This window comes from Lelliottia sp. 7254-16 (genome assembly GCF_002922995.1).
GTDB lineage: Bacteria > Pseudomonadota > Gammaproteobacteria > Enterobacterales > Enterobacteriaceae > Enterobacter > Enterobacter jeotgali.
The window spans coordinates 1-113,336 of record NZ_PQVS01000018.1; the positions used below are offsets into that span (position 1 = coordinate 1).

Annotated in this window: 108 protein-coding genes, 1 rRNA gene and 1 pseudogene; 77 read left to right on the forward strand and 33 right to left on the reverse strand. The window is 54.5% G+C overall.

Annotated features, from left to right (window positions below; translation table 11 throughout):
* From rrf to aceK, 5 genes are all read left to right on the forward strand, one after another.
* Window positions 1-116, forward strand: a 5S ribosomal RNA gene (gene rrf / locus C3708_RS19475).
* Between the two features lie 180 nt (window positions 117-296).
* On the forward strand, window positions 297-1,226 hold the full coding sequence (metA, locus tag C3708_RS19480; protein ID WP_103947519.1) for a homoserine O-succinyltransferase: 930 nt from the start codon (window positions 297-299) through the stop codon (window positions 1,224-1,226).
* Between the two features lie 270 nt (window positions 1,227-1,496).
* On the forward strand, window positions 1,497-3,098 hold the full coding sequence (aceB, locus tag C3708_RS19485; RefSeq protein ID WP_103950024.1) for a malate synthase A: 1,602 nt from the start codon (window positions 1,497-1,499) through the stop codon (window positions 3,096-3,098).
* A gap of 32 nt (window positions 3,099-3,130) precedes the next feature.
* The gene (gene aceA, locus C3708_RS19490; RefSeq protein WP_103950025.1) at window positions 3,131-4,435 is read left to right on the forward strand and encodes an isocitrate lyase; all 1,305 of its coding nucleotides are present in this window, start codon (window positions 3,131-3,133) and stop codon (window positions 4,433-4,435) included.
* A 105-nt stretch (window positions 4,436-4,540) separates the two neighbouring features.
* Complete coding sequence (gene aceK / locus C3708_RS19495; RefSeq protein ID WP_095280304.1) at window positions 4,541-6,268, forward strand: bifunctional isocitrate dehydrogenase kinase/phosphatase; 1,728 nt, start codon at window positions 4,541-4,543, stop codon at window positions 6,266-6,268.
* Window positions 6,269-6,447: 179 nt separating this feature from the next.
* Here the strand turns inward: aceK and iclR are convergent, their stop codons facing one another.
* Complete coding sequence (gene iclR, locus C3708_RS19500; protein ID WP_133159658.1) at window positions 6,448-7,272, reverse strand: glyoxylate bypass operon transcriptional repressor IclR; 825 nt, start codon at window positions 7,270-7,272, stop codon at window positions 6,448-6,450.
* A gap of 193 nt (window positions 7,273-7,465) precedes the next feature.
* Between iclR and metH the strand changes: the two genes are divergently transcribed.
* Window positions 7,466-11,149 (forward strand): methionine synthase, encoded by a 3,684-nt coding sequence (metH, locus tag C3708_RS19505; protein ID WP_103950026.1) that lies wholly within the window; start codon window positions 7,466-7,468, stop codon window positions 11,147-11,149.
* A 199-nt stretch (window positions 11,150-11,348) separates the two neighbouring features.
* Window positions 11,349-12,980, forward strand: a complete 1,632-nt coding sequence (locus C3708_RS19510; RefSeq protein WP_103947515.1) for a Na/Pi cotransporter family protein — start codon at window positions 11,349-11,351, stop codon at window positions 12,978-12,980.
* Here C3708_RS19510 and C3708_RS19515 read toward each other — a convergent pair.
* A complete protein-coding gene (locus tag C3708_RS19515; RefSeq protein WP_095280308.1) occupies window positions 12,977-13,264 on the reverse strand; it encodes an addiction module antidote protein in 288 nt (95 codons plus the stop codon). The genes C3708_RS19510 and C3708_RS19515 overlap by 4 nt on opposite strands.
* Window positions 13,257-13,574, reverse strand: a complete 318-nt coding sequence (locus C3708_RS19520; RefSeq protein ID WP_103950027.1) for a type II toxin-antitoxin system RelE/ParE family toxin — start codon at window positions 13,572-13,574, stop codon at window positions 13,257-13,259. The genes C3708_RS19515 and C3708_RS19520 overlap by 8 nt, the downstream gene beginning before the upstream one ends.
* A gap of 198 nt (window positions 13,575-13,772) precedes the next feature.
* Between C3708_RS19520 and rluF the strand changes: the two genes are divergently transcribed.
* Window positions 13,773-14,642 (forward strand): 23S rRNA pseudouridine(2604) synthase RluF, encoded by an 870-nt coding sequence (rluF, locus tag C3708_RS19525; RefSeq protein WP_103950028.1) that lies wholly within the window; start codon window positions 13,773-13,775, stop codon window positions 14,640-14,642.
* Between the two features lies 1 nt (window position 14,643).
* Here rluF and C3708_RS19530 read toward each other — a convergent pair whose 3' ends face one another.
* From C3708_RS19530 to lysC, 3 genes are all read right to left on the reverse strand, one after another.
* Window positions 14,644-14,916, reverse strand: a complete 273-nt coding sequence (locus C3708_RS19530; RefSeq protein WP_095280311.1) for a DUF3811 domain-containing protein — start codon at window positions 14,914-14,916, stop codon at window positions 14,644-14,646.
* 63 nt (window positions 14,917-14,979) lie between these two features.
* Window positions 14,980-15,924 (reverse strand): ketopantoate/pantoate/pantothenate transporter PanS, encoded by a 945-nt coding sequence (panS, locus tag C3708_RS19535; protein WP_095280312.1) that lies wholly within the window; start codon window positions 15,922-15,924, stop codon window positions 14,980-14,982.
* A 95-nt stretch (window positions 15,925-16,019) separates the two neighbouring features.
* On the reverse strand, window positions 16,020-17,369 hold the full coding sequence (gene lysC / locus C3708_RS19540; RefSeq protein ID WP_095280313.1) for a lysine-sensitive aspartokinase 3: 1,350 nt from the start codon (window positions 17,367-17,369) through the stop codon (window positions 16,020-16,022).
* Between the two features lie 372 nt (window positions 17,370-17,741).
* Between lysC and pgi the strand changes: the two genes are divergently transcribed.
* The 6 genes from pgi (at window position 17,742) to psiE (ending at window position 24,196) form a co-directional block, all read left to right on the forward strand.
* Window positions 17,742-19,391, forward strand: coding sequence for a glucose-6-phosphate isomerase (gene pgi / locus C3708_RS19545; protein ID WP_103950029.1), 1,650 nt, complete (start codon window positions 17,742-17,744; stop codon window positions 19,389-19,391).
* Between the two features lie 366 nt (window positions 19,392-19,757).
* Window positions 19,758-20,000, forward strand: a complete 243-nt coding sequence (gene yjbE / locus C3708_RS19550; protein WP_095280315.1) for an exopolysaccharide production protein YjbE — start codon at window positions 19,758-19,760, stop codon at window positions 19,998-20,000.
* A 63-nt stretch (window positions 20,001-20,063) separates the two neighbouring features.
* A complete protein-coding gene (locus tag C3708_RS19555) occupies window positions 20,064-20,702 on the forward strand; it encodes a YjbF family lipoprotein (protein WP_103950030.1) in 639 nt (212 codons plus the stop codon).
* The gene (locus C3708_RS19560; protein WP_103950031.1) at window positions 20,699-21,436 is read left to right on the forward strand and encodes a capsule biosynthesis GfcC D2 domain-containing protein; all 738 of its coding nucleotides are present in this window, start codon (window positions 20,699-20,701) and stop codon (window positions 21,434-21,436) included. Before C3708_RS19555 ends, C3708_RS19560 begins: the two co-directional genes overlap by 4 nt.
* Window positions 21,436-23,532 carry a YjbH domain-containing protein gene (locus C3708_RS19565; protein ID WP_103950032.1) on the forward strand — a complete coding sequence of 699 codons (2,097 nt, stop codon included), beginning with the start codon at window positions 21,436-21,438 and terminating at the stop codon, window positions 23,530-23,532. Before C3708_RS19560 ends, C3708_RS19565 begins: the two co-directional genes overlap by 1 nt.
* Before the next feature lie 253 nt (window positions 23,533-23,785).
* On the forward strand, window positions 23,786-24,196 hold the full coding sequence (psiE, locus tag C3708_RS19570) for a phosphate-starvation-inducible protein PsiE (RefSeq protein ID WP_095280319.1): 411 nt from the start codon (window positions 23,786-23,788) through the stop codon (window positions 24,194-24,196).
* Between the two features lie 97 nt (window positions 24,197-24,293).
* Here the strand turns inward: psiE and malG are convergent, their stop codons facing one another.
* The 3 genes from malG to malE all read right to left on the reverse strand — a co-directional run bounded on the left by malG (window position 24,294) and on the right by malE (window position 28,055).
* The gene (gene malG / locus C3708_RS19575) at window positions 24,294-25,184 is read right to left on the reverse strand and encodes a maltose ABC transporter permease MalG (RefSeq protein ID WP_095280320.1); all 891 of its coding nucleotides are present in this window, start codon (window positions 25,182-25,184) and stop codon (window positions 24,294-24,296) included.
* A 14-nt stretch (window positions 25,185-25,198) separates the two neighbouring features.
* Window positions 25,199-26,743 (reverse strand): maltose ABC transporter permease MalF, encoded by a 1,545-nt coding sequence (gene malF, locus C3708_RS19580; protein WP_103950033.1) that lies wholly within the window; start codon window positions 26,741-26,743, stop codon window positions 25,199-25,201.
* A 121-nt stretch (window positions 26,744-26,864) separates the two neighbouring features.
* A complete protein-coding gene (malE, locus tag C3708_RS19585; RefSeq protein ID WP_146052600.1) occupies window positions 26,865-28,055 on the reverse strand; it encodes a maltose/maltodextrin ABC transporter substrate-binding protein MalE in 1,191 nt (396 codons plus the stop codon).
* A gap of 369 nt (window positions 28,056-28,424) precedes the next feature.
* On the opposite strand from malE, the gene malK reads away from it, so the two are divergent.
* The 5 genes from malK (at window position 28,425) to ubiA (ending at window position 33,622) form a co-directional block, all read left to right on the forward strand.
* The gene (gene malK / locus C3708_RS19590) at window positions 28,425-29,534 is read left to right on the forward strand and encodes a maltose/maltodextrin ABC transporter ATP-binding protein MalK (protein ID WP_095280323.1); all 1,110 of its coding nucleotides are present in this window, start codon (window positions 28,425-28,427) and stop codon (window positions 29,532-29,534) included.
* Between the two features lie 97 nt (window positions 29,535-29,631).
* Window positions 29,632-30,984: a maltoporin gene (locus C3708_RS19595; RefSeq protein WP_095284146.1), complete on the forward strand. Its 1,353-nt coding sequence runs from the start codon at window positions 29,632-29,634 to the stop codon at window positions 30,982-30,984.
* A 114-nt stretch (window positions 30,985-31,098) separates the two neighbouring features.
* Window positions 31,099-32,061 (forward strand): maltose operon protein MalM, encoded by a 963-nt coding sequence (gene malM / locus C3708_RS19600; RefSeq protein WP_095280324.1) that lies wholly within the window; start codon window positions 31,099-31,101, stop codon window positions 32,059-32,061.
* Window positions 32,062-32,242: 181 nt separating this feature from the next.
* Complete coding sequence (gene ubiC / locus C3708_RS19605) at window positions 32,243-32,740, forward strand: chorismate lyase (RefSeq protein ID WP_095280325.1); 498 nt, start codon at window positions 32,243-32,245, stop codon at window positions 32,738-32,740.
* Between the two features lie 12 nt (window positions 32,741-32,752).
* Window positions 32,753-33,622, forward strand: coding sequence for a 4-hydroxybenzoate octaprenyltransferase (ubiA, locus tag C3708_RS19610; protein WP_103950034.1), 870 nt, complete (start codon window positions 32,753-32,755; stop codon window positions 33,620-33,622).
* Window positions 33,623-33,734: 112 nt separating this feature from the next.
* Here the strand turns inward: ubiA and plsB are convergent, their stop codons facing one another.
* Window positions 33,735-36,155: a glycerol-3-phosphate 1-O-acyltransferase PlsB gene (plsB, locus tag C3708_RS19615; protein ID WP_103950035.1), complete on the reverse strand. Its 2,421-nt coding sequence runs from the start codon at window positions 36,153-36,155 to the stop codon at window positions 33,735-33,737.
* Window positions 36,156-36,309: 154 nt separating this feature from the next.
* Between plsB and C3708_RS19620 the strand changes: the two genes are divergently transcribed.
* The 4 genes from C3708_RS19620 (at window position 36,310) to C3708_RS19635 (ending at window position 39,136) form a co-directional block, all read left to right on the forward strand.
* On the forward strand, window positions 36,310-36,678 hold the full coding sequence (locus C3708_RS19620) for a diacylglycerol kinase (RefSeq protein ID WP_095280328.1): 369 nt from the start codon (window positions 36,310-36,312) through the stop codon (window positions 36,676-36,678).
* Between the two features lie 109 nt (window positions 36,679-36,787).
* A complete protein-coding gene (gene lexA, locus C3708_RS19625) occupies window positions 36,788-37,396 on the forward strand; it encodes a transcriptional repressor LexA (RefSeq protein WP_095280329.1) in 609 nt (202 codons plus the stop codon).
* A gap of 66 nt (window positions 37,397-37,462) precedes the next feature.
* Window positions 37,463-38,782, forward strand: coding sequence for an MATE family efflux transporter DinF (gene dinF, locus C3708_RS19630; protein ID WP_103950036.1), 1,320 nt, complete (start codon window positions 37,463-37,465; stop codon window positions 38,780-38,782).
* 144 nt (window positions 38,783-38,926) lie between these two features.
* Window positions 38,927-39,136 carry a CsbD family protein gene (locus C3708_RS19635; RefSeq protein WP_095280331.1) on the forward strand — a complete coding sequence of 70 codons (210 nt, stop codon included), beginning with the start codon at window positions 38,927-38,929 and terminating at the stop codon, window positions 39,134-39,136.
* A gap of 66 nt (window positions 39,137-39,202) precedes the next feature.
* On the opposite strand, the gene zur is transcribed toward C3708_RS19635, so the two are convergent.
* Window positions 39,203-39,718, reverse strand: coding sequence for a zinc uptake transcriptional repressor Zur (gene zur, locus C3708_RS19640; RefSeq protein WP_095280332.1), 516 nt, complete (start codon window positions 39,716-39,718; stop codon window positions 39,203-39,205).
* Window positions 39,719-39,833: 115 nt separating this feature from the next.
* Here zur and C3708_RS19645 point away from each other — a divergent pair, with 115 nt between their 5' ends.
* From C3708_RS19645 to pspG, 4 genes are all read left to right on the forward strand, one after another.
* The gene (locus C3708_RS19645) at window positions 39,834-40,322 is read left to right on the forward strand and encodes a cupin domain-containing protein (protein ID WP_103950037.1); all 489 of its coding nucleotides are present in this window, start codon (window positions 39,834-39,836) and stop codon (window positions 40,320-40,322) included.
* 221 nt (window positions 40,323-40,543) lie between these two features.
* A complete protein-coding gene (traF, locus tag C3708_RS19650) occupies window positions 40,544-41,803 on the forward strand; it encodes a conjugal transfer protein TraF (protein ID WP_217450140.1) in 1,260 nt (419 codons plus the stop codon).
* A gap of 81 nt (window positions 41,804-41,884) precedes the next feature.
* The gene (gene dusA, locus C3708_RS19655; protein ID WP_103950038.1) at window positions 41,885-42,880 is read left to right on the forward strand and encodes a tRNA dihydrouridine(20/20a) synthase DusA; all 996 of its coding nucleotides are present in this window, start codon (window positions 41,885-41,887) and stop codon (window positions 42,878-42,880) included.
* Window positions 42,881-43,018: 138 nt separating this feature from the next.
* Window positions 43,019-43,261 (forward strand): envelope stress response protein PspG, encoded by a 243-nt coding sequence (gene pspG, locus C3708_RS19660; protein WP_095280336.1) that lies wholly within the window; start codon window positions 43,019-43,021, stop codon window positions 43,259-43,261.
* 180 nt (window positions 43,262-43,441) lie between these two features.
* Here pspG and C3708_RS19665 read toward each other — a convergent pair whose 3' ends face one another.
* A complete protein-coding gene (locus C3708_RS19665) occupies window positions 43,442-44,425 on the reverse strand; it encodes a quinone oxidoreductase (protein WP_103950039.1) in 984 nt (327 codons plus the stop codon).
* Window positions 44,426-44,499: 74 nt separating this feature from the next.
* Here C3708_RS19665 and dnaB point away from each other — a divergent pair, with 74 nt between their 5' ends.
* From dnaB to C3708_RS19690, 5 genes are all read left to right on the forward strand, one after another.
* On the forward strand, window positions 44,500-45,912 hold the full coding sequence (gene dnaB, locus C3708_RS19670) for a replicative DNA helicase (protein ID WP_095280338.1): 1,413 nt from the start codon (window positions 44,500-44,502) through the stop codon (window positions 45,910-45,912).
* A gap of 148 nt (window positions 45,913-46,060) precedes the next feature.
* The gene (gene alr / locus C3708_RS19675) at window positions 46,061-47,140 is read left to right on the forward strand and encodes an alanine racemase (protein WP_095280339.1); all 1,080 of its coding nucleotides are present in this window, start codon (window positions 46,061-46,063) and stop codon (window positions 47,138-47,140) included.
* A 120-nt stretch (window positions 47,141-47,260) separates the two neighbouring features.
* Window positions 47,261-48,454 carry an aromatic amino acid transaminase gene (tyrB, locus tag C3708_RS19680; RefSeq protein ID WP_103950040.1) on the forward strand — a complete coding sequence of 398 codons (1,194 nt, stop codon included), beginning with the start codon at window positions 47,261-47,263 and terminating at the stop codon, window positions 48,452-48,454.
* Between the two features lie 307 nt (window positions 48,455-48,761).
* A complete protein-coding gene (gene aphA / locus C3708_RS19685; RefSeq protein WP_095280342.1) occupies window positions 48,762-49,475 on the forward strand; it encodes an acid phosphatase AphA in 714 nt (237 codons plus the stop codon).
* 117 nt (window positions 49,476-49,592) lie between these two features.
* The gene (locus tag C3708_RS19690) at window positions 49,593-49,946 is read left to right on the forward strand and encodes an MmcQ/YjbR family DNA-binding protein (RefSeq protein WP_103947499.1); all 354 of its coding nucleotides are present in this window, start codon (window positions 49,593-49,595) and stop codon (window positions 49,944-49,946) included.
* Here the strand turns inward: C3708_RS19690 and uvrA are convergent.
* Window positions 49,943-52,771, reverse strand: coding sequence for an excinuclease ABC subunit UvrA (uvrA, locus tag C3708_RS19695; protein ID WP_103950041.1), 2,829 nt, complete (start codon window positions 52,769-52,771; stop codon window positions 49,943-49,945). The two genes, C3708_RS19690 and uvrA, sit on opposite strands and share 4 nt — an antisense overlap.
* A 246-nt stretch (window positions 52,772-53,017) precedes the next feature.
* Here uvrA and ssb1 point away from each other — a divergent pair, with 246 nt between their 5' ends.
* Complete coding sequence (ssb1, locus tag C3708_RS19705; RefSeq protein WP_095280345.1) at window positions 53,018-53,545, forward strand: single-stranded DNA-binding protein SSB1; 528 nt, start codon at window positions 53,018-53,020, stop codon at window positions 53,543-53,545.
* 116 nt (window positions 53,546-53,661) lie between these two features.
* Here the strand turns inward: ssb1 and C3708_RS19710 are convergent, their stop codons facing one another.
* The 4 genes from C3708_RS19710 to C3708_RS19725 form a co-directional block, all read right to left on the reverse strand.
* Window positions 53,662-55,095, reverse strand: coding sequence for an EAL domain-containing protein (locus C3708_RS19710; RefSeq protein WP_158251376.1), 1,434 nt, complete (start codon window positions 55,093-55,095; stop codon window positions 53,662-53,664).
* Between the two features lie 144 nt (window positions 55,096-55,239).
* On the reverse strand, window positions 55,240-56,001 hold the full coding sequence (locus C3708_RS19715) for an EAL domain-containing protein (RefSeq protein WP_103950043.1): 762 nt from the start codon (window positions 55,999-56,001) through the stop codon (window positions 55,240-55,242).
* Between the two features lie 78 nt (window positions 56,002-56,079).
* Window positions 56,080-57,585 (reverse strand): sensor domain-containing diguanylate cyclase, encoded by a 1,506-nt coding sequence (locus C3708_RS19720; protein WP_103950044.1) that lies wholly within the window; start codon window positions 57,583-57,585, stop codon window positions 56,080-56,082.
* Window positions 57,586-57,874: 289 nt separating this feature from the next.
* Entirely contained in the window at window positions 57,875-58,126 is a 252-nt protein-coding gene (locus C3708_RS19725; protein WP_095280349.1) for a hypothetical protein, read from the reverse strand.
* A gap of 169 nt (window positions 58,127-58,295) precedes the next feature.
* On the opposite strand from C3708_RS19725, the gene C3708_RS19730 reads away from it, so the two are divergent.
* Complete coding sequence (locus C3708_RS19730) at window positions 58,296-59,288, forward strand: lysozyme inhibitor LprI family protein (RefSeq protein ID WP_103950045.1); 993 nt, start codon at window positions 58,296-58,298, stop codon at window positions 59,286-59,288.
* A gap of 635 nt (window positions 59,289-59,923) precedes the next feature.
* Here C3708_RS19730 and C3708_RS19735 read toward each other — a convergent pair.
* From C3708_RS19735 to C3708_RS19765, 7 genes are read right to left on the reverse strand one after another with little or no spacing between them, the layout of a single operon-like run.
* Entirely contained in the window at window positions 59,924-62,020 is a 2,097-nt protein-coding gene (locus C3708_RS19735; RefSeq protein ID WP_103950046.1) for a flagellar biosynthesis protein FlhA, read from the reverse strand.
* A complete protein-coding gene (flhB, locus tag C3708_RS19740) occupies window positions 62,007-63,143 on the reverse strand; it encodes a flagellar biosynthesis protein FlhB (protein WP_370446905.1) in 1,137 nt (378 codons plus the stop codon). The genes C3708_RS19735 and flhB overlap by 14 nt, the downstream gene beginning before the upstream one ends.
* Window positions 63,140-63,913: a flagellar biosynthetic protein FliR gene (gene fliR, locus C3708_RS19745; RefSeq protein ID WP_095280353.1), complete on the reverse strand. Its 774-nt coding sequence runs from the start codon at window positions 63,911-63,913 to the stop codon at window positions 63,140-63,142. The genes flhB and fliR overlap by 4 nt, the downstream gene beginning before the upstream one ends.
* Before the next feature lie 6 nt (window positions 63,914-63,919).
* Window positions 63,920-64,192, reverse strand: coding sequence for a flagellar biosynthesis protein FliQ (gene fliQ, locus C3708_RS19750; RefSeq protein WP_095280354.1), 273 nt, complete (start codon window positions 64,190-64,192; stop codon window positions 63,920-63,922).
* A gap of 2 nt (window positions 64,193-64,194) precedes the next feature.
* Entirely contained in the window at window positions 64,195-64,935 is a 741-nt protein-coding gene (gene fliP / locus C3708_RS19755; protein ID WP_095280355.1) for a flagellar type III secretion system pore protein FliP, read from the reverse strand.
* Window positions 64,932-65,333, reverse strand: a complete 402-nt coding sequence (locus tag C3708_RS19760; RefSeq protein ID WP_103950047.1) for a FliM/FliN family flagellar motor switch protein — start codon at window positions 65,331-65,333, stop codon at window positions 64,932-64,934. The genes fliP and C3708_RS19760 overlap by 4 nt, the downstream gene beginning before the upstream one ends.
* Window positions 65,326-66,207, reverse strand: coding sequence for a FliM/FliN family flagellar motor switch protein (locus C3708_RS19765; protein WP_103950048.1), 882 nt, complete (start codon window positions 66,205-66,207; stop codon window positions 65,326-65,328). The genes C3708_RS19760 and C3708_RS19765 overlap by 8 nt, the downstream gene beginning before the upstream one ends.
* A 485-nt stretch (window positions 66,208-66,692) precedes the next feature.
* Between C3708_RS19765 and C3708_RS19770 the strand changes: the two genes are divergently transcribed.
* The 10 genes from C3708_RS19770 (at window position 66,693) to C3708_RS19815 (ending at window position 76,864) form a co-directional block, all read left to right on the forward strand.
* The gene (locus C3708_RS19770) at window positions 66,693-67,724 is read left to right on the forward strand and encodes a sigma-54-dependent Fis family transcriptional regulator (protein ID WP_095280358.1); all 1,032 of its coding nucleotides are present in this window, start codon (window positions 66,693-66,695) and stop codon (window positions 67,722-67,724) included.
* Between the two features lie 20 nt (window positions 67,725-67,744).
* Window positions 67,745-68,119 carry a flagellar hook-basal body complex protein FliE gene (gene fliE / locus C3708_RS19775; protein WP_095280359.1) on the forward strand — a complete coding sequence of 125 codons (375 nt, stop codon included), beginning with the start codon at window positions 67,745-67,747 and terminating at the stop codon, window positions 68,117-68,119.
* A 10-nt stretch (window positions 68,120-68,129) separates the two neighbouring features.
* Window positions 68,130-69,812 (forward strand): flagellar basal-body MS-ring/collar protein FliF, encoded by a 1,683-nt coding sequence (gene fliF, locus C3708_RS19780; RefSeq protein ID WP_103950049.1) that lies wholly within the window; start codon window positions 68,130-68,132, stop codon window positions 69,810-69,812.
* Window positions 69,781-70,815, forward strand: coding sequence for a flagellar motor switch protein FliG (locus C3708_RS19785; protein WP_103950050.1), 1,035 nt, complete (start codon window positions 69,781-69,783; stop codon window positions 70,813-70,815). Before fliF ends, C3708_RS19785 begins: the two co-directional genes overlap by 32 nt.
* Before the next feature lie 2 nt (window positions 70,816-70,817).
* On the forward strand, window positions 70,818-71,564 hold the full coding sequence (fliH, locus tag C3708_RS19790) for a flagellar assembly protein FliH (protein WP_095280362.1): 747 nt from the start codon (window positions 70,818-70,820) through the stop codon (window positions 71,562-71,564).
* Window positions 71,557-72,876 carry a flagellar protein export ATPase FliI gene (gene fliI / locus C3708_RS19795; RefSeq protein WP_103950051.1) on the forward strand — a complete coding sequence of 440 codons (1,320 nt, stop codon included), beginning with the start codon at window positions 71,557-71,559 and terminating at the stop codon, window positions 72,874-72,876. The genes fliH and fliI overlap by 8 nt, the downstream gene beginning before the upstream one ends.
* A gap of 6 nt (window positions 72,877-72,882) precedes the next feature.
* Window positions 72,883-73,326, forward strand: coding sequence for a flagellar export protein FliJ (gene fliJ / locus C3708_RS19800; protein ID WP_095280364.1), 444 nt, complete (start codon window positions 72,883-72,885; stop codon window positions 73,324-73,326).
* A gap of 1 nt (window position 73,327) precedes the next feature.
* The gene (locus C3708_RS19805) at window positions 73,328-74,713 is read left to right on the forward strand and encodes a glycosyltransferase family 2 protein (RefSeq protein ID WP_233210437.1); all 1,386 of its coding nucleotides are present in this window, start codon (window positions 73,328-73,330) and stop codon (window positions 74,711-74,713) included.
* Window positions 74,714-74,747: 34 nt separating this feature from the next.
* On the forward strand, window positions 74,748-75,686 hold the full coding sequence (locus tag C3708_RS19810) for a hypothetical protein (protein WP_103950052.1): 939 nt from the start codon (window positions 74,748-74,750) through the stop codon (window positions 75,684-75,686).
* 101 nt (window positions 75,687-75,787) lie between these two features.
* On the forward strand, window positions 75,788-76,864 hold the full coding sequence (locus tag C3708_RS19815; protein WP_103950053.1) for a glycosyltransferase: 1,077 nt from the start codon (window positions 75,788-75,790) through the stop codon (window positions 76,862-76,864).
* A 44-nt stretch (window positions 76,865-76,908) separates the two neighbouring features.
* On the opposite strand, the gene C3708_RS19820 is transcribed toward C3708_RS19815, so the two are convergent.
* The 5 genes from C3708_RS19820 to flgA all read right to left on the reverse strand — a co-directional run bounded on the left by C3708_RS19820 (window position 76,909) and on the right by flgA (window position 80,800).
* Window positions 76,909-78,099 carry a CDP-glycerol glycerophosphotransferase family protein gene (locus C3708_RS19820; protein WP_103950054.1) on the reverse strand — a complete coding sequence of 397 codons (1,191 nt, stop codon included), beginning with the start codon at window positions 78,097-78,099 and terminating at the stop codon, window positions 76,909-76,911.
* A 39-nt stretch (window positions 78,100-78,138) separates the two neighbouring features.
* Complete coding sequence (locus tag C3708_RS19825; RefSeq protein WP_103950055.1) at window positions 78,139-79,131, reverse strand: glycosyltransferase family 9 protein; 993 nt, start codon at window positions 79,129-79,131, stop codon at window positions 78,139-78,141.
* Between the two features lie 39 nt (window positions 79,132-79,170).
* A complete protein-coding gene (locus C3708_RS19830) occupies window positions 79,171-79,608 on the reverse strand; it encodes a flagellar protein FlgN (RefSeq protein ID WP_103950056.1) in 438 nt (145 codons plus the stop codon).
* Between the two features lie 2 nt (window positions 79,609-79,610).
* The gene (gene flgM, locus C3708_RS19835) at window positions 79,611-79,883 is read right to left on the reverse strand and encodes a flagellar biosynthesis anti-sigma factor FlgM (RefSeq protein WP_095280373.1); all 273 of its coding nucleotides are present in this window, start codon (window positions 79,881-79,883) and stop codon (window positions 79,611-79,613) included.
* Window positions 79,884-80,014: 131 nt separating this feature from the next.
* The gene (gene flgA, locus C3708_RS19840; protein ID WP_103947483.1) at window positions 80,015-80,800 is read right to left on the reverse strand and encodes a flagellar basal body P-ring formation chaperone FlgA; all 786 of its coding nucleotides are present in this window, start codon (window positions 80,798-80,800) and stop codon (window positions 80,015-80,017) included.
* Window positions 80,801-80,887: 87 nt separating this feature from the next.
* Between flgA and flgB the strand changes: the two genes are divergently transcribed.
* The 14 genes from flgB to C3708_RS19910 all read left to right on the forward strand — a co-directional run bounded on the left by flgB (window position 80,888) and on the right by C3708_RS19910 (window position 91,600).
* Entirely contained in the window at window positions 80,888-81,238 is a 351-nt protein-coding gene (gene flgB / locus C3708_RS19845) for a flagellar basal body rod protein FlgB (RefSeq protein ID WP_095280375.1), read from the forward strand.
* Between the two features lie 19 nt (window positions 81,239-81,257).
* On the forward strand, window positions 81,258-81,683 hold the full coding sequence (gene flgC, locus C3708_RS19850; protein WP_095280376.1) for a flagellar basal body rod protein FlgC: 426 nt from the start codon (window positions 81,258-81,260) through the stop codon (window positions 81,681-81,683).
* A 3-nt stretch (window positions 81,684-81,686) separates the two neighbouring features.
* Window positions 81,687-82,379 (forward strand): flagellar hook assembly protein FlgD, encoded by a 693-nt coding sequence (gene flgD, locus C3708_RS19855; RefSeq protein WP_103950057.1) that lies wholly within the window; start codon window positions 81,687-81,689, stop codon window positions 82,377-82,379.
* 12 nt (window positions 82,380-82,391) lie between these two features.
* The gene (gene flgE / locus C3708_RS19860; RefSeq protein ID WP_095280378.1) at window positions 82,392-83,579 is read left to right on the forward strand and encodes a flagellar hook protein FlgE; all 1,188 of its coding nucleotides are present in this window, start codon (window positions 82,392-82,394) and stop codon (window positions 83,577-83,579) included.
* The gene (locus C3708_RS19865) at window positions 83,579-84,310 is read left to right on the forward strand and encodes a flagellar basal body rod protein FlgF (protein WP_095280379.1); all 732 of its coding nucleotides are present in this window, start codon (window positions 83,579-83,581) and stop codon (window positions 84,308-84,310) included. Before flgE ends, C3708_RS19865 begins: the two co-directional genes overlap by 1 nt.
* Before the next feature lie 30 nt (window positions 84,311-84,340).
* Window positions 84,341-85,126 carry a flagellar basal-body rod protein FlgG gene (flgG, locus tag C3708_RS19870; RefSeq protein ID WP_095280380.1) on the forward strand — a complete coding sequence of 262 codons (786 nt, stop codon included), beginning with the start codon at window positions 84,341-84,343 and terminating at the stop codon, window positions 85,124-85,126.
* 19 nt (window positions 85,127-85,145) lie between these two features.
* Window positions 85,146-85,811, forward strand: coding sequence for a flagellar basal body L-ring protein FlgH (gene flgH / locus C3708_RS19875; RefSeq protein ID WP_095280381.1), 666 nt, complete (start codon window positions 85,146-85,148; stop codon window positions 85,809-85,811).
* An 11-nt stretch (window positions 85,812-85,822) separates the two neighbouring features.
* Window positions 85,823-86,914 (forward strand): flagellar basal body P-ring protein FlgI, encoded by a 1,092-nt coding sequence (locus C3708_RS19880; RefSeq protein ID WP_165790686.1) that lies wholly within the window; start codon window positions 85,823-85,825, stop codon window positions 86,912-86,914.
* Between the two features lie 9 nt (window positions 86,915-86,923).
* Window positions 86,924-87,316, forward strand: a complete 393-nt coding sequence (locus C3708_RS19885) for a rod-binding protein (protein ID WP_095280383.1) — start codon at window positions 86,924-86,926, stop codon at window positions 87,314-87,316.
* A 3-nt stretch (window positions 87,317-87,319) separates the two neighbouring features.
* Window positions 87,320-88,690 carry a flagellar hook-associated protein FlgK gene (gene flgK / locus C3708_RS19890; RefSeq protein WP_095280384.1) on the forward strand — a complete coding sequence of 457 codons (1,371 nt, stop codon included), beginning with the start codon at window positions 87,320-87,322 and terminating at the stop codon, window positions 88,688-88,690.
* A 20-nt stretch (window positions 88,691-88,710) separates the two neighbouring features.
* Window positions 88,711-89,625 carry a flagellar hook-associated protein FlgL gene (flgL, locus tag C3708_RS19895; RefSeq protein WP_095280385.1) on the forward strand — a complete coding sequence of 305 codons (915 nt, stop codon included), beginning with the start codon at window positions 88,711-88,713 and terminating at the stop codon, window positions 89,623-89,625.
* A 5-nt stretch (window positions 89,626-89,630) separates the two neighbouring features.
* Window positions 89,631-90,623, forward strand: a complete 993-nt coding sequence (locus C3708_RS19900) for a hypothetical protein (protein ID WP_165790633.1) — start codon at window positions 89,631-89,633, stop codon at window positions 90,621-90,623.
* Between the two features lie 169 nt (window positions 90,624-90,792).
* Window positions 90,793-91,185 (forward strand): polymorphic toxin type 44 domain-containing protein, encoded by a 393-nt coding sequence (locus tag C3708_RS19905; protein WP_103950058.1) that lies wholly within the window; start codon window positions 90,793-90,795, stop codon window positions 91,183-91,185.
* On the forward strand, window positions 91,163-91,600 hold the full coding sequence (locus tag C3708_RS19910) for a hypothetical protein (protein ID WP_103950059.1): 438 nt from the start codon (window positions 91,163-91,165) through the stop codon (window positions 91,598-91,600). The genes C3708_RS19905 and C3708_RS19910 overlap by 23 nt, the downstream gene beginning before the upstream one ends.
* Window positions 91,601-91,700: 100 nt before the next feature.
* Here C3708_RS19910 and C3708_RS19915 read toward each other — a convergent pair whose 3' ends face one another.
* Window positions 91,701-92,165, reverse strand: a complete 465-nt coding sequence (locus C3708_RS19915) for a hypothetical protein (protein WP_095280388.1) — start codon at window positions 92,163-92,165, stop codon at window positions 91,701-91,703.
* Entirely contained in the window at window positions 92,143-93,105 is a 963-nt protein-coding gene (locus tag C3708_RS19920) for a transcriptional regulator (protein WP_103950060.1), read from the reverse strand. Before C3708_RS19920 ends, C3708_RS19915 begins: the two co-directional genes overlap by 23 nt.
* Window positions 93,106-93,786: 681 nt before the next feature.
* Between C3708_RS19920 and C3708_RS19925 the strand changes: the two genes are divergently transcribed.
* The 12 genes from C3708_RS19925 (at window position 93,787) to C3708_RS19980 (ending at window position 103,273) form a co-directional block, all read left to right on the forward strand.
* A complete protein-coding gene (locus C3708_RS19925; protein WP_103947476.1) occupies window positions 93,787-94,635 on the forward strand; it encodes a flagellin in 849 nt (282 codons plus the stop codon).
* A gap of 200 nt (window positions 94,636-94,835) precedes the next feature.
* A complete protein-coding gene (gene fliD / locus C3708_RS19930; RefSeq protein WP_095280391.1) occupies window positions 94,836-96,140 on the forward strand; it encodes a flagellar filament capping protein FliD in 1,305 nt (434 codons plus the stop codon).
* A gap of 16 nt (window positions 96,141-96,156) precedes the next feature.
* Window positions 96,157-96,552: a flagellar export chaperone FliS gene (gene fliS, locus C3708_RS19935; RefSeq protein WP_095280392.1), complete on the forward strand. Its 396-nt coding sequence runs from the start codon at window positions 96,157-96,159 to the stop codon at window positions 96,550-96,552.
* Window positions 96,545-96,850, forward strand: a complete 306-nt coding sequence (gene fliT, locus C3708_RS19940) for a flagellar protein FliT (protein WP_095280393.1) — start codon at window positions 96,545-96,547, stop codon at window positions 96,848-96,850. Before fliS ends, fliT begins: the two co-directional genes overlap by 8 nt.
* Window positions 96,850-97,899, forward strand: coding sequence for a flagellar hook-length control protein FliK (locus C3708_RS19945; RefSeq protein WP_103950061.1), 1,050 nt, complete (start codon window positions 96,850-96,852; stop codon window positions 97,897-97,899). Before fliT ends, C3708_RS19945 begins: the two co-directional genes overlap by 1 nt.
* Window positions 97,900-97,901: 2 nt before the next feature.
* Window positions 97,902-98,369, forward strand: coding sequence for a flagellar basal body-associated protein FliL (gene fliL, locus C3708_RS19950; RefSeq protein ID WP_103950062.1), 468 nt, complete (start codon window positions 97,902-97,904; stop codon window positions 98,367-98,369).
* Between the two features lie 19 nt (window positions 98,370-98,388).
* On the forward strand, window positions 98,389-99,084 hold the full coding sequence (locus C3708_RS19955) for a FliA/WhiG family RNA polymerase sigma factor (protein ID WP_095280396.1): 696 nt from the start codon (window positions 98,389-98,391) through the stop codon (window positions 99,082-99,084).
* A 12-nt stretch (window positions 99,085-99,096) separates the two neighbouring features.
* Complete coding sequence (gene motA, locus C3708_RS19960; RefSeq protein ID WP_095280397.1) at window positions 99,097-99,960, forward strand: flagellar motor stator protein MotA; 864 nt, start codon at window positions 99,097-99,099, stop codon at window positions 99,958-99,960.
* Complete coding sequence (gene lafU, locus C3708_RS19965; protein ID WP_103950063.1) at window positions 99,960-100,880, forward strand: putative lateral flagellar export/assembly protein LafU; 921 nt, start codon at window positions 99,960-99,962, stop codon at window positions 100,878-100,880. The genes motA and lafU overlap by 1 nt, the downstream gene beginning before the upstream one ends.
* An 11-nt stretch (window positions 100,881-100,891) precedes the next feature.
* Entirely contained in the window at window positions 100,892-101,650 is a 759-nt protein-coding gene (locus C3708_RS19970) for a C40 family peptidase (protein WP_095280399.1), read from the forward strand.
* 38 nt (window positions 101,651-101,688) lie between these two features.
* The gene (parM, locus tag C3708_RS19975; protein WP_095280400.1) at window positions 101,689-102,738 is read left to right on the forward strand and encodes a plasmid segregation protein ParM domain-containing protein; all 1,050 of its coding nucleotides are present in this window, start codon (window positions 101,689-101,691) and stop codon (window positions 102,736-102,738) included.
* Entirely contained in the window at window positions 102,731-103,273 is a 543-nt protein-coding gene (locus tag C3708_RS19980) for a hypothetical protein (protein WP_103950064.1), read from the forward strand. The genes parM and C3708_RS19980 overlap by 8 nt, the downstream gene beginning before the upstream one ends.
* Window positions 103,274-103,546: 273 nt before the next feature.
* Here the strand turns inward: C3708_RS19980 and C3708_RS19985 are convergent, their stop codons facing one another.
* Window positions 103,547-103,828 carry a YjcB family protein gene (locus C3708_RS19985; RefSeq protein WP_103947472.1) on the reverse strand — a complete coding sequence of 94 codons (282 nt, stop codon included), beginning with the start codon at window positions 103,826-103,828 and terminating at the stop codon, window positions 103,547-103,549.
* Window positions 103,829-104,323: 495 nt separating this feature from the next.
* On the opposite strand from C3708_RS19985, the gene C3708_RS19990 reads away from it, so the two are divergent.
* Together C3708_RS19990 and C3708_RS19995 are read left to right on the forward strand one after the other, a co-directional pair.
* Window positions 104,324-105,712 (forward strand): sensor domain-containing diguanylate cyclase, encoded by a 1,389-nt coding sequence (locus C3708_RS19990; protein WP_103947471.1) that lies wholly within the window; start codon window positions 104,324-104,326, stop codon window positions 105,710-105,712.
* 252 nt (window positions 105,713-105,964) lie between these two features.
* Window positions 105,965-107,551, forward strand: a complete 1,587-nt coding sequence (locus tag C3708_RS19995) for an EAL domain-containing protein (RefSeq protein WP_103947470.1) — start codon at window positions 105,965-105,967, stop codon at window positions 107,549-107,551.
* Here C3708_RS19995 and soxS read toward each other — a convergent pair.
* Entirely contained in the window at window positions 107,548-107,874 is a 327-nt protein-coding gene (gene soxS, locus C3708_RS20000) for a superoxide response transcriptional regulator SoxS (RefSeq protein ID WP_103947469.1), read from the reverse strand. The two genes, C3708_RS19995 and soxS, sit on opposite strands and share 4 nt — an antisense overlap.
* Before the next feature lie 98 nt (window positions 107,875-107,972).
* On the opposite strand from soxS, the gene soxR reads away from it, so the two are divergent.
* The 5 genes and pseudogenes from soxR to C3708_RS20030 all read left to right on the forward strand — a co-directional run.
* Complete coding sequence (gene soxR, locus C3708_RS20005) at window positions 107,973-108,431, forward strand: redox-sensitive transcriptional activator SoxR (RefSeq protein ID WP_103947468.1); 459 nt, start codon at window positions 107,973-107,975, stop codon at window positions 108,429-108,431.
* A gap of 505 nt (window positions 108,432-108,936) precedes the next feature.
* The gene (locus C3708_RS20010; protein ID WP_103950065.1) at window positions 108,937-109,608 is read left to right on the forward strand and encodes a glutathione S-transferase family protein; all 672 of its coding nucleotides are present in this window, start codon (window positions 108,937-108,939) and stop codon (window positions 109,606-109,608) included.
* A 300-nt stretch (window positions 109,609-109,908) separates the two neighbouring features.
* Window positions 109,909-111,258, forward strand: coding sequence for a guanine/hypoxanthine transporter GhxP (ghxP, locus tag C3708_RS20020; protein ID WP_103947466.1), 1,350 nt, complete (start codon window positions 109,909-109,911; stop codon window positions 111,256-111,258).
* Between the two features lie 151 nt (window positions 111,259-111,409).
* Window positions 111,410-113,053 carry a Na+/H+ antiporter gene (locus tag C3708_RS20025; protein ID WP_103947465.1) on the forward strand — a complete coding sequence of 548 codons (1,644 nt, stop codon included), beginning with the start codon at window positions 111,410-111,412 and terminating at the stop codon, window positions 113,051-113,053.
* A 155-nt stretch (window positions 113,054-113,208) separates the two neighbouring features.
* A pseudogene (locus C3708_RS20030) lies at window positions 113,209-113,336 on the forward strand (IS481 family transposase); the annotation flags it as partial.

Here is a 113,336-nt window from a genome sequence, read left to right on the forward strand (position 1 = left end):
CCTGGCGGCTTTAGCGCGGTGGTCCCACCTGACCCCATGCCGAACTCAGAAGTGAAACGCCGTAGCGCCGATGGTAGTGTGGGGTCTCCCCATGTGAGAGTAGGGAACTGCCAGGCATCAATTAAGTGAAGAGGCCATCCGGAAGGATGGCCTTTTTGTGTTTTTGTCCTTTCTAAAAATCCTCCGTGAAACTTTCTCACCTTCCTCTTACAGACTCGACATTCACCCGATTCCTGGTTATTGTCAGCTATCTGGATGTCTAAACGTTTATACGTATGCTGTGAGGATATAAGGTTATGCCGATTAGGGTGCAGGACGAGCTACCAGCCGTCAATTTCTTGCGTGAAGAAAACGTCTTCGTGATGAAGGCCTCGCGCGCGACAGGTCAGGAAATTCGCCCTCTAAAGGTTCTTATCCTCAATCTGATGCCTAAGAAGATCGAAACGGAAAATCAGTTTCTCCGTTTGCTCTCTAACTCGCCGCTACAAGTGGACATTCAGCTGCTGCGTATCGATGCCCGTGAATCGCGCAACACACCGTCCGAACATTTGAATAATTTCTACTGTAACTTCGAAGATATCCGTAATGATAATTACGATGGCCTGATCGTCACAGGCGCGCCGCTTGGCCTGGTGGAATTCAACGATGTGGCCTATTGGCCGCAGATCAAACAGGTTCTCGAATGGGCCAAAGATCACGTCACCTCAACACTCTTTGTCTGTTGGGCGGTACAAGCGGCACTGAATATTCTCTACGGCATCCCTAAACAAACCCGCGCAGATAAGCTTTCTGGTGTCTATGAACATCATATTCTTCATCCCCATGCGCTGCTGACTCGCGGTTTTGACGACTCTTTCCTCGCCCCTCACTCGCGCTATGCGGATTTCCCGGCAGCACTGATTCGTGATTACACCGATTTGGAGATCCTGGCCGAGACGGAGGATGGTGACGCCTATCTGTTCGCCAGCAAAGACAAACGTATCGCCTTTGTCACCGGTCATCCCGAGTACGACGCCCACACCCTCGCGAGCGAATTTTTCCGCGATTTAGAAGCGGGATTAACCCCGGAAATTCCCTACAACTATTTCCCTAAAAACGATCCACAGAACACACCCAGAGCGTCCTGGCGCAGTCACGGGAATTTGCTCTTTACTAACTGGCTCAACTATTACGTCTACCAGATCACGCCATACGATCTGCGCCACATGAATCCAACGCTAGAGTAATGTTCTACTCTAAGCGATCCTAAAGCGTTTCAGCATTCCAGAACAGGCACCTTCGGGTGCCTTTTTTATTTCCGAAACCAAACTCATCAATTGATCTATTTTTAATCTCAATACAATCAATAACATATTTGTATTTTATAATTAAAATGGAAATTGTTTTTGATTTCGAAATGATAATGGTTAATCTTAATTCTGCTGAGCGAAAACTACGCAACGATCTTTCGCTCGCGATGGGGACTCTTTTTTGGATCTTTGGTGAGGAGCAGAGAGATGAATCAACAGGCAACGACCGCCGATGAACTGGCGTTTAACCAACCTTATGGTGAGCAGGAACAGCAGGTTTTAACGCCAGATGCCGTCGAGTTTCTGACTGAGCTGGTGACGCGCTTCGCACCAAAGCGCAATAAATTGCTGGCCGCTCGTATCCAGCAACAGCAGGAAATCGACAACGGCAAGCTGCCAGGATTCATTTCGGAAACCGCTTCCATTCGTGAATCAGAGTGGAATATTCGTGGAATCCCGCAGGATTTACAAGATCGTCGCGTCGAAATCACCGGCCCGGTCGAGCGCAAAATGGTGATTAACGCCATGAATGCCAACGTAAAAGTCTTTATGGCCGACTTCGAAGATTCGCTGGCGCCGGACTGGCGTAAAGTGATCGAGGGGCAAATCAACCTGCGCGATGCGGTGAATGGCACTATCAGCTATACCAACGAAGCCGGAAAAATCTATCAACTCAAACCCAATCCAGCGGTCCTGATTTGTCGCGTGCGCGGCCTTCATCTGCCCGAAAAACACGTAACATGGCGCAACGAAGCCATTCCCGGCAGCCTGTTTGATTTTGCGCTCTACTTCTTCCATAACTACAAAAGCCTGCTGGCTAAAGGCAGCGGTCCTTATTTCTACCTGCCAAAAACGCAGTCATGGCAGGAAGCGGCCTGGTGGAGTGAAGTCTTTAGCTACACGGAAGATCGCTTCAATCTGCCGCGCGGCACCATTAAAGCCACTTTGTTGATCGAAACGCTGCCGGCTGTCTTCCAGATGGATGAAATCCTGCACGCTCTGCGCGACCACATCGTCGGCCTGAACTGCGGACGCTGGGATTACATTTTCAGCTACATCAAAACCCTGAAAAATCACCCGGACCGCGTACTACCTGACCGTCAGGCGGTCACTATGGACAAACCGTTCCTCAGCGCCTACTCGCGGCTGCTGATCAAGACTTGCCACAAGCGCGGTGCGTTCGCGATGGGCGGTATGGCGGCGTTTATTCCGAGTAAAGATGCCGAGCGCAACAATCAGGTCCTGACCAAAGTGAAGGCGGATAAAGAGCTGGAAGCCCGCAATGGTCACGATGGCACCTGGGTTGCCCATCCTGGCCTGGCAGACACGGCGATGGAGGTCTTCAACAGCGTGCTGGGTGATAACAAAAATCAGCTGTTCGTTACCCGAGAAGACGATGCGTTGATTACGGCTGAACAGCTGCTGGCGCCCTGCGAGGGGGAACGCACCGAAGCCGGTATGCGCGCCAATATTCGCGTAGCGGTTCAGTACATCGAGGCCTGGATCTCGGGCAATGGCTGCGTCCCGATTTACGGCCTGATGGAAGACGCCGCCACGGCGGAGATCTCCCGCACCTCCATCTGGCAGTGGATCCACCACCAGAAAGCGCTCAACAACGGTAAACCAGTGACCAAATCTCTGTTCCGCCAGATGCTCGCCGAAGAGATGCTGGTGATTCAGGACGAGCTGGGCGAACACCGCTTCAGTAGCGGCCGTTTTGACGATGCCGCACGTCTGATGGAGCAAATCACCACTTCCGACGAACTGATTGATTTCTTAACTCTGCCCGGCTACCGCCTGCTGGCCTGAACCCACCACATAACAATATGGAGCATCTGCACATGAAAACCCGTACCCAACAAATCGAAGAATTACAAAAAGAGTGGACTCAACCGCGCTGGGAAGGCATCAACCGCCCGTACAGCGCAGAGGAAGTGGTGAAACTGCGTGGTTCGGTCAACCCGGAATGCACGCTGGCGCAGCTTGGTGCGGCGAAAATGTGGCGTCTGCTGCACGGTGAATCGAAAAAAGGATACATCAACAGCCTCGGTGCCTTGACCGGTGGTCAGGCGTTGCAGCAGGCGAAAGCGGGTATCGAAGCGATTTATCTGTCCGGCTGGCAGGTGGCAGCTGACGCCAACCTGGCGTCCAGTATGTATCCGGACCAGTCGCTTTATCCGGCTAACTCGGTGCCGTCGGTGGTGGATCGGATCAACAACACCTTCCGCCGTGCGGATCAGATCCAGTGGGCGTCCGGAATCGAACCGAACGATCCACGTTTCGTCGACTATTTCCTGCCGATCGTGGCCGATGCCGAAGCGGGCTTTGGCGGCGTGCTGAATGCCTTTGAGCTGATGAAATCCATGATTGAAGCCGGTGCAGCGGCAGTTCACTTTGAAGATCAGCTGGCGTCCGTGAAGAAATGCGGTCATATGGGCGGTAAAGTGCTGGTCCCGACGCAGGAAGCGATCCAGAAGCTGGTTGCCGCGCGTCTGGCGGCGGATGTGCTGGGTGTGCCGACGCTGGTTATCGCCCGTACCGATGCGGATGCGGCGGATCTGATTACCTCCGACTGCGACCCGTACGACAGCGAATTCATCACCGGCGAGCGCACCAGCGAAGGGTTCTACCGGACTCACGCGGGGATTGAGCAGGCCATCAGCCGTGGTCTGGCTTATGCGCCGTACGCCGACCTGGTGTGGTGTGAAACCTCTACGCCGGACCTGGCGCTGGCAAAACGCTTTGCCGATGCGATCCATGCCAAATATCCGGGCAAACTGCTGGCATACAACTGCTCGCCGTCCTTCAACTGGCAGAAGAATCTGGACGATAAAACTATCGCCAGCTTCCAGCAGCAACTGTCTGAAATGGGCTACAAATACCAGTTCATCACCCTCGCGGGCATCCACAGTATGTGGTTCAACATGTTCGACCTGGCCCATGCCTACGCGCAGGGCGAGGGCATGAAGCACTATGTGGAAAAAGTACAGCAGCCGGAATTCGCGGCGAGCAAAGAGGGTTACACCTTCGCCTCTCACCAGCAGGAAGTGGGCACGGGCTACTTCGACAAAGTGACTACCATCATTCAGGGCGGCGCGTCCTCGGTGACTGCGCTGACAGGGTCGACGGAAGAGTCACAATTCTGAATCTGATTGCCCGGCGGCGCTCCGCTTGCCGGGCCTACAGGGGTCCGTAGGCCGGATAAGCGAATGCGCCATCCGGCGATACCCGCATGATGATGGGGGAAATGCATGTCGCGAGGCCTGGAGTTACTGATTGCACAAACCATCCTGCAGGGCTTTGACGCGCAGTATGGCCGTTTTCTGGAAGTGACTTCCGGCGCGCAGCAGCGCTTTGAACATGCCGACTGGCACGCCGTTCAGCAGGCGATGAAGCAGCGCATTCATCTTTACGATCATCACGTCGGTCTGGTGGTAGAACAACTGCGCTGCATCACCGACGGTAAAAGCCCCGACGCCGATTTTCTGCTACGCGTAAAAGACCACTACACCCATTTATTACCGGATTACCCGCGCTTCGAAATTGCGGAGAGCTTTTTCAACTCCGTCTATTGTCGGTTATTTGACCACCGCTCGCTATCTCCTGAGCGGTTATTTATTTTCAGCTCTCAGCCTGAGCGTCGCTTCCGTACGATCCCGCGCCCGCTGTCGAAGGATTTCTTCCCGGAGCACGGCTGGGAAAGCCTGTTAAGCAAAATGCTCTCGGATTTACCCCTGCGTCTGCCGTGGCAAAACAAAGCGCGCGATGTGGGTTACATCATCGCTCATCTGACGGAAACCTTCGGCGCAGAAGTGCTCCAGCGCAGCCATTTGCAGGTGGCTAACGAGCTGTTTTTCCGTAATAAAGCGGCCTGGTTGGTCGGGAAACTGATCTCGCCCACGGCTACGATCCCCTTTCTGCTACCGATTCATCGCACGGATGACGGCGAGCTTTTCGTCGACGCCTGCCTGACGACCAGCGCTGAGGCGAGCATTGTTTTCGGCTTCGCCCGCTCCTATTTCATGGTCTATGCCCCGCATCCCGCCGCGCTGGTTGAGTGGCTTCGCGAGCTACTGCCCGTCAAAACCACCGCCGAACTGTATATGGCGATTGGCTGTCAGAAACACGCGAAAACGGAAAGCTATCGCGAATACCTGCACTACATCACCAGCACCGACGAGCAGTTCATCGAAGCCCCCGGCATTCGCGGGATGGTGATGTTGGTCTTCACGTTGCCCGGTTTTGATCGCGTCTTTAAGGTCATTAAAGATAAATTCGCCCCGCAAAAAGAGATGACGGCGGCGCACGTCCGCGCGTGCTATCAGCTGGTTAAAGAGCACGATCGCGTCGGACGTATGGCGGACACTCAGGAGTTTGAAAATTTTGTACTGGAGAAACGCCAGATCGCTCCGGCACTGATGGCGTTACTGCTACAGGAGGCACCGGGCAAAATCACCGATATGGGTGATAAAATTGCCATCAGCCATTTATATATTGAACGGCGGATGGTGCCGCTCAATATCTGGCTGGAGCAGGTGGACGGGCAGGCGTTGCGTGATGCAATTGAAGAGTACGGAAACGCTATACGTCAGCTCGCGGCGGCCAATATTTTCCCCGGCGATATGTTGTTTAAAAACTTCGGTGTAACCCGTCACGGGCGCGTGGTGTTCTACGATTACGATGAAATTTGCTACATGACCGAGGTGAATTTCCGCGATATCCCAGCCGCTCGTTATCCGGAGGATGAACTGGCCAGTGAGCCGTGGTACAGCGTCTCGCCGGGCGATGTCTTCCCGGAGGAGTTTCGCCACTGGCTGTGCGCCGACCCGCGCATCGGGCCGTTGTTTGAAGAGATGCACGACGACCTGTTCCGTGCCGACTACTGGCGCAGCCTACAAACCCGCATTAAAAATGGCTATGTTGAAGATGTATACGCTTACCGCAGGCGGCAGCGTTTTAGCATTCGATACGCGATGTAATGCCGGGTGGCGGCAACACCTAACCCGGCCTACGTTCAGGTTTTGTAGGCCCGGTAAGCACAGCGCCACCGGGCAACTCCGGAACCGGTGCCGATAAAAGCCGGGTGGCGGCTACGCCTTACCCGGCCTACTCGTCTTTTCCAGGCCCGTGCAAGCGAAGCGCCGCCGGGCAAAACATCTTAACGAATCCCACCATACGCCAGCGTCACTTCCTTCGCCGCTTTGATCACCAGCGCACCCAGCTCGGTCACACGGTCATCAGTGATGCGGGAAATAGGTCCGGAAATGGAGATCGCCGCGAACGGTTCGCGATGCTCATCAAAAATGCAGGCCGCAATGCAGCGCAGTCCCAGGGCGTGTTCTTCATCATCAAACGAATAGCCGCGCTTGCGTGTCTGCGCTAAATCTTCCTTCAGATGCAGGGGAGAAACCAGCGTCGCGTGGGTATATGCGTGCAGCCCTTTGCGATGCAGCAGGCCAGTGACTTGCTCCTCGCTGAGCTGCGACAGAAACGCCTTTCCCGCGCCGGAGGCATGCATTGGCAGCTTGCCACCAATCGGCGCAGACATGCGCATTAGCTGTGTACACTGCACCTGGTCAATGATAATCGCCTGATGGTCGCTCTGGTCGAGCACCGCCATATTGACCGTCTCGCCAGAATCTTCCATCAGTTTGCGCAGGATAGGGTGAACAATCGCGAGCAGATTTCGGCTTTGCAAAAAGCTGCTGCCGACGATAAATGCATGTGCGCCAACCGACCAGTGGCCCAGGTCGCCCACCTGGCGGACAAAACCGAGCTGCTGCATGGTGCTCAACAGGCGATGCGTCGTGGAGTTCGGCAAACCAGCCTGCTGCGCCAGCTCGGTCAGAGCTACGCTGCTGTGGGATTCCGCAATCCATTCCAGCAGCTTTAATCCGCGCGTCAGCGACTGAACTTGTCCGCCTGGCGGCGCGGTGGTGGCAGCAGGTTTTCTGCCGCGTTTTGCGGGAACGGTGGCGACCATGACGGATTCCTTTTTCTGTATCGTGGAAATCATTTTCGTTTTATTTGGTGAATTTGCAACCGTTATCCTGACTGATCGGAGGAGTGATAGTGAACATGTCTCATGTTAACGCTGCGTGACTTCTCCCCCCTGCGAGATTATGCCAGTATGGACCGCAGCCTTTTGGCCTTGTTGAGTGTTGTCGGGAGCGAGTGTGAGCAGCAAAGTAGATCAACTGCGTGCGCAGTTAAATGAACGAATTCTGGTGCTGGACGGCGGCATGGGCACCATGATCCAGAGCTATCGTCTCAGTGAAGAGGATTTCCGCGGCGAGCGTTTCGCCGACTGGCCCTGCGACCTGAAAGGCAACAATGACCTGCTGGTGCTGAGTAAACCGGATGTCATCGCGGCGATTCATAACGCCTATTTCGAGGCGGGCGCGGACATCGTTGAAACCAACACCTTCAACTCGACCACCATCGCTATGGCGGATTACCAGATGGAATCCCTGTCGGCGGAAATCAACTTCGAGGCCGCCCGACTGGCGCGTGCTTGCGCCGATGCATGGACTGCCCGCACACCGGAAAAACCGCGCTACGTCGCCGGGGTGCTTGGCCCGACTAACCGTACCGCCTCAATTTCACCTGACGTCAACGACCCGGCCTACCGCAACGTCACCTTTGACCAGCTGGTTGCCGCCTATCGTGAATCGACCAAAGCGCTGGTGGAAGGCGGTTCCGATCTGATCATGATTGAAACAGTTTTCGATACCCTTAACGCTAAAGCCGCGATCTTTGCGGTGAAAGAAGAGATGGAAGCGCTGGGCGTCGATTTGCCGATCATGATCTCCGGCACCATCACTGACGCCTCCGGGCGTACCCTTTCGGGGCAGACGACGGAAGCGTTTTACAACTCCCTGCGTCACGCCGATGCGCTCACCTTCGGCCTGAACTGTGCGCTCGGCCCGGACGAACTGCGCCAGTATGTACAGGAACTTTCCCGCATCGCTGAGTGCTATGTGACCGCGCACCCGAACGCCGGATTGCCAAACGCCTTTGGCGAATACGATCTTGATGCGACGACTATGGCCGCGCAGATCCGCGAGTGGGCCGAGTCGGGCTTTCTGAACATCGTCGGGGGCTGCTGTGGCACCACGCCGGAACACATCGCTGCCATGAGCAACGCAGTGGCAGGTTTACCGCCGCGCCAGTTGCCCAAGCTTCCCGTTGCCTGTCGTCTGGCCGGTCTTGAGCCGCTCACGATTGCCGATGACAGCCTGTTTGTGAACGTCGGTGAACGGACTAACGTTACCGGTTCTGCGAAGTTCAAGCGCCTGATCAAAGAAGAGAAATACAGCGAAGCGCTGGACGTCGCCCGCCAGCAGGTGGAAAGCGGCGCGCAGATCATCGACATCAATATGGATGAAGGGATGCTCGACGCCGAAGCGGCGATGGTGCGATTCCTGAACCTGATTGCCGGTGAGCCGGACATCGCCCGCGTGCCGATCATGATTGACTCCTCCAAATGGGAGGTCATCGAAAAAGGGCTGAAGTGCATTCAGGGCAAGGGCATCGTCAACTCGATCTCAATGAAAGAGGGTATCGAGCCATTCATCCACCACGCCAAACTGGTGCGCCGTTATGGTGCCGCTGTGGTGGTGATGGCCTTTGACGAAGTCGGCCAGGCCGACACCCGCGAACGCAAGATTGAAATTTGCCGTCGGGCGTACAAGATCCTGACCGAAGAGGTCGGTTTCCCGCCAGAAGACATCATTTTCGACCCCAATATCTTCGCCGTCGCGACCGGGATCGAAGAGCACAACAACTACGCGCAGGACTTTATCGGCGCGTGCGAAGATATTAAACGCGAACTGCCACACGCCCTGATTTCCGGCGGCGTCTCCAACGTGTCGTTCTCGTTCCGCGGTAACGACCCGGTGCGTGAAGCGATCCACGCCGTGTTCCTGTACTACGCCATTCGCAACGGCATGGACATGGGGATCGTCAACGCCGGACAGCTGGCGATTTACGACGACCTGCCCGCCGAACTGCGCGACGCGGTGGAAGATGTGATCCTCAACCGCCGCGACGACTCCACCGAGCGGATGCTGGATCTGGCGGAGAAATATCGCGGCAGTAAAAGCGATGAAAGCGTGAAAGTTCAGCAGGCTGAGTGGCGCGCCTGGGACGTGAAAAAGCGTCTGGAATATTCGCTGGTCAAAGGCATTACCGAGTTTATCGAGCTGGATACGGAAGAGGCGCGTCAGCTCTCCACACGTCCGATTGAGGTGATCGAAGGCCCGCTGATGGACGGTATGAACGTGGTCGGCGACCTGTTCGGCGAGGGCAAAATGTTCCTACCGCAGGTGGTGAAATCCGCGCGCGTGATGAAGCAGGCGGTGGCCTATCTTGAGCCGTACATTGAGGCCAGCAAAGAGAAAGGTTCCACCAACGGCAAGATGGTGATCGCGACCGTCAAAGGCGACGTGCACGACATCGGCAAAAATATCGTCGGCGTGGTGCTGCAGTGTAATAACTACGAAATCATCGATTTGGGCGTGATGGTTCCGGCGGACAAAATCCTCAAAACCGCGCGCGAGGTGAACGCGGATCTGATCGGCCTCTCCGGGCTGATCACCCCGTCGCTGGACGAAATGGTCAACGTGGCGAAAGAGATGGAGCGCCAGGGCTTTACCATTCCGCTGCTGATTGGCGGCGCGACCACTTCGAAAGCGCATACGGCGGTAAAAATCGAGCAGAACTACAGTGGGCCGACGGTCTACGTGCAGAACGCTTCGCGTACCGTGGGCGTGGTGTCAGCTCTGCTTTCTGCGACGCAGCGCGACGATTTTGTCGCCCGAACCCGCAAAGAGTACGACACCGTTCGCATCCAGCACGCCCGCAAAAAACCGCGCACCCCGCCGGTAACGTTGGCTGCGGCACGCGAAAACGATCTGGCGTTCGACTGGTCAAGCTACACGCCACCGGTGGCGCACCGTCTGGGCGTGCAGGAAGTCACCGCCAGTATTGAAACGCTGCGCAATTACATCGACTGGACGCCGTTCTTCATGACCTGGTCGCTGGCCGGAAAATACCCGCGCATTCTGGAAGATGAGGTGGTCGGTGAAGAGGCGCAGCGCCTGTTTAAAGACGCCAACGATTTGCTCGACCAGTTAAGTGCTGAAAAGAGCCTCAATCCACGCGGCGTTGTGGGCCTGTTCCCGGCGAACCGTATCGGGGATGACATCGAAATTTATCGCGATGAAACCCGCACCAACGTGCTGGCGGTGAGCCGTCATTTGCGTCAGCAAACCGAGAAAGTCGGTTTTGCCAACTACTGTCTGGCCGATTTCGTGGCGCCAAAACTCAGTGGCAAAGCGGACTACATCGGCGCGTTTGCTGTCACCGGTGGGCTGGAGGAGGACGCGCTCGCTGACGCGTACGAGGCGCAGCACGACGATTACAACAAAATTATGCTGAAAGCCCTCGCCGATCGCCTGGCAGAAGCGTTCGCGGAATACCTGCATGAGCGGGTACGTAAAGTTCACTGGGGTTATGCTGCGAATGAGAACCTCAGCAACGAGGAGCTGATCCGTGAAAACTACCAGGGCATTCGCCCGGCACCGGGTTATCCGGCGTGCCCGGAACACACGGAAAAGGGCACCATCTGGCAACTTCTGGATGTCGAAACTCACACCGGTATGAAACTGACCGAATCCTACGCCATGTGGCCGGGAGCGTCCGTTTCAGGCTGGTATTTCAGCCATCCTGACAGCAAATACTACGCGGTGGCGCAAATCCAGCGCGATCAGGTGGAAGACTATGCGCTGCGTAAGGGGATGAGCGTCTCAGAAGTGGAACGCTGGTTGGCCCCAAATCTGGGCTACGACGCCGACTGATTTCACTTTTCCTTACAACAAACAGGGCGCTCATCGGGCGCCCTGTCTCTTTCTGTCGCAATAACTCTTATACTTAAAAAACTCAGCCCGGTGGCGCTTCGCTTACCGGGCCTACAAAAGACCGTAGGCTGGGCAAACGCAGTACCGCCCGGCAAAGAAGCCAAAGGATAACCGACAACAATAAGGAGAACCCACTTCCGTGCTGACACTGTTACACCTGCTATCGGCCGTCGCTCTGCTGGTCTGGGGCACGCACATTGTCCGTACCGGCGTGATGCGCGTATTTGGCGCACGCTTACGCACCGTCCTCAGCCGCAGCGTTGAGAAAAAACCGCTCGCCTTCTGTGCGGGCATCGGCGTCACCGCCCTTGTGCAAAGCAGTAACGCCACCACCATGCTCGTCACCTCGTTTGTGGCGCAGGACCTGGTGGCGCTCACTCCGGCGTTAGTTATCGTGCTGGGCGCAGACGTCGGGACCGCGCTAATGGCGCGAATCCTGACCTTCGATCTCTCCTGGCTTTCGCCGCTGCTGATTTTCATCGGCGTGATCTTCTTCCTCGGCCGCAAACAGACGCGTGAAGGGCAGTTGGGCCGCGTGGGAATTGGCCTCGGGCTGATTCTGCTGGCGCTGGAACTTATCGTTCAGGCGGTCACGCCGATCACCCAGGCCAACGGCGTGCAGGTGATTTTCGCCTCGCTGACGGGCGATATTATGCTCGATGCGCTGATTGGCGCGGTGTTCGCCATTATCAGCTACTCCAGCCTCGCGGCAGTGCTGCTCACCGCGACGCTAACCACCGCCGGGGCGATCTCCTTCCCGGTCGCGCTGTGCCTGGTGATCGGCGCGAACCTTGGCTCTGGTCTGCTGGCGATGCTCAACAACAGCGGCGCAAATGCCGCTGCCCGCCGCGTGGCGCTTGGGAGTTTGCTGTTCAAGCTGGTGGGCAGCCTGGTAATCCTGCCGTTTGTCCATCCGCTGGCGAACCTGATGGATAACCTGCCGCTACCGAAAGCCGAGCTGGTGATCTACTTCCATGTCTTCTACAACCTGGTGCGCTGTCTGGCGATGGTGCCGTTCGCCGGGCCGATGGCGCGATTCTGTAAGCGCATGATTCGTGATGAACCCGAGCTGGACGCTCGTCTGAAACCGAAGCATCTCGACACCTCGGCGCTGGATACCCCGGCGCTGGCGCTGGCGAATGCCGCCCGTGAAACCCTGCGCATGGGCGATGCGATGGAGACCATGCTGGATGGCCTGAAAAAAGTCATGCACGGTGAACCGCGCGAAGAGAAAGAGCTGCGCAAGCTGGCTGACGACATCAACGTGCTTTACACCGCCATCAAACTCTATCTGGCCCGGATGCCGCAGGATGAACTGGCAGAAGAGGAGTCCCGCCGTTGGGCGGAGATTATCGAGATGTCGTTCAACCTTGAGCAGGCATCGGATATTGTCGAACGCATGGGCAGCGAAATCGCCGATAAATCACTGGCTGCCCGTCGGGCGTTCTCCCTGGAAGGCGTCGTGGAGCTGGACACGCTGCAGGATCAACTGCTCAGCAACCTGCAGCTGGCGATGTCGGTCTTCTTCTCCGGCGACGTGCCGAGTGCCCGTCGTCTGCGCCGCAACAAGCACCGTTTCCGCATTCTCAACCGCCGTTACTCTCACGCCCACGTTGATCGCCTGCATCAGCAGAACGTGCAAAGTATCGAAACCAGCTCCCTTCACCTGGGGCTGCTTGGCGATATGAAACGTCTCAACTCATTGTTCTGCTCAGTAGCCTACAGCGTCATGGAACAGCCGGACGAAGATGACGATAGGGATGAGTATTAGTTTTTTGCGCTTCTGAGCGTTAATCCGAGACCCAGCGCTTTCATGACCGCCAACGTGGTTTTGAGCGTTGGGTTTCCTTTTTCACTAAAAGAGCGGTAGAGCTGTTCCCGGGATAAACCCGTCTGTTCGGCGATTTGGCCCATACCTTTTGCCCGGGCAATAACGCCTAGAGCTTTTGCGATATAGGCAGCATCACCCGTTTCCAGTGCATCGGCCATAAACACAGCCACTTCATCATCATCGACCAGTGCATCGGCGGGATCGTAAGACGTCAATTTATTCATGGTCTATCAACTCCTTGAGGTCGAGTGTTTTGGCGAGCGTCTTCGCCAGATAGATATCTTGAGCCTGGCTGCTTTTGTCACCACCGCTTAGCAGGATGAGAAGAACATCCCCATGCTGTTTGAAATAGATTCGAAAGCCCGGGCCATAATGAACCCGCAACTCACAGATGCCTTCGCCGACAGATTTCACATCGCCTGGCAAGCCATTCGCTAATCGAAACAGCCGGGTCGCTATCAGCGTCTTCGCTCGCTTATCTTTTAGGTTCCGCTCCCATCGTTGGAAACTCTCAGTCTGGATAATTTCCTTCATACTACTCCATGTGGTTTTTAAACTACATTCAGAACGAACTATTGGCGAGAAAAATAGAAGAAAATTGCCATGTGATAAATGAGCAGAACGCAGATTCTGAAGCCGCCTCGCAAGCTGTAATAGCGAAAGTCAGTTTTTACTGGCTAATCTTTTTACCAGCCCAAACCTAAGGTATATTTCGCCCATTAAGGAGAAATTATGCTGCCCACCCAATCAACCCGATTAAACAAATACATTAGCGAGAGCGGAATTTGCTCGCGTCGTGAGGCTGACCGTTACATCGAGCAAGGCAACGTCTTCCTCAATGGCAAGCGCGCCACCATTGGCGATCAGGTTGTGCCTGGCGACGTAGTGAAAGTGAATGGTCAGCTGATCGAGCCGCGAGATGAAGAAGATCTGGTGTTTATCGCGTTGAACAAGCCGGTCGGCATTGTCAGCACCACGGAAGATGGCGAGCGGGATAACATCGTCGATTTCGTCAACCACAGCAGCCGTATCTTCCCGATTGGGCGTCTGGACAAAGACTCGCAGGGGTTAATTTTCCTCACCAACCACGGCGATCTGGTGAACAAAATCCTGCGTGCCGGTAACGATCATGAGAAAGAGTATCTGGTGACGGTCAACAAGCCTGTCACGGATGATTTTATTCGCGGTATGGGCGCGGGCGTGCCGATTTTGGGCACCGTCACCAAGAAGTGCAAAGTTAAAAAAGAGGCGCCGTTCACGTTCCGCATTACCCTGGTGCAGGGCTTAAACCGTCAAATCCGCCGTATGTGCGAGCATTTTGGTTTTGAGGTCACGAAGCTTGAGCGTACGCGCATCATGAACGTCAGCGTTTCCGGTATCCCGCAGGGAGAATGGCGCGATCTGACCGGGGATGAGCTGATTGAGCTGTTTAAGCTGATTGAAGGGTCGTCTTCCGAGGCTAAGCCGAAAGCCAAAGCGAAACCGAAAACCCAGGGGATAAAACGGCCTGTGGTCAGCGCGCCGAAATCCACAGAAAAAGAGCGCAACAAACCTGCCGGGAAACGCTTCGTACAGCCAGGCCGTAAAAAGAAAGGGCGCTAAATTAGCGCCTTCCACGGGGTGAAGTATTGGCAGTCCACGAGAACGTGGATTCCTTATCTGGCTTATAAGCCTGCGCTTTTTTGAGTTTGCGGGCTTTCTTCGCTTCGACTTCACGCTCGGCCATCAGCTTGTCGATGTACTCTTTTTTCACCTGATTGGTTTCAGCGTTTGTCAGAGTACGACCATGTGCAATCCGTGCGCGATCGAGCAGGGTTTTCAGCTCGCGCTGCTCGCCTTCCGTCATGTCTTTCTGGGTCAATCTCGGTGTGGACATACCTGAAGCCTCTTGAGAGTAGAGGCTTCAGTGTAAAGCAAGCCGGGGTTTGCGCGAAGAGAATTAGTTTTCTTTGATCACTTCTTTTTTCGGCTGCGCTTCAATCGGTTTTCCTGACCAGTAACCCGCCAGCAGCGAGCCGGACAGGTTATGCCACACCGAGAACAGTGCGCCAGGCAGCGCCGCGAGAGGGGAGAAGTAGATCTTACCGAGCGCTGCCGCAAGGCCTGAGTTCTGCATCCCCACTTCAATCGCCAGCGTACGGCAGGTCGATTCATCAAAGCCAAACAGCTTCCCGCCCCAGTAGCCGCCCAGCAGACCGATAGTGTTATGCAGAATCACCGCGATGATCACCACAAAACCAACCGACGCAATGTGCGAGGCAGAACCGGCTACCACGGCGCTGATGATCGCCAGAATGCAGACCATCGAAAAAGCAGGCAAATAGGGTTCCACAGCCTTCACGACGCGCGGGAACAGGTGATGGATAACCAGTCCGAGCGCAATGGGAATCACCACGATTTGCAGGATCGACAGCAGCATCCCCATCACGTCCACCTGAATATGCGCATCCACGTACAGACGTGTCAGCAGCGGCGTGGCAATCACCCCCACCAGCGTTGAGACCGACGAGATGGTGACTGACAGCGCCACGTCGCCTTTGGCCAGGTAGATCATCACATTCGACGCCGTCCCGCTGGCAACGCTGCCTACCAGCACCATACCGGCAGATAAATCCGGCGGCATTTTAAAGGCCATTGCCAGCAGCCAGGCGGCGAGGGGCATCACCAGATAGTGCAGGAAAATCCCCGCCGCGACCGGCGCCGGGCGCGACAGCACGCGTTTAAAATCGTCGATTTTCAGATGCACGCCCATGCCGAGCATGATCAGCATCAGCAGCGTCGTGACCCACGGGCCAACCGGGGTAAAGGTCGAGGGCGTGTAATAAGCGAGAACAGAGAGCAGCAGCGCCCAGAGCGGGAACAGCCGCGTGATTGCGGATAACATAGTGAATTCCTTGCAGTATTGTCGTTGTGTTATTTAGTTATAAAAAAGCCGGGTTCGAGCCCGGCTATAGGTATTGTTTATCGTGCTAAGGAATTTTATTCAAACAAATTATGGTGAAGTTTCTGCACGACCTGCTCGGCTTCGTGGCCCGGGACCAGGAAGCACAGGTTGTAGCTGGATGCACCGTAGCAAATCATGCGGATATTGAACGGGTCCAGCACGCCAAAGACCTCTTTGCCCACGCCGCAGGCGCGTGACAGCTGGTTGCCGATAATCGCCACCAGGGCCAGATTCTCTTCAACTTCCACGCGGCACAGAGCGGAAAGTTCCATCAGCAGGGATTGCGTCAGCAGGGTATCGCCCGTCGACGTAGAGCCAGTGGTGTCCAGCGTCAGCGCAATGCTTACCTCTGAGGTGGTGATCAAATCCACGGAGATATTATGGCGCGCCAGAATCCCGAACACTTCCGCCAGGAAACCGCGGGAGTGCAGCATATTCAGGCTGTGCAGCGTAACCAGCGTCTGCTTGCGACGCAGCGCCAGCGCGCGGAACAGCGGTGGATTTTCGGTGTTTTTACAGACCAGTGTTCCGCCCGCTTTAGGATCTTTGCTCGAGCCGACAAACACCGGAATATCGCTGCGAACCGCAGGCAGTAAAGTGGCTGGATGTAACACTTTCGCGCCAAATGTCGCCATTTCGGCGGCCTCTTCAAAGGCGATCACATCAATACGTTTTGCGGCAGGCACCACGCGCGGATCGGTGGTATAGATGCCTGGGACATCGGTCCAGATATCCACGCGGGTAGCGTACAACGCTTCACCCAGCAGCGCAGCCGTGTAGTCACTGCCGCCACGGCCAAGCGTGGTGGTGCGGCCTTTAGCTTCGCTGCCGATAAAGCCCTGAGTAATGACAATTCCCTCGGCCAGGCGCGGCGCCAGCTGTTGTTTCGACAATTCGGAAAGGGTCGCCACGTCCGGTTCTGCGCGGCCAAAGCGGTCGCTGGTGCGCATGACTTTACGCACGTCAAACCACTGCGCCAGCACGTCGCGTTCACGCAGAATTTCAACGAACAGCAGCGTCGACATCAGCTCGCCGTGGCTCACCAGTTCGTCGGTCAGTGCGGTCGAGGTCGCCAGAGAAGCGGCTTCTGCCAGGGTGGTGATATTTTCCAGCAGGCGTTCGACTTCCTCACGAATCACCTGCGGGTTCTTCATACGCTCGAGGATATCGAACTGAATTTTGCGCAGCGCGTCGAGCTTCACAAAGCGCTCGGTCGCTTCCAGTCCTTCTGACAGGGCCACCAGCAGATTGGTCACGCCAGCAGAGGCAGAAAGCACTACCAGGCGGGTCGTCGGATCGGCCAGCACCACGTCGGCGCTGCGGTTCATGGCGTCGTAATCGGCCACACTGGTACCGCCAAATTTGGCGACAACAAAACTCGTCATAACATCCTCGTGTCAGGGAAAGAATAAAGCGACCTTGGCACAAGAACGAAACGATGACAGGTGCAGGCGCAAATACCGCCCTATAAATAAAATGCGGGGGGAGTCCTGTCAACGCTGGGATTATGCGGATTTTTCATGGGGGGGTACCCCTCAGTAACAGGACTAATAACAAGCCATTATTTTATCCCTCGTTTTACGGCGATCCGAAGGACATTCCACCGCGATGGGGCTGGCTGTAGCGGCTATACTTTTGGGACTTTTCACGCCCGTTTGATGCAGACCAGGGCAATGGCATAAAAACCATCACAATTTCTGTTTACAGGCGCTACAATCGACGGCAGTCACAATTCTCAAATCACAAGAGTATTGCTAATGAAAAACATCAATCCAACGCAGACCACTGCCTGGCAGGCACTACAAAAACACTTCGACGAAATGAAAGACGTCACCATCGCGGACCTGTTCGCGAAAGACGGCGACCGTTTCAGCAAATTCTCCGCTACCTTCGACGATCAGATGCTGGTGGACTTCTCCAAAAACCGCATCACCGAAGAGACGCTGGCAAAACTGCAGGATTTGGCGAAAGAGACCGATCTGGCAGGTGCCATCAAGTCCATGTTCTCCGGCGAGAAGATCAACCGCACCGAAGACCGCGCTGTGCTGCATGTCGCGCTGCGTAACCGTAGCAATACTCCGATTATCGTCGACGGCAAAGATGTGATGCCGGAAGTGAACGCCGTGCTCGAGAAGATGAAAACCTTCTCCGAAGCCATTATCTCCGGTAGCTGGATAGGCTACACTGGCAAAGCGATCACTGACGTCGTGAACATCGGTATCGGCGGTTCTGACCTCGGCCCGTTCATGGTGACCGAAGCGCTGCGTCCGTACAAAAATCATCTGAACATGCACTTCGTTTCCAACGTCGATGGCACCCACATCGCTGAAGTGCTGAAAAAAGTGAACCCGGAAACCACCCTGTTCCTGGTCGCCTCTAAAACCTTCACCACGCAAGAGACCATGACCAACGCTCACAGCGCGCGCGACTGGTTCCTGGCAACGGCGGGCGATAACAAACACGTCGCCAAACACTTCGCGGCGCTCTCCACCAACGGTAAAGCCGTGGGCGAGTTCGGCATCGATACCGCGAACATGTTCGAGTTCTGGGATTGGGTCGGCGGTCGTTACTCCCTGTGGTCAGCGATTGGTCTGTCGATCATCCTGTCCGTAGGTTACGACAACTTCGTTGAGCTGCTCTCTGGCGCGCACGCGATGGACAAGCACTTCTCCACCACTCCGGCTGAAAAAAACCTGCCGGTGCTGCTGGCGCTGATCGGTATCTGGTACAACAACTTCTTCGGCGCAGAAACCGAAGCGATCCTGCCGTACGACCAGTACATGCACCGCTTCGCGGCGTACTTCCAGCAGGGCAACATGGAATCCAACGGCAAATACGTTGACCGTAACGGCAACGCGGTGGATTACCAGACCGGGCCAATCATCTGGGGCGAGCCGGGCACCAACGGTCAGCACGCGTTCTATCAGCTGATTCACCAGGGCACCAAAATGGTCCCATGTGATTTCATCGCGCCGGCGCAGACCCACAACGCGCTGTCCGACCATCACCAGAAACTGCTGTCTAACTTCTTCGCGCAGACCGAAGCGCTGGCGTTTGGTAAAGCCCGCGACGTGGTTGAGCAGGAATATCGTGACCAGGGTAAAGATCCGGCCACGCTGGACCACGTGGTGCCGTTCAAAGTCTTCGAAGGCAACCGCCCAACCAACTCCATCCTGCTGCGCGAAATCACGCCGTTCAGCCTGGGTGCGTTGATTGCCCTGTATGAGCACAAAATTTTCACTCAGGGCGCGATCCTGAATATCTTCACCTTCGATCAGTGGGGCGTTGAGCTGGGCAAACAGCTGGCGAACCGCATCCTGCCTGAGCTGGGCGACGATAAAGATATTAACAGCCATGACAGTTCAACAAATGGTCTGATTAATCGCTATAAATCCTGGCGTGGATAATTAATATTCCCTGAACAATGCCGGCGAAATGCCGGCATTTTTTTATCGGATAATTCCGGTTGTCCGTTACCTGGCGCAAATTTCTATTCTGAGTTTAATCCGAAAAGGCCGATTACCCGGTTAATGACTAAGGGTTATTTTAGGAAAATACGGAGACTTGCTGATATTTTATTATATTATAAATCATTGAATTTATACGTCTTGATTAATGTTTTTTATCCGCTGACATTTCGTTTCATCCATTTATCCTAAAACCGTCTCGCTATTTCCCCGTACGGCAATCCGCCTGCTTTAGTTGTGTATACTCGAATCCGCCTGAATTTCTTTTTGGGCAAATCTCCATTCATTCATTGAAGGGAAATTGTTATGAAAAAAGTACTGTATGGCATTTTTGCCATATCTGCGCTTGCGGCGACGTCTGTCTATGCGGCTCCGGTTCAGGTCGGAGAAGCAGCAGGCTCGGCAGCAACGTCTGCGTCAGCGGGAAGTTCTACCGCGACCGCGACCAGCACCGTAGGCTCGGCCGTGGGTGTCGCTCTGGCGGCAACCGGTGGCGGTGATGGCTCCAATACCGGAACCACGACCACCACGACAACAAGCACTCAGTAATCACGGGTGTATTACCCTAACCACACTTCGGTGTGGTTATTTCACCCCCTTCGGAGAAGAGTCGTGAAGCGACCTGCAATCATTCTGATTTGCCTGCTATTGCAGGCGTGCTCAGCCACCACCAAAGGGCTGGGAAACTCACTGTGGGACAGCGTATTCGGCACGCCCGGCGTGCATCTGACGGATGACGATATCCAGAATATGCCCTACGCCAGCCAGTACATGCAGTTAAACGATGGGCCGCAGCTGTTTGTGGTGCTCGCTTTCACCGAAAACGGGCAGCAGAAATGGGTGACGCAGGATCAGGCCACCATCGTGACGCAGCACGGGCGCATCGTGAAAACCCTGCTTGGCGGCGACAACCTACTTGAAGTGAACAACCTCGCTGCAGACCCGCTGATCAAACCGAATCAAATCGTCGACGGCACAAGCTGGACGCGCACGATGGGTTGGACGGAACACAAGCAGGTGCGCTACGCCACGGCGCGGTCCGTTTTCCGCTGGGATGGCACCGACATTGTCACCGTCGGCAGCGACGAAACGCAGGTGCGTATCCTCGACGAAGAAGTCACAACCGACCAGACGAGCTGGCATAACCGCTTCTGGGTCGATGACGAAGGGCAGATTCGTCAGTCCCTGCAATACCTTGGCGCGAACTTCTTCCCGGTGAAAGCCACCCTGATCAAGGCGGCGAAATCATGAAAATCATCATTTCTGCTGCGCTGTTCCTGACGCTTGTCACGCCGATGGCCTGGTCAGCGGGGACCGTGAAGGTCTACACCTCTGAGAGCAAGGAACCAAAAACCTTATCCAACGCCGAACACTTGATCGATCTGGTCGGGCAACCCCGACTGGCAAACAGCTGGTGGCCGGGGGCGGTGATTAGCGAGCGCCAGGCCAGCGTCGTGGCCGAACAGAAACACAAGGCGCTGCTGGCCCGGTTGACGGGGCTGGCAGGGCAAGAAACCGGCGACACGGCGGCGGCTATCAACGCCGTGCGCCAACAGCTTCAGGCGATAGACGTCACCGGACGCCAGCTGGTGAATCTCGATCCGGATAAAGTGCGCGTGGTCGAGAACGGTAATCCGACCCTGGAAGGGGAATACAGCCTGTGGATCGCGCCGCAGCCGACCACCGTCACGGTGATGGGCCTCGTCAGCAATCCTGGCGAAAAGCCGTTTACGCCGGGGCGTGATTTGGCGAGTTATCTTGATGACCAAAGCCTGCTGGCGGGCGCTGAACGCAGCTATGCGTGGGTCGTGTATCCCGATGGTCGCACGCAAAAGGCTCCGGTGGCGTACTGGAATAAACGCCATATTGAGCCGATGCCGGGCAGCGTGATTTTTGTCGGCTTTGCCGATCATTTCTGGACGAAGGCATATGACGGGCTGAACACCGACATCCTTCATTCCCTGACGCATCGGATACCGGAATAATGAAAAGAACTTATCTCTACAGCATGCTGGCGCTTTGCGTCAGCGCCGCCTGCCACGCCGAAACTTTTCCTGCACCCGTTGGGCCGTCGCAATCAGATTTCGGCGGCGTCGGGCTGATGCAAACTCCCACTGCACGCATGGCGCGCGAGGGGGAAATCAGCCTCAACTACCGCGATAACGATCAGTATCGCTACTATTCTGCGTCGGTGCAGCTATTCCCGTGGCTCGAAACCACCCTGCGCTACACCGATGTGCGCACCAAACAGTACAGCAGCGTCGAGGCGTTTTCAGGTAATCAGACTTACAAAGACAAAGCTTTCGACGTCAAACTGCGCCTGTGGGAAGAGAGCTACTGGATGCCGCAAGTCTCCGTCGGGGCGCGCGACATCGGCGGTACCGGCTTGTTCGATGCGGAATACATCGTCGCCAACAAAGCCTGGGGACCGTTCGACTTTTCGCTTGGGATGGGCTGGGGTTATCTCGGTACCAGCGGCAACGTGAAAAACCCGTTCTGCTCGTACAGCGACAAATATTGCTATCGCGATAACAGCTATCAGAAAGCCGGTTCGGTGAATGGCGACCAGATGTTCCACGGTCCGGCCTCACTGTTTGGCGGCGTGGAATACCAGACGCCGTGGCAGCCGCTGCGCCTGAAGCTGGAATACGAAGGTAATAACTACACCGAAGATTTTGCGGGCAAGATCGAACAGAAGAGCAAGTTTAACGTCGGCGCCATTTACCGCGTCACCGATTGGGCCGACGTTAACCTCAGCTACGAGCGCGGCAACACCTTTATGTTTGGTGTCACGCTGCGCACCAACTTCAACGATATGCGTCCGTCGTATAACGACAATTCACGCCCGGCGTATCGACCGCAGCCGCAGGACGCGATCATTCAACACTCGGTGGTCGCAAATCAGCTGACGTTGCTGAAATACAACGCGGGCCTGGCCGATCCGAAAATCCAGACCAAAGGTGACACGCTGTACGTCACGGGCGAGCAGGTGAAATACCGCGATTCCCATGAAGGGATCGAACGGGCAAACCGGATCGTGATGAACGATCTGCCGGACGGGATCCGCACGATCCGCGTGACGGAGAATCGTCTGAACATGCCGCAGGTCACGACCGAAACGGATGTCGCCAGCCTGAAACGTCATCTTGAAGGTGAACCGCTGGGGCATGAAACGGAGCTGGTGCAAAAACGCATCGAACCGGTGGTGCCAGAAGCCACCGAGCAGGGCTGGTATATCGACAAATCACGCTTCGATTTCCATATCGATCCGATCCTTAACCAGTCGGTCGGCGGGCCAGAAAACTTTTACATGTATCAACTGGGCGTGATGGCGACGGCGGATCTGTGGATGACGGATCACCTCCTGACCACCGGCAGCGTGTTTGGCAACATCGCCAATAACTACGACAAATTCAACTACACCAACCCGCCGAGCGACTCGAAGCTGCCGCGCGTGCGTACCCGCGTGCGTGAATATGTGCAGAACGATGTGTACGTGAACAATATGCAGGCCAACTACTTCCAGTACCTCGGCAACGGCTTCTACGGCCAGGTTTACGGCGGTTATCTGGAAACCATGTACGGCGGCGCAGGGGCGGAAGTGCTTTATCGCCCGGTCGACAGCAACTGGGCGTTCGGCCTGGATGCCAACTACGTGAAACAGCGCGACTGGCGCAGCGCGCAGGACATGATGAAGTTCACCGATTACAGCGTGAAAACTGGCCACCTGACCGCTTACTGGACGCCGTCATTTGCCCAGGACGTGCTGGTGAAAGCCAGCGTGGGGCAGTATCTGGCGGGGGATAAAGGCGGTACGCTGGAGGTAGCTAAACGCTTTGACAGCGGCGTGGTGGTGGGCGGTTACGCGACCATTACCAACGTCTCGCCGGACGAGTACGGGGAAGGGGATTTCACCAAAGGGGTGTACGTCTCGATTCCGCTGGATCTGTTCTCGTCAGGCCCGACCCGCAGCCGCGCGGCGATCGGCTGGACGCCGCTGACGCGCGACGGCGGGCAGCAGCTTGGACGTAAATTCCAGCTGTATGATATGACCAGCGATCGGTCGGTTAACTTCCGCTAAGGCTGTTTTACCGGATGGCGCTGCGCTTATCCGGCCTACAAAACCGGCATGTTCCCCTCACCCCGACCCTATCCCCAACGGGGGCGAGGGGGAAAGACCGCATCGTGCGACCTATAGCCTGCACCGAACGGCCCCTTCTCCCTTTGGGAGAGGGGAGATTCCTCTGGTTTGCATAAAACATAAACAAAAAATATAGATCTCCGTCACATTTTTGCGTTATACAGGAACTTCGCTCCAGAGAATGAGGTGCTGTATGACATCCCTGACTCGCCCGCGCGTTGAGTTTATCTCAATGGTTCTCCAGACCGTGCTAAGCCTCGGCCTGTTGAGCCTTGGCCTGATACTGGTCGTCTTTCTCGGCAAAGAGACGGTGCATCTGGCGGATGTGCTGTTCGCCCCTGAACAAACCAGCAAATATGAGCTGGTTGAAGGACTGGTGGTCTACTTTCTCTACTTCGAATTTATCGCCCTGATTGTGAAGTACTTTCAATCCGGCTTTCATTTCCCGCTGCGTTACTTTGTCTATATTGGCATCACCGCGATTGTGCGGCTGATCATCGTCGATCATAAGTCTCCTCTCGACGTACTGATCTACTCGGCGGCGATCCTGCTGTTGGTCATTACCCTCTGGCTGTGCAACTCTAAACGGCTGAAACGCGAATAAAAAAATGGCGCTCCGGGGAGCGCCAAACAACAGTCACAAGTTAGGGTCAATACATTACGTCAAAGTTGAGGGTTGCAGTGGCATAACACGATGAAACTTAACCTTTCACACCGCCCGCCGTGAGGCCGTTGACCAGCCAGCGCTGAGCCAGCAGGAACACCACGGTGATCGGGATAGCAGAGAGTACAGCGGCTGCAGCAAAGTCGCCCCACAGGTAGTTTTGCGGGTTGAGATATTGCTGCATACCCACGGCCAGCGTGTAGCTATTCACATCACGCAACAGCAGCGACGCGACCGGCACTTCGGTAATGGCCGCGATGAACGACAGAATAAACACCACCGCCAGAATTGGCACCGACAGCGGCAACAGCACCAGGCGGAAGGCCTGCCACGGCGTTGCTCCATCCAGCGCCGCCGCTTCTTCAAGCGACCCGTCGATGGTTTCGAAATAGCCCTTAATCGTCCAGACGTGAAGCGCGATCCCGCCCATGTAGGCAAAAATCACCCCGCCGTGGGTGTTGAGACCGATAAACGGCACGTACTGGCCGAGACGGTCAAACAACGCGTACAACGCCACAAGCGACAGCACCGCCGGGAACATTTGGAAAATCAGCATGCTTTTCAGCAGCGTGGCTTTGCCTGGGAAGCGCATACGGGCAAAGGCGTACGCGCAGGTGGTGGAGAGCGCCACAATCCCGATAGCGGTAATTCCGGCCACTTTGATGGAGTTCCACAGCCACAGCAGCACCGGGAACGGCGGCGGCGTCACGCGACCATCGGCGTGCTCGACGCTAAAGCCCAGCGCCAGCTTCCAGTGCTCCCAGGAGATTTGCTCCGGGATCAGGCTGCCGGTCGCAAAGTTGCCTTCACGCAGGGAAATCGCGATCACCATCAGCAGCGGGAACATGATGGCGGCGATAAAAATCAGCAGCCCTAAGTGCGTCACCAGGAGGCGCAGTTTCTGAGATTTGGGTTGTACCATAGCCATAATGAGTGCCCTCCTTAGTCAAATTTCATTCGTGTGGCTTTCAGGTTCACAATCGCCAGTGCGCCGACCAGCAGGAAGATCAGGGTGGCAATTGCGGCCGCCAGCCCGAAGTCCTGCCCGCCGCCGCCTTCGAAGGCGATGCGGTAGGTGTAGCTCACTAACAGGTCGGTATAGCCGGCTGGCGTGGTAGTGCCGAGCCGGTCCGGGCTACCGTTGGTCAGCAGCTGAATCAGCACGAAGTTATTAAAGTTAAAGGCAAAGCTAGCGATCATCAGCGGCGTCAGCGGCTTGATCAGCAGCGGGAGCGTAATCTTAAAGAAGTTCTGCATCGGGCCTGCACCGTCCATCGCCGACGCTTCGTACAGATCGTCCGGAATCGCTTTCAGCAGGCCCATGCACAGGATCATCATGTACGGATACCCGAGCCAGGTATTGACGATGATAATCATACTGCGGGCGGTCGTTGGGTCGCTGAACCAGGCCGGTTTGATGCCAAACAGCGCGCCCAGCATCATGTTGATTTCACCGAAGCTCTGGTTGAACAGCCCTTTGAAAATCAGAATCGAGATAAACGACGGCACGGCGTACGGCAGAATCAGCAGCACGCGGTAAATGGCTTTGCCCTTCAGCGATTCCCACTGCACTACGCAGGCCAGAATCATGCCGACTGCCACGGTTAAAATCACCGTCAGCACCGAGAACACCACCGTCCAGACGAAGATCGCGAAGAACGGTTTCTGAATGCCTTCGTCGGTGAAGACGCGAGTAAAGTTGTCCCAGCCGATGGTGACCGTATAGCCTGGGCTGAGTTTGTCATCGCCCCATTTGCCGTCCGCGTTCACGGACTGGTAGAAACCGATCTCGTTGTTTGGACGGTATTTCACGCCGCTCTGATTGTTGGTGAGCGTGCCGTCATCGGCTTTGGTATAAAGCGGCTGCGTACCGGAGAACTGGCGCAGGGAGCTCATGATCACTTTGCTTTCGTCCGGCAGAACCGCGGTCAGCTGGGTCAGCGCCTGGCGGTTCTGGGTGATGATGCGCAGATTCGCGCGCTCGCCTTCCGGCAGGGCGCTTGCTTCTTTCAGGGTCAGCTTCTGCTCGCCGCCAAATTTAAAGGTGTCGGAGAGATAATTTTTACCGGTCTCTTCATCGGTCAGGGCCAGTTTCCACTCGTTGCCCGCCGGGTATAAGCCAAAGTTAAAGGTCTTTCCGGCCTGATAAGAACGGTCCATCAATACCTGTTCGGCGCGTTCCTGCGCGAGCTGGTTGGTGCTGCTGTAGTTGGTGAAAGCGATAGCGATGGTACAAATTAGCGGGAACAGGACGAACAGCCCCATCCCGGCCACGCCCGGATAGACATAGCGCCAGGCATAGGCTTTACGATTGGCGAAAATATACAGGCCAACAGAGCTTAAAATCAGCGTCATGATGGCGAACAGGTACTCCCCCTGCACATACATTAAAACAACAAGGTATCCCACCAGTAAGCCCAGCAGACCAATCACTGACCATTTCAGCGTGTCGCTTTGCCACCAGTGTTTCTTTTTAATGATATCCATGGGGAATCTTCCTCAACAGCAATTAAACAACCCTCACCCCAACCCTCTCCCTGAGGGAGAGGGGGCGGTTTATCCTTCTCCCTTGAGGGAGAAGGCCGGGATGAGGGGGTTACAACACGTCTTACTTAGTAATACGACCTTGCGCGTCTTTCAGCGCCGCATCGACAGTCTGACGACCGCTTGCCGCGTTGATCACCGCTGTACGAGTGGCATACCAGAACGCCGCCATTTGCGGGATGTTTGGCATGATTTCGCCTTTCTGGGCGTTATCCATAGTGGCGGCAATGCGTGGGTCTTTCGCCAGCGTATCCTGGAAGGATTTCAGCGCGACGGCACCCAGCGGTTTGTCCTTGTTCACTTCATCCAGACCCTGATCGGTCAGGAGGTAGTTTTCGAGGAACTCTTTCGCCAGCTCTTTGTTCGGGCTGGCGGCGTTGATGCCTGCGCTCAGTACGCCAACGAACGGTTTAGACGGCTTGCCTTTAAAGGTTGGCAGCAGGGTCACGCCGTAGTTGATTTTGCTCTTATCGATGTTAGACCAAGCCCACGGACCGTTGATGGTCATCGCGGTTTCGCCTTTGTTGAAGGCCGCTTCCGCGATGGAGTAATCGGTATCCGCGTTCATGTGTTTGTTCTTGATGAGATCAACCAGGAAGCCCAGACCGGCTTTCGCGCCCGCGCTGTCCACGCCCACGTCTTTCACGTCGTATTTGCCGTTTTCAAACTTGAAGGCATATCCGCCGTCAGCAGCAATCAGCGGCCAGGTGAAGTACGGTTCTTGCAGGTTGAACATCAGCGCGCTCTTACCTTTCGCCTTCAGCTCTTTATCCAGAGCCGGGATCTCTTCCCAGGATTTCGGCGGGTTCGGTACGAGGTCTTTGTTATAAATCAGGGACAGGGCTTCAACCGCGACCGGATACGCGATCAGCTTGCCGTTGTAACGCACCGCGTCCCAGGTGAACGGGAACAGTTTGTCCTGGAAAGCTTTATCAGGAGAGACTTCCGCCAGCAGGCCAGATTGTGCGTAGCCACCGAAACGGTCATGCGCCCAGAAGATGATGTCCGGGCCATCGCCCGTTGCCGCGACCTGAGGGAATTTCTCTTCCAGTTTGTCCGGGTGTTCAACGGTGACTTTGATGCCGGTGTCTTTTTCGAATTTCTTACCCACTTCGGCCAGGCCGTTATAGCCTTTATCGCCGTTAATCCAGATAACCAGCTTACCTTCTTCAATTTTGGCGAGAGCCGGTGCGGAAATCATCATTGCTGCCAGGGCGGACAATGCGAAAACGCGTGCGCCAGTCTTGATCTTCATATCTGCCATCCTTTTTGGTGATGTGCTCATGTATGACTTCGGTGGTTCAACGTGACTCAGTTTCCTTATATGACATCCTCTTTCCATCCTCCTTGGGTCTACGCCCCACCCCCGCGTTGTGTGATCTGCGTTACATAAATTTAAGTTATGAGTCATGGCGCACATAAAAACACGCTGAATATTGCAGCCTGCATCACGAATTTACCCAGACCCCGTCCGGCGCGGTGGCAGAACCGGTTCTCTCATCCTCCCGCCTCCTCCCCCATGAAAAAGGCAGGGGGTGGAGGATTTGCAGAAGTTATCGATACCCCATAGTGAACTTATGTTGAATGTTTCTGTCGGTGACAGGTTGTAACGAGGGAGAAGGGCATGGCGAGCGTACAGCTGCGGAATGTAACGAAAGCCTGGGGCGACGTAGTGGTGTCTAAAGACATCAATCTCGACATCCACGAAGGTGAATTCGTGGTGTTTGTGGGCCCATCAGGCTGCGGTAAATCAACACTGCTGCGTATGATTGCTGGACTTGAAACTATCACCAGTGGCGATCTGTTTATTGGTGAAACCCGCATGAACGATATCCCGCCCGCCGAACGCGGTGTCGGTATGGTCTTCCAGTCCTATGCGCTCTATCCCCATCTTAATGTTGCTGAAAACATGTCCTTTGGCCTGAAGCTGGCCGGTGCGAAAAAAGAGGTGATCAATCAGCGCGTCACTCAGGTGGCGGAAGTACTGCAGCTGGCACACCTGCTGGAACGTAAACCGAAAGCACTCTCCGGTGGACAGCGTCAGCGCGTGGCGATTGGCCGTACGCTGGTGGCGGAACCGCGCGTGTTCCTGCTCGATGAACCCCTTTCTAACCTGGATGCCGCCCTGCGCGTTCAGATGCGTATTGAAATCTCCCGTCTGCACAAACGCCTTGGCCGCACGATGGTCTACGTCACCCACGATCAGGTCGAAGCGATGACGCTGGCCGACAAAATCGTGGTGCTGGACGCCGGTCGCGTCGCGCAGGTGGGGAAACCGCTGGAGCTGTATCACTACCCGGCAGACCGTTTCGTTGCGGGCTTTATTGGCTCGCCGAAGATGAACTTCCTGCCGGTCAAAGTGACCGCAACGGCTATCGAACAGGTACAGGTGGAACTGCCGAACCGTCAGCAGATTTGGCTGCCAGTGGACAGCGCTAACGTACAGGTCGGGGCAAACATGTCCCTGGGTATTCGCCCTGAACATTTACTGCCAAGTCAGATCGCCGATGTGACGCTGGAAGGTGAAGTGCAGGTCGTCGAGCAACTTGGTCACGAAACACAGATTCATATCCAGATCCCCGCCATCCGTCAGAACCTGGTTTACCGCCAGAACGACGTGGTGTTGGTAGAAGAGGGTGCCACATTCGCTATCGGTTTGCCGCCAGAGCGTTGCCATCTGTTCCGAGAGGATGGCACTGCATGTCGTCGGCTGCATAAAGAGCCAGGCGTTTAAGCATTCCAACAAAACTACACAAACCATTCGAGCTGCATCGAAGAGGCAGTCCGAATGGTGAAGTGTAATAAGAAAAGCAATGATCTCAGGAGATAGAATAATGATTACTCTGCGCAAACTTCCACTGGCAATCGCCGTGACTGCAGGCATTTTGTCTGCTCACGCGGGTGCCGTCGACTTTAAAGGTTACGCCCGTTCGGGTATCGGCTGGACCGGTAGCGGCGGCGCGCAACAGTGCTTCCAGGCAACGGGTGCACAAAGTAAATATCGTCTTGGTAACGAATGTGAAACTTACGCTGAGCTGAAACTGGGCCAGGAAGTGTGGAAAGAAGGCGATAAGAGCTTCTACTTCGACACCAACGTCGCGTACTCCGTTGCACAGCAGAACGACTGGGAAGCCACTGACCCAGCCTTCCGTGAAGCCAACGTGCAGGGTAAAAACCTGATTGAATGGCTGCCAGGTTCCACCATGTGGGCCGGTAAGCGCTTCTATCAGCGTCATGACGTTCACATGATCGACTTCTACTACTGGGATATCTCCGGCCCGGGTGCAGGTCTGGAAAACGTGGATCTCGGCTTTGGTAAACTCTCCATGGCGGTGACCCGTTCGACTGAAGCGGGCGGTTCTTCTACCTTCGCCAGCAACAACGTTCGTGATTACACCACTGCGACTGCGAACGACGTCTTCGACGTGCGTTTAGCGCAGATGGAAATCAACCCAGGCGGCACGCTGGAACTGGGCGTTGATTACGGTCACACCAACGTGAACGACGATTACTACCTGCAGCCAAATGCTTCTAAAGATGGCTGGATGTTCACTGCAGAACACACCCAGAGCATGCTGAAAGGCTTTAACAAATTTGTGGTTCAGTACGCAACTGACTCCATGACCTCTCAGGGTAAAGGCCTGTCTCAGGGCGCGGGCATTGGTCTGGGTAATGATGACACCGATGGCAAACTGTATGCCTACGGCATCAACAACAACGGCCACCTGCTGCGCGTTCTCGACCACGGTGCAATTTCCCTGGGCGACAGCTGGGACCTGATGTACGTCGGTATGTACCAGGACATCGACTGGGATAACGGCAACGGCACCAAATGGTACACCGTGGGTGTGCGCCCAATGTACAAATGGACGCCAATCATGAGTACCTTGCTGGAAGTGGGCTACGACAACGTCAAATCCCAGAACACCGGCGACAAAAACAACCAGTACAAAATTACCCTGGCGCAACAATGGCAGGCGGGCGACAGCATCTGGTCCCGTCCGGCAATCCGCGTCTTCGCAACTTACGCGAAGTGGGATGAGAAATGGGGTTATGACACTTCTGGTAGCCCAATCTCTACCAGCGGTAACTACAACTCCAACTTCGGTATGCAGACTGCTGGCCTGGGTCGCGGCGATACCGACGAGTGGAGCTTCGGTGCCCAGATGGAAATCTGGTGGTAATCCGCAGTTAATCTCACGTAATGGCTAAACAAAGGAGGGGCGCAAGCCCCTCTGATTTAAGCGTTGCGCGCTATTGCCTGGCCACCGCACCGCTCGATATCTGAGGTGATAAAAATGAAAATGAACAAAAGTCTCGTCGCCCTCTGCCTTTCCGCTGGCCTGCTGGCAAGCGTACCGGCAGTCAGTTTTGCCGATGTCAATTTCGTACCGCAGAACACCACGGCGGCTCCCGCCATCCCGGCTTCTGCGCTGCAACAGCTGGTCTGGACCCCTGTCGACCAGTCTAAAACTCAAAGCACCGATCTTTCTGCCAGCGGCCAGCAGCTGAATGTCCCGGGTATTTCCGGCCCGGTCGCGGCCTGGAGCATTCCGGCGAACATTGGTGAGCTGAACCTGACGCTGACCAGTATCGTCGACAAACAAACGAACGTCTTCGCGCCGAACGTGCTGATTCTGGATCAGAACATGACGCCATCGGCGTTCTTCCCGAGCAGCTATTTCACCTATCAGGAACCGGGCGTGATGAGTGCCGACCGTCTTGAAGGGGTGATGCGCCTGACGCCTGCGCTGGGTCAGCAGAAAATTTATGTGCTGGTCTTCACCACGCCACAGGATCTCGCCCAGACCACCACACTGGTTGATCCGGCTAAAGCCTACGCCAAAGGCACGGGCAATGCGGTTCCGGACATTCCAGATCCAAAAGCACGTCACACCACCGACGGTACGCTGAAACTGAAAGTGAGCACATCTTCAGCGTCCAGCGTGCTGGTTGGCCCACTGTTTGGCTCGTCCGGCCCTGGCCCTGTGACCGTGGGTAACACCGCTGCACCGGCTCCGGTTTATGCAGCCCCTGTCGCCGCTGCACCAGCCGCTGCCGCTCCGGCACCAGCCCCAGCTCCGGCGAAGAAAGCAGAGCCGATGCTGAATGACACCGAAAGTTACTTCAATCGCGCCATCAAAGAGGCAGTTGATCGCGGCGATGTGGATAAAGCGCTGAAGCTACTTGATGAAGCTGAGCGTTTAGGTTCGACCACTGCCCGTTCCACCTTTATCAGCAGTGTAAAAGGCAAGGGGTGACCGTCTCCCCACAGTGCTGATTTTGTCTGTAGTTTAGTGCGCCTGAGTGGGCGCACTTTTTTTTGTGCTCTCTGGGCTGTTGCGCCCCTGTTGCGATAATGTTCGCTAAACCTCGTTTGAGCGCCCCCAATCTGCTTTTCTGCGATACAATAGCCAGACGTTATGTATCGGAGAGTCTGGCATGTCACACCCTGCGCTAACGCAACTGCGTGCGCTGCGTTATTTTGAACACATACCCGCGCTTGACCCGGAGCAACTGGACTGGTTGCTGCTGGAAGATTCCATGACGAAACGCTTTGAGCAGCAGGGTAAAAAAGTCACGGTAACGCTGATTCAGGAAGGATTTGTCTCGCCTGATGCAGTGGCCAGTGAGTTGTCGTTGCTGCCGAAAGAAGCACGCTACTGGCTACGTGAAATTTTACTCTGCGCAGACGGTGAGCCCTGGCTTGCTGGTCGTACCGTGGTCCCTGAATCCACACTTTGTGGCCCGGAACTGGCGCTGCAAGAGCTGGGCACTGTCCCACTGGGACGTTATCTTTTTACGTCGTCAGAGCTGACCCGAGATTTTATTGAAATTGGTCGCGATGCAGACCTGTGGGGACGCCGTTCCCGCCTGCGCTTAAGCGGCAAGCCGCTCATGCTGACAGAACTCTTTTTGCCTGCATCGCCGTTGTACTAAGAGGATTTGAAAATGGAGTGGAGTCTGACGCAGGATAAGCTGCTGGCTTTTCACCGCTTGATGCGCACTGATAAACCCATCGGCACCTTTTTGTTGCTGTGGCCGACGCTGTGGGCGCTGTGGGTCGCCACGCCTGGATTACCGCCTTTATGGATACTGGCGGTATTCGTAGCCGGTGTTTGGTTGATGCGCGCGGCGGGCTGCGTGGTCAATGACTATGCCGACCGTAAGTTTGACGGCCATGTCAAACGCACCGCCAATCGCCCAATGCCAAGCGGTCAGGTATCGGAAAAAGAGGCCCGTACCCTGTTTGTGGTGCTGGTATTACTCGCTTTCCTGCTGGTCTTAACGCTTAACACGATGACGATTTTGCTCTCGGTGGCGGCACTGGCGCTGGCGTGGGTTTATCCGTTTATGAAACGCTACACCCATCTGCCGCAGGTGGTGCTGGGCGCGGCTTTTGGCTGGTCGATCCCGATGGCGTTCGCTGCCGTCAGTGAATCTGTGCCGTTAAGCTGCTGGCTGATGTTCCTCGCAAACATCCTGTGGGCTGTGGCATATGACACGCAGTATGCGATGGTTGACCGCGATGACGATCTGAAAATCGGCATCAAATCGACAGCAATCCTGTTTGGTCGTAACGACAAGCTGATCATCGGGATTTTGCAGGTCGCCGTGCTGGCGCTGATGGTGTTGATTGGCTATCTGAACGCACTGAACTGGGAGTTTTACTGGTCAGTGCTGGTGGCGGGACTGTTGTTTGCGTATCAGCAAAAGCTGATTGCGAACCGCGATCGCGATGCCTGTTTCAAAGCGTTTTTGAATAACAACTACGTCGGCCTGGTGCTGTTTTTGGGGCTGGCGATGAGTTACTGGTCTTAATGATGGCGTAAAAAAAGTCGGGTGGCGGCTTCGCCTTACCCGACCTACAATTTTTTATCCCTCTCCCTGTGGGAGAGGGCCGGGGTGAGGGCATCAGACCGCACCCGTATCGTCACTCGTCCTGCGTCGCACTCTCAATCGTCAAACGCACATCGGATGTAATCAACTCCGCCAGCATCTGGTAAACCTTCATCGTCTCTTCAGGTTCCGCATCGCCGGTATCGCTGATATAACCCTCATCACGTAGCGTCAGCACCAGTGAGCTAAACACCGCTTTATCGAAGAATTCTGGCGCGTTAATGCCGTGCAGGACGGATAAACGCTGAGCCAGCGTGCGGCTCTCTTTTTCCAGGGTTCCACGGTTGATGGACGGGTTATTGCTCAACAGCCAGAAGGTGATCGCGTAGCGTTGCAGCGTCTCGCGCGCCCCGGCTGCCAGCAGCTGCAGTGTACGGGAACGGGATGGATTGATATGCAGCTCATCGTCTTTCACCGCAATCAGACCCTGACGCAACAGCTCGGCGGTCAGTTTATCCAGCTCGACGGCCAGCTCCTCGTTGCTCCAGCTGAGGAACAGCTCGGCTTTCAGCATCGGATAGAGCGTCTCAACATGGCGCAGCAGTTCCTGACGGGAAATGCGGCGGTGCTGAGTAATAATCGCCGCCATCAGGGATGGCAGCATCAGCATATGGGCGATGTTGTTGCGATAGTAGGTCATCAGCACCGCCTGCTCGCGCGGCAGAATGATGATGTCGCCGATGGTGTCCTTCTCGACTTCGAACTTGTTCATCTGCAACGCGTGGTCAATCAGCTGACCGGCGGTCGCAGCCGGAACGGTGGAATCCCCCGAGTACGGGACATTACGCATAATATCCAGATAGCAATCAAGCTGTTCGGTCAGCTGTTCGCGCGTCAGTGAACGCTGACGCGACGCCAGCAGCGCCGTGACGCACAGGTTCATGGCGTTAGCCGCACCGGCGTTGTTAATACGCACCATCAGATCGGCGGCGATGTTATTGACCGTCGGCGTCAGCCAGGCAGGGCGAATCGCTTCAATCGGATCGATAGACTCGCGCCACTCGGGAACGTGCTGATTCAGGTAGGTCATCAGCGGCAGCGGTTCGCCGAAGTTCACGTAGCCCTGACCGAGATTGCGCAGCTTGCTCAGGCCTTTCAGCATCTGAGGCAGACTCTCTTTCTCTTTGGTCGCACCACGCAATTCTTTCGCGTAAGTGCCTACTTCCATCACGTGCTCGTAACCGATGTAGATTGGCACCAGCGTAATCGGACGCGTACCGCCGCGCAGCATCGCCTGAATGGTCATCGAGAGGGTGCCGGTTTTCGGGTCAAGCAGACGACCCGTACGAGAACGACCACCCTCTACGAAATACTCAACGGAATAGCCACGGCTGAACAGCTCGCCCAGATACTCGCGGAATACTGTGGAATAGAGCTTGTTGCCCTTGAAGGTACGACGAATAAAGAACGCACCCAGACGGCGGAAAATTGGACCTGCTGGCCAGAAATTCAGGTTAATACCGGCCGCGATGTGCGGCGGCACCAGGCCCTGGTGATACAGGACGTATGACAGCAGCAGATAGTCCATGTGGCTGCGATGGCAGGGCACATAGACAATTTCGTGGCCGTCATGGGCTAGCTGACGTACGCGCTCGGCGTTGTTGACGTTAATCCCCTGATACAGACGGTTCCAGGTAAAGCTCAGGATACGGTCAGAGAGGCGGATCATCTCGTAAGAGAAGTTCGCCGCAATCTCTTCCATCAGGGCGATAGCGTTCTGCTGGGCTTTCTCGTGAGAGATTTTCTTGCTGCGCGCTTCATCTTCGACGGCGCGGGCAATGGCTTTGGAGGCCAGCAGTTTATTGAACAGATCCTGACGGGCAGGCAGACGTGGCCCAACGGCAGCCAGGCGCTGACGCGCGAAATGCATACGTGCGACGCGAGCCAGTTTCTGAGCGATAATTTTATCCGTGCCGTGCTCATCCGCCATGCGGCGCAGAGAGACGGAAGGGGAGAACCGCACAAAGCTGTCGCGCCCCAGCCATGACACGGCAAAGAATTTTTGAATGCCGTTCAGCATACGCAGCGGCGGGTTTTCTTCACCTTTCTGGCGGCCTGGACGACGACCAAACATCACCGACACCGGCACCATCTGGACATCCAGGTTGGGGTTGCTGCGGTGCAGATCGAGATAGTCGTGGAACAGCTTGATGGACTCTTCTTTTGGCGTGTAATAGGTAAACACGCGCGGCCCGCCGTGAATAAACACGTAGCGCGGCAGTAGAGTACCGTCGACCTCAAGCGGTTCGAGCGGATCGGGTAAATCATGCGCCAGACATTGGGCGCGCAGCGTCAGTAAGTCTGCCTTCGAGTTATAAGGCAAAACGTACATAATAGGGCGTGAGGTATCGAGCCCTAATTCCAGCGCAGGTTCCGCCGGGATAGACTTACTTTTTACCAGGACGCTTAATGGTAAATTAAGTATTTTGTAGTAAATTCGTGGCCAGCCGGACATAAACGATGTAAAGCCTCTGGTTAATAATGCAAATGCGGCGCAAGGATAACAGAAAGCGCGCAAAATTTCTGTTGTTACCGGTCATACTTCAGGCTGTATTGCTACGTGCGACAACCCTAGTTACTGACGCTAAATCTAAGAAAAGGTTCTTTTAATGGCCAATAATACCACCGGGTTCACCCGAATCATCAAAGCTGCCGGATATTCATGGAAAGGTTTCCGCGCGGCGTGGATCAATGAAGCCGCCTTCCGTCAGGAAGGGGTCGCTGCTGTCATCGCGGTCATCATCGCCTGTTTCCTCGACGTTGATCCTATCACTCGCGTTCTGCTCATTGGTTCGGTTCTTCTGGTGATGATAGTGGAAATTCTCAACAGCGCTATTGAAGCGGTGGTTGATCGTATCGGCTCTGATTTCCATGAGCTCTCGGGCCGCGCGAAAGACATGGGATCTGCCGCTGTGCTGCTGGCGATTATCATAGCGGCCATCACCTGGGTCACGCTTCTTTGGTCACATTTTCGATAAGCCTTCAGGAATGCAATAAGTCTCTGGTTTTTTGTGCAGTTTTTGGTTCCAAATTCACCTTTGACTGTATATACTCACAGCATAACTGTATATACACCCAGGGGGCGGAATGAAAGCGTTAACGGCCAGACAGCAAGAGGTGTTTGATCTTATTCGAGATCACATCAGCCAGACGGGAATGCCACCTACGCGTGCGGAAATCGCGCAGCGTCTGGGCTTCCGTTCTCCAAATGCCGCTGAAGAGCACCTCAAAGCACTGGCCCGTAAAGGCGTCCTTGAGATTGTCTCCGGTGCTTCACGCGGTATTCGCCTGCTGGTAGAGGAAGAAACAGGCCTGCCACTGGTGGGTCGCGTTGCGGCGGGTGAACCTCTGCTGGCTCAGCAACACATTGAAGGCCACTATCAGGTCGATCCGGGGATGTTTAAACCGAGTGCGGACTTCCTGCTGCGCGTTAGCGGGATGTCTATGAAAGATATCGGTATCCTGGACGGCGATCTGCTGGCGGTGCACAAAACGCAGGATGTGCGTAATGGACAAGTTGTTGTCGCGCGCATTGATGACGAAGTCACCGTTAAGCGACTGAAAAAACAGGGCAACACGGTTCAGCTGTTGCCGGAAAACAGCGAGTTCTCCCCAATTGTGGTGGATCTCCGCGAGCAGGCTTTCTCTATTGAAGGTCTGGCTGTGGGTGTCATCCGCAACGGTGAATGGCTGTAATATCTTTCTGACAGGCTGCGGTGCATCCGCAGTCTGACTGTCTCACTTCTTTCCCGGTAATTTCTCATGTCTCTGCTGACTCCCTCAGACAAGGCATTGTGGCGTCTTGCGCTGCCGATGATTTTCTCCAATATCACCGTTCCTTTGCTTGGGCTGGTCGATACGGCGGTGATTGGTCATCTGGATTCCCCTGTTTATCTTGGCGGCGTGGCGATTGGCGCGACGGCGACCAGTTTCCTCTTCATGCTGCTGCTCTTTTTACGCATGAGCACTACAGGTCTAACCGCGCAGGCGTTTGGCGCGAAAGATCCGTTTCGTCTGGCCCGTGCGCTGGTGCAGCCGCTGATTCTTGCGCTGGGCGCGGGGCTGCTGATTGTTTTGCTGCGTACACCGCTTATTGATTTGGCTTTGCACGTCGTTGGCGGCAGTGAAGCTGTGCTCGAACAGGCGAGGCGTTTCCTTGAAATCCGCTGGCTCAGCGCCCCGGCGTCGCTGGCAAACCTTGTTCTGCTCGGCTGGCTACTGGGTGTGCAATATGCGCGTGCGCCAGTGATCCTGCTGGTGGTGGGGAATGTGCTCAATATCGTCCTCGACCTCTGGCTGGTGATGGGTCTGCATATGAACGTTCAGGGCGCGGCGCTGGCAACCGTGGTCGCGGAATACGGCACGTTCTTCATCGGTCTATGGATGGTGAAGCGTGTGCTGGCGATGCGGGGAATATCACTCGCGATGCTGAAAACCGCGTGGCGCGGCAATATCCGTAAACTGCTGGCATTGAATCGCGACATCATGCTGCGTTCGCTGCTATTGCAACTCTGCTTTGGCGCATTAACGGTATTCGGCGCGCGGCTGGGGCTGGAGATTGTTGCGGTCAACGCCGTGCTCATGACACTGCTGACGTTCACTGCCTATGCACTGGACGGGTTTGCCTATGCGGTGGAAGCCCACTCCGGGCAAGCCTACGGTGCGCGCCAAACGGGGCAGTTGCAGGAGGTGTGGCGTGCGGCCTGCCGCCAGTCTGGCCTGGTGGCGCTGGTCTTTGCGCTTATTTATGCCCTGTTCGGCAGCCAAATCGTCGCGCTATTAACCTCTTTGCCTGAGCTGCGCGAGTTGGCGAATCATTACATCCTGTGGCAGGTCGTTCTACCGGTGGTGGGCGTGTGGTGTTATTTGCTGGATGGTATGTTTATAGGTGCAACGCGAGGGGCAGAAATGCGTAACAGCATGGCGGTCGCGGCGGCTGGGTTTGCCTTAACTCTCTTCACGCTGCCGTGGCTGGGTAATCATGGATTGTGGCTGGCGCTGGCAGTGTTTCTCGCCCTGCGCGGCCTGTCTCTGGCGGTTATCTGGCGGCGTCACTGGCGAAATAACACCTGGTTCGCCTAGTGGCTTCGTTTGACGAAACGGTTAAAGATTCTGAATCTCTCAACGCCTGCCGAATCCTTATCTACAATTATTATCACGTCCAGCAGATACGAACGAAACGGACGATTCAAATTTACGTGATAACCGAACGATGAGGATATGATTATGAATAAAGACGAAATCGGCGGTAACTGGAAACAGTTCAAAGGTAAAGCGAAAGAACAGTGGGGTAAACTGACCGACGATGATGTAACCGTCATTGAAGGTAAACGCGAACAGCTGGTCGGTAAGATTCAGGAACGCTACGGCTACGCGAAAGATCAGGCGGAAAAAGAGGTTGTTGACTGGGAAAAACGCAACGACTACCGCTGGTAACAGAGTTCTACCCGTTGTACACGGAAGTACAATCCCTGAGGGCGGCTTATGGCCGCCCGCTTTGTTTTAGCGCGGTTTTTTCTTAACCATGACCGAGTGATCATGCTGGCATTCACCTTGATGACGGCAAGCTTCCACTTCGACACATGCCGAGCACAACCCGTGTGCTTCAATCACGTTATGGCGCAGGGCAAAGCCCATTTTAGCCGCCAGAGAATGCAGAATATCCTCCACGCCTTCAGCCCCTTCTTCTTTGACCGCGCCACAGCGATCGCAGATAAACATGGCCGAGGTATGCGTCGGTTGATCGAACAGGTGGCACAGCACGTAGCTGTTAGTCGATTCAACCTTATGCACAAACCCTTGTTCCAGCAGGAAATCCAGCGCGCGATAGACGGTCGGAGGTTTCGCCTGCGGCTCGCTTTCGCGCAGCAGATCGAGCAGATCATACGCGCTGATAGCACCGCGTTGCAGGCTCATCAGACGTAACACTTCAAGGCGCTGCGGAGTCAGGCGCACATTGCGTTGAGCACAGAGCTTTTCAGCTTGCGCTAACAGATCTTGCATCGTGGTCTTATCCATATCGCACCTCGAATTATGGAGTCTGGAAAACCCTCACTTTACCATGTTCTACTGAAAACGCCGAGAACCGCCACGGTGTGCTATACCTGACGCATCGCAACATGGGAAAAACACAATGAAAAGACCTGAATGCATCCGACACTGGCGCGACGTCGAAGGCGCTGACGATTCCACTTACCCGGACAGTGACGAGCTTTTTGCCATCGGTTCGCCGCTGGCGCGCAAACTGGGTTTGGGGCGTATCGGTATCCATCATGAACGGCTGCCGCCAGGGCGTCGCACCTCTTATCCGCACGCTGAAAGCGACGAAGAAGAGTTTATCTTTGTCATTGAAGGGCATCCGCAGGCGTGGATTAACGGCTATTTATGGAAACTGGAGCCGGGCGACAGCGTCGGTTTTCCGGCCGGAACCGGGGTCTGCCACACCTTTATTAACAATACCGACGAAGAGGTGCGCTTGCTGGTGGTTGGCGAGGCGAACAAAAAACAAAACCGGATTTATTACCCGTTGAATCCAGTTTATGCCGCCACGCGTGAAGACCGCTGGGTCGATCATCCGCCGCAGTTTTTTGGCCCTCACGACGGAAAACCTGGGCGAAAATAATATCCTCTTCTATAAATATTGAGGGCCGTCACAAATTACAACAGGCCGAGCGGAAGATTTAACTTAGGGAAATAGCAGGTCTTTTTGATGTTATTCACAGCAATAGTTCGTCCCTGTTTGGGAGATAACAGACGGGGTTGTTTAATAACAGACTATAAAACGAGCATACTGTGAAAAAACATTTTAAATTTTCGGTGGTTAGCATCGCTGTCTCCTTATTGATGGCAAATCAGGCGGGAGCAGCCAATACCTGGACAGAAGCGCGTAGCGACGCGATGGGTGGAACCGGAGTTGCATCAGGCCATTACGGTAGTGGCGCCTTCATCAACCCGGCGCTGCTGGCAAAGGCTAAACCGGATGACGACATTACCGTTATCTTGCCTTCGGTCGGCGCGCAGATTACCGACAAAGACAATCTGCAGGATCAGATCGACGATATCAGCGATAAAGTCGATCACTACGATAATGTGATTAACAGCCTCACACCGGCGGAGATCATCGCCAATCCCTTAGGATCCGTGAACCAGTTCCAGAGCGCCGCGAAAGATCTCGCTGACGAGCTGGACGATCTGAAAGGCAAAACCGCCCGCGCTACCGCCGGTGCCGGAATTGCGGTCAGCATTCCAAACAACGTACTGGCCGTCGCCTTTGTCGCAAAAGGCAATGCCCACGCGCGCGTGAGTTCCTCCATCGACCAGCAGGATATTGACTACCTGCGCAGCATCCAGAACAGCAAATTGGTCGCGGGCAGCGTCGCGCTGGATGCGGCCCTGAACGGCTCGGATCAAATCACCAAGAACCTCAACTCCACGGCCTCAGGCCGGGCGGCGATTGTCTCTGACTACGGCGTGGCGGTGGCGCGTCAGTTTGATATTGCTGATGTGCCGGTCTCCGTCGGTATCACGCCAAAACTGCAAAAAACCTGGCTCTACAACTACACCACCTCTATTTACACCTACGACAGCAACGACTGGAACAGCAGCCGCTACCGCACGGACGATACCGGTTTCAACGTCGATGCCGGTGTGACCGCCGATTTTGGCGAGAACTGGACGGTGGGCCTGAGCGGGCAGAACCTGATGTCGCGTGATATCGATACCAAGGATATCCGCATCCGCAATGGTCGTACGGGTGAGGTGGTGAGCTACAAAGATACCTACCAGATCCGCCCGCTGGTTACGGCTGGCGTGGCCTGGCATAACGATCTGGTGACGCTCACCGCCGATGGCGATCTGACCGAAACCAAAGGCTTCAAGAGTGAAGAAAACTCCCAGTACGTGGGTGTCGGTGCGGAAGTCACGCCGCTCAGCTGGCTGGCGGTGCGCGCCGGTTATCGCGCGGACGTGAAAGACAACGACAGCAACGTCTTCACCGGCGGTGTCGGCTTTGCGCCGTTCAACGCGGTCCATGTGGATCTGATGGGCCTGTACGGGGAAGACAAAACCTGGGGGGCAGGCGCGCAGCTGAGCGTCACCTTCTAAGACGACCGGAGGCCATGCGCCTCCGGCTTTTCTTTGTGCTATAGTAGCGCCCCTTTTCCACCACATGCTTAAAACTTCGCCATGTCGTCAGAATCACAGTCAAACTTCCCTGCACACCGTTTTTCCATCGCGCCGATGCTCGACTGGACCGACAGACACTGCCGCTATTTCCTGCGTCAGCTCTCTCGCCACACGCTGCTGTACACCGAAATGGTCACCACCGGAGCGATCATTCACGGGAAGGGCGACTATCTGGCCTATAGCGAAGAAGAGCATCCGGTTGCCTTACAGCTCGGCGGCAGCGACCCGGCTGCGCTGGCGCACTGCGCGAAACTGGCGCAAGAGCGCGGTTATGACGAAATTAACCTTAACGTCGGCTGCCCGTCCGATCGCGTGCAGAACGGGATGTTTGGTGCGTGCCTGATGGGCAACGCCCAGCTGGTGGCGGATTGCATCAAAGCGATGCGCGACGTGGTGTCGATTCCAGTCACGGTCAAAACGCGTATCGGGATTGACGACCAGGACAGCTACGAATTTCTCTGTGATTTCATCAATACCGTAGCCGGGAAAGGCGAGTGCGAGATGTTTATCATCCACGCCCGTAAAGCCTGGTTATCCGGTCTCAGCCCGAAAGAGAACCGTGAAATTCCGCCGCTGGATTACCCGCGCGTGTATCAGCTCAAGCGTGATTTCCCGCATCTGACCATGTCGATTAACGGCGGCATCAAATCCCTCGACGAAGCCAAAGCGCATTTAGACCATATGGATGGCGTGATGGTGGGCCGCGAGGCGTATCAAAATCCAGGTATTCTGGCCACGGTCGATCGTGAAATCTTTGGCGTAGACGGTACTGATACCGATCCGGTCGCCGTAGTGCGCGCAATGTATCCGTACATCGAACGCGAGCTGAGCAACGGCACTTATTTGGGCCATGTGACGCGCCATATGCTCGGGTTGTTCCAGGGTATTCCGGGGGCGCGTCAGTGGCGTCGCTACCTGAGTGAAAATGCCCATAAAGCCGGGGCGGATATCGAAGTCCTGGAGCAGGCGCTGCGTCTGGTCGCTGACAAGCGATAATTTTCACCAAAAGTTCGTCAAATTCACCACGCCCTGCGAATGTTCGCGGGGCGTTTTGTTTTAGATTCAATAAGTTAAATTTGGCACGTTTCTTGTAATACCCACTGCATATCTGAGGTATTCATGTGGGAGAGAGCCATGCTGGAACTGCTGTTTGTGATTGGATTTTTTGTCATGCTGATGGCGACCGGAATTTCGCTGCTTGGCATTCTGGCTGCACTGGTGGTGGCAACGGTGGTGATGTTTATCGGCGGATTGTTTGCGCTGATGATTAAACTGCTGCCGTGGCTGCTGTTAGCGGTCGCCGTGGTGTGGGTTATTCGGATGGTTAAAACACCAAAAGTCCCACAGTATCAGCGCAATAACCGCTTTCGTTACTAAGGTATTGAGGCGTTCGTCACATACCTGCAACTTTTCCGGCAGCAATGCTTAGAACAGAATAGGATTTACTTATCGAATCTGTCACTATTGCCGCCGTTAAAGAATTCATCGAGCTGTACCCTACATACCGCCGAACTAAAAAAAGAATGGGCTTCCTGTTAAAAGGAAGCCCTAATTCTTTTATGGGATCAGCAAACTCGATCCCTGCGTCACCCGACTCTCCAGCACCTCATGCGCGCGCTGCGCGTCGCTCAGCGGATATTTCTGCGCATCCGCTACGTCCACTTTAATCACACCGCTGGCGATCAGCGAAAACAGTTCGTTGCTGGCCTCGGTCAGTTCGTCACGGGTGGTGATATAGCCTTGCAGGGAAGGGCGCGTCACGTACAGTGAGCCTTTCTGATTGAGAATGCCCAGATTCACGCCGGTGACCGCACCGGAGGCATTGCCGAAACTGACCATCAAACCGCGGCGTTGCAGACAATCGAGCGACGCTTCCCAGGTGTCTTTCCCGACCGAGTCATACACCACGCGCAGTTTTTTGCCGCCGGTAATCTCTTTCACGCGCTCGGCGATGTTCTCTTCACGATAATTAATCACCTGCCAGGCTCCGGCCTGTAGGGCACGCTGCGCTTTTTGCGCGCTGCCGACGGTGCCGATCAGTTTTGCGCCCAGCGCTTTGGCCCACTGGCAGGCGATAAGCCCGACACCGCCCGCGGCAGCGTGGAACAGGAACGGCTCATCGGGTTTGATTTCGTAGGTTTTGCGCAGGAGATAATAGACGGTCAGCCCTTTCAGGAATGACGCTGCAGCCTGCTCAAATGAAATGGCGTTCGGCAGAATGGCGGCCTTATCGGCGGGCACGTTGTGAACCGAGCTGTACGCGCCGAGCGGCGACTGGGCATACACCACGCGATCGCCTTCTTTAATATGCTTCACGCCGCTGCCGATTTTCACCACGATACCCGCTGCCTCGGTCCCCAGACCGCTCGGCATGGACGGTGGCGGATACAGCCCGCCGCGAATGTAAGTATCGATATAGTTGATGCCAATCGCTTTGTTTTCGACCTGGATTTCATTCTCTCCAGGTGCGGCGGGAGTGAACTCCACCGCCTTCAGGACTTCAGGACCACCATGCTTGTGAAATTCGATACGAGTTGCCACGTTGAACTCCTTTGTCGATTCATTTGCAGACGGTTATACTTCCCCGTCTCTCAATTTATGGTAATCCATTCACTATGGCAGGAAATAAACCCTTCAACAAACAGACTGAGCCTCGCGAGCGCGATTTGCAGGTCGCCGGACTCAAAGTCCCGCCGCACTCGATTGAAGCGGAACAGTCGGTGTTGGGCGGTTTAATGCTGGACAACGAGCGCTGGGACGATGTTGCCGAGCGCGTGGTATCCGATGATTTTTATACCCGTCCACACCGTCATATTTTTACCGAAATGGCACGCCTGCAGGAATCCGGCAGCCCGATCGACCTGATTACGCTGGCAGAGTCTCTGGAGCGCCAGGGGCAGCTCGATTCTGTCGGTGGTTTTGCCTATCTGGCCGAATTATCGAAAAACACGCCAAGTGCGGCGAACATCAGCGCATACGCCGATATCGTGCGCGAACGTGCTGTGGTTCGCGAGATGATCGCTGTCGCCAATGAAATCGCCGAAGCGGGTTTTGATCCGCAGGGCCGCACCAGCGAAGACCTCTTGGATCTCGCCGAATCCCGCGTCTTTAAAATCGCCGAAAGCCGCGCGAACAAAGACGAAGGCCCGCGAAATATCGCCGAAGTGCTTGATTCTACTATCGCGCGTATTGAACAGTTGTTCCAGCAACCGCACGACGGCGTCACCGGCGTGAACACTGGTTATGACGACCTGAACAAGAAAACCGCCGGTCTGCAGCCGTCGGATCTGATTATCGTCGCTGCGCGTCCGTCGATGGGTAAAACGACATTCGCGATGAACCTCGTCGAAAACGCGGCGATGTTGCAGGATAAACCGGTTCTGATCTTTAGTCTGGAGATGCCCTCCGACCAGATTATGATGCGTTCCCTCGCGTCCCTGTCCCGCGTGGATCAGACTCGCATTCGTACTGGTCAGCTCGACGACGAAGACTGGGCGCGTATCTCCGGCACGATGGGCATTCTGCTGGAAAAACGGAACATCTACATCGATGACTCCTCCGGTCTGACGCCAACGGAAGTGCGCTCCCGCGCGCGCCGTATCGCCCGCGAACACGGCGGCATCGGCCTTATCATGATCGACTACTTGCAATTGATGCGCGTGCCGTCGCTCTCTGATAACCGTACGCTGGAAATCGCCGAAATCTCCCGCTCGCTCAAAGCGTTAGCGAAAGAACTGCAGGTTCCCGTGGTGGCCCTGTCGCAGCTTAACCGCTCTCTGGAACAACGTGCCGACAAGCGCCCGGTCAACTCCGACCTGCGTGAATCTGGCTCCATCGAGCAGGATGCCGACTTGATCATGTTCATCTACCGTGACGAGGTTTATCACGAGAACAGTGACATGAAAGGCATCGCGGAAATCATTATTGGTAAGCAGCGTAACGGCCCGATCGGGACGGTGCGTTTGACGTTTAACGGTCAGTGGTCGCGTTTTGATAATTATGCGGGACCTCAATACGACGACGAATAAATTTCCTTCACCCTTCACGCCGCAGGTGCGTTGACTGCGCTCGCTCACCCCAGTCGCTTAGTTCACTAAGCTCCCGGGGATTTGCGGGCTTGTCGCCTTCCTGCAACGCGAATGGTTTTGGAAATTCTTTTTTTATGAAGGAACTCAAATGCAAGCGGCAACTGTAGTCATTAACCGCCGCGCTCTGCGACACAACCTGCAACGTCTGCGTGAACTGGCGCCCGCCAGCAAGCTCGTTGCAGTCGTGAAAGCGAACGCTTACGGACACGGTCTTCTTGAGACCGCGCGAACGCTCCCTGATGCCGATGCCTTTGGCGTCGCCCGTCTCGAAGAAGCCCTGCGCCTGCGCGCGGGCGGAATTACCCAACCGATTTTGTTACTCGAAGGCTTTTTCGAAGCCGCCGATCTGACGACGATTGCCGACCAGCATCTGCACACCGCCGTGCATAACGAAGAACAGCTCGCAGCGCTGGAAACCGCCGATTTGAGTGAGCCGGTTACCGTGTGGATGAAACTCGACACCGGCATGCACCGTCTGGGCGTGCGCCCGGAGCAGGCCGAAGCCTTTTATCAGCGCCTGAGCCAGTGCAAAAATGTGCGTCAGCCGGTGAATATCGTCAGTCACTTTGCCCGCGCCGATGAGCCAGAGTGTGGCGCAACGGAACAACAGCTCGATATTTTTAATACCTTTTGCGAAGGCAAACCGGGGATGCGCTCCATTGCGGCCTCCGGCGGCATTCTGCTGTGGCCGCAGTCGCACTTCGACTGGGCGCGCCCGGGCATTATTCTCTACGGCGTCTCACCGCTGGAGGGCAAACCCTGGGGCCCGGACTTTGGCTTCCAGCCGGTGATGTCCCTGGTTTCCAACCTGATCGCCGTTCGTGAGCATAAAGCGGGTGAACCGGTCGGCTATGGCGGCACCTGGGTGAGTGAGCGCGATACGCGCCTCGGTGTGGTTGCGATGGGCTACGGCGACGGCTATCCGCGCGCGGCACCGTCCGGTACGCCGGTGCTGGTGAATGGCCGCGAAGTACAGGTTGTCGGGCGCGTGGCAATGGACATGATTTGCGTCGATCTCGGACCTGAGGCCGATGATAAAGCGGGCGATCCGGTGGTGATGTGGGGCGAAGGTTTACCCGTTGAGCGCATCGCTGAAATAACGAAAGTGAGTGCTTACGAACTTATCACCCGACTGACGTCGCGAGTGGCGATGAAGTACATCGATTAAGTCCAATTAAATGCCGGGTGTTGCCCGGCATTTATCTCTTTATTAACATCCTCTCGATCTTCCCGCGCTTCCGGTTTATTGTTGAAATCCCTGCCTGACAGATATCCGGAGATACATCGCGTGTTCCAGAAAGTTGACGCCTACGCCGGCGACCCCATTCTCTCCTTAATGGAGCGTTTCAAAGAAGATTCACGTAGCGACAAAGTGAACCTCAGCATCGGTCTTTACTACAACGAAGACGGCATTATCCCGCAATTGCAGGCGGTGGCTGAAGCTGAAGCGCGTCTTAACGCGGTGCCGCACGGCGCGTCGCTCTATCTGCCGATGGAAGGGCTGAATACCTATCGCAACACTATCGCACCGCTGCTGTTTGGCGCCGATCACCCGGTCTTAGCGCAAAAACGCGTGGCGACCATTCAGACGCTGGGCGGTTCCGGTGCGCTGAAAGTGGGCGCGGACTTCCTGAAAAAGTACTTCCCCGATTCTGGCGTCTGGGTCAGCGATCCGACCTGGGAAAACCACGTCGCGATTTTTGAAGGCGCAGGCTTTGCCGTCAGCACCTATCCGTGGTTCGACAACGACACCAAAGGCGTGCGCGTTGAGGCCCTACTGGAAAAGCTGAACACCTTGCCGGAGCGCAGCATTGTGCTGCTACACCCATGCTGCCACAACCCAACCGGGTCAGATCTGACCAACAATGAGTGGGATGCGGTGATTGAAGTGCTGAAAGCACGCAACCTGATCCCGTTCCTCGATATCGCCTATCAGGGCTTCGGCGCGGGCATGGAAGACGACGCCTATGCGATCCGCGCGATTGCCAGCGCCGGTCTGCCAGCGCTGGTTAGCAACTCGTTCTCGAAAATTTTCTCTCTGTACGGCGAGCGCGTCGGCGGATTGTCGATTGTTTGTGAAGACGCAGATGCAGCCGGGCGCGTACTGGGGCAGCTGAAAGCGACCGTTCGTCGCATCTACTCCAGCCCGCCAGCATTCGGCGCGCAGGTTGTTGCCACGGTTCTCGGTGATGATGGTTTGAAAGCCGCCTGGCTTGCTGAAGTGGAAGCGATGCGCACGCGTATTCTGGCAATGCGCCAGGAGCTGGTGAAAGCGCTCAAAAGCGCATTGCCAGAGCACAACTTCGATTATCTGCTCAAGCAGCGCGGGATGTTCAGCTATACCGGACTGAGTGCGCAGCAGGTTGACCGTCTTCGTGAAGAATTCGGCGTGTATCTTATCGCCAGCGGGCGCATGTGCGTCGCGGGCCTGAATGCACACAACGTCCAGCGCGTCGCGCAGGCGTTTGCGGCGGTGATGTAAGCACTTACTTACCTTTCTCCCTCTCCCTGGGGAGAGGGGCGGGGTGAGGGCATCAGACCGCACTGTTTAGCGCCCGGTGGCGCTGCGCTTACCGGGCCTACGGTTCGGAGATCCAGTTTTGTAGGCCGGGTAAGGCGTAGCCGCCACCCGGCTTTTTTCTTCGTTCCGCTTTGTGATATCCCTCCGCTTACCAGGGATAATCTCAAAAATTTCCTTCCCTTCACCTGGCTCAGGGGTTAAGGTCTGATAGATTTTTGACCATTCGCTCAATTCATAACGATAACAAACTGAATATTCAGGGGAATACATGCGCAAGATCACACTGGCGCTCAGCGCCGCCTGCTTATTGTTCTCGCTTAATAGTGCAGTCGGTGCCAGAGCCTCAGCGCCAACACCGTTATACACCGGAACCACCGCCGCCATTCTGGCTGAACAAGCCCCCATTCACTGGGTCTCCGTGGCACAAATCGAAAACAGCCTGATGGGCCGCGCGCCAATGGCCGTTGGTTTCGACATCGACGATACCGTCCTCTTTTCCAGCCCTGGTTTCTGGCGTGGCAAAAAAACTTACTCGCCAGGCAGCGAGGAGTATCTGAAAAACCCGGAATTTTGGGAAAAAATGAACAACGGCTGGGATGAGTTCAGCATCCCGAAAGAAGTGGGTCGCGCGCTGATTGCGATGCACGTGAAACGCGGCGACAGCATCTATTTCGTTACTGGCCGCAGTCAGACCAAAACCGAAACCGTCACCAAAACGCTGCAAGGCGATTTTTCGATTCCAGCCGCTAATATGAATCCCGTGATTTTTGCCGGGGATAAACACGGGCAAAACACCAAAACCCAGTGGCTTGAGCAGAAAAATATCAAAGTGTTCTACGGCGATTCGGATAACGATATCTCAGCGGCCCGCGATGTGGGTGCCCGTGGCATCCGCGTATTGCGTGCCTCTAACTCGACGTATCGCCCGCTGCCAATGGCGGGTTCCTTTGGTGAAGAGGTGATTGTTAATTCAGAATACTGACGTGCGATGATTTTTTGTACAAATCAGGTCTGGCCGGGTTTACCTTTTGTCGTCTTGCTGCACACTTAAAGGGGCAGTTACTCAGGTCGCATTTAACCCACTCTTAGGGGAGCAAAGATGACAATTTCGGAGATACTTCAATACTGCATGAATAAACCGGGCGCGGGGCAAAGTGTCCATAGCGACTGGAAAGCCACGCAGATCAAAGTGGCAGACGTGCTGTTTGCGATGGTGAAAGAGGTCGAAGGGCGTCCGGCGGCATCGTTAAAAACCAGCCCGGAACTGGCCGATTTGTTACGTCAGCAGCACAGCGATGTGCGGCCGAGTCAGCATCTGAATAAAGCGCACTGGAGCACCGTCTATCTGGATGGAACGATACCGGATTCGCAGATTTACTATTTAGTCGATGCGTCTTATCAGCAGGCTATTGAGCTGCTGCCGGACAACACCCGACAGCAGCTTTCCGTTTAAGACCCGAGCAAAGGTTTGAGGAAGCGCGCGGTGTGCGAAGCTTCGCACTCTGCCACCGTCTCTGGCGTACCCGAGACGAGGATTTCACCGCCGCCGCTGCCGCCTTCCGGGCCGAGATCCACAATCCAGTCTGCGGTTTTGATAACATCCAGATTGTGCTCAATGACCACAATGGTGTTGCCCTGATCGCGCAACTGATGCAGCACTTCAAGCAACTGCTGGATATCAGCAAAGTGCAGGCCGGTGGTTGGCTCATCCAGAATATACAGCGTCTGGCCGGTTCCGCGCTTCGACAGCTCGCGCGCCAGCTTCACGCGCTGCGCCTCACCGCCGGAAAGCGTCGTCGCTGACTGGCCGAGACGAATGTAGGTCAGCCCCACATCCATCAGCGTTTGCAGCTTACGCGCCAGCGCAGGTACGGCATCGAAGAACTCACGCGCTTCTTCAATGGTCATATCCAGCACTTCGTGGATGGTCTTGCCTTTGTACTTAATCTCCAGCGTTTCGCGGTTATAGCGCTTGCCTTTGCACTGATCGCACGGCACGTAGATATCCGGCAGGAAGTGCATCTCGACTTTGATCACGCCGTCGCCCTGACAGGCTTCACAGCGGCCACCGCGAACGTTAAAGCTGAAACGTCCTGGCGTATAGCCGCGCGAGCGTGCTTCAGGAACACCGGCGAACAGTTCACGTACGGGCGTAAAGACGCCAGTATAGGTCGCCGGGTTCGAGCGCGGCGTACGGCCAATCGGGCTTTGGTCGATATCGATCACTTTATCGAAATGTTCCAGACCCTGAATATCGCGATACGGCGCAGGCTCGGCGAGCGTCGCCCCGTTGAGTTGCGTTTGAGCAATCGGGAACAAGGTATCGTTAATCAACGTCGATTTACCGGAACCTGAAACCCCAGTCACACAGGTAAACAGCCCAACGGGTAGCGTCAGCGTGACGTCTTTCAGGTTGTTGCCGCGCGCGCCAGAAAGCTTCAGCACTTTCTCTGGATTGGCCGCGACGCGCTGCTTCGGCACCTCAATTTTGCGCTTACCGCTCATGAACTGCCCGGTCAACGATTCCGGGACGGCCATGATGTCGGCCAGCGTCCCTTCTGCGACAACCTGTCCACCGTGTACACCTGCGCCAGGGCCGATGTCTATCACATGGTCTGCGGCGCGGATCGCATCTTCGTCATGCTCAACCACAATTACCGTGTTGCCCAGATTGCGTAGATGGATCAGTGTGCCGAGCAGACGCTCGTTATCACGCTGGTGCAGGCCGATGGATGGCTCATCCAGCACGTACATCACGCCAACTAAACCGGCACCAATCTGGCTCGCCAGACGGATACGCTGCGCTTCGCCGCCTGAAAGCGTCTCCGCTGAACGAGACAGTGACAGATAGTTCAGGCCGACGTTCACCAGGAACTTCAGGCGATCGCCGATCTCTTTCAGCACTTTTTCAGCAATTTGCGCGCGCTGGCCGGAGAGCTTCAGATTGGTGAAGAAATCCATCGCATGACCGATGCTCATGTCAGAGATGGTCGGCAGCGCAGTGTTTTCTACAAAGACGTGGCGCGCTTCGCGACGCAGACGCGTCCCTTCGCAGGTCGTACATGAGCGATTGCTGATGAACTTCGCCAGCTCCTCGCGCACGGCGCTGGATTCGGTCTCTTTGTAGCGGCGCTCCATGTTGTGCAGCACGCCTTCGAACGGATGACGGCGCACGGAGGTATCGCCGCGATCGTTCATGTATTTGAACTCGATGTTCTCTTTGCCGGAACCCGACAGCACCACTTTATGCACATTCGGGCTCAAGCTCGCCCACGGCGCTTCGACATCGAACTTATAGTGTTCGGCCAGCGATTTCAGCATCTGGAAGTAGTAGAAATTGCGGCGATCCCAGCCGCGAATCGCGCCACCCGCCAGGGAAAGCTCCGGGTTCTGAATGATGCGATCCGGGTCGAAATATTGCTGCACGCCCAGGCCATCGCAGGTTGGGCAGGCGCCAGCCGGGTTGTTGAACGAGAACAGACGCGGCTCCAGTTCGCGCATGCTGTACCCGCAAATCGGGCAGGCAAAGTTCGCGGAGAAGAGCATCTCTTCGGCTTTCGCATCGTCCATATCGGCCACGATGGCAGAACCGCCGGAGAGATCCAGCGCTGTTTCGAACGACTCGGCCAGGCGTTGCGTCAGGTCATCGCGCACTTTGAAGCGGTCAATCACCACTTCAATGGTGTGTTTCTTTTGCAGTTCCAGCTTTGGCGGATCGGAAAGGTCACACACTTCACCGTCGATACGGGCGCGGATATAGCCCTGGCTTGCCAGGTTTTCCAGCGTTTTAGTGTGCTCGCCTTTACGCTCTTTAATGATTGGGGCCAGCAGCATCAGGCGCTTGCCCTCTGGCTGCGCCAGTACGTTATCCACCATCTGGCTGACGGTTTGTGCGGCCAGCGGCACATCATGATCCGGGCAGCGCGGCTCGCCCACGCGGGCAAACAGCAGACGGAGATAGTCATGAATTTCGGTAATGGTACCGACCGTGGAGCGCGGGTTATGCGACGTGGATTTCTGCTCGATGGAGATAGCAGGCGACAACCCTTCGATATGGTCGACGTCCGGCTTTTCCATCAGTGACAGGAACTGCCGCGCATAGGCGGAGAGCGATTCAACGTAGCGACGCTGTCCTTCGGCATACAAGGTGTCGAAAGCCAGTGATGACTTACCAGAACCCGATAGCCCGGTCACAACAATCAACTTGTCGCGAGGGATTATGAGGTTGATATTCTTGAGATTATGGGTGCGGGCGCCCCGTACTTCGATCTTATCCATTCACCTTTCCCGGTAGAGACTCGGATGCCTGGTTTGTTTGAAGGACAAACGGCAGAAACGGCTAATTATGACACAATCCGACCTGTTTGAATATACAGTATTGGAATGCAGCTTCTGATTTAATGTGCAACAATGTTTAGTGAGCGTGAGTTCTGTGGAATCACTGTCGCAGCTATCAAAATGTGACGTGGAAATGGTACACTCGCGCGCTTACACTATTAAGAAACGTATTCAGGAGACACGATCATGGCCAGCAGAGGCGTAAACAAGGTGATTCTCGTCGGTAATCTGGGCCAGGACCCGGAAGTACGCTACATGCCGAGTGGTGGCGCAGTTGCCAACATTACGCTGGCTACTTCCGAATCCTGGCGTGATAAAGCGACCGGTGAGACAAAAGAGCAGACTGAATGGCACCGCGTTGTGCTGTTCGGCAAACTGGCAGAAGTGGCCGGTGAATATCTGCGTAAAGGTTCCCAGGTGTATATCGAAGGTCAGCTTCGTACCCGTAAATGGACCGATCAGTCCGGTGCAGAGAAGTACACCACCGAAGTCGTGGTCAACGTTGGTGGCACCATGCAGATGCTGGGTGGCCGTCAGGGCGGTGGCGCACCAGCGGGTGGCGGTCAGCAGCAGCAGGGTAGCTGGGGTCAGCCTCAGCAGCCTCAGGGCGGCAACCAGTTCAGCGGCGGCGCGCAGTCTCGTCCGCAGCAGCAGTCTGCCCCGGCACCGTCTAACGAACCACCAATGGATTTCGACGACGATATTCCATTCTGATGTGGTTTTGCCCACGGGTCTACAACACCGCATTGTGTGTGGTTTTGTAGGCCGGGTAAGGCGAAGCCGCCACCCGGCAACCAACAACGCAAAAGCCCCTCATGGGGCTTTTTGTTTTATCTCGCCGCGTAATGTCGTAAAAACGTCGCGAAATCCCCAAACGCGAGCGGTTTAGAAAAGTAGTACCCCTGCAAACAGTCGATCTGGTTCGCCTTCAGATACTCCACCTGATAGTCATACTCCACGCCCTCTGCGGTGGTGAGGATGTTCATCCGTTTCGCCATATCAATCACGCAGTCGATCAGCGGCGTCGCCACATCCAGGGAAATTTGCCGGACAAACATTCTGTCGATTTTGATACTGTCGGGGCGGAGGTTGGAGATAAACGCCAGGTTGGAAAACCCGGTGCCGAAATCATCCAGCGCAATCTTGATCCCGCGCGTTTTAATGTGCGTAATCTTGCGCGTCATCGCCTCGCTGATATCAATGTTTTCGCGCTCGGTAATTTCAAACACCAGCGTAACGCCGAGAGCGGCAAACACCGGGGCCCAGTTATCGACAAACGCATCGAATGCGTCGTCCGCCAGATGGCTGTAGCTGATATTGAGATTCAGGTTAAAGCCTGGTGCCAGTGCGATGACGCCCTGCTGTAAATCATCGACCACCTGCTCAAGCAAACTCTCCGTCAAATCGATAATCAGTGCCGTGCGTTCCGCGACCGGAATAAACACGTCCGGTGGCACAAAACCCAGCTCTTCATGATTCCAGCGCGCGAGGATCTCGGCCCCAGAAATAATATTGGTATGGGCGCAAATGAGCGGCTGATAATGCGGATGGATTTGATGCAGCCGGATGGCGTTCGCTAGCTGGGTGTAAAGCGAGTGACGGCGCGTGGCAAGCAGCCAGACGACGCTTGCCATGATAAGCGACATGGCGAGGATAAAACTGATGGAAATCCACGATCTGGCCATAGCATTTACCGCTTTACCTGGCTGGGGCTGTTCCCATGCCAGCGTGTAAAGTGATGAATTGGCAGGATACAAAGTATAACCGCTAAAGTGCGGTGAGCTAAGCGGGGTTGCCGACAGTCCGGCTGCGGTCAGGGTTTTACCGGAGACTTCAAGTGCGAGTTGTCTTCCTGATGTACTGCTTCTGAGGACGTCCAGTAAATAGCGTATATCAGACGCGACGAAGACATCGCCTTGCGGCAGGGACGTTTTAAAGGAAATAACCTCAATATCCGGTGAGCTTACCGCCTGTGACATCCATATTTTTTCCCCACTGCTGATAATGTGCTGAACATCAGCATGTTTATTGGCCAGTAACGAAGAGCAAGAAATGTGCTTATTATTCACGATGTTAATAGAATAAATATGCATATATCGTCCGGGGATCATATTCAGCTCTTTTTCCACCGTAAAATCGCAGACTTTCCCGATTAAACCGGCAGCGTGTTGCGTGGCAGAATGAGCATCGTTAATAAAACTGTCCAGAATATTTTGTAGATGATGTGCCTCGCGCTCGATATTTTTTTGGTTATTATTTTGCATGCTGACCAGAGCAATGGCCGCAGTAACAATAAACGTCAGTACAAAGGTGATACCTGAGGCGACAACCCTGTTCTTTTTTGTTCTTAGAAGATATTGCTGATACATAGGGTTATTTCTTATGTTTTTGCCAGGCGAGGCAGCCTGTTAGTGTTCAGGCTGCATATACTCTTGATGGAAACTTTCTTTACTGATGGGACGCGAGAAGAGAAAACCTTGCCCGTATTTCACGCCGTGGCGCAGCATAGTGGATACGTGGGTATAGTTCTCCACGCCTTCGATAATGACATCAATATCAATTTCATTGATGTACTCCAGCAGCAAAAATGTCTTATCGATATTCGCCGGTGCAAGGCAACTTCTGTCCAGCTTAATATAGTCCGTTATCCAGATGGCAAGCCGGGCCTGCAGCGTATCCAGACAGTTAATACCGTCCCATGCGAGATTAATTCCGGCTTTGCTCAGCTGTTCGAGGTTTTGACTCACGGCATCTTCAGGTTGCTCGACGCTATCGGTAATTTCAAAAATAAAGTTACGCGGCGGGAGATGGTTTTGTTGCAGCAGACTCATTGCGCGCGATGCAAAATCGGCATCGTTCAACTGTACTTGCGAAATATTAAGTGTAAACAGCTGGTTTTCTCGCATAGCTTGCGGCTGCGCGGCGATAAATTTAAACGCCTGAGCCATAAGATAGTCGCCCATCGGCAATATTCCGCCCGTCTCTTCGAGTTGGCTGATAAAAAGATTGGGTGGCACAATATTGCGCCGATGGGTGCCACGTACCAGGACTTCGCCGCCGATGCAGGCGAAACGCGAGAGATCAAAAATAGGTTGAATGACAAAATCGATGCCAGCATCGAGCCTGTTTTTTTCGACACACTGAACCACGAAATGTGTACTTTTTTCCATGCCAGCCTCATAGCCATAACGTTACCCTTCAAAACGACACAAAGGGCGTCAGACTTAAACGTTGAGGCAATATTACTGCTAGCTCGCCAGGATTCTGTTTTTGCCGCTTTTTTTGGCCTGATACAGCAGCCGATCGGCTTTCGCAACCACATCAGAAAGAGAGTCACCCCCCATTTTGCAAATTCCGGCGCTGAAGGAAACGCGTAAATCGGATTCACGGAAGCTGCGAGTATTCAGCGAAATGCGCCATTTTTCGAGATAGCTCTGTGCTTTTTCCTGCGAGATGTCCTGGAACAGCACGGCGATCTCCTCGCCGCCGTAGCGGTAGAGCGTGATATTTTCCAGCCCGCGCAGGCGAAGCCCCAGTTCCGCGGTAGCTTTGAGCACCACGTCGCCGACCGTATGGCCCCAGGTATCATTGATAATTTTAAAATTGTCGATATCGATCATGGCGATATGAGTATTAGGCAGCGCGTTATAGTGTTCCGCGTCCGTATCAAAGGCGCGGCGATTTGCCAGCCCCGTCAGGCCATCGGTGAGGGCGTCCTGGGAAATCTTTTCCTGGCGCTGCTGTGCGCTGTGGATCTCATCAAAAAGCAGCTCTTCGACGGCAGTCTGCTTGATCGACCCATTCCTGATCCCATTAGTAATACGCATATAAATCGTATTCAGCGCCGCGCGAAGCGCCCACCAGCAAAATAGCAGGATCACTTGCGTCAGCACCATTCCATAAAGAACTTTGATGCTGCCATGTCGCACCAGCTGTTTCATCTCACTTTCGGCGACTTCCTGCACCACAAACCACTCCTGAGGCCCGATCGTGCGGTAAAAATAGTAAAACCCGTTGCGGTAAAAGTCTCCGCGAAATGCGCTTGCGTTGCTGGCAATGGCCTTTAGCGTGCTGTCAGCAATCTTGTAGCCTGGGCTAATCACCATCTGCCCGTCTTTGGTCATCACAAAGGTACGGCTTTTCATCGGTGGATAGGTAGAGTTGAGGATCTCTTCGCTTTTTTCGACGTCAAGGTTGATCGCCAGCACGCCGTTGTTTGAACCATCCATCCCGTTAATGACAGGAAGTGAAATCGTCAGGACGCGTTCTTTGCCGGTGAAAATATCCTTCGTCACGCTGTAGTGTGCGCTATCGGTATCCTCTACCGCGATGGTGAACCACGGCTCTTTGCGCGGGTCCCAGGTTGCCCCTTTTTCCTGATGGGATTCGAGATGCGGCAGGCGAATGAAGTGGCCGTCATTATCGGCATGAATAATCGATACCGCATCTGGCATGATGCGCAGACGTTCAATCAGCCAGTTACGCAGTGTTAAATCGTCATTTTCGTTCGGGTTAAATTTATGCTGATCCGCAGCGGTGCGGGCCATTTCATTGACGATATTTTCATAGCCGCTGAGGTATTTATTAAAAAACAGTGTGACGTTATTGATATAGAGTCGGTTTTGTCGTTTACAGGACTCTTTTATATCAGCCCATTGCGCAAGTGTGATCAGGAAACAGACGATAACCAGGGTAAAAGACAGCGCTGAAAAACAGATATTCAGCGGTCTTCTGAAGTTCAAGCTCGTGATCACCGATTACTCCGGGACATAGTGAATATTTTGGATATGAGGTGTGAACGAAAATCCATCTAGCAAACAATAAATTAACATTAACAATGGATGTTTTGAGGATCGTACCTTCTCGATTTTTAATTGTCAAAGCCGATCGAATAATGATTATCGATCGATTAAAGCAATCGAGCAAATGTCTTAAAAATATAATGCTGGGTTATTTTTCAGCACGGAAGAATTGTGGGTGAGGGGAAATTTTATTACCTTATTCGGAAATAAAATTTCCTCACAAAAAATAATAACGACGCGATTATTCGTTCTTTAAATCATATTCAATAAGCTTCCAGTTAACAGGATAACCATTCTGCCAGGGCATAGTGTCGCCTTTTTTAACATTTACCACGTTGGTAACAGCCGGATTATCAATTTGCCAGTAACCGCTTTGCGGACAGGCATTCCCGCTAGAACGTTTGATACCTAATGGGCTTCGGGAAGCGTCTGTTTGTGAACCATAGGCTGCAACTGTAGCCATGGTGAGATTGCTGCTATCAATTTTCATCATTAAGCGTCCATAATTTATACATCCCCTCTTTTAATGCGACAAATTACAAACAGAACTTAACACTTCATTTTCATTCATTATTCATATAGTTATCGTGAATGAGTTTATATTGCAAAGCACTGAGCCATTCGCCACAATAGCCCTATTATTGGATGAAAGTTGAACAACTATGACCTCTCGCTTTTGCCGTTTTCTGTTTCTCCTCACGTTATTATTTAGCGCCAGCGCTATGGCTGTGAACTGCCAGAGGGCGGTAACCCCGCTGGAAAATACAATCTGTAATAATGATAACCTCCACTGGCTCGATAGCACTTTGTCTGTGGTCTATCAGCAAGCCATTCACGAGGAAGGTCTGGAAGGAAACGACAAAGAGTATCGCGAGTGGGAAAAACTGTTAGAAAAATGCACCAGTGATACCTGTATTGAACGCGCGTACTACGCCGGGATCAGCGCGCTGGCTGATACCAACCGCGATTTCAAATGGGAAGGCAAATGGTGGAACATGCGGGCACCCAATATGAGCGGCGGGGTGATCCAGTTTAGCCGTAGCGCCAAATGGAGTGAGACTCTGGATATTCGCGCATGGGCTGGTTTGAACAAAGACGAATTTACCGCTGAGGCACGTAAGCTTTACGGGATGTTGGTGGTGGAGCGGGTGGTGGACACCAGCAACTGTAAGCTGCTGGTGATCCCTAAAAAGAACGGCTCGCTTCAGGTTTACAGTAACGCCGACTGGGGCTGTCGCATGTCGATGCCGCCAGGTGTTTTCCTTGATGGCGCTTATCAGATGGCAGAAAGCGATCCCCGACCAAAAGCGACGCTGCTCTCACTCGGGATTTTCCCGGATGCGACGCTCGACGACAAATTCCGTGCGCTGGTGGGTGATGACTACCAAAGCTTTGTTAACAGTGCCAACGTTTATATTTATCAGGATGATATCGACAATATTGGTGCCCGCGTGATTTCGATGTGGGTGCAAGGTTCGGCGAACAAACGCACGGCCATCGTGATGTATACGCCAAAAGGTGAAATCTGGGCCGGACGCATTTCGCCTGCCAAAGAGGGTGGGCTGATGTTCAGCTACTACAGCACCGATGGCAGCGATCAGCGCAAAATGCCGCGTACGCTGGCGGGATGGAAATTGCGGTTTTTGGATGAGTAAGGGGAGTGGTTGCTTGGCCGAGTTAGCCAAGCACTTTATGGGAACAGTGGAATTGTTCCGTTCACTACCGGTTCTCTGCTTCTTGTCTGTTTCTCTGCGGTGAACGTGTTAAGGGGGCTATCGCCGCCCCCTTAACAATCCCGGCTCCCGGCAAAGAAAATCGCCGCTTCGCGGTGCCTTTGTCTTATTCCTTCCGGCTGACGGGGACGGGCGCAGGTAACATCCCTGTAAGTCGCGCCCTCGACGCACATCCCTGTGCGTCGCCCCTACCTCCAGTCAACGCCTCAGCGATTTTCTGCCGGACTCACGATCCCTCCGACTCCTTTGCTGTCTGAATGTGGCACCGGTGTTGGTCCCCGTGGAAATCGGCGAACCGGAGGCCGGATGGCAAGGGCTGGACGCCAGGGATGGCGGCCAGAGGCGAAACGAGACAGGAAGTCGAGTCGAGCCGACCGCAGGCAGTAGGCCGGGAGGAGAGCGCAGTGCGTAGCACCGATTTCATGGCGGGGCGCGGGGATTGATAAGGGGGCCGCGCAGCCCCCTTATCACGTTCACAGGTTATGGAGTGATTATATTCTGCGGAACATAAGGTGAACGGAACAAACTCTGATGCTTACCCGATCACAGACCACCCACTACGACAATGTCCCCACAATCGTCAAATCACTGTCATCCGGCACTTCGTTATACGACAGCACATTCAGATTGCTGGCAAACAGTCTCCCATAGCGCGAAATCAGCGGTCGCAGCTGCGGTGTCACCAACAGCAGCGGCGGCATCCCTTTCGCTTTCATCTGTTCCTGAATGATCGGCATCGTGTTCTGTAATTGCGTCAGAATGTTCGGGTCGACCGGGAAGCTATCCAGCGCAACTTTTCCGCTCTGCTGTGACAGATTCAATGCCCCAAGGAGCATATTCTCCAGCGCATTATCGATGGTGTAAGCCGACAGCTTCTGCCGGTCGCCATTGATGTTATGAATAATTGCGCGACGTAGCGCGTAACGCACGTCAGATGTCAGCAAGATCGGATCTTTGGTCACCGCTGAGCTTTCCAGCAGCGTCGAGGCGATGGTCACGATATCCTTCAGCGACACCTGCTCCAGCAGCAGCTGGCGGTAGATCCGCAGCAGCAGGCTAAAGTTGAGGGCGTTCGACAGATCCTCCGCCAGCTTCGGTGCTTGTTGCGCCAGGCGGGAGTGCAGATGGGTAATGTCATCATAGTTGAACAATTCCGGCAGATGCTCGCGTGCCACTTTGTTGACGTGTGTCGCCACCACGCTGGCGCAATCCACCACCTGATATCCCAGATTCAGCGCTTTGGCTTTTTGTTCCGCGTCGATCCAGACGATCGCCATGCCGTACGCCGGATCTGTATCCAGCACGCCGTCGATTTCGCCGTACAGTTCGGTTCCTGGAATTGCCATCAGTTTTTCGGCATACACTTCCGCCAGCGCGGTGCGGATGCCGTTGATATAAATCGCATATTGCGCAGGTTTCAGGCGGAAGTTTTCACGGATACGAATCTCTGGCAACAGCACGCCGCACTGTTCGGACACCACCTGGCGCACGCCGCGAATACGCTGCGAGAGCGGGCTGCCCTTGGCGGAATCAATCAGCGTCACCAGTTTGTAACCCAGATTCAGGCCAATCGGCTCCACCAGCGGAATGCTTTCCCAGTTAATCGCAGGGGCAACGTCCTGACCGAGCGCGTCGGTGATCGCTTCGTAATCCGTCTCTTCTTCGGCGGGTTTAACCACTTTGCTCTGCCGCCAGGCGGCAAACAGCAGTAAACCGGTGAAACACAGAAACGCGATGTGCGGCATACCCGGAACAATCGCCAGAATAAACATGACGAATGCGGCGGTGTAGAGCACATGCGGTTTGGCGAGCAGCTGGGTTTTGATCTCATCGCTAACATCATCGCCGTCGCTGACGCGTGTCACGATGATCGCCGCGGCGGTCGCCAGCAGCAGGGAAGGGATCTGCGCCGCCAGGCCATCACCGATGGTCAGCAGAACGTACTGCTGGAACGCGTGGCCGGCATCGAGATCGTATTTGAAAATACCAATACAGATTCCGCCGATGACGTTGATCACCAGCACCATAATCCCGGCGATGGCGTCACCACGGACAAACTTCGAGGCACCGTCCATCGCGCCGTAGAAATCGGCCTCTTTCGACACCTCTTTACGCCGATCTCTCGCCTGTTTCTGGTTAATCAGCCCCGCATTGAGGTCGGCGTCTATCGCCATCTGCTTGCCGGGCAGAGCATCGAGGGTAAAGCGCGCCGAGACTTCAGAAATACGCTCAGCACCTTTTGTGACCACCACAAAGTTGATAATCATCAGGATGATGAATACCACAAAGCCGACGACGAAATCGCCGCCGATGACGACCTGTCCGAATGCCTCGATAACTTTACCGGCAGCGCCTTCTCCCTCGTGACCGTGCAGTAACACCACGCGCGTGGAGGCGACGTTGAGCGTCAATCGCATCAGCGTAGTGATCAGCAGGAGCGTCGGGAACACCGCAAAATCGAGCGGGCGCTGCATGTTCACCGCCACCAGCAGGACCGTCACGGCCAGCACGATGTTGAAGGTGAACAAAATATCCAGCATCAGCGGGGACAACGGCAACATCACCATCGCCAGCACGCTGAGCAGTAATATCGGTACGCCTATGCGGCCCTGACGGAGAATGGCAAGCATCTGCTGCGACTTACTGTTCGCCATGAGTTTTTAATACCTCTTTTGGAAGGGTGATCTGCCTGTTCAGGCTCGGTTTGGCCTCAAGCTGGCCGGTGCGCCAGGATTTGAGCTGCATGACGTAGGTCAGCACGTGCGCAATAGCGCGAAAAAGCTGGGCCGGGATTTGCTGATTCACGCGCGTGGAGTGATACACCGCACGCGCCAGCGGCGGAAATTCCACCACTTCTATCTGGTGCTGACTCGCCACTTCACGGATGTAGAGCGCGATATCGTCAATCCCTTTTGCCACGATGTACGGGGCTTCCGCTTTGTTGGGATCGTATTTCAGCGCCACCGCAAAGTGTGTTGGGTTGGTGATGATCACGTCCGCTTCCGGAACGGTGCGGTTAATCTGTCCCATTGCCATCTGGCGCTGAAGCTGACGGATGCGCCCCTTAATCTGCGGGTTCCCGTCGTTATTTTTGTACTCTTCCTTCACCTCTTGCTTGGTCATGCGCATTTTTTTTGTGAACATGAATTTGGTGAGCGGCACGTCGAGCAGGGCAAAAATCACTATCACTGAAATAAAGTAGATCAGGACATGGTGATAAATGCCGAAACCGGCGTGGATCGCCTGGTTCAGGTTAAGTTTTTGCAAATGCAGAAGCGGATTCAACGAGCTGTGAACCATTGAGTACAGCACTGCCAGAATGACCCCACATTTGAGCAGCATCTTGCCCACTTCGACAAAATGACTGGCGGCAAACATGCGCTTTACGCCGCTGATGGGGCTGATTTTTTTGAAATCTGGCTTCAGTTTCGACAGCGTAAAAATCCAGCCGCCGGGGATCAGGCTCGCCACAATACAGGCCAGTGGAATCGGCGCGAGCGTGGCGATAAAGCGCAGGATCACCGAGACGTTGAGCATCAGGAACTGGCTCAGCGCGCCGCTATCGTCCAGCCGTCCTGCCATCATGCCCACGGAGGTAAATGACTCGGTAATCAGCCGCTGGTAATAGGGAAAAAAGCTGCTCAGCGTGATAAACGAGGTCAGCAATCCCACTGCCATAGTTAAATCTTTCGAGCGCGGCAGATCGCCCTTTTCCCGCGCTTTGCGCAGTTTCTGGGGGGTAGGTTTTTCGCTCTTATCTCCGCCCTGGGCCATCAGTGGCTCCTTACGGCTTCGAGCCTGGCCAGAATTTCAGTGGTCAGGTTGAGATAGTGATCGGGAATATTAGTCATCATCATCGAAATACAGAGCAGGCCAAACAACATGCTGATCGGAAAACCCAGCGAGAACAGGTTCAGCGTGGGGGAAATGCGGTTCAGCAGGCCGAATCCGCCCTGCACAATCAGCATCACGAAGGTAGTGGGAAGGGCGATTAACGTCGCGGCAGACATTATCCAGCCCAGGCTTTGCACGATTAATAATAATGTTGGCTTATTAATCGCCTGGCCAATAGGCCACCAGACAAAGCCTTTAAACAGGATGGTTACCACCAGCAAATGCCCGTCCATAATGAAAAACAGCAGGCCGCAAAAGGTGTAAATAATCTGCGAAATCACGGTGGTCGAACTGCCGTTAACCGGGTCGTTCATCATCGCCATCCCGAGTCCCATATTCATCGACAGAATATGTCCGGCGGTTTGTAGCGCGACAAACACCAGATGCATCGCCATGCCAAACAGCATGCCCCACAGCATTTGCTCACCGATGAGCAGAATGGTGCGCACCGACATCAACCCGGTAAGCATCACTTTTTCTGGCAACATCGGCGTAATAATCACCGCCAGCGCCAGGGAGATCGCGGCTTTGATGCGTTTGCTGAAGGCGCGGTTATCCAGAACCGGACAAAAATGGATAAACGCCAGAATGCGGGTAAACGGCAGGACTAATGCCATTAGGGGATTAATCAGCGTGAGAATATCAATGCCCATCAGCCGTTAACCTACCAGCGCCGCCGCCTGGTGAAAGATGTTGACGGTAAAATCGACCAGCTGGGTCAGCATCCATTTGCCGCCCACGATCAATACCGCCAGCGTCACCAGCAGACGCGGCAGAAAGCTCAGGGTCTGTTCGTTAATTTGCGTGGTTGCCTGAAAAATACTGACGCACAGGCCGACAATCAGACTCGGAACGATCGCCACCGCCGAGATAATCAGCACCAGTTTGATGCCGCTCGCCATGATGTCACCGGCAATATCCATCGTGACCATCGCTATAGCCCTTGCACGCTGGAGGTGAGCGTTCCGACGATCAGCGTCCAGCCGTCACAGAGCACAAACAGCATCAGCTTGAACGGCAGCGACACAATCAGTGGCGACAGCATCATCATCCCCATTGCCATCAGAATACTGGCGACAATCAGGTCGATGACCAGGAACGGGATGTAAATCATAAAGCCGATCTGGAAGGCGGTTTTCAGCTCACTCAGCAGATACGCGGGTGTCACTACCGTCAGATCTTGCTCGCGCGGATCGCCCGACACTTTGGCAATATCCATCATCTGCGCCATCGCTTTGTTGCTGGTTTGTGCCAGCATGTAGTTCTTCAGCGGCGTTTCCGCTTTGCCGAATGCCTGTTTCATGGTGATTTCGTCATTCTGAAACGGCACGATGGCTTCATCGTAAATCTTGGTCCACACCGGGCGCATCACCAGCAGCGTCAGGGCCAGCGCAATACCGGTGAGGATTTTATTCGGCGGACTTTGCTGCAACCCTAGCGCCTGGCGCAAAATCGCCAGCACGATAATAAAGCGCGTAAAGCAGGTCATCATCAGCATCATGACCGGCAGCAGACCCAGCAGGGTCATCATGATCAGGATTTCAATTTTGACGTTGTAATCCTGACCGCCGCCGGTATTGGCCGAACTAAAGAGCGTGATATCGCCGTTGGCCGCCAACAGTTGCGGAGAGAACAGCAGTCCGGCGAACAGCAGTACGCGAAGCAACGGTTTCATCGCGTCAGTTCACCCAGTTCTTTGCTGTTGAACTCAAGAATGCGCAGGCCGTACTTGTCGTTCAACACCACCGCTTCGGCTTTGCCAAACAGAATGCCGTTCACTTTGATGTCCAGCGCTTCGCCCGCCATTTTATCCAGCTCAATCACTGAATCGTGATTGACGGTCATCAGGTCGGCTAGCGAAATCTCGACGGAGGCCACTTCCAGCGTCAGCGTGACGGGAATACGGCTAAACAGCGCCATTTTGCGCAGGTCGTCGATGTCGTTCACGCTCGCAGGCTCTTCCTGAATATCGAGGCGGATATTGCCCTCGACTGTCTCGTCGCGCGGCATATCGCCGAGGTTGAGATCGCTGAAATCCAGGGACTGGCTCAATTCTTGTTGCAGATCACTCATAAGGCTTCTCGATGGTTCTGTCGTTAAATCCACAGAGGAATAACTTGCTGTGGTCTTCGGCGATGTTGGCGTCAAAAATCTGCTCTTTCCCGATATACACAGGAACGGGATCGTTGATGCTCATAGGGATAATGTCGCCCGGCTTAATATTTGCCAGTTGAGCGACGGTTAAATTCAGGCTCGCCACTTTGCCGCTGAGCTTCAGCGGCAGGCTGTAAAACAGCCGCTCGAGTTGCGAACGATCCGGCGCGGTTTTTCGGCCTGTGACGCTATCCGTTAAGGGGTCGCGCATCTTCAACAGCAGTTGATCGACATGCTGGGTATCAAATAGCAGCGTAAAACTGCCGTGCTCATATCCTTCGAGACTAAAAGTGACGCACCATGCCCACTGATTAATAATGGTGGTGTTATCGCTTTTTATTTCCAGGTCCTGGCCGAAGGTGTCTTTATCAATCAGCAAACGCGTCAAATCCAGCCCGATTTTTGTTTTCAGGCGATCTTCTGTTTTTGTTATCGGTTGGCTGGTATCCGGCAGAATATTGCCGCTCTCTTTCCCCAGTCCGTAATAGTCGTGGAGAATCTGCAGTAATAAAGAACGTTCAATGCTAAAGGCAATAGAACCAAAAGGTGTTGAAAATACCTGAGTGTTTTTATGCGTCTGATCGATGCCAAATGTCATTGACTCCAGCGCGACATTCACCCGCAGTTTCTTAAGAAAATAAATGCTCAGGCGCGAATCAAAGATATCGAAGCTGTCATTCATCATCTTAGGTAATTTATGCCAGGGGCGACCAAGCTTGCTCACATCGAGCTTCACCATGTCGGGAATCGCCTGACGTTGGTAGATTCTGATTCGCTGAGGAGCTGCTTGCATAGTTCTTCCGCATAAAAGAATGATCGGCGTTAAGGGTTATGGATAAAACAAAAACGCAAATCGGTTCTAAAAAAATTTAAGTTTACTAAAACTGTGTCGCTCTGAGTTATCAGGAGACAAAACCCATCAAGGATAATTCCAGACGCACACTGTTTTATTAGGGACAAGAATTAGACTCTTTTTAGCCGTTCTGTACAAGATTGGCTGGCTTATTAATTCGTTATTTATGGGGTGATTAATAAGATTAATATTTTTTGTAAATACATGATATTTATAGATTAATACTTTAATACTCATTAAAAACAAGACATCTTACCTGACGCCGATATACTGCGCTTCAGTCATCAAATTCGGCGTTTGCAGGTATTCGGTGACTTTCGTAACCCAAATCGAACTTATGCATTTATAAATATCCACGCCCTGTGGCGGAATATCTGTGCAGCAGTTTCAGGTTAATGAATTTATTAAATTGTTGGTGAGTTGTTATGAGTATTGTTATTGAACATGAAGCCCGTAATGAAAATGGATTTGTTGCCAGCGCACCAGAAAGCGTAAATGTATTCTCATTAGCGCGCCGCGTGGCTAAATATAATGTATCGGTACTTATTACTGGCGAGACCGGGACAGGCAAAGAGTGTATTTCCCGCTATATCCATGAAAATGCATTAGGAGCGGATGCGCCTTATGTTGGCGTTAACTGCGCAGCTATTCCGGAAAGCATGCTTGAAGCAATTTTATTCGGTTACGAAAAAGGTGCATTTACCGGGGCCGTCACTGGCGTTGCGGGTAAATTCGAACAGGCGAACGGCGGGACATTATTGCTGGATGAAATCGGTGATATGCCTTTAGCCCTGCAGGCGAAATTATTACGCGTTTTGCAGGAGCAAGAAGTCGAGCGTCTGGGCAGCCATAAACGTATTCCTCTGGATATTCGCCTGGTCGCCTCCACCAATAAAGATTTACAGCAGGAAATTGCCGAAGGACGTTTTCGTCAGGATCTCTTTTACCGTATTTCAGTTGTTCCCATTCATATCACCCCGCTGCGCGAACGCCGCCAGGACATTATTCCTTTAGCGCTGCGTTTTATTGCCAAATATAAAGCTTTCCACAAAGGCAATATTCGCCTGACCGATGAAGCACGTCACGCTTTGCTGGCCTACGAGTGGCCGGGCAACGTGCGAGAGCTGGAAAACGTCATTCAGCGCGGCATGATTCTGAGCAACGGGGAAGAAATTACTGCCACCGATTTTGGCCTGCCGGTGATGATCCCCGCCGTTGAAATGCCTGACCTGGACGTGATGCCCGCTTACCGCGAGCAGCAGAGCGCGGCCTGCGCGATGAGCAACGTCAAGCTGCATGGCCGGATGGCGGAATTCCAGTACATCATCGAACTGCTAAAACGTCACAACGGTAACAAATCAAAAACGGCGGCTTTTTTGGGAATAACCCCGCGCGCGCTGCGCTATCGACTGGCGTCGATGCGTGAAGAAGGCATTGATGCCGGTTGCTATTCGTAACGGCATAAGGGACTAAACCAATGGACAAAATTACCGCTATCGGACTCCAGGCAAGCCAACAAGCTTTGCTTAATAAAATGCACAACACCGCTGCGATGGCCGCTTCTGGCGGAGTGAGTCAGGGGCAGATGATCGCCCCCGGCGCGTCGTTTCCTGAAGCGACGGGCGCAGGCAATCTCTCCTTCTCACAGGTGCTGAATAACGCCATCGATAATGTCGATGCGGTCCAGCACTCCGCAGGGGCAAAACAGAAAGCCATCGAAATGGGACAGAGCGACGATCTGGCCGGTGCGATGATCGAATCGCAAAAGGCCAGCGTGGCCTTCTCCGCCATGATGCAGGTTCGCAACAAACTCACCACTGCGCTCGACGAAGTGATGAATACTCCGCTGTAAGGTTTCCTCCGTGCTTAATAAGTTAAAAGAAAAGTTGTCCTCATTACCGCTTCCCACCGGACGGATAAAACCTCAGTGGCTGATTACCGCAGGCGGTTTGCTGCTGGTCGGGGCGATCGTCTTCTCCCTGTGGCGCAGCAATCAGGGCTATGTGGCGCTGTACGGCAGCCAGGAAAACATTCCGGTCGCGCAGGTGGTGGAAGTGCTGGGCGCCGAGGCGATTGCCTATCGCATTAATCCCGATAACGGCCAGATCCTGATCCCGGAAAACAAACTCCCGCGCGCGCGAATGGCGCTGGCGGCGAAGGGCATTACGGCGGTCACGCCGGAAGGCTACGAGCTGATGGACAAAGAAGAGATGCTCGGCAGCAGCCAGTTTGTCCAGAATGTCCGCTACAAGCGCAGTCTCGAAGGAGAACTGGCGCGCAGCATTATGGCGCTCGATCCGGTTGAAAGCGCGCGCGTGCATTTGGGTCTGAGCGAATCCAGCTCGTTTGTTATGACCAACAAACCGCAAAGCAGCGCCTCGGTGATGCTGCAACTGCGCTACGGCAAACATCTGGATGAAACGCAGGTGGCCGCTATCGTGCAGCTGGTCGCCGGAAGCGTGCCGGGAATGCAGGCTAACAGCGTGCGCGTGGTCGATCAGTCGGGCAATTTGCTGTCGGAAAACGGCCAGCAGGGCACCACCAATATGGCCAGCATCCGCCAGGGGCGCGATGTCATCGAGCGTATCAAACACGAAACCACCAGTAATATTGCCGGAATTTTGACGCCGCTGTTCGGCAGCGAAAACTACCGCATCAGCGTCTCGCCGTCCGTGGACACCAGCAGCATTGAAGAGACGCAGGAGCGCCTGGGCAAAGAGCCGTTGGTGAGCGACGAGAATATCTCCCGCGAAAACACCACCAACGAGCTGGCGATGGGTATTCCAGGTTCGCTCAGCAACCGCCCGGTCAATCCACCCGCAGCAGCGACTGCGCCAGCGAATGCGAATGCACAGCAGCAAACCACCCAAACCCAGACCAGCGATCCGCGCTCGCTCACTAACCGTACTCAGGAGCAGCGTAAGTTCGCCTTCGATCGCGATATTCGCCACATCCGCCATCCGGGTTACAAGCTGGAGAAACTCCGCGTGGCGGTGGCGCTGAACCAGGCCGCGCCGTCGCTTGCATCGATGACGCCGGAACAACTGGCCACCCTGACACGGCTGGTGGAAGACGCCGCCGGTATTGAAAAAGATCGCGGTGACTCCCTGACCCTGGACCGTCTGACCTTTGTTGATATGACCGGCGACGGCCTGCCGGTGCTGAAATGGTGGCAAGACCCGTCCATTCAGTACTGGGGACAAACGGGCGGCATCGGCCTTCTGGCGCTGTTAACCCTGCTGTTCGGCGTGCGCCCACTGGCACAACGTTTGGGTCGTCGCGAACCGATTGAGGCGGAAGCCATTGAAGCGAAAACGCAGGACGAGGTGCTGGAAAATAATCTGGTCACCACTGAAACCGGACTGACCGGCTTGCCAGGACCGGCGTTTAATCAGGATAGCGAGTTACCGCCACTCAGTTCTGGCCTTGAAACCAAGGTGGAATACCTGCAGATGCTGGCGGAAAACGAAACTGAACGTATGGCTGAAGTACTGAAACAATGGATCAACAGCAATGAGCGAACAGCTAATAAACAAGAGCAGTAAAGGCAGCGTTAAAAGTGGACGCAGCCGCCTGGAGCAGGCCGCCATTCTGTTGCTCAGCGTGGGCGAAGAAGCTGCGGCGAAACTGATGCAAAAGATGAACCGCGATGAGGTGATTTTGCTCAGCGACACGATGGCGCGTTTGCACGGCGTTAAGGTCGACCACGCACGCTATGCAATGAACAATTTCTTTGACGATTACCGCGAGCAAAGCGGTATCAACGGCGCATCGCGCAGCTATCTGCGCAGCATCCTTGAGAAAGGGCTGGGCGGCGAAATCGCCAGCAGCGTGATTAACGGCATCTACGGCGACGAAATTCGTCACCGAATGGCCCGTTTGCAATGGGTTGATGTGCCACAACTCGCGGCGCTGATTGAGCAAGAACACCTGCAGTTGCAGGCCGTTTTCCTCGCATTCCTGCCGCCGGACGTGGCGGCCAGCGTACTCAGCGCGCTGTCGGAAGAACGCCAGGACGAAATTGTCTGGCGCATTGCGCGTCTCGATGACGTCAACCGTGACGTCATCGACGAGCTGGATCGTCTGATCGAACGCGGCGTGGCAGTGCTGTCTGAACACGGCTCAAAAGTGGTTGGCATCAAACATGCCGCTAATATCGTTAACCGCATTCCGACCAACCAGCAGCAGTTGCTCGATCAGCTGCGCGAGCGTGATGCGGGCGTGGTGGATGAGCTGGAAGAAGAGATGTACGAATTCTTCATCCTGAGCCGCCAGACGCCAGCTACGCTCCAGCGCCTGATGGAAGAGATTGCCATTGAAGAGTGGGCGGTTGCGCTGAAAGGCACCGAGCCGGTATTGCGCCAGAGTATTTTCAACGTCATGCCGAAGCGCCAGGTGACGCTGCTGCAATCCACCACCACGCGTCTGGGGCCGGTTCCGGTGAGTCGCGTTGATCAGGTGCGTAAAGAGATCATGTCCACCGTTCGCCAACTGGCGGAAGAGGGTGAGATTCAGGTGCAGCTGTTTGCCGAACAGACCATGGAGTAACCATGTTTAAAAAGCACAGCTTACCGCTCAGTGCGCTGACTCAGACCCGTCAGGCGGTCATCAAACCGCGTCTGCACAAATTCCCGCCGCTGCGTAAACGCCGCGCGGCGCATAGCGTGGCAGACGATATTCCCGCAGCGGCTGACGGTGCGGCGGTGCAGGAACAGCTCCAGCAGGGATTCCGGGATGGCCTGAATCAGGGTTTTGCTCAGGGAATGGAAGAGGGCAAAGAAGAGGGTTATCAGGAAGGGCTGCGCCTCGGTTTTGACGAAGGTGTGCGTAAAGGGCGCTCGGAAGGCAAAACTCAGGCGCGTCAGCAGTTTCTCGATGCAGCGCACCCACTGGATGAAATTATCCAGTCGATGGAAACCTTTATGGCGGGCTACGAACAGCGCCGTCGCGAAGAGTTATTACAGCTGGTGGAAAAAGTTTCCCGTCAGGTGATCCGCTGTGAACTGACCCTGCATCCAACGCAAATTTTGACCCTGGTGGAGGAAGCGCTCAGCGCTTTGCCCCAGCAGCCCGAGCAGATCAATGTGATGCTCAACAGCGAGGAACATCGCCGGATCAGCGAAGCCGAGCCGGAGAAAGTGACGCAGTGGGGGCTGATGGCCGATCCCGAACTGGCACCCGGTGAATGCCGCGTGGTGACCAATACCACTGAGATGGACGTCGGCTGCCAGCACCGTCTGGACCAGTGCATGGACGTGCTGAAAGAGACGTTGCTGCCGGAATCGGGCCATGAGTAACACTGATTTCGCGCAGGTTTTGCGTTCCATCGACAACATCAACTTGGCTCGCGTGGCCGGACGCCTGGTGCGCGTGGCGGGCATTTTGCTGGAGTGCGTTGGCTGTCGACTCGCCGTTGGCCAACTGTGCCAGGTCGAAAGTGCCGAAGGCGAATTTATTGAAGCCCAGGTGGTCGGATTCGATCGCGATGTGACTTTTTTAATGCCCTTCAAACAGCCGTCTGGCCTGATGGCAGGCGCGCGTGTCTATCCGGCGGATAAACAGCAGGGCGTTTTGATTGGCGATCAGTGGCTTGGACGCGTGGTGAACGGCCTCGGTGAACCGATCGACGACAAAGGCAAGCTGTCCGGCGACACGGTGCTCCCGCAGCAACTGCCGCAGGTTCACCCCCTGCGCCGCCAGCCGGTCGCTGCGCCGCTCGACGTCGGCGTGCGGGCGATCAACGGCCTGCTGACTATCGGCAAAGGCCAGCGCGTGGGGCTGATGGCTGGGAGCGGTGTCGGCAAAAGCGTGCTGCTCGGGATGATCACCCGTTACACCCAGGCTGAAGTGGTGGTGGTCGGGCTTATCGGCGAGCGCGGTCGTGAAGTAAAAGAATTTATCGAACATTCGCTGGGCGAAGAGGGAAGACGTAAATCCGTGATTGTCGCCGCGCCTGCGGATGAATCGCCGCTGATGCGTATCAAGGCCACGGAGCTGTGCCACACCATCGCCAGCTACTACCGCGACAAGGGCAAAGACGTCCTGCTGCTGGTGGATTCCCTGACCCGTTACGCGATGGCGCAGCGTGAAATCGCCCTTTCACTGGGCGAACCACCTGCCACCAAAGGCTATCCGCCGTCAGCGTTTGGCATGATCCCGCGCCTTGTCGAAAGTGCGGGCAACAGCGAAAGCCACGGTTCGATGACCGCCATCTACACGGTGTTAGCCGAGGGCGATGACCAGCAGGACCCGATCGTCGACTGCGCCCGTGCGGTGCTCGACGGGCATATCGTTCTGTCGCGCCATCTGGCGGAAGCGGGCCACTATCCGGCCATCGACATCGGGCAATCCATCAGCCGCTGCATGAGCCAGGTGACGGAACGCGAGCATCAGCTTTCGGCGCGTACCCTCAAGCAGCTTTACGCCGAATATCAGAGCATCAAACCGTTGATTCCGCTCGGCGGATACGTCGTCGGTGCCGATCCGATGGCCGATAAAGCGGTGAACCTCGCCCCGGCCATTACCCGTTTTTTACAGCAAGAAGTGCAGGATGCGGCCCTGCTCGACAAAACCATCTCCGATCTCAACGTACTGGCGAAAGCAGGATAATTGACGATGAGCAAACTGATTCACACCCTCGAACAACTCCATCTACTGCGTAACCGCGCGGTAAAAGATCTGAGCAGTAAGCTCGCCACTCAGCAGCAGCTTTGCCAGCGCCTTGAGAAGAACATTCACGCGCTTTCTAACCTCGTTAATCACAGTGCGCCGGAAATTCAGGGCAACGCGACCATGCTGAACAACCAGTCGTTCTACAAGCGCAATATCCAGCGCGTGATCGACTGGCAGCGACAAGAGCAGGCGCTCGCGACCGTCGAGGCGCAGAAGTTGCAGGGCAATTTGCTGGCGGAATCGCGCCGTGAAAAAAGCCTTGAACTGGTGCTCGACGTTAGGCGCCAGGATCTGCGCCAGGCGCAGGAACGCCGCGAGCAGAAAGTCACTGACGCCGTTTCCGCGCAGTGCTGGCTGAGACAACAGCAGGCACAACGGCAGCGATAAGATGGCTAATAACTTGATGCAGACGCTGCTCAAACGCCAGCAGCAGAAAAAAACGACTGAAACACCTTTTGTCAGCGTGGTTTGCCCGACGTGGGACCGCCGGGCATTTTTGCCCTATCTGCTGTATCTCTTTCAGTATCAGGATTATCCGGCAGATAAACGCGAGCTGGTGATCTTGGACGATTCCGCCGAGAGCAACGAAGATCTGATGGCGATGATGGTGGATAGCCGCGTGGACAACGTGCGCTACATCCACAGCCCGGAACGACTGGATCTGGGTAAAAAACGCAACATGCTCAACGACCTGGCGAAAGGCGAATACATTGTCTGCTTTGACGATGACGACTACTACCCGCCGAATAAAATCAGCGAGCAGGTCGCTGAAATGCAGCGTAACAACGCACTCTTTTCCGGCAGCGACACGATTTACATCTGGTACAGCCATCTCGATAAAATCTATCGTACCCACGCGTTTGGCCCGCAGCATGCGCTGAACGGTACTTTTGCCTGTCATCGCAACTTCCTGAAAAACCATCGCTATGAAGACGATGCGGTGCTGGCGGAGGAGCAAGCGTTTCTGAACAACTTCACTTCGCCGGTGCTACAAATTGACCCCAAACAGGCGATTTTGTGTATTTCGCACAGCAGCAATACCTATGACAAAGATTTCGTGCTCGGCTCCAGCCAGCCGACGGATTTAACGCTGGAAGACTTCGTTTCGGATCGTAATTTGCTGAGCCACTATCGCCGTCTGAGCCACGCGCCGCTCAGTACCGCCGTGCAGTGGCAGGCGTTTGGCAAAGTGGTGGTGATGTACGATCCAGACCAGCCCGATCAGCTTGAAAATCAGCGTCAGGCGCTGACTGCGCTTGGTCTTGAAGCGCAGCAACTCGTGCCGTTTGCCCGCTCTTCGCACAACGAACTGGAAACCCACTGCCAGGTGCTGGACATTGCGCAGCACGAAGCGTGGGAGAGCGTGATGCTGGTGGATGCGTCAGTGAAATACGTGCGCAAAGAGATGTCGATAAAAACGGTCAACCAGCTGTTTTCACGTCTTGAGCACATCGACTGGCAGGTGGTTCTGTTGGGCGCGCGCTACCAGCAGATTTCACCGCTCAAAGCCCTACCGGGTGTGGCTCGAGTCACCCGCGCTGACTGTGGCTGCGCTTATGCCGTGAACGGCAAATATATTCCTGAGCTGCTGGCGCACTACCGCCAGGCTATCGCTGAACAAACATCCTTTAATGCGTGCTGGCCTGCACAAATGCAGGCGCACTGCTGGCTTGGACTGCATCCGAGCTTTGCTTTTTTATCCGAGATGCCCGACCGCGAAAGCGGGAAGACGATCGATTGCACCCACTGGTTTTTTCGCAAAAACTTTCAATGAAGAAGGGCCGCCACTCCAGCGGCCGGAGTACCGTATGGAACTGATTGAGCACTACCAACCTGAATATGTGGTCCGCTTTGCCGAGCGCAAAAGGGCCTGCACCTGTCCTGCCTGCCAGAAAAGCGCGGGCGACTGGCCAGTCACGCAGCTGAAGCTGAAAAATCAGCAGCGCGACAGCCTGGACGCTGGCTGCGAAACCGCTGCACGCGAGATCCTGCTCAACCCGCAAGCCTTTGTTTTGCATACATCGACTACTGAACCCGACAGCAAGCAGGTTTTTAATACCTGGGACGAAACGCTGAATCAGCTGTGTATCAACCTCGCGGTCCATCCGGCGCTGGCGCTGGAAAGCAGCCTGTATGCTATTGGCGTGTTGTTGAGCAAAGCGCAGCGCTATCGCGATAATGACCAGTGCGACCCGCAGGAACTACTGACGATGGGCGAGCAGCTCTCGGCGCTGGCTGATGGTGGTATTCTGGACGAACAAATGCGGGTGCTGCCGCCGATTGAAGTGAATCGCGTGGAAGCGCTGGAGCAGATGGGCGCGATGCGCCTCACCCTGAATCTGCCTGCGATGCAGAAAATGAGCATGATGCTGAAACTCAGCGAACTGGCGGTAATGGAACCTGCGCGTTTACAGGATCGCCTGCGTGAGCTGGAAGCCGGTATCGCACGCAATACCTTACTGACCGATCAACCGCATATTCTGCGCAACGCCCTGATCTATAAACTGTACGGCGAGTGTCTGCCAGGCCCGGATGCCGACAATTATGGTGACGTTCTGATGTCTCTGACCCGCATGATGTTCCAGCTAAAAATGCTGTGCGCCATGTGGCGAGAAGACAACGCGCAGCTGACCCACGACGACGTGGTGGCCCTGTTCAGCGCATGGTTCAACTGGCAGCGCGGAAACGTGTGGAAGGGCGCGAATTCTGCGGACTACACGTTGCTGTGCGGGTTGTCGTTGATTTGATTCGTTCTGAGAGTTCGGGCTTTAGTGCGCGGCAGATGTCTCATGCTAAAGCCCGAATATTGCTCACTCTGCCACACACGTCTTTACATGGAGACTGAAAAATGTCCCAGTATGATATCTCAATTATCTTACCCGTTTATAATGTCGGTCCCTTCCTTGAGCGCTGTCTGGATTCATTATTAGCGCAACGTTGCCAAAAAATGGAAATTATTGCCATCAATGATGGCTCTACCGATAACTCCCTTGAGATCCTCGAATATTATTCCTCGCGTTCTGCAGTGCTGAAAATTGTGAATCAGGAAAATAAAGGGCTGGCTGCAGTGAGAAATACGGGGATGTCTCTGGCTACAGGTAAATATATTTACTGTGTAGACTCTGATGATTATCTCGCACCGAAGTGCGTTGAGACGATTATCAATGAAATGGAACGCCATCAGCTGGATGTATTATTCTTTTCAACGCATCTTGAGTGCGAAGAAGACCTTTTATATTTGCACAGTGCGTCATCTTATTACCAACGCCCACGCGCCGTTATTAATAAAAAAATAGATGCGCAAACTTTTTTCAATACCTGTATTACTGAAAGAGTAAAAACCGCTCAAGGTTATTCGGTGGTGATCTGGGGTTATGCCTGGCGGCGCGAACAATACCCCGGCCTGCGGTTCCATACCCGCTATTATGAAGACGAGTATTTCACTACGGCGTTATTATTAGGACAACCGAAGGCTAAAGTGAGATGCATTGCTGATCGTTTGTATCATCATCGGTTGCGTAGTGGCTCGATCACCACCTCGACAGACAAGGTGAAACGCACATTAGCGATTCTGGATACGTATCGTTTGCTTTTGCCCATTGCGGGTGAAGTGACCGATAAGCACACCTGGCAATGCCTTGGCTCCTATATTGAAATACTGTATTTGGATGCGGTTAAGCACAACCTGCCTCAGGTGATTCCAGTCTTTTCTGCGCAGAAAATGATTCATTTTCTCGCGGCAAACCTACATGAACTCTACGTTAACAGCACGACGGAAAATGGTCTGGTGATCATGTTGCTTATCGTTGATAAAATCGCCCGCGATGCTGGATTAATGGATGAAAAAGAGATTCTCGATGCACTGAAAAGGATACGGTTGGCAATAGACAATAAGCGCGAGCTGGTTAAAATGATCTCTCAGTGAATGCTCAACACGGCGCTGCATTTGCAGCGCCGTTGTCAATGATGCTAATAAATAACAGGTGCTTTTTTTGCGGATTCAAGGTCATAAATATGCAGTATTTTTTCAGTAATCATTTTGTTGGCCTGAGTATTATCGGTCTGGAATAATACCGACGCCAGTTCTGCCCGGCTGCATTGCTTACTATCACCGTTTAACATCTCTTCGAGTGTCACAGTAATGTTATGCTCATTGATTTTATAACGATAAGAATCGTCGCCCGGTAGGAATTCAAAATCGAAATCATCGCCCTTTGAAATATCCGTAGTAGCAATGGGCTTCCCCGTCAGAATATAATCATAAATTATGGATGAATAATCTGTTATTAAGGCATCAAAATTCTTTAAATGAGGGTAAATATCGACATTTGAAGGAATGGTATAAAGGTTTTTGATGTTTCTGGCAGCATCACTGTTGTCATTGACAAACGGATGCTTTTTGATAAATACATTGATATTATTTTGCTGACAGCAAGAGACCAGTTTTGACAGTAGCGAAATATTGTTCAACCCGGAATCAGCTTCCCACGTGGGGGCTAACAGAATGCTGGTGTTCCGGGAAGAATATAATCCTTCTCTGACATGTTCACTCAGTTCTGCACCTAAACTTTCAATCGGCGTAGGGTCACGGAACAGGACTTCATTACGCGGGTAAGATGCTCGAATGAATTTCCGGGCACCAAAAAATTCATTCCATTTTGAGTCTATAAATTCAGAAGAGCTAATGTAGTATTCCGGAAATGCTGCCCCGAACATGAGTTTTGTCGCACTTAGGTCGGTGATATTTTTCACAGCCGTCAAAGCAAGATCTGCCTGTTTGGGACCAATGCCGTGCCACATCTGAAAAGTCAGCGCGCCGCTAAGGCAGGAGAGCAGCAGAAGATTATGACCGACGCTTTCAAGCGGATTCACACAAAATACAGCAATAGATGACTCAAGAAGAAAATCCATTGAGTGATGTAAGTCTTTGCTGAGATCAAAGCACGGTAGCCCTTTGGCTTCGAGCGTTGCGATCAACCCGGTATGGGGTGAGCACCAGCAAATCTCCAGTTGTGGGAAATGCGCATGCATGTAGAGATACAAATACTTACTGTTGTCAGTAAATGCATCCCGACCAAAGAATAGCACGCGCATCTTTTTTTTCTTTCTTTCCGAAATTGTTTTTAAATCGCGGCAAAGCTCGAAGGCCAATGGGGTCATAATTTTTCCAGAAGAACGGTTACGTGAGACAGCCAAGGCTTAGACCGCTGTGTTCCGCAATATAAAAGCGGCCATTTGAGAGTAAAGTGCTGGCGGAGAAAAGTGTTTCAGGCACTTAAAAGGTGTGCTGTTCACACACCAGTTGGCGAATTCATTTTGCGTGGGTGTGTCGAATGGACGTTTTAGCAAGGTCGTAAAAATCATTTCACTGGACATCAGTCGAGCGCAAGGTCCGTTCACACACGCCAGATCTATCCCAAGGCAGTTCCAGCCTGCTTCGCCATGACGAAAAGGCAGTCGATGATGTGACGAAACGGTGGAGTAAAGTGCCGTAATCGCAATCTCCGTCGCACCCGCTAACATGACTGGACCTGAATCGCATGAAACGAGCATCCCCGCCCGCTGCATCAAAGCAACCGTCTCGATGGGGGAAAATTGGTCAATCGCATTTATCACGCCAGCGGGAGGTGCTGTTGGCATTGTTTTGTTTGCTTCAGAATTGACAGTGCTGCCAATAAAAATTACATCCCAGCCGCTAAGTAGCCACATTTCGGTGAGTGCAAACCAGTTTTCCTGAGGCCATGTCCGATTCGGATGACCGATATTGGGGTGGACGAGCAGTACCGGTTTTTCATCGAGTTTATTGGCCCTGTAAAAGGTATCAATCACATGGGTAGCTGATGGGGGGACATTAAGATCCAGTTGTTTGTCCGGGGCTAAAGCATCGATCCCCATTTGCGCCAGAAAACTGTCCACCATATGCACGGGACTAAGAGCATGACTCCAGTTTGTAAAATCGAAAAAGCGTCCTTTAGCATGCGCTTGCTGAAGCTGCTGAATTTGTGTCTGGCTCAGGGTGTTGTCTTGCCAAACAGCTGAAACATGAGGGCAGGCCTCAGCGAGTTGAACAAAAAGGGGAGGGCTAATGAAGACGATATCCACACGCTTTATTTTTTTAATTGCTCTGCAGGCGGCTAAAAGATAGAGGTTATCCCCCATCGCAGCGTTCAGATAAACGTATATTTTTTTCATAGTATTGCGGTCAGTGCCAAACGATCTGATAGGGGCAAGTCACACCTGCCGATAAAGCCAGTTCTCTGGCTCCCCCACGTTAAACAGGTTTTGCAGCACGTCCTGCTGCATGGTCAGCACCATGCCGTTGCTGTCGTTCAAGGCTTTGCATTCGGCGGCTACCTGCTCCAGTGAATCCCAGAGCGTGTTGAGCTGTGACTGATTGGCGGCGGGCAGGCGAGTGAAGAGCGTGCGCAGACCGTGCGCACCGGCGGGGATACCCAGCCCGGTCAGGAGCTGATAGCGCAGCTTGCTATTTTCCAGTAGCTGCTCATACACCGTAAAAATCCTGGCGTTCAGCGTTTCCAGTTCTTGCGCATTGCGCGCGATAAGATACTGACGCTGATCCTTCAGCAGTGACTTCAGCTGGCCGTAACGGTTACGGTCGTCGACCATTCCCTGAATCAGCGTTTTGACGCTCTGTGCGGCGTTACTCATTTTTACCTCTGATAGTATTGCTCTATCGCGCTGGTCAGGGCATCAAGATTGACGCTGATTTTCCCGCTGGCGATAGCCTCTTTCATGCTGGCGACGCGCGCCATATCGACTTCTGGCATCGTGGCCAGCTGCGTCTGCGCATCACCCAGAACCGGGTCAATGGCGGTGGTGCGTGCAACTTTCATCTCCTCAGCACCTGCGGTGCGAGTCGGTGCCGTGGCACTGGACTGATTAATCGCGCTCGTCATGGCGTACTGTGGGGATGTCACTTTCATCGCTTACTCCATCTTCTGGGTTATTTGCAGGTTACGTCGGCTGTTCAGCGGGCGGAAAAAATGTTTCCTTCTCTCCATACCCCTGTAAAGCGACGCACAAAGGGCGAAACTTAAACCCTGCGTAAAGTTTTTTAATTTTTCGCGCTCAGGCTGGTTCGAACCACACCCATGTCGCTGACGATGGCGGTGACTTCCCGCTCGCTGCTCTCATTCTTCACTTTGATCATCTCGCCTTTGCGCCCTTTTTTGCTGGCGATCCCCATCGTACGTGCCTCTACGCCGTCCTGATCGGCAATCATCAGCACTCGCTGACCGCGTTCGACCATCACCGGTGAATCCAGTTGGCTCATGCTGATGGGCTGAAGTTCACGCACGCGACGTTTGAGCGTCAGCCCCACCACATCGTCGGGATGAGTGACGTAGCCGCTGCGCAAATTGCTGATATTGAATTTCTTCAACGTGATATCGGAAGCGCCAAGAACATGCCCGCGCTCAAGCGTGTTTTTGGCCATCAGCACCGAAAGATAGATGTCCGGTTTGACCGTCACCGCCACTTCCCAGCCGTTCGCGCTTTCACAGCGCACGTCAAAACGCAGCCTGCGCAGATCGAGGCGTTCACCGTTCGGCATGCTAACCGTGAGCGGCACGCCGCACGGGGCGTATTGCGAGATCTCGGACGGAATAAACAGATTGAGCTTCGCCTGGTAATCCTCCCAGCGGCTGCGCTGGGCTTCCTGACGGATCGCGTCGGAGGCCGCCTGCTGGACGCGGGAATGCACCTGCTTACGGGCGCTGGCAGGCGTCGGGGGGGCTGCAAAAGAAGCAGCGGCAAAGCTCAGTAATGAAGCGGTAAGGGTGAAGCGGAAAAAGAGCTTCCCATAGCGCGGTACAGATAGTGATAAAACTCTATAAATCATGATGTTGTAAACCTGGCACGATAGTTGCTTTAAAGACTGTAGCAACACGGACTATCGCAAGCGTCCACCATCACGAAGGAGTGAGTTGTGAGTATTAGTTTTGATAAGGCATTGGGCGTTCATCCGCAAGCTGTAGCACTTCGACTTTCCAGGGCGGAACTGCTTTCAGCAAACCTGGCTAACGTCGATACACCCAATTTCCAGGCTAAAGATATTGATTTTGCCGCAGAGATGCAACGTTCGCAGCGGGATTTCTTTCCAGGCTCGACGGCGCAAAAGATGTATCGCGTGCCCTATCAGCCCTCCTCGGACGGCAACACCGTTGCGTTGGATGTGGAACAAACAGAGTTTGCCAAAAACGTTCAGGACTATCAGATGAGCCTGGCGTTTTTAAACATGAAATTCACTGGTCTGAAGAAGGCCATTGAAGGCAAGTAATTGAATCAGGTAACGATAAATGGCTTTTACCGATATCTACCGGGTCTCAGGCTCGGCCATGACGGCACAAACCGTCCGCCTGAATACCGTCGCCAGTAACCTCGCCAATGCCGAAACCGCGGCAACGGCAGAAGCGGGCGTGTACAAGGCACGCCGTCCGGTGTTTGCGGCGGTGTATCAGAATGACGAGCTGCTGAACAACAACGGTTTGTCCGGCGCCCGCGTGCAGGTGATGGACGTCGTGGAATCCGGCAATGCGGTTCAGCGTTATGAACCGCATCATCCGATGGCGAACCCGGACGGCTACGTCTGGTATCCGGACATCAACGTGGTGGAAGAGATGGCCGACATGATGTCCGCGTCGCGCAACTTCGAAACCAACGTTGATGTTCTTAACAATGTAAAAAGCATGCAGCAGAGCCTGCTGCGTCTGGGCGAGGCGTAATAGATGAGCGTGAATGGCGTTTCCACTCAATCCGGCATCACCACTTACGACAGCGGTGTTTCCGCCAATGACAACAGCGCGGCGGGGATGAACAACCTGTTTATGCAGCTGCTGGTGGCACAAATCCAGAACCAGGACCCGTTGAACCCGACCGATGGCACCGAATACGTCGGCCAGCTCGCGCAGCTGACCCAGGTGCAGTCGATGGAGACCATGTCGAAACTCATGGCTAACAACGCGGTGCTGATGGACAACCTGCAAACCCTGTCGACGGGCAATCTGGTCGGGCAGAAGGTGATGGTTCAGACCGACACCATTAATACCGACGGCAGCACGAACATTGAAGGTCGCCTGACGCTGGATCATGCCGCTAACACCGTCACGGTGATCGTCAAAGACGAAAGCGGCACCGAGACCAAAATCGAGCTGGGTAAACAGGAAGCCGGTTCCGTGGACTTCGACATCGACCCTCAGGAGCTGGGGCTGAAAGAGGGCAAGTACACCATGACCGTGATGACCGACAACGAACCGGCCAAAGTGCCGATTGAAGTCGGTGGCGTGGTGAGCAACGTGCGCATCCCGCTCGACGGCACCGCGACCGTGCTCAACATCACCGGTATCGGCGAAGTGGCGTACAACAACATCACCCAGTTCGGGCAATCCAGCGATAAAACCCCTAAGGGATTAACGAGTTAATCAGGAAATATTATGAGTTTTGATATTGCAGTTTCTGGCCTGAATGCCATCAACCAACAGCTTGGGGCGATCTCCAACAACATCGCTAACTCCGGCACCGTGGGCTTTAAATCTGGCCGCGCCGAGTTTGCTTCTTTATATGCCGAGGGCCAGCCGCTGGGCGTGGGCGTCACCGGTATTGCGCAGAGTATCTCCAAAAGCGGCGCCATTTTTGCCTCTGCTAACAGCCTCGATCTGGCGATCAACGGCGACGGCTTCTTTATGATGCGCGACAGCGCTGGCACCACCGCCTACACCCGCGCGGGCTTTATGCAGACTGACAGCAACGGCAATCTGATCAACAACCGTGGCATGTATCTGCAGGGTTATCCGGTCGATGCTAACGGCGTGGTACAGACCGGCACCATCGGCAATCTGACCATCAGCAGCGGCTCGATTCCGGCGAAAGCGACCAGCACTCTCGACTTTACCGCCAACCTGAACGCCAACGAAAAGCTGCCGGAAAACGCCACCTTCGACCCGAAGGACGAAAAATCTTACAACCACACCTATGCCACGCAGGTGTTTGACTCCCTGGGCCGCGAACACACCATGAAGCAGTACTTCGTCAAAACCTCCGACAACGAGTGGGAAGTGCACTACTACATGGACGATCAGGATCTCGGCACCACCGAGAAAATGACCTTCACCGAGCAGGGCGTACTGCAGGCGCCGACCGGGCCGGTGACCATTAATGCGGATATTCCGGGTGCGGAAGGTATCGAACTGACCCTGAGCTACAGCGGTACTACCCAGTTCGGCTCCGATTTCTCGGTCAGTAAAAACAGCGGTAACGGCTATGCCTCGGGCGAACGTACCGGCCAGATGATCGACAAAGACGGCAGCGTCTACGCCACCTTCTCCAACGGCGAGCGCCTGTTGCAGGGCCAGCTGGTGCTGGCGAGCTTCTCCAACCCGAACGGCCTCTCTTCTCAGGATGGCACCACCTGGTCGCAAACCGCCAGCTCCGGTACGCCGCTGACGGGCGCACCGGGAACCGGTTTGCTGGGGGCGATCAGCTCCAACACTCTGGAAGGCTCTAACGTCGATTTGACTGCCGAACTGGTCGGACTGATGACCGCCCAGCGTAACTATCAGGCCAATACCAAAGTGATCAGCACCAACGACAGCATGATGAATTCGCTGTTCCAGGCCCTGTAATGGACCACTTAATTTATACCGCCGTGAGCGGGGCGTCCCGCAGCCTCGCGCAGCAGCAGATCCACGCGAACAACCTGGCGAACGTCAATACCCAGGGTTTTCGTCACGATCTGGACAGCGCGATGTCGCAGCAAATCCAGGGGGAGGGTTATGCCTCCCGTTTCCTGGTACAACAGCAGCAGGGAGGCGTGGATTTAACGCCGGGCGCGACGCGTGAAACCGGGCGCGATCTGGATGTTGCCGTGAAAGGCAGCGGCCTGATTGCGCTGGTGAGCGGCAACCGCGAGGTCTACACCCGCAACGGGCAGATTGAAGTCGGCCCGGAGGGCGATCTGACCATCGATGGTCTGCCGGTCTCCGGCGATAACGGGCCGATCGTGCTGCCGCCGTTTTCGTCCGTCAGCATCGCCGACGACGGGGTGATCACCATCGTGGCGGACGACGGTGATATTGCCGCGCCGATGGACGTCGACCGCATCAAGCTGGTGGATATCGCCGCTGACCAGTTGAGCAAAAACAGTGCCGGCTTTCTGGTGACCAACGCCAACGTCAATCCGCGAACCGAAGAGGTGGAAGTGGTTTCCGGCCACCTGGAAACCTCGAACGTCTCGGCGATTAACGAAATGGTCTCCAGCATCGCGCTCAACCGTCAGTTCGAAGCGCAAATCAAAATGATGAAGGCGGCAGAAGATCTGGCGACAGCGGGCAATCGCCTGCTGCGTAACGCCTGATTTTTTTCCGCTTAGCAAAAAGGAACAACCATGAATCCCGCTTTATGGATCAGTAAAACCGGTCTTGCCGCGCAAGACGCGAAGATGAGCGCCATCTCCAATAACCTGGCGAACGTCAACACCACCGGGTTTAAGCGCGATCGCGTGATGTTCGCCGATCTGTTCTATCAGAATCAGCGCACGCCGGGCGGTCAGCTTGACCAGAACAACACTTCGCCGACCGGTATTCAGTTTGGTACTGGCGTCAAAATTGTCGGCACGCAGAAAGAGTTCACCACCGGCAACATCCAGAACACTGGACAGTCGCTGGACGTCGCCATCACCGGCCAGGGCTTTTTCCAGGTGGAAACCAGCGACGGCGATATCGCCTATACCCGTTCCGGTAACTTCCAGAAAAACCCGGACGGTATGCTGACCAACGCCCAGGGGCTGCCGCTGGTGCCGCAGATTGAACTGCCGGACAACGTTAAAGACCTGCAAATCGGCAAAGACGGCACCGTCACCGCCACGGTCGCCGGTGAAGCTGAACCGGTGGAACTGGGGCAGATAACGCTGGTGAACTTCGTTAATCCAGCCGGACTGGAAGCCCTCGGCGGCAACCTGTATCGCGAAACCGCCGCCAGCGGTGAAGCGGTAGAAGGCGTGGCGGGGGAAGAAGCGTTCGGGCAGCTCGAACAAGGCTCGCTGGAAGGCTCCAACGTTCAGGTCGTTGAAGAGATGGTCGATATGATCACCGTTCAGCGCGCCTACGAGATGAACGCCAAAATGGTCTCGGCGGCGGATGACATGCTCAAATTTGTCACGCAGTCGATGTAACGCGTGAAGTGAAAAAGAAATGAAAAAGCAGTTAGTTATTGGAATGTTTGCGCTGCTGCTCGCCGGGTGTGAAAGCCCGGCGCTGTTAGTGCAAAAAGATGACGCGGCCTATGCGCCGCCAGAAGATTTCTCCATGCCGACCACCAAAGTGCAGGGCGGCGGGCTGTATAACGGCAACTATAACTGGTCCCTGACGCAGGACCGCCGCGCCTATCGCGTGGGCGACATCCTGACGGTGAAACTGGACGAATCCACCCAGGCCAGCAAACAGGCGCGGACCAATTTCGGCAAGAAAAACGACGTCTCGATTGGCGTGCCGGAAGCCTTTGGTCACTCAGTGGATAAGCTGTCCGGCTCGATTGACGGTAGCCGCAACTTCAACGGCAACGCCACCTCCCAGCAGCAAAACAGCCTGCGCGGGGCCATCACCGTGGCGGTCTACAAAGTGCTGCCCAACGGCGTGCTCGCGGTGCGCGGTGAAAAATGGCTGACCCTCAATCAAGGCGATGAATACATGCGCGTCACCGGACTGGTGCGCGCGGAAGACGTGGAACGCGACAACTCGGTCTCCTCCCAGCGGATCGCCAACGCGCGTATCTCCTATGCCGGACGCGGGGCGCTCAGCGACTCCAACTCCGCAGGCTGGCTGACGCGCTTCTTCAACCATCCACTGTTCCCGATTTAATGGAGTCTGCGATGCGTAAATCAATGCTATTTCTGATGCTGCTGTGGACGACGGCAGCCACCGCAGAACGCCTGGGAAATGTGGTCGATATTCAGGGCGTGCGCGGCAACCAGCTGGTGGGTTACAGCCTGGTGGTCGGCCTCGACGGCACCGGCGATAAAAACCAGGTGAAATTCACCAGCCAGTCGGTGACCAACATGCTGCGCCAGTTTGGCGTCCAGCTGCCGACCAAAATCGATCCGAAAGTGAAAAATGTCGCTGCGGTGGCGATCAGCGCCACGCTCCCGCCGGGCTATGCGCGCGGACAAAGTATCGACATCACCGTTTCCTCTATTGGCGACGCCAAAAGCCTGCGCGGCGGGACGTTACTGCTGACGCAACTGCGCGGGGCCGACGGTGAAGTCTACGCCCTGGCGCAGGGCAACGTGGTGGTCGGCGGTGTGAAAGCCGAAGGCAACAGCGGGTCGAGCGTGACCATTAACACCCCAACCGTGGGCCGCGTGCCGAATGGCGGCTCCGTCGAGCGCGAAGTGCCGTCCGATTTTCAGCAGAACAACCAGGTGATCCTTAACCTCAAACGCCCAAGTTTTAAAACCGCCAACAGCGTGGCGGTGGCGCTGAACAGCGCGTTTGGCTCCGGTACGGCGACCGCGCAAAGCGCCACCAATGTGACGGTCAACGCCCCGCTGTCGGCGGGTGAGCGCGTGGCGTTTATGTCGATGCTGGAAGACGTGCAGATCAACGCCGGAAAACAGCCGCCGCGCGTGGTGTTTAACGCCCGCACGGGAACCGTGGTGATTGGCGATGGTGTGGTGGTCCGCGCGGCAGCGGTGTCGCACGGCAACCTGACCGTGACCATTCGCGAATCGTCCAACGTCAGCCAGCCGGGCGCATTCAGCCAGGGCCAGACGGTGGTTACACCGCAAAGCGACGTCGATGTGAATCGCGGCAATGGGCAGATGGTGACGATTGCCGCGGGCACCAGCCTGCGCAGCATTGTGAATACCATCAACAGCCTCGGCGCGTCGCCGGACGACACGATGGCGATTTTGCAGGCCCTGCACGAAGCGGGTGCGCTGGATGCCGAACTGGTTGTGATTTAAGGAGAAACAATGTTACAGGCCATCAAACCGCAGACCAGCGTCCTGCCCGGCGATTTTACCGGCCAGGTGAAACCACAGAATCTGGAGCAGGCGGCGGAGCAGTTCGAAGGCATTTTCCTGCGCTCGATGCTCCAGCAAATGCGTAAAGCCTCCGAAGCGCTGGTGGATAACAATCCGTTCGACAGCAAACAGCAGCGGATGATGCGCGATTTTTACGACGACAAACTGGCGTCACAGCTGGCATCCCAGCGCAGCACGGGCATTGCTCAGATGATCATTACTCAGCTCGGCCCGCAGGAGAGCGCGCCGCTTAAGAATTCGCAGAGTATGGTCGCTTTACAGGAACATCCGAAGACATTAACGCCCCCCGTCGTTCCGGTAATACGCCGCGGGCAGGAGTAATCCATGAACATGATTAACATTGCCTTTAGCGGCTTGCAGGCAGCGCAGTTTGGGATGAGCGTGACCTCCATGAACATCTCCAACGTACTGACGCCGGGTTATAGCCGTCAGGGCATCATCCAAAGCTCCGTTTCCACGCTGGGACCGGGCGGGATGTCCGCCGGGGCGGGCGTGCAGGTGGACAGTATCCGCCGTATTTCCGATCAATATCTGACAGGCCAGGTGTGGCAGAGCAACAGCAAAGCCAACTATTACGGCATCAGTAACCAGTATCTCAGCTCGCTGGAAAAGGTCATTGGCACGGATTCCACCAGTCTGGGTAACGGTCTGGATGATTTCTTCTCGGCCCTGAGCGCATTAACCGCCGGGCCGGAAAGTGAAGCCAACCGCCAGCAGCTGCTGAACCAGGCGCAGTCTCTGGCGACCCGTTTCAATAACATGAACGACTTCATCGACAGCCAGAAAACGTCCGTCACCAACCAGCGCAACACCATGGTCGATCAGATGAATACCCTGACCGCCGGGATCGCGGACTACAACAAAAAAATCATGGAGATGGACTCCACCGGCGGCAACAGCAACGTCCTGCGCGATCAGCGTGACGAACTGGTGAAACAGCTCAGCACCTACAGCGATGTGAAGGTCACGGAAGACAGCAACGGCAGCTACTCCGTGTCGATGAAAAACGGTCAGCCGCTGGTGAGCGGCAAAGTGGCCGGGCAGCTCAGCGCCACCACTGACGCCAACGGTAACTCTGTCTTAAACCTGAAATTTTCCGGCAGCGATTTCTCGCTTAACCCGTCGACGGGCGGCCAACTGGGTGCGCTGTACGACTACGAAACCGGCGAACTGGCGGATATGCAGGCTTCGGTGCAGGGGATGGCTGAAACCGTCGCCACGCTGTTTAACGATCAGCTGGCGCAGGGTTTCGACAAAAACGGCAATCCGGGTAAACCGCTGTTTACCTTTGACCTCACCAATCCGGCGGGCATTTTGCAGGTTAACGATCTCAAGCCCGACGAACTGGCGCTCTCCGGCAGTCCGGACGAACAGGGTAACGGCGACAACCTGCAGGCGCTGATCGACCTGAAAAACAAAAAGGTCGATATCGGCGGAATGGGCAATATGAGCCTGAACGAAGGCGCGGCGGCGATCATCTCCAACATCGGTATCGCCAGTAAACAGTCGAAGAGCGAACTGGAAGCCGCCCAGGCGGTGTTTGATCAGGCGCAGCTGCAGCGCAACAACCTCAGCGCGGTCAACCAGGACGAAGAGGCGATTAACCTGCAGGTTTACATGCAGGCATACCAGTCCAACGTCAAAGTGATTGCCACTGGCAACCAGATTTTTACCGACCTGTTAGGCCTGTTTTAACGGTTGTTAAGGAAAAAATTATGCGAATCAGTAGTCTTTATAATTCCGACGCCATGATGGCGCAGCTTGGCGTCAACGGCACGCGTATGAGCAAGCTGATGGAACAAATGGCGACCCAGAAGCGAATCAACGTTCCGTCGGACGATCCGGTTGCCGCCACGCGTCTGGTGCAACTCAACCGCGAACAGTCGGCTATTCAGCAGTATCAGAGCAACATTTCGCGCCTCAGCGGCTCTCTGGCGAGCCAGGAAGCGCACGTCACGGCGATGAGCAATCAGCTTCTGTCGCTCAACGATAAGCTGTTGGGTGCGGCCAACGGCACCCACAGCAGCGAAGATATGTCGGGCTTTGGCGCTGAACTGTCGTCGATGCTGGACTCGCTGGTGGCGTCAATCAACGCCCAGAACGAGAGTGGAAGCTATCTGTTCTCTGGGACTAAAACCGACGCCAAACCGGTGGTCTGGGATGAAGCGCAGGGTAAATACATCTACCAAGGCAACGAAGGCTCGCGTGAAACCACCGTCGCCAACGGCGTGAGCGTCACCGAAAACACCAACGTCGTGCAGGCGTTTGGCAACGGTAACGATCTGGAGATGCTGAACAAGCTGAAATCGCTGAGCGAGAAAATGCAGGACCCGAGCATTCCGGTCAGCGATTATCAGGACGAGATGAACGAGATGCTGACGCTCTCTTCCGACACGCAGGGCAAAGTGGCGGCGATGTTTACCGATCTGGGTGGGCGTCAAAACCGGCTGACGATGCTTGGCGATGCACATACGGACGTCAGCACCGCTAACGATCAGGTGGTGCGCGACCTGTCGGATACCGATTGGGCAACCACCAGTATCAATCTCCAGCTGTACTCCAACTCGGTACAGGTCACTAACAAAGCGTACAGCATGATCAGTCAGCTTTCGCTCTTCAGCATGTTGTAATAGTTATGCAGGTAGGATTAAAAACCACCACCGCCGCCAGCACGCCGTCCGCAGTCAGGACGGCACCGGCGCAGATCGCCCGCCCGGAACGTGTCGCCAGCACGCATCGTGCAACGCCTGCTTTCCCGGAAGCGGCGCTGCTTTCGCGCCGACCGCTGCGCTATAACGTACAGCTCAATCAGCAGCTGACGGCGGTTCAGCAGGCGGATAATTATCTGTCAGAAGCCGAAACGCAGCTGCTGGTGCTGCGTCATCAGAACGGGCGTGACGGCGGTTCTGCGCCGTCGTCCCTGAACACGTTGCTGCATCAACGCGGACAGTTGTCGGGCGGGACGATCGATCGCAATTTCAACATCACCCTCCAGCAAAAAAGCCAGGTCAACTTCACGCTGCCGGGCGTCGAAAAACTGCTGGAGCAGCCGCAGGGCGAGACGCTGGTGTTTCAGCTTGGTGGCGGCCAGCGCGAACTCACCGCCGTGGCGCTGCCTGCGCAGTCGTCCCCGCGCCAGGCACTCGCTCATCTGAATGTGGGCCTGGGCCGTTTGGGCATCAACGCTACGCTAGCTCCCGAAGGGAAAGTTGCTTTCCAGGTGGACGAAGCCCGCTGGGCACGCGTCAGCCAGCATCTCAGCGTGCGCGGCGAAGGTCAGCATTTCCCGGCAGATGCCTTTACTTTGCTGGCCCCGCAGGCGGAAACCAGTCGTGAAGATGAGATCGGCCAGCTCGCCACCCGCTGGGAGCGTGGCGACGGTAAGAAGTTGCAGCAGACGCTGGACCAAATCACCCGCGAGCGCAGCAAATTGCATTTTCATCAGGATCGCGTGGCGACGCGCATTCAGGATATGTCGACGGTCTACACACCCGGCGAAGCCCTCGACACGGCGCGCGCACTGGGAGATGCCCTGGCCGGAAGCGGGAAGCAGTTTGGGTTGCTGTCGCAAGCGCTGGCGGCACAGGGAAATGTGCATATGGCGACGGTGAAGAATTTATTGGGGTGAGGATTTTCCTGCCCCATTCTTCAAAAACTTTTTGTTCGCAAATAGCTCATTTAGTTTATATATCCCGCACTAATGTTGGTTAATACCACCTCATCATCTCTTACATAAATTCGGCAATAACAGGTGTAAAACATTCCTTGTCACTTTTTGAACTGATAAGGAAATAATTATGGCTGTTCTGCCTTATATGCCCTCGCCGGGGACGTGGCTGCTATGCAGCAATATGCGGGAGGCCCGCAGCCACGGCCAGTCGCGTAACATGGCTTTGCCTCCGACATATTACTGGTTTTATCAGATGGTACGTAATCACGGGCCGTGGGATTATAAGCAGCAAAGTCACACGCTTCAGAACTTCGGGAATTTTAACTTTGGTGCGGCGGGTTTTTCCGCAGGAATACCGGCAAATACATTGTTAATCGGCGCGGGCTGGGCGCAATCACACGCAAAGACATCACGGCCTAATTGGGGCGCATGGTATGGAAGACCCCCTTATGGTGATGATCCTCATGACCAGTTCTGGATAAAACAAGGAATAGATTATGCTCTGGAGAATGGTTATTAAGTGGCTTCACCGGCTGCTGACAATTGCGCTTGCACTGATGGTTGGGGGCTTTCTGTTTTACCAGTTTTACATCAACGGCCAGCCCGACGACAGTTTGGCATTCAAAAAGCAGGTGTCCGGTAACGTCTGGTTGTACATAACAAAATACAGCGGAGGAGGCGCGACGGTATCAGACGTATATCGGTACTATCTTGACGGCCCGATTGCTGATGATGCACAGGTGATGAATATTATTTCAGGACGTCAGCCATTCCTTGTGACAGATACAGATAACGCCGCTGTCACCGGTTATGCAAGCACGGTGAATGTGAAGCTCACCGGGCGCGTCTATTCTTATACAAATTCGGATGTGTTTTATGTGGATGGGGTGGCTATATTGCCCGTCATAAACATAAACGCCAACGGTACGCATTGAGCAACTCGATAATCAGTGACTTCAACTAAAGTACGAACGCTGTAGAGGCAAATCGCTCAATCGGTTCCCTTACCGCTGGAAAGGGCCAGCGTGAGGGGCGTTACTTCTTCAACGGATACAAAAAGATCGCGCCACTCTGCCCGACGACCAACTGCTGATTACCGACATTTAGCGGCTGCATCCAGACATCAATGTGCAGCAGCATATCCACCAGGCCATCAATCATCAGCCCTTTTTGCGCGGTGCTGTAATAGATGGGGGTGTAGGAAAAAAACAATCTGCTGTTCTGTTTATTGATGGCGGTAAATTTGCCCTTCAGCACAAAACGATTGTCATTCGGGCTGGTGATGGTGGTCATTATCGAGCCGTTAACCGTCTGCATATGGGAGTCGTAAATCTCTTTACGCTTCGACATTAGGTCATAAAACCCAAGCTGCATGAAACCTTCCACATTGCTTTGCGGAGCTGTGGGCGTTTGGATAATGCGCAGCCCGGCAAAAGCGAGCGCTACAAGGAGAAAGCAGGAAAGGGCCACTTTCCAGTTAAGAACAGGTTTCCATCTCACTGATTTTTCTCCTCGTTTCGCGCAGTATCAGGTTGTTCAGTTGGGTGGGATCGATACGCCAGTGGTAGATGGCCATCGCCAGTTGCTTGTTATCACAGCGGCTTTTCAGGGCAAACGTGTAATTCAGCGTTTGATCGACGCTCTGGTAATAGACCGTCATCGTCACGGACTGCGTTTTGATCTGCTGGTTAATGGCGTACAGCGTATCTTTGATTTTGCTGTAAAAATCTTCTTTATTCATTGCCAGACGGTTGGACTCGGACAGCTCGTACACATGAATATTGCTGTAAACCTCGACATCCTGTTCTTCTGCGACAATCTTTGGTCCCTGGTTGTTGGCGTACTGCCAGCCAGCGGCTGCGCTGATAGCGATCACTACCAGCAATATCACCAGCGTGATCAGCGGATGCTGAAAGCGCGGCTTAGCAGATTCAACGACGGGCAATTCGAGCAACGCGGGAGGCGTGACGGGCATCGGTTCGGCGATGTCATCGGTTTCAGCTGCGGTGTCTGGTTCATCGGCGACGCTGTTTTCATCGGATGAAATGAGCGTCGGCAACACAAACCCATCGATCTCCGTTTCCGGCAGATCGATTTCTTCACTCTCTTTTTCAACAAAGCGACACCAGGCCTGTTCCAGCAAATACCCCTTTTTAGGGATAGTTTTAATAATCTTTTGCTGTTTTCCGTCGTCTTCCAGCGCTGAGCGTAAAGCATGAATGGCATTGGGTAGGCTATTATTGCCAATCACCCGACGTTCCCATACCAGCGTAGTTAATTCTTCTCGAGTGAGAATTTTTCCTGCATTTTCAAGAAGTACGTCTAATAGTTTTAATTGATATTCACCCAGACGTTTTCTTTCACCTGTCACTAAACTAATGAGTGAACCAGAGGGTAAATCAACTAACCAGTTATTAACGGTAGAATATTTTTTTCTCATGGCAATTGGTGGTAAATGGCCACTCCTGAGTCAATAAATCATCCGGGCAGCGTGCGGGAACGGCGCACAATGCTTAATGTAAATTAATCATTAATTCCGTTAAAAATTCATTTGAGAATTGCCGCTTGCCTGCGGAGATTATGCAAAAATTGAGCGGTATTACGGTGTAATCAGGATTTTCGCTCTGCGGAAAGACGCATTACTGCCAGTCATTTTCCGCCTTTTCTGGGATGAGATTAGGAAGTTTCTCTTCCGTGACACATTTCTACGCGATAAAAGTGTGATGTGCAACAAATTATTAAGTTAATTATCTGGATAAGCATTAATGAGAATCGTTAAACGTTAATAGTGATCTGTTGTTGTTTTTTATATTAATGGTTTGTTCGGTTATGTGAATTTCATGTTTTTATTTTTTCATCTGTAAAAAACATAGTTACATTTTGAAAAGAAAAAACATTAACTATTTTTAAGTTGGATTTAAGTTAAGGAATGAATGTGTCGCATTGGTTTTTAATTTGTATTCGCAATTTATGCGCTTATTAATAAAACTAGGTTTTTTCTTATAGAAGTGATTTTTTAATTTTTTTTCATATCCGATTTAATTCTCCATTGGTGTGTGTCGTTTTACTTGAGTACCAGACAGAAGGACCTGACGAACAGGTTCACAAGGAGATTAATCACATGGCACTTTCTATTTTCACTAACGCATCTTCCATGGCTTCTACCAACGCACTGAATAAATCCAACAGCATGTTGTCCACTGCGATGGAACGCCTCGGTACCGGTAAACGTATCAACTCCGCAGCAGACGATGCCGCTGGCCTGCAAATCGCGACTCGCCTTCAGGGACAGAGCAACGGTATGGCGGTTGCTCAGCGCAACATCTCTGACGCAACTGCTCTGATGCAAACCGCTGAAGGCGCATTTGATGAAGTGAGCAACATCATGTATCGCATGAAAGACCTCGCAACACAGGCAGCGAACGACACCAACGGCACGGAAGACCGCGCTGCGCTGCAGTCCGAAATGGACGAACTGAATGCTGAACTGACCAACATTATGGACAACACCAAATACGCGGGCGAAAACCTGTTCGGTACTACCGGTAAGTTCAGCAAAGAGATGAATTTCCAGATCGGTGCGTCACAGGGCGAAAATCTGAAAGTTGATGTGAAAACTGAGCTGGATAACGTGACTGGCGCAAGCGGCATGGGTGCACTGAAAACTGCTGATGCCCTGACCACCGTTTCTGGCGCACAGGCGATGATCACAAGCGTAGAAGGCGCGATTTCTGAAGTCGGTACCCTGCGTTCTAAACTGGGTGCAAACATCAACCGTCTGGGCCACACCGCGGCTAACCTGGCGAACATGAAAGACAACACCGACCTGGCACTGGGTAACATCCGTGATGCTGACTTCGCGTCTGAAGCATCCAGCATGACCCGCAACCAGATGCTGGCGCAAACCAGCATGTCCATGCTGAAGCAGTCCAACAGCATGTCCGGTATGGTGATGTCCCTGCTGGGCTAATCCCGACCACTTTCTACGAAAACACCGCTGTAAGGCGGTGTTTTTGTTTGCGGCCTTTCCCCTTCCTTCCTTTTCCCATCCGGGGAAAGTTGCCTTCCCTGTAATTCGTAACTCACTGAATTAATACAATTTAAAAATTGGCACGATGGTTGCATTAACTAAGCATGGTTTAGCAACAGGTGCGAAAGGAGACAACTACTATGGCAGATTTCAGCAGCATTGACCCGACGTCGCTGGCCCAGTCGCTGGCGTCCTACGACATCATGGCGATCCAGAATCAGCTGAAGACCAAAACAGCAACGATGACGTCGCAGAAAAAAGCACTGGATGCGCTTCGCACCGCGTTGACCGATTTCCGCAGCGCCATTAAAGGGCTGAACAACACCAATGACGGGATGTTGAAAAACGTCGCGACCCTCAACCGTGAAGGGATTGCCAACGTTACGGCGAACTCTGCGGCGCAAAAAGGGACTTACAACATTGAGGTCGATCAGCTGGCGTCCGCCCATCAGATAGGCTTTGGCGATCTGACGGATGAGTCGATCAAAAACGCTACTGGCACGATGGACATCACGCTGGGCGAAGGGGCGGATGCGAAAACCATTACCGTCGATATGGACAGCGTCAGCAGCCTCAGCGATCTGACCAAAGCCATCAACGGCAATGAAGACAATCCGGGCGTCACCGCATCGCTTATCCGTACCGACGGCAAAGTTACCCTGATGCTGAGCAGCGATGAAAGCGGCGCCGCGAACAAAGTCACGGTCGGCGGCACGTCTGGTTTTGATTCGGCAAACGCCAAAGAGATCTCGAAAGCGGCAGACGCCAAATTCCGCATGGGCGAGATGGAGTTCACCAACAGCAGCAACACGCTGGATAAGCTCATCGAAGGGGTCACTATCGAGCTGACGTCGAAGACCGAAGCCGACAAACCGCTGACCATTACCATCGGCACGGACACCACCGGCACCAAAGAGCAGCTCCAGACCTTCATTGACTCCTACAACACCCTGCAGGACACGCTGCAAAAACTGACCAAAAGCGGCAGCGGTGACGGGGAAGAACGCGGCGCGTTTGCGGGCGACTCGACGATGGCATCGCTCGATCGCGAACTGAATGACGTGCTCCGTACCGTGTTTGGCGGCAAGCGGATGTCCGATTTCGGTATCACGGCGGATAAAGACGGCAAGCTGGAAATCGACAGCAAAAAGCTCGACACCGCGCTGACTGCCGACCCGCAAGCGCTGACCGGCCTGTTCAATGGCAAAGAGGGGCTGATCTCGAAGATGGACAAATCCCTCGACCGCTACCTCAACTCGAACACCGGGTTGCTGAAAGGGCGTCAGGACGTGCTTGACCGTCAGCAGAGCGATATCGACACCAAAACGGATGCCATGAATACGCGTTATGACTCCTCGTATAACCGCTACCTGAAGCAATTCACCCAGTTGCAGCAGGCCATGTCACAGATGAACAACACCATGAGTATGTTTGGTTTAGCTTAAGGAAATCAGAGCTTTTATGTACGGGAATGAACAGCAGGGCTTCGGCCATTACCAGCAGTCCGATTTAGCCATTCAGGCGGCAGCCGCGAATCCGCATCAACTGGTTTTGATGCTGTTTAACGGCCTGATGGATGAGCTGGTCCGCGCGAAGAGTCACATCGCAGCGCGTCGCTATGACCGCAAAGTCCAGAGCATTAATAAATGCATCGACATCCTGAACGCATTGACCAGCGCGCTGGACTTTGACAAAGGGGGCGAGCTGGCGCTGAGCCTGGCGAACCTTTACGACTACTGCGTTTATCGCCTGTATGACGCCAGCCATAAGCTCTCCGTCGAGCATGTTGAAGAGGTTGAAGTGATCCTCAGTAACTTGCAGGACGGCTGGGAAAAAATGGGGCAGCAGAATGGATGATCTACAGGTTATGCGTTTTCTGGCGCGTTCCCTGGAGCATGCGGCCAGCCAGCACGACTGGCCGAAAATGCAGGACGTCGATGCGCAGATTGCGGGGCTGTTGATGTCGCTGCAAGGCCAGACGCTGGCGGCAGAAAAACGTGAGGCATTAATGGCGCTGAAGCTGGTGCATCAGCAGGTGAGCCAATACTGCCAGCAGCAACGCGATGAGCTTGAACAGAACATGGCCCGCGCGCGCCGTAATCGCGAAGGTGCCAGCGCCTACGCGCAGTTTGCGGATGTAGGAGAGGCGGGCTGATGAATCTGCTGCTTTCGTCACTTTCGCCTGCGCCTGCGACCACAGAACCGGGCGCGATCGCCCCGGCTCTGCCGGTGACAGATACCAGCGCGGTGGCGCTGCCGGGAACGGTGTCCGGCGAACCGATGCCTGCGGGGTTCAACGATGCGCTGCTTAACATCATCCATACCCTGATCGGCGGTGAGCAGAACCGTGACACCATGATGGTGCTGGCGGGTCTGGACACCGACGAAGACGATGACGCCCCGACACACACTGCCGGAAGCGAAGTCCAGACGCCGGACGCGTTAACGCCGCCGCAGGCGCTGCTGGATACGCTGCTGATGGCAAGCCTTATGCCGGTGAAAACGCTGAATGTTGCGCCAGCGGCACCGCAAACCGGCGAAGCGCTGAAGATGCAGACGCTGTCGGCGGGGCTTTCGCCGCTGTCTGGCGGGTTACAGCCGACAACGGCCACACCCGCACCGGTAGCCGTGGCGCAGGAACCAGTGGCTGAACTCGGCAAACCGCTTGCCACAGACGTGGTGAAAACGTTGGCCGAGGTGCTGCCCGCCGCAGGTCAGCCGACGGCGAGCGGACAGACGTTTTCAACGGTAATGGATAAGCAAACGGTCCATCTGCCGTCGGTCAAACTGGACGCCGACGAAACCAAATGGGCGCAACAGCTGCACAGCGCGCTTAACGATCGTCTGCAGATCCAGGTCAAAAATCAGGTGCAGCACGCCACGATCCGCCTCGATCCGCCGGAAATGGGCAAAGTGGATATCTCACTGCATATCGAAAATGGCCGTATGCAGGTGCAGATAAGCGCCAGCAACAGCGAGACGGTGCGTGCGCTACAGCAGATCAGCAATGAACTGCGCCAGAGCCTGACGGAGCAAAACTTTGTTCAGGTGAACGTGCAGGTGTCGACCCAGTCCGGACAGCAGCAGGGACGCGGACAGCAACTGCCCACTCAGTCGGATACGCCTGATGCAGGGGCAGAGATTGCCGCAGAGGACGCACAGTCCACTGGCGGTAAAGATGATTCGGTATTACTGACGGTTTAACTATGACTATTAAGACTTTTTCTTTAGGGCTGGTAATTGCCCTGATTGCAGCAACATTCGCCGCCGTATTGACCGTCATGGGCACGCACCTGCTCAGCCAGGACGAACATAAGCGCTCCATTATTTCTGACCTGTTCAGCTCGTCCAAAGAGAACGTGGTGGAGTTTGTCGAAATCAAGAACGTGGTCGTGACCTTAAAAAGCCCAGGTGATTCCGAGCGCTACCTGCTGCTGGAACTGGCGCTGACCACTGATTCACCGGCCAACACCCTGCGTGCAGAAGAGATGTCCCCGGCGATCCGTGGCGCGACCGTCAATGCACTGTCAGCCATGAACTACGACGCAGTGCGTGAAATGAGCGTGGAATCCCTGCGCGACACGTTGATGAATGCGTACACGGCGCGCTTTGAAAGCCTCAATACGCGTATGCCGTTTAACGACGTGATCATCAGCAAAATGGTTTTCCAGTAATTAACGGTACTCGACTGAAATGATGGATTTTATTGCTGATGAAGCGCTGAGCCCGGCTGACGAAGCGAAATACGTTAACGCGTATTTGCCGTTAGTGCATCGGGTGGTGAAACAGCTCTCCTGGCAAACCAGCAGCGTGATGGATAAAGAAGACATGGAGCAGATCGCCCTGATGGGTCTGCTGACGTCGCTGCGTCGTTATGGTCACCCCGATGAGCAGTTTGGGGCCTATGCCGCACAGCGCGTTCGTGGCGCGGTGTTGGATGAGCTGCGCGAGCTGGACTGGCGTCCGCGTCGGCTGCGCCAGAAGAGCCATAAGATTAACGATGCTATCCGTGAGGTTACGCGCAAGCTTGGCCGCACGCCGACGTTTGACGATCTTAGCCAGCAACTGTCCATCACTGCCGAAGAGTACCACGAGTATTTACTGCTGGATTGCGCCAGGTCGCTGGAAAGTCTCGATGAATTATTAGGTGAGGATGCGCTGCACGGCAGTCTCAATACCCGCTCGCTGGAGGACGAAATGGTCATCAGCGGCACCCTAAAGGCTGCGCTGGCGAGTCTTGATGAGCGTGAACAACTGATCCTTACGCTCTATTACCAGCAGGAAATGAGCCTGAAAGAAATCGCGCTGGTTCTCGATCTGACCGAGGCGCGCGTCTGCCAGCTTAATAAAAAGATCGCTCAAAAGATCCAGTGTTTTTTCCAGAAGTGAAGTGAAAGGTATATGCAAAAGTTATTCGGTATTTTCATTATTTTCGCCTGCGTCGTCGGCGGTTTTCTTATGTCCGGTGGACGTCTGGCCTCGTTTTGGCAGCCGGGTGAGATCATTATCATTCTCGGTGCGGGACTGGGGGCAATGGTGCTTGCGAACCCGCGTCCGGTACTGGCGGAAATGTATCGCCAGTTTCGCGGCATCATGCGCAAAAACGAGTACACCGATGAGTATCAACGCCAGCTTTTAATGCTGCTGTTTGAACTGCTGGAACTGGTGCAGGACGGCGGTCTGAAGGTTCTGGATGCCCATATTGAAGTACCGGATAGCAGCCCGCTGTTCCAGAAATATCCGCTGATCCTGCAAAACAAAGCGCTGATCACCTTTATTTCGGACAACTTCCGCCTGATGGCGATGGGCAAGATCAACGAGCACGAGCTGGAAGGGATTCTGGAGCAGGAACTGGTGGCGATGGAAGAGAACCTTCTTCAGCCGTCCCGTTCTTTGCAGCGTACCGCCGAGGCGATGCCGGGCTTCGGGATCTGCGCCGCCGTTTTGGGGATCATCATCACCATGCAGTCCATTGACGGCTCCATCGCCGTGATTGGCGTCAAAGTGGCGGCCGCGCTGGTGGGGACCTTCCTCGGCGTTTTCTTCTGCTACTGCCTGATGGACCCGGTGGCGAACGCCATGGAACAGAACACCAAAAAACAGCTCGCGGTGATCGAATGCGTGCGTACCGTGCTGGTCAATCACGTGGCGGGCAAACCGACGCTGCTGGCGGTGGATGCCGGACGTAAAATGCTACCGCTGGATTCCAAACCGACTTTCGCCACGCTCGACGGCTGGGTGAACCAGATGACGGGTGAATCCTGATGCGCGGCACTCGCGGAAAAGAACATACCACCATCATCAAACGCTCGTCGCGCAAAAGCCACGATGCGTTTCATGGCGGCGCGTGGAAGGTGGCGTTCGCCGACTTTACGCTGGCGATGATGGCGCTGTTTATGGTGCTGTGGATCATGGGATCGGTGACGGAAGAAGAGCGTAAAGAGATTGTCTCTCAGCTCAACGGCGAAGCCCTGTTTGAAGGCCATTCCCTGACGCCTATCACTCAGCCCCACGGTAGCGGTGGCAAAATCGCGGTCACGGAAACCCGCGATCGCGAGGCGAAAAAAGCACAGCAACAGAAACAAGCTGCGGCAACAGCAGGAATAAAAGGCGAAAGCCTGGAGGACGTGAACAAGCGTTCTCAGAAAGAGATCGAAGATCTGGCACGCATCATCATGAAGATCACCTCGGCCTACGATGCGCAGTCGAATCTGAAAATGGAGATCGTGCCGCAGGGGCTGCGGATCTTGATCACCGACGATCAGAAGCGCGAGATGTTCCAGCGTAGCAGCGCGATCCTGACGCCGTTCTTTACGCGTTTGCTGACGGAGTTTTCTCCGGCACTCAATAAGATCGACAACAAAATTATCATCACCGGACACACGGACTCCACGCGTTTCCGCGACCAGGATCTCTATAACAACTGGAATCTGTCGGGTGAGCGAGCGATGCAGGCACGCAAAGTCCTGACGAAAGCCGGTCTAGAACCGGGCAAAATTTTGCAGGTGAGCGGAATGGCCGACCAGATGCTGATCGACCCGGAAAATCCACTCAGCTCCTCGAACCGCCGCATTGAAATCATGGTGCTGACCCACTCGGCGAGCGAATCGCTTTATCAGTTCTTTGGTCAGCACGGCGAGAAAGTGATCAAACCGATTATCGATAAACTCTCGCAGAAAAAATAGACGATTTAGTGATGTTGACCTCTATAACACTCCAGACTTTACGCCGCGTAGCGCTGGCCGCAGCCCTGATTGTCGCTAGCACGGCGCACGCAGAAGCCGCTCCGCGCCGCGAGGCGGTACCTGAAGAAGAGAGCGCCGCCAAAACCCGAATGCGCAATCGCGCGGCGCTGTTGAAAAAATCGCGCACCCGCATTGCCGTGGTGCCGGTGACGCCAGAGCAAAAGCGTAAGCAGAGCGAAGCAAAACGCCTTGAACGCGTGCAAAACCGTGAACAGCTGGCAATGCACAAGCGCTGGCAGCCCGGCAAACTCTCCACGGATATGATCTGGGAACCGTTGCCTGGCGAGAAAATCAGCCCGCGCCTGCAGGCCTCGCTGAAAAAAGTGATTCAACTGCTGCATCAGCAGCTTGGCAAACCTTACGTTTGGGGCGGCCAAACGCCGGAGCAGGGCTTTGATTGCAGCGGCCTGGTGTTCTACGCGTTCACCCCGGTGCTGAGCCGCAACCTGCCGCGCACCGCCAACGGCATGTATCAGGACCGCACGTTGCGCCAGATAAAGCAGGACAAATTACGCCGTGGCGACCTGGTGTTCTTCAACATCAACCAGCGCCCCGGTGCGGATCACGTTGGCGTATATCTCGGTGACGGCAAATTTATCGAAGCCCCGCGCACCGGCCTGAATATTCGCATCAGCCAGCTTTCCGATAACTTCTGGCAGGACCACTATCTCGGTGCCCGCCGCCTCTTAACTGACGAGGCTGTGCTCTGACACCGCTCCTTATTTTCAGAACGATTGAGACTACTTCCATGACCCAGATCTGTAAAAAATTCGCTATCGACGATGGCTCTACCAACGTAAAAATCAGTTGGATTGAAAACGGCACCCTCAAAACCGTGGTATCGCCGAACTCTTTCCGCAAAGACTGGAAAAGCGCGGCGCTGCTGCGTGGCCAGGCGGTGCATAACTACACCATCGGCACCACCAAATACACCTACGATGCCACTTCGGATAAAGCGCTCTCGACCACCCACATCGACTACCAATACGACGATTTAAACCTGTTGGCGGTGCATCACGCGCTGCTTCAGACCGGCGTCACGCCGTGTGACGTGGAGGTGATTGTGACCCTGCCGATCACCCAGTTCTATAAGCCGGACGACTGCCAGCGTAATGAAGAGCGCATCGAAGCGAAGCGCCAGAATCTGATGCGCGACATCTCTCTGAACAAAGGCGAACTGTTCCGTATCGTCGACGTGCAGGTGATGCCAGAGAGCCTGCCTGCGGCGCTGTCGCATCTGCTCAACTCGAACGTCAATGAATTTACCAAATCACTGGTGATTGACTGCGGCGGCACCACCCTGGATATGGGTGTGGTAATCGGTGAGTTCGACGACGTGTCGGCCATTTACGGCAACAACGAAATTGGCGTGGCGATGGTCACAGACGCGACGCGCAAGCTGCTGGCCGCTGCCGACAGCGACTCCAGCTATCTGGTCGCTAACGAACTGATCAAGCGCCGCAGCGATCTTAACTTCGTGAAAAGCGTGATTAACGATGAATCGCGTATCGACGAGATCCTCGAAAAGATTGAAATCAAAATTCAGGAGCTGGGCGATCAGGTTGCTTACGAAGCGAAAAAATTCGCCAAGAACCCGAACCGTGTGTATCTGGTCGGCGGCGGTGCGCATCTGATTGAAGGCGCGATTCGCGAGGTCTACGCAACGCTGGGCGAGCGTGTGGTGAGCATTGAAAATCCGCAGAGCGCGCTGTCGCGTGAAATCTGCCTGTATCACTCTGATGCCGGTGCGCAGGCGATCGACGAGCCGTTAATGGCTGAGGTGGGTGACGATGCGTAAGGGACAGATTCGCCGCGTCAATCTGTCCCTGCACCTGACGCCCCACCAGTCGCGCGCGGATCTGCGCGCGATGCAAGAGCTGCAAAAATGGCATCAGTCCGTGGACAACGCTGCCAGCATTGACGATACGAATATGGAGATCCGCACCTTCCACCGTAACGTCTACCTGGCCGGTTTGCAGCTGCACCTGATGGACCCGACGCTGTGCCGTCATGTGGCGGAATCTTTAGGGCGCGAAGAATTGACGCTGGCGGAATTGCTCGGCGAACTTTCGCCGCAGGTCGCTGCGCCCGAGGAGAGCGATTCCTCTGCGGAACATTTGGCGCAGTTGCAGAAAATCCATGCGGAAATTGCCGCGCTAAAACCGCTGATGGAACAGCAAAAGCTGGTTTTACAGCAGCTGCGAATGGCCGGGAAAATGGCCGGTGCACCGGAACCAGAACGCACGGCGAATGGTGCGGAAGAGCGGGATTTGAGTCAGGTGGATGCCCCGACGGAGAAGATGAAGAAGGTGAGACAAAAGGGGATATTTTGAGTCGCCGGATGCCCTCACCCTCACCCTAACCCTCTCCCACAGGGAGAGGGAACAGTCTGGTATTCTCCCTGACGCCGGATGCCCTCACCCTAACCCTCTCCCACAGGGAGAGGGAACAGTCCGGTATTCTCCCTGACGCCGGGTGCCCTCACCCTAACCCTCTCCCACAGGGAGAGGGGACAGTCCGGTATTCTCCCTGACGCCGGGTGAGGAACTTCTTTCTCCCTCTCCCTGTGGGAGAGGGCCGGGGTGAGGGCACCAGACCGCGCAATATCAGGTAATCACCATCGGCCAGTCTGGCGGAGTGTGGCTCATCGCTTCGACCATCACCACTTTCATGTTGCTCCAGATTGTTGCTACGTCCACCATCGTAATGCCCAGCAGCCCCGTCGCGAACCAGCACGCAGCGCCCAGCCCCAGGAGGGTACTGATTACCGCCAAACCCGCGAGGTCAGACTTACGAAATTGAATGTTCAGCGTGCTGGCTAAAAACATCAAAACCGCACTCAACAACGGCCAGCGCAATAAAACCATGCTGGTGGTAATGGTCGCCATAAAACCCATCCTCGAATAGCAGACAAACAACAATGAAACAGTGTTTCGCGTTACAAAATTTATGTGAACTATATCACATTCGCTGTTTTATTCGCCAGACTTGTTGCCGTAAAAATGTGCGCTTTTTAACCATTCAAAGCAAAATAATGGGTATGCAGAATATATCTTTGCAGGCTAATAATGGTTTCGAGGCGGTCTTTATAAGAAATTCATTGAGATAGAAAAGTCTCTACACTGTTGCGGCGTCTGTACAATATTTACAGTATTAAACCTATGGCTTATGCTTGAACGGATAAATAAATATACACAATTAATAATTCAGGCTACTGAATTCATTACTTTTTATTCTCTGGTGTCACTTATTATTCACACACACATGCAATTTTTTACATAGTTATGCGATACCTGGAATAAATTGTCTCAATGAGATTATTCGAATCCTGAGTTATTCGTTGCGCCTGATTTCTATGAATCAATGACCTGCGAATAAAACCGATGAAAGAGACATGCCGCGATATTGTTAACGACAGCATGCAGGCGTTGCATGCTTTAGCAAAACTGATGCCGCAGTTAACGGCCCAGTGTTCGCTCGCTGATATGCTGGAAATCATCAATCGCTCGCTGGGTTCATCGCTGGCGTGGGTGAGCGTGGATGACGATATCAGCCCGCCGCGCGTGGTTTGCGCGGGGGATGTCATCTGCCACTCTTTTGAAGTGACCGATTTTCTGGCCAGCACGCTTTTGCAGCGCCATCACCGCTCGTGGCGCGCTATTTACTGGAAAGAGAATGTCGGGAAATTGCTCTTTACTGCCCAGCATCCCGGCTATTTGCAATTACAAAGCGGTGTGCTTTGCAAACTGTCTTCTCGTGATGGGAGCTGCAACGGCTATTTCTTCCTGGGTTTTTCGCAACGATTATGTGCGTTACCGACGTTGAAAAATGTGGTCGTGGTGCTGGTCGAAAAATTAAAAGATTATTTTGCCGAAATGATTTCACGCGAACGAACGTCCAGGGAAATGCAGCTTGTTGTGACGCAATATAAAACCCTGTTCGAACGTGCTCCGGTATTAATGAACTCTTTCGATCGGCGTAATCGCTGCGTGCTATGGAATGTGGAGTGTGAAAAGGTGTTTGGCTGGAGCATGGCGGAAATTAATCTGCACCCCGATCCGCTGGCGTTGTTTTATCCCGACCCGGAAGTGCGGCGGCGAGTGCGTGATTCAGTGCATGTTTCGCCGCTGAAAGACATGTACGAATGGCACCCCATCAGAAAAGACGGCGCACCGCTCACGATCCTTTGGTCGAATATTCTGCTGCCTGATGGGTCTATTTTGAATATTGGCCTGGATATTACCGAGCGCAAAAAGGCCGAGGAGCAACTGGCGCTGAAAGCCACAACTGACGATCTGACCGGATGCTTTAATCGTTCGGCCATTTTGCAGCAGCTCCAGGCGGCGATGGAGCGTAATCAAACGCATTTCTGCGTGTTGATGTTCGATCTGGATTATTTCAAGCAGATTAACGATGAGTGGGGCCATCAGGTCGGCGATACCGCGCTGGTGCATTTCTGCGATCGGTTACGCGAAGTGAGTCCGACGCACGCGGCCCTGGGCCGGGTTGGCGGTGAGGAGTTTTTACTTCTATTATCTGAGGCAGACTGCGAGGCGGCGATGGCGCTTTCATCGACGTTACGCGCTATGCTTTTGGAACGACCGATGCTGGTTGGGGATAAATCGCTGATTCTTTCTTTCAGTGCGGGTGTGGTTGAAGTAGGTTGCGGGCCTCGCGATACCTCTTCCCTGCTCACCCGTGCCGACAAAGCGTTATATGATGCCAAACGAAGCGGAAGAGGGAAAACGGTGATCTCAATTGATTATTTATAAATCAATGATCCCTCCTTGTGTTATCTTAAATCTCATCATTAAGTTTTGATATTTATTATCCTTAATAAAAATCGAGCACATCCTTTAAGTTTGGCTTACGGACAAATAATATCGTCATAAACAAATATTAGGTTTCTGATGATAAAAGTCAGTTGCTAACTTCGCATGATTCATGCAACGTAATCACCTGTTTATCAAAGCATCCGGCCTTCATTACTACAGGCACACATAAAGCAGGGATATAGGGCGGAAATGAATCGTAGCGCACGGCGCAAGGTGCTGAGGGTCGTCGGGATCATCATGGTAGTTTTGCTACCGGTGATGCTTGCGCTATGGTTTGCCCAACTCAGAGCCGTCACCGAAACAAGTAGTCAGCTACGTTCTTTTGCGCAACTTGCTTTAGATAAAACTGAACTGGTTATTGAACAAGTTGATTTAGCGCGCGACGCCGCGCAGAAATATCAAGGTGATGTCTGTACTCCCGCCCATCGGCAATATATGTTGAACGTGGTGCGTGGCCGTTTGTATGTGTCCGATTTAATTTATGCCGAAGGCCAGCAGTTTCTCTGCTCCACGGTGATGACACCCGATAAGCCTTATCTGATACCTACCGCAAATTACACACGTAAACCTGACGTCTCTATTTATTATTTCCGCGATACGCCATTCTTTGCGGGCTATAAAATGACGTATATGCAGCGTGGAAATTATGTTGTGGTGGTGAATCCGCTTTCCTACAGCGAAGTCATGTCGACAGACCATTCGCTGGAATGGGGTGTATTTGACACAGTGACTAACGCTTTCTTTTCCGTCAGCCCGCAGGCTGATATTCCTTTATTACATTCGCTCGTTGGTAAAGCTGATAAGCCATTACAAAAAGACGATCGTTTTTATACAACCGTTAATTCAACGAAACGTCCTATTGCCGCAATCGTTTCCACATCGAATGCCCGTTTTTATGAAATTCTCTATCACCAGGCCACGCTAACGCTGCCGCTGGGGATGATTTGCAGCATTATTATTCTATTGGTCTGGTCGCGCACGCATCGTGAATTTAATTCGCCAGGACGCTTATTGCATCGCGCACTTAATAAGCGCCAGCTGTGCGTTCACTATCAGCCGATCATTGATATTAAAAATAACTGCTGTGTGGGTGCCGAAGCGCTGCTGCGCTGGCCCGGATTTAACGGTCAGGTGATGAGCCCCGCTGAATTTATTCCACTGGCAGAGAAAGAGGGAATGATTGAGCGCATCACCGACTACGTTGTCGAAGAGGTGTTTAACGATCTGGGTGATTTCCTCGGTAATAATCCGCATCTTTATATCTCGATTAACCTGTCCGCGTCTGATTTCCATTCGTCGCGCTTGATTGCGCTGATCTCAGATAAAGCGCGGCACTATTCGGTGCGGGCACAGCAGATAAAAATTGAAGTGACGGAGCGCGGATTTATTGATGTGCCAAAAACAACGCCAGTGATTCAGGCGTTTCGCCAGGCGGGTTATGAAGTGGCCATCGACGATTTCGGCACCGGTTATTCGAACTTACACAATCTGTATTCGCTTAACGTCGATATCCTGAAAATCGATAAATCCTTTATCGATACCCTGACGACCAACAGCACCAGCCACCTGATTGCTGAGCACATCATTGAGATGGCCCAAAGCCTGCGGTTAAAAACCATTGCAGAAGGGGTGGAAACGGCGGAGCAGGTCACCTGGCTACTGAAGCGCGGCGTACAATATTGTCAGGGCTGGCACTTTGCGAAGGCGATGCCGCCGCAGGAATTTATGACCTGGCAGCAACAGCCTGTTGGAGTGCTTACCCCCCGCACCACTTAATTCAGCTGGTGGCGGTAATCGCTCGGGGTACGATCAAATTCGCGGCGGAACACCCGAGAGAATGTCTGCTGCGAGACATAGCCTAAATCCATCGCGATATCAAAAATCGGCCGTTTGGTCGACCGTAGTGCCTGAGCAGCCAGCAGTAAACGCCGTTGGCGGATGTAATCCCCCAGCGTTTGATGCATAACGGTGCGAAACATCCGCTGCAAATACCACTTCGAATAGCCCGACTTTTTAGCGACAGCGTCAATATTTAACGGTTGGTCGATATGTTCATCAATCCATTCAATCAAAGTCTGAATAATCTGCTGATGCGACATAAGGTTACCCCTCTTTAGATACAACTTTCTCTGTTGATTCGTCGTTTTCTCTGCGGGGGAGTATAATTCCTCAAGTTAACTTGAGGTAAAGAGGTTTTATGGAAAAGAGATTGCCCAGAATTAAGGCGCTGCTGACGCCGGGGGAGGTCGCCAAGCGTAGCGGGGTAGCCGTCTCGGCGCTGCATTTCTATGAAAGCAAAGGTTTAATTAAAAGTATCCGCAACGGGGGAAATCAGCGTCGTTACACGCGTGACGTGCTGCGCTACGTGGCGATTATCAAAATTGCGCAAAGGATTGGTATTCCGCTGGCGACCATTGGCGACGCGTTTGGCGTATTGCCGGAAGGCCATTCTCTGAGTGCCAAAGAGTGGAAAGAGCTTTCTTCCCAGTGGCGCGAGGAGCTGGATCGACGCATTCATACCTTAGTGGCGCTGCGTGATGAACTGGACGGATGTATCGGCTGCGGGTGCCTGTCGCGCAGCGATTGTCCGCTGCGAAATCCGGGCGATACGCTGGGCGCACAGGGGACCGGGGCGCGATTGTTGGAGGAGGATTGAGTTTGTGCGGCCTGCTTGCCGGATGCGCTGCGCTTATCCGGCCTACAAAACCTGCAAACTGCACCTACATGTTTGCCGGATGCGCTGCGCTTATCCGGCCTACAAAACCTGCAAACTGCACCTACATGTTTGCTGGATGCGCTGTGCTTATCCGGCCTACAAAACCTGCAAACTGCACGTAAACCGTAGGCCGGGTAAGGCGCAGCCGTCACCCGGCAAAACAACCGCACGGACCCCAGAAAAAACTAAAGCGCCAAACGAAGGCGCTTTAGTTTATTCCCGGTCTTTGTCTTTCTCTCTATCCCGCTGGTTCACGGGAGGGTTTCCCCCGACATCAACACCCCTCATGTCGAGCACGTTGGGGAGGTTCCGGTTTGTGTTGACACTTTAATTGTATGCAAAACCCCGCTGTTCGCCAGTCGCCGTGGACAGAATCTCGGCAAAAGTTTTTCGCCATGTCGTGCAATTTTCTATAGTTAGTTTGTATGAATTACAGGAGAACACCATGCTGACGCTCCACCACCTGAACCAGTCCCGTTCCCAGCGCGTTATTTGGGCGCTCGAAGAATTGTCCGTGCCGTACCAAATCGTCCGCTATCAGCGAGAAAAAACCATGATGGCGCCGCCGTCGCTGAAGAAAGTGCATCCGCTGGGCAAATCACCGGTGATTGAGGACAACGGGCTGATCCTCGCGGAGTCCGGCGCGATTCTGGAATATTTGCAAGAAACCTATGACCCGCAGTCGCAGCTCAAGCCCGAAAATGCGGCGAACAAAATCCAGTACCGCTTCTGGCTGCACTACGCAGAGGGATCGCTGATGCCACTCCTGCTGATGAAACTGGTGTTCGCCAGCCTCGGCAAGCCGCCGATCCCGTTTGGCATGCGCTCGCTCGGCAAAGTACTGGGCGGCGGCGTGCAGAAAGCCTGGCTCAATCCACAGCTCGAGACCCACGCCCGCTACATTGAGTCCCATCTGAGTGAGAACAGCTGGTTCGCGGGTGAACAGCTCAGCATGGCCGATATCCAGATGACCTATCCAATTTTCGCGCTGCTGGCGCGCGGCGGGATCGACAATCTTCCGCATACCCAGGCGTGGAAAAAACGGGTCGAAATGCGTCCCGCCTGGCAGCGTGCGATTCAGCAGGGCGGCCCACTCGATATCCCCGGTGAGTCGTAGATTGTTATCAAATTGCGCATTCACGATAACGTTTGCGCATCCTCTGCTTATTTCTTCAGCGTCATAAGGGAATTTTAGCGATAAACGATAAAGTTCAGTTGAAAAGGGGCTGTATTACGCTAGATAATCGTTTGCCTTCAATTCAACACCCGTTTTGTAAGCGCGGAGCTAAACGTTTGCTTTTTTTGTGACGCCCCTATTCGTCGCAAACGCAGCACAAGGATTTGACGTTTCGCTGGCAGTGGAATTGTCCACCACGCTTACAGACGAATGATAAAAATTTCTCAGGGGATGTTTGCTATGTCTACGCCTTCAGCGCGTACCGGCGGTTCACTCGACGCCATGTTTAAAATTTCTGCTCGCGGCAGCACCGTGCGTCAGGAAGTTCTTGCAGGTCTGACGACGTTTCTGGCGATGGTTTACTCCGTCATCGTGGTGCCGGGCATGCTGGGCAAAGCGGGCTTCCCGCCTGCGGCCGTATTTGTCGCCACCTGTCTGGTCGCGGGCGTAGGCTCCATCGTCATGGGCCTGTGGGCTAATCTGCCGCTGGCGATTGGCTGCGCAATCTCTCTGACTGCCTTTACGGCGTTCAGCCTGGTGCTGGGCCAGCACATCAGCGTGCCGGTTGCGCTGGGTGCGGTGTTCCTGATGGGTGTGCTGTTCACCATTATTTCTGCTACCGGGATTCGTAGCTGGATCTTGCGCAACCTGCCGCAGGGCGTGGCGCACGGCACGGGTATTGGTATCGGCCTGTTCCTGCTGCTGATTGCGGCGAACGGCGTCGGTCTGGTTATCAAAAACCCGCTGGACGGCCTGCCGGTTACGATGGGCCACTTCGCCAGCTTCCCGGTGATCATGTCCCTGATTGGCCTGGCAGTGATTATCGGCCTGGAAAAACTGAAAGTGCCGGGCGGCATCCTGCTGACCATTATCGGTGTGTCCATTGTGGGTCTGATTTTCGACCCGACCGTGCACTTCTCTGGCATCTTCGCCATGCCGTCCCTGAGTGACGATCAGGGTAACTCTCTGATTGGCAGCCTGGACATCGTTGGCGCGCTGAACCCTATCGTTCTGCCAAGCGTTCTGGCGCTGGTAATGACCGCCGTGTTTGATGCCACCGGCACCATCCGCGCGGTTGCAGGCCAGGCGAACCTGCTGGACAAAGACGGGCAAATTATTGATGGCGGCAAAGCGCTGACCACCGACTCCCTGAGCAGCGTGTTCTCCGGCCTGGTCGGGGCGGCTCCGGCGGCGGTGTACATCGAGTCCGCTGCGGGTACGGCGGCAGGCGGTAAAACCGGTCTGACGGCGATCACCGTCGGCGTGCTGTTCCTGCTGATCCTGTTCCTCTCTCCGCTCTCTTATCTGGTTCCGGCTTACGCGACCGCACCTGCGCTGATGTACGTCGGCCTGCTGATGCTGAGCAACGTCGCGAAAATCGATTTTGCTGATTTCGTCGATGCGATGTCCGGCCTGATTACCGCCGTGTTTATCGTCCTGACCTGTAACATCGTGACCGGCATCATGATCGGTTTTGCCTCGCTGGTGATTGGTCGTCTGGTCTCCGGCGAGTGGCGCAAGCTGAACATCGGCACCGTAGTGATTGCGGTCGCGCTGGTGGCGTTCTATGCGGGCGGCTGGGCAATCTAAGTTGTCTTTTCCTGCGAAAACGGGTGGCTTAGGCCGCCCGTTTTTATTTTCGGACCGCACATCGTTGTCTTTTGCGTTACTCTGGGAAATGTAGAATAGAGGCACGACGCTTCATGTTTTAGACAATAAGAAACACGCAAACAGGGAACGCATGGAAATCTTCTTCACAATACTCATCATGACCCTTGTGGTCTCACTTTCCGGGGTAGTCACCCGCGTACTGCCCTTCCAGTTACCTCTCCCGCTAATGCAAATCGCCATAGGCGCGCTGCTCGCGTGGCCGACGTTTGGCCTGCACGTGGAGTTCGATCCCGAGCTGTTCCTCGTGCTGTTCATTCCGCCGCTGCTGTTTGCCGACGGCTGGAAAACGCCGACGCGCGAGTTTCTTGAGCACGGGCGAGAGATATTTGGCCTCGCGCTGGCGCTGGTTGTCGTCACCGTGGTTGGGATTGGTTTCCTGATTTACTGGATAGTCCCGGGCATCCCGCTGATCCCTGCGTTCGCGCTGGCCGCCGTGCTGTCGCCTACGGATGCGGTGGCTCTTTCCGGGATTGTCGGTGAAGGCCGTATACCGAAGAAAATCATGGGCATCCTGCAGGGCGAGGCGCTGATGAACGACGCCTCCGGCCTGGTGGCGTTGAAATTTGCCGTCGCCGTGGCGATGGGAACCATGATTTTCACCATCGGCGGCGCGACCGTTGAATTTTTCAAAGTGGCGATCGGCGGCATCCTCGCCGGGTTTGTGGTGAGCTGGCTGTATGGCCGCTCGCTCGGGTTCCTCAGCCGCTGGGGCGGTGACGAGCCCGCCACACAGATCGTCCTGCTGTTCTTGCTGCCGTTTGCCTCTTACCTGATTGCCGAACATATCGGCGTGTCGGGCATTCTGGCGGCTGTTGCGGCGGGGATGACCATCACCCGCGCGGGCGTAATGCGCCGTGCGCCGCTGGCGATGCGTCTGCGCGCCAACAGCACCTGGGCGATGCTGGAGTTTGTCTTTAACGGCATGGTGTTCCTGCTGTTGGGCCTGCAACTGCCCGGTATTCTCGAATCCTCACTGGTGGCGGCAGAAGCCGATCCGAACGTCGAAACCTGGATGCTGTTTACCGATATCGTGCTGATTTATCTGGCGCTGATGCTGGTGCGTTTCGGCTGGCTGTGGACGATGAAAAAATTCAGCGTGCGTTTTCTGCACAAGAAACCGATGGAGTTTGGCTCCTGGTCCACGCGCGAGTTGCTGATTGCCTCGTTTGCGGGTGTGCGCGGGGCAATTACCCTCGCCGGTGTGCTCTCGATTCCGCTGCTGCTCCCGGATGGCAACGTCTTCCCGGCACGTTACGAGCTGGTGTTCCTGGCCGCTGGCGTGATCCTGTTCTCGCTGTTTATCGGCGTGGTAATGCTGCCGATTCTGCTACAACACCTGGAAGTGGCCGACCATTCTCAGCAGCATAAAGAGGAGCGTATCGCGCGCGCCGCGACGGCTGAAGTGGCGATTGTCGCCATCGAGAAGATGGAAGAGCGCCTGGCGTCGGATGCCGAAGAGAATATCGATAATCAGCTGCTGAAAGAGGTCAGCTCGCGGGTGATTGGTAATCTGCGTCGCCGCGCCGATGGGCGTAACGACGTAGAAAGCTCAATGCAGGAAGAGGATCTGGAGCGCCGCTTCCGTCTGGCAGCGCTGCGTTCAGAGCGCGCCGAGCTTTACCACTTGCGCGCCACGCGCCAGATCAGCAACGAGACGCTGCAAAAACTGCTGCACGATTTGGATTTGCTGGAAGCGTTGCTGATTGAGCAGTAGGTGCGGTCTGATGCCCTCACCCCGGCCCTCTCCCACAGGGAGAGGGAGAAAAACCGAACTGTCCCCTCTCCCTTTGGGTGTACGGTCCGGGGACATCATGAACACTTGTTCGGGGACATGGTAGACACTTACAACTAAGGCATACGAACCCGTTTTTGGAGTCGCTTATGCCCTGGGATGCGAGAGATACCATGTCATTACGTACCGAGTTTGTTCTGTTCGCCTCGCAAGACGGGGCGAACATCCGTTCTCTTTGCCGTCACTACGGCATTTCGCCCGCTAC

What these genes read in the sequence shown, in the direction of transcription:
- flgA (WP_103947483.1), bottom strand. Translation starts at nt 80,800, where the DNA reads ATGATTTATAGAGTTTTATCACTATCTGTACCGCGCTATGGGAAGCTC.
- zur (WP_095280332.1), bottom strand. Translation starts at nt 39,718, where the DNA reads ATGGATAAGACCACGATGCAAGATCTGTTAGCGCAAGCTGAAAAGCTC.
- C3708_RS19805 (WP_233210437.1), top strand. Translation starts at nt 73,328, where the DNA reads ATGGCTAATAACTTGATGCAGACGCTGCTCAAACGCCAGCAGCAGAAA.
- pgi (WP_103950029.1), top strand. Translation starts at nt 17,742, where the DNA reads ATGAAAAACATCAATCCAACGCAGACCACTGCCTGGCAGGCACTACAA.
- C3708_RS19920 (WP_103950060.1), bottom strand. Translation starts at nt 93,105, where the DNA reads ATGAGAAAAAAATATTCTACCGTTAATAACTGGTTAGTTGATTTACCC.
- motA (WP_095280397.1), top strand. Translation starts at nt 99,097, where the DNA reads ATGCAAAAGTTATTCGGTATTTTCATTATTTTCGCCTGCGTCGTCGGC.
- fliS (WP_095280392.1), top strand. Translation starts at nt 96,157, where the DNA reads ATGTACGGGAATGAACAGCAGGGCTTCGGCCATTACCAGCAGTCCGAT.
- alr (WP_095280339.1), top strand. Translation starts at nt 46,061, where the DNA reads ATGCAAGCGGCAACTGTAGTCATTAACCGCCGCGCTCTGCGACACAAC.
- C3708_RS19995 (WP_103947470.1), top strand. Translation starts at nt 105,965, where the DNA reads ATGAATCGTAGCGCACGGCGCAAGGTGCTGAGGGTCGTCGGGATCATC.
- flgM (WP_095280373.1), bottom strand. Translation starts at nt 79,883, where the DNA reads ATGAAAGTGACATCCCCACAGTACGCCATGACGAGCGCGATTAATCAG.
- flgC (WP_095280376.1), top strand. Translation starts at nt 81,258, where the DNA reads ATGGCTTTTACCGATATCTACCGGGTCTCAGGCTCGGCCATGACGGCA.
- C3708_RS19765 (WP_103950048.1), bottom strand. Translation starts at nt 66,207, where the DNA reads ATGCAAGCAGCTCCTCAGCGAATCAGAATCTACCAACGTCAGGCGATT.
- aphA (WP_095280342.1), top strand. Translation starts at nt 48,762, where the DNA reads ATGCGCAAGATCACACTGGCGCTCAGCGCCGCCTGCTTATTGTTCTCG.
- malM (WP_095280324.1), top strand. Translation starts at nt 31,099, where the DNA reads ATGAAAATGAACAAAAGTCTCGTCGCCCTCTGCCTTTCCGCTGGCCTG.
- C3708_RS19725 (WP_095280349.1), bottom strand. Translation starts at nt 58,126, where the DNA reads ATGATGAAAATTGATAGCAGCAATCTCACCATGGCTACAGTTGCAGCC.
- dusA (WP_103950038.1), top strand. Translation starts at nt 41,885, where the DNA reads ATGTCGTCAGAATCACAGTCAAACTTCCCTGCACACCGTTTTTCCATC.
- plsB (WP_103950035.1), bottom strand. Translation starts at nt 36,155, where the DNA reads ATGTCCGGCTGGCCACGAATTTACTACAAAATACTTAATTTACCATTA.
- C3708_RS19880 (WP_165790686.1), top strand. Translation starts at nt 85,823, where the DNA reads ATGCGTAAATCAATGCTATTTCTGATGCTGCTGTGGACGACGGCAGCC.
- pspG (WP_095280336.1), top strand. Translation starts at nt 43,019, where the DNA reads ATGCTGGAACTGCTGTTTGTGATTGGATTTTTTGTCATGCTGATGGCG.
- C3708_RS19865 (WP_095280379.1), top strand. Translation starts at nt 83,579, where the DNA reads ATGGACCACTTAATTTATACCGCCGTGAGCGGGGCGTCCCGCAGCCTC.
- aceK (WP_095280304.1), top strand. Translation starts at nt 4,541, where the DNA reads ATGTCGCGAGGCCTGGAGTTACTGATTGCACAAACCATCCTGCAGGGC.
- malE (WP_146052600.1), bottom strand. Translation starts at nt 28,055, where the DNA reads ATGAAGATCAAGACTGGCGCACGCGTTTTCGCATTGTCCGCCCTGGCA.
- C3708_RS20025 (WP_103947465.1), top strand. Translation starts at nt 111,410, where the DNA reads ATGGAAATCTTCTTCACAATACTCATCATGACCCTTGTGGTCTCACTT.
- fliL (WP_103950062.1), top strand. Translation starts at nt 97,902, where the DNA reads ATGACTATTAAGACTTTTTCTTTAGGGCTGGTAATTGCCCTGATTGCA.
- C3708_RS19985 (WP_103947472.1), bottom strand. Translation starts at nt 103,828, where the DNA reads ATGGCGACCATTACCACCAGCATGGTTTTATTGCGCTGGCCGTTGTTG.
- psiE (WP_095280319.1), top strand. Translation starts at nt 23,786, where the DNA reads ATGACATCCCTGACTCGCCCGCGCGTTGAGTTTATCTCAATGGTTCTC.
- flgD (WP_103950057.1), top strand. Translation starts at nt 81,687, where the DNA reads ATGAGCGTGAATGGCGTTTCCACTCAATCCGGCATCACCACTTACGAC.
- C3708_RS19945 (WP_103950061.1), top strand. Translation starts at nt 96,850, where the DNA reads ATGAATCTGCTGCTTTCGTCACTTTCGCCTGCGCCTGCGACCACAGAA.
- C3708_RS19910 (WP_103950059.1), top strand. Translation starts at nt 91,163, where the DNA reads ATGCTCTGGAGAATGGTTATTAAGTGGCTTCACCGGCTGCTGACAATT.
- lysC (WP_095280313.1), bottom strand. Translation starts at nt 17,369, where the DNA reads ATGACGAGTTTTGTTGTCGCCAAATTTGGCGGTACCAGTGTGGCCGAT.
- malK (WP_095280323.1), top strand. Translation starts at nt 28,425, where the DNA reads ATGGCGAGCGTACAGCTGCGGAATGTAACGAAAGCCTGGGGCGACGTA.
- soxS (WP_103947469.1), bottom strand. Translation starts at nt 107,874, where the DNA reads ATGTCGCATCAGCAGATTATTCAGACTTTGATTGAATGGATTGATGAA.
- lafU (WP_103950063.1), top strand. Translation starts at nt 99,960, where the DNA reads ATGCGCGGCACTCGCGGAAAAGAACATACCACCATCATCAAACGCTCG.
- parM (WP_095280400.1), top strand. Translation starts at nt 101,689, where the DNA reads ATGACCCAGATCTGTAAAAAATTCGCTATCGACGATGGCTCTACCAAC.
- C3708_RS19635 (WP_095280331.1), top strand. Translation starts at nt 38,927, where the DNA reads ATGAATAAAGACGAAATCGGCGGTAACTGGAAACAGTTCAAAGGTAAA.
- C3708_RS19905 (WP_103950058.1), top strand. Translation starts at nt 90,793, where the DNA reads ATGGCTGTTCTGCCTTATATGCCCTCGCCGGGGACGTGGCTGCTATGC.
- fliR (WP_095280353.1), bottom strand. Translation starts at nt 63,913, where the DNA reads ATGGGCATTGATATTCTCACGCTGATTAATCCCCTAATGGCATTAGTC.
- C3708_RS19520 (WP_103950027.1), bottom strand. Translation starts at nt 13,574, where the DNA reads ATGAAGGAAATTATCCAGACTGAGAGTTTCCAACGATGGGAGCGGAAC.
- yjbE (WP_095280315.1), top strand. Translation starts at nt 19,758, where the DNA reads ATGAAAAAAGTACTGTATGGCATTTTTGCCATATCTGCGCTTGCGGCG.
- C3708_RS19925 (WP_103947476.1), top strand. Translation starts at nt 93,787, where the DNA reads ATGGCACTTTCTATTTTCACTAACGCATCTTCCATGGCTTCTACCAAC.
- C3708_RS19825 (WP_103950055.1), bottom strand. Translation starts at nt 79,131, where the DNA reads ATGAAAAAAATATACGTTTATCTGAACGCTGCGATGGGGGATAACCTC.
- C3708_RS19760 (WP_103950047.1), bottom strand. Translation starts at nt 65,333, where the DNA reads ATGAGTGATCTGCAACAAGAATTGAGCCAGTCCCTGGATTTCAGCGAT.
- fliD (WP_095280391.1), top strand. Translation starts at nt 94,836, where the DNA reads ATGGCAGATTTCAGCAGCATTGACCCGACGTCGCTGGCCCAGTCGCTG.
- C3708_RS19815 (WP_103950053.1), top strand. Translation starts at nt 75,788, where the DNA reads ATGTCCCAGTATGATATCTCAATTATCTTACCCGTTTATAATGTCGGT.
- uvrA (WP_103950041.1), bottom strand. Translation starts at nt 52,771, where the DNA reads ATGGATAAGATCGAAGTACGGGGCGCCCGCACCCATAATCTCAAGAAT.
- fliQ (WP_095280354.1), bottom strand. Translation starts at nt 64,192, where the DNA reads ATGGTCACGATGGATATTGCCGGTGACATCATGGCGAGCGGCATCAAA.
- C3708_RS19955 (WP_095280396.1), top strand. Translation starts at nt 98,389, where the DNA reads ATGATGGATTTTATTGCTGATGAAGCGCTGAGCCCGGCTGACGAAGCG.
- C3708_RS19970 (WP_095280399.1), top strand. Translation starts at nt 100,892, where the DNA reads ATGTTGACCTCTATAACACTCCAGACTTTACGCCGCGTAGCGCTGGCC.
- malG (WP_095280320.1), bottom strand. Translation starts at nt 25,184, where the DNA reads ATGGCTATGGTACAACCCAAATCTCAGAAACTGCGCCTCCTGGTGACG.
- lexA (WP_095280329.1), top strand. Translation starts at nt 36,788, where the DNA reads ATGAAAGCGTTAACGGCCAGACAGCAAGAGGTGTTTGATCTTATTCGA.
- ubiA (WP_103950034.1), top strand. Translation starts at nt 32,753, where the DNA reads ATGGAGTGGAGTCTGACGCAGGATAAGCTGCTGGCTTTTCACCGCTTG.
- C3708_RS19900 (WP_165790633.1), top strand. Translation starts at nt 89,631, where the DNA reads ATGCAGGTAGGATTAAAAACCACCACCGCCGCCAGCACGCCGTCCGCA.
- C3708_RS19710 (WP_158251376.1), bottom strand. Translation starts at nt 55,095, where the DNA reads ATGCAAAATAATAACCAAAAAAATATCGAGCGCGAGGCACATCATCTA.
- C3708_RS19980 (WP_103950064.1), top strand. Translation starts at nt 102,731, where the DNA reads ATGCGTAAGGGACAGATTCGCCGCGTCAATCTGTCCCTGCACCTGACG.
- panS (WP_095280312.1), bottom strand. Translation starts at nt 15,924, where the DNA reads ATGTTATCCGCAATCACGCGGCTGTTCCCGCTCTGGGCGCTGCTGCTC.
- C3708_RS19730 (WP_103950045.1), top strand. Translation starts at nt 58,296, where the DNA reads ATGACCTCTCGCTTTTGCCGTTTTCTGTTTCTCCTCACGTTATTATTT.
- flgH (WP_095280381.1), top strand. Translation starts at nt 85,146, where the DNA reads ATGAAAAAGCAGTTAGTTATTGGAATGTTTGCGCTGCTGCTCGCCGGG.
- fliP (WP_095280355.1), bottom strand. Translation starts at nt 64,935, where the DNA reads ATGAAACCGTTGCTTCGCGTACTGCTGTTCGCCGGACTGCTGTTCTCT.
- flgL (WP_095280385.1), top strand. Translation starts at nt 88,711, where the DNA reads ATGCGAATCAGTAGTCTTTATAATTCCGACGCCATGATGGCGCAGCTT.
- fliI (WP_103950051.1), top strand. Translation starts at nt 71,557, where the DNA reads ATGAGTAACACTGATTTCGCGCAGGTTTTGCGTTCCATCGACAACATC.
- C3708_RS19715 (WP_103950043.1), bottom strand. Translation starts at nt 56,001, where the DNA reads ATGGAAAAAAGTACACATTTCGTGGTTCAGTGTGTCGAAAAAAACAGG.
- C3708_RS19620 (WP_095280328.1), top strand. Translation starts at nt 36,310, where the DNA reads ATGGCCAATAATACCACCGGGTTCACCCGAATCATCAAAGCTGCCGGA.
- C3708_RS19735 (WP_103950046.1), bottom strand. Translation starts at nt 62,020, where the DNA reads ATGGCGAACAGTAAGTCGCAGCAGATGCTTGCCATTCTCCGTCAGGGC.
- aceB (WP_103950024.1), top strand. Translation starts at nt 1,497, where the DNA reads ATGAATCAACAGGCAACGACCGCCGATGAACTGGCGTTTAACCAACCT.
- dnaB (WP_095280338.1), top strand. Translation starts at nt 44,500, where the DNA reads ATGGCAGGAAATAAACCCTTCAACAAACAGACTGAGCCTCGCGAGCGC.
- soxR (WP_103947468.1), top strand. Translation starts at nt 107,973, where the DNA reads ATGGAAAAGAGATTGCCCAGAATTAAGGCGCTGCTGACGCCGGGGGAG.
- fliH (WP_095280362.1), top strand. Translation starts at nt 70,818, where the DNA reads ATGTTTAAAAAGCACAGCTTACCGCTCAGTGCGCTGACTCAGACCCGT.
- metA (WP_103947519.1), top strand. Translation starts at nt 297, where the DNA reads ATGCCGATTAGGGTGCAGGACGAGCTACCAGCCGTCAATTTCTTGCGT.
- C3708_RS19820 (WP_103950054.1), bottom strand. Translation starts at nt 78,099, where the DNA reads ATGACCCCATTGGCCTTCGAGCTTTGCCGCGATTTAAAAACAATTTCG.
- C3708_RS19530 (WP_095280311.1), bottom strand. Translation starts at nt 14,916, where the DNA reads ATGTCCACACCGAGATTGACCCAGAAAGACATGACGGAAGGCGAGCAG.
- ghxP (WP_103947466.1), top strand. Translation starts at nt 109,909, where the DNA reads ATGTCTACGCCTTCAGCGCGTACCGGCGGTTCACTCGACGCCATGTTT.
- C3708_RS19990 (WP_103947471.1), top strand. Translation starts at nt 104,324, where the DNA reads ATGAAAGAGACATGCCGCGATATTGTTAACGACAGCATGCAGGCGTTG.
- fliJ (WP_095280364.1), top strand. Translation starts at nt 72,883, where the DNA reads ATGAGCAAACTGATTCACACCCTCGAACAACTCCATCTACTGCGTAAC.
- C3708_RS19560 (WP_103950031.1), top strand. Translation starts at nt 20,699, where the DNA reads ATGAAAATCATCATTTCTGCTGCGCTGTTCCTGACGCTTGTCACGCCG.
- fliT (WP_095280393.1), top strand. Translation starts at nt 96,545, where the DNA reads ATGGATGATCTACAGGTTATGCGTTTTCTGGCGCGTTCCCTGGAGCAT.
- malF (WP_103950033.1), bottom strand. Translation starts at nt 26,743, where the DNA reads ATGGATATCATTAAAAAGAAACACTGGTGGCAAAGCGACACGCTGAAA.
- ubiC (WP_095280325.1), top strand. Translation starts at nt 32,243, where the DNA reads ATGTCACACCCTGCGCTAACGCAACTGCGTGCGCTGCGTTATTTTGAA.
- dinF (WP_103950036.1), top strand. Translation starts at nt 37,463, where the DNA reads ATGTCTCTGCTGACTCCCTCAGACAAGGCATTGTGGCGTCTTGCGCTG.
- C3708_RS19645 (WP_103950037.1), top strand. Translation starts at nt 39,834, where the DNA reads ATGAAAAGACCTGAATGCATCCGACACTGGCGCGACGTCGAAGGCGCT.
- C3708_RS19690 (WP_103947499.1), top strand. Translation starts at nt 49,593, where the DNA reads ATGACAATTTCGGAGATACTTCAATACTGCATGAATAAACCGGGCGCG.
- flgG (WP_095280380.1), top strand. Translation starts at nt 84,341, where the DNA reads ATGAATCCCGCTTTATGGATCAGTAAAACCGGTCTTGCCGCGCAAGAC.
- C3708_RS19515 (WP_095280308.1), bottom strand. Translation starts at nt 13,264, where the DNA reads ATGAATAAATTGACGTCTTACGATCCCGCCGATGCACTGGTCGATGAT.
- iclR (WP_133159658.1), bottom strand. Translation starts at nt 7,272, where the DNA reads ATGGTCGCCACCGTTCCCGCAAAACGCGGCAGAAAACCTGCTGCCACC.
- C3708_RS20010 (WP_103950065.1), top strand. Translation starts at nt 108,937, where the DNA reads ATGCTGACGCTCCACCACCTGAACCAGTCCCGTTCCCAGCGCGTTATT.
- flgE (WP_095280378.1), top strand. Translation starts at nt 82,392, where the DNA reads ATGAGTTTTGATATTGCAGTTTCTGGCCTGAATGCCATCAACCAACAG.
- ssb1 (WP_095280345.1), top strand. Translation starts at nt 53,018, where the DNA reads ATGGCCAGCAGAGGCGTAAACAAGGTGATTCTCGTCGGTAATCTGGGC.
- C3708_RS19785 (WP_103950050.1), top strand. Translation starts at nt 69,781, where the DNA reads ATGAGCGAACAGCTAATAAACAAGAGCAGTAAAGGCAGCGTTAAAAGT.
- rluF (WP_103950028.1), top strand. Translation starts at nt 13,773, where the DNA reads ATGCTGCCCACCCAATCAACCCGATTAAACAAATACATTAGCGAGAGC.
- fliE (WP_095280359.1), top strand. Translation starts at nt 67,745, where the DNA reads ATGGACAAAATTACCGCTATCGGACTCCAGGCAAGCCAACAAGCTTTG.
- C3708_RS19885 (WP_095280383.1), top strand. Translation starts at nt 86,924, where the DNA reads ATGTTACAGGCCATCAAACCGCAGACCAGCGTCCTGCCCGGCGATTTT.
- aceA (WP_103950025.1), top strand. Translation starts at nt 3,131, where the DNA reads ATGAAAACCCGTACCCAACAAATCGAAGAATTACAAAAAGAGTGGACT.
- flgK (WP_095280384.1), top strand. Translation starts at nt 87,320, where the DNA reads ATGAACATGATTAACATTGCCTTTAGCGGCTTGCAGGCAGCGCAGTTT.
- traF (WP_217450140.1), top strand. Translation starts at nt 40,544, where the DNA reads ATGGCAAATCAGGCGGGAGCAGCCAATACCTGGACAGAAGCGCGTAGC.
- C3708_RS19770 (WP_095280358.1), top strand. Translation starts at nt 66,693, where the DNA reads ATGAGTATTGTTATTGAACATGAAGCCCGTAATGAAAATGGATTTGTT.
- C3708_RS19565 (WP_103950032.1), top strand. Translation starts at nt 21,436, where the DNA reads ATGAAAAGAACTTATCTCTACAGCATGCTGGCGCTTTGCGTCAGCGCC.
- C3708_RS19810 (WP_103950052.1), top strand. Translation starts at nt 74,748, where the DNA reads ATGGAACTGATTGAGCACTACCAACCTGAATATGTGGTCCGCTTTGCC.
- C3708_RS19830 (WP_103950056.1), bottom strand. Translation starts at nt 79,608, where the DNA reads ATGAGTAACGCCGCACAGAGCGTCAAAACGCTGATTCAGGGAATGGTC.